Below are 115343 nucleotides of genomic sequence, written 5' to 3'. Positions count from 1 at the left end.
AATAATTTATATGGATTGATGGAGAAAGATTCTAAAGAAAGGCAGATGGTTTTAAAGCTTTCTGATATGATGCGCTATAGTATTTATGAAGGTCAAAAAGATTGGGTAAGTTTAGAAAACGAATTGAATTACTTACAAAACTACATTGAGTTGCAAGAAATTCGTTATCATAAAAAATCGGATGTTCAGTTCACACATCAAGTTAACAATCCGCAAGCGAAAATTATGCCTTTACTTTTTATAATTCTTTTAGAAAATGCATATAAACACGGTTTAGAGAATTTAGCAGAAAACGCTTATATTCACATGAACTTAACCGAAAGTGAGCACAAAGTTAATTTTGAAATTGAAAATAATTTTGAAACTACACAAAACTCCAACCATGAAGGCATTGGTTTGGTAAATTTAAAAAGAAGATTGGCATTGGTATACCCCAAAAAACATACACTTTCTTTTGATTTTGATACCAATACATATAAAGTTAAACTATCTATAAAATTAAAATAATGCGCTATTTAATTATTGATGATGAACACATTGCTCATAAAATTATTATGGAATATTGTGAAATGCTTCCTCATTTAGAGTTACAAAAAAACTGTTACAATGCTTTAGAGGCTCTTGAATATTTGAATACCCACACGGTAGATTTAATTTTTTTAGATTTAAACATGCCAAAACTTAAAGGCTTCGACTTTTTAAAAATACTTTCGTCTCCACCAAAAGTTATAGTTACTACGGCTTATAGTGAGTTTGCACTTGAGGGGTTTGAGTTAAGTGTTTCTGACTACTTGTTAAAACCATTTAGTTTTGAACGTTTTTTAAAAGCTGTAAATAAAGTTAAAGACGTAACAAATGTTGTGCAAAAACAAGTTTTAGAAGAGATAAGTACATCAGAAAAACGTATCTTTTTACGTCAAAACAAGTCATATTTACAAGTAGAAATTGATGTTATTTTATTTATTGAAGCTTCCGGAAATTACACTAAAGTTATTACTAAAGATGAAACCATAACCATTCGAGAAAAAGTATCTGATCTTTTAGAATCATTACCTAATAATGATTTTATTCAGGTTCACAAATCTTTTGCCATTGCAACAAAGTATATTAAAAAAATTGAAGGCAATCGAATTCATATTGATAGTCATATCATTCCGATTGGTAAATTATACAAAGCCAATCTTAATAAAATATTAAAGTAATTATAAACTCCTTATTAAAAAAAATTATTTTTATCATATTTGTATAAGCTTTATTTGAGCAGTGGTTTTACTAAATAAAACACGAACGGCGAAATTCCTTCGGAATTTCGAAAGTGATCCAAAACCAGCAATAAATTATATACGGTGTTAGCTTTAATTTAAATGAAAATTGTGAAATACGAGAAAGAAATAAGAAATGAAAATTTAAAGGATTCTTATACAAAAGAAGACTTAATGAAAGAAAAATATTTAGTTTCTAAAGAAGGAAAAATTGAAATTTATTATGCTCCTTTTGACTACATAAATTTAGATGCATCAATAATAATTGTTGGAATTACTCCAGGTTGGTCACAGATGGAAAAATCTTTCAAAACTATAATAAAGGAAATGAAAGTGAATAATGACTTTTCATTAGCTTTGAAAAAGGTTAAATCTGAATGTAGTTTTGCTGGAAGTATGAGAAATAATCTAATTAAAATGTTAGATAAATTAGAATTAGAGAAAAAGTTGAATATCAAATCAACAAGTGAATTATTTGAGATTGAAAATAGTTTCTTACATTCTACTTCAATTATTAAATATCCAGTATTTAATAATGGAAAAAATTATACAGGTTCTACTCCTTCTCCTTTAAAATCTGAAATATTATGGAAACAGATAGAAAAATTATTTATTCCAGAAATATCAGAATTTAAAGGTAAACTTATAATTCCTTTGGGAAAAAGTGTAAGTGAAATACTTTTAAAAATACAATCTGAAAATAAATTGAATGGTAATTTTATTTTAAACGGTTTTCCTCATCCATCTGGAGCAAATGGACATAGAGCTAAACAATTTGAAACGAATAAAGAAAGTATGAAAGAAATAATTAAAGAGTGGAAGATAAAAAACTAAAGCTAACACCGTATATAATTTATTGCTGGCTTCTCGCCTACTTACGAAAGTCCTCGCGGACTTTCTTGGTCGGTAATTATTTACTAAATTAGGTGCTTAAACCATATACAAACACGTTAAGCAAAGTGTTTTTTTCTTTCTTCAATCCAATCGCCAATAAAAATTCTTATTCCTTTTGAAGATTGTTGCATATAATAAGTTCCGGCAATTTTCTCTTTTTCGGAAACATATTCATCTGTTTTTCTTATTCCACTTTCTACCGTATCAGGGCCAACAATTTTGACAGATGAATAAAAGTGTTGATTGCTTAGATGAACGTATCCGCTACCTGTATCATAGATTTGTTCAGTCCATTTAAATCCTTTGATTTCTTTTAAAAGTTCTACAAGTTTAACATCTCTTAATCTCTCTTTGTGATTTTTGTAATATTTCATTTTTCTAATTACACCACCTTTTCTAACTTTTTTTGCAAAGGTATTAACGTCAAATTCCGATTGTGTAGAAGCAAATAATCTCAAAAGACTATCTAAATTTAGTCTTACTAATGGAGCTGCTGCAATGTAATTATTATCATTGACCAATGTTATGTAACCTCGATTTAAATTAATTGTCCGATTTAAAATTGAATGACAATAAAAAGTAAATTCCGTCATTCCATTCACTTCTATTAAATCTTTTCCAATCTCAATGAGTTTAGAGTCCTCATTTTTTAATTCAATTAATAAATTATCTAATTCTTCGGTCATTTTTTACATTTTGCCAAACTGTTTTATTTTGCTTTTTTTTTCTACTATAATTTTTACTAGCTAAAAAAACAAATCATAAGTCTTTATTTATCATCAATAATAAAATATAAATTTTAGATAAACTAACTGCTTTAATTTTATATAATTAAATCAAAGTTAAGTTGTTTTTTAGATAAAACTCTCGAAAACTATATAGTTTTCGAGAGTTTACTTTTTGTAAATTAGCTTTCTACTAAAGTTTTACTTCTTTTTTACTATTGTCTTTCTTACCTATTGATAATATATTTGCAAATAATTTATACGCTCCAGAAACACCCGCTGGTAGTTCTCTAAAAAAACTTAAACCTGTATATATATAGTTACCCTTACCATATTTAGCGACTAACAAACTTCCTTTTTTGGCTGACTCTCCTTTATCACTCATTGATAAAATCGGTGTGTATTCCTTACTCCATTGATTCGGAAAATACAATCCACGCTCCTGCACCCAACCATTAAAGTCTGTCGTTGAAATTTTATTAGGATAATTTAAAATTGGATGTTCTTTTGCTAATAAAGAAACTTTCGCATTTTCATCTGTAACTCTATCTCTCGATAATTTTAATTCAAATGGTGCTTTTACATCTACTCTTCTATTTGTATTATATTGTACAATCATATTTCCACCATTTTTTACATAAGCTAACAAGTGTTTTTGTTTAAATTGTAATTCTGGTAAAGTATTGTATGCACGAATTCCTACAACTACAGCATCAAATTCCTGTAAATTTTTATCGTTGATATCTTTAGGATTTATTTCTATTACCTTATATCCTATTTGACGTAAGCTTTCAGGAATTGCGTCACCTGATCCTTGAATATAAGCAACCTTCTCACCTTTTTTCTTAATATCTAAACGAACTAACTTTGCTTGTGATGGCAATAAAATTGATTGTTTAGGTATATGATTGTAGTTAATTTCTACCAATTCTTTATCGTACGTTTTATCATCAATCGTTGCAACTGCTTTTAAAATTCCTTCAGATTGATTTTTAGAGGGGGTAACTTTAAAATCTACAACCTGTTTATCCCCCTTTTGTTTGATATTAAAATTTGCTATTTTAGGAGATACTTCCCATCCGTTAGGAACTTGTAAAGCAACGGTTCCGCTTACATTTTTATCTCCAGAACGAACTTCTAATGATACTTTTTGCGACACATCATCAGAAAAAATAATAATTTTACTTTTTAATTTTGTTGTTACTTTTGGTAACACTTCAAACGGTTCGTAAATTTCTCCTTTATCTCTTTTAGAAAATCGATGTACAACAGGTATTGTGTATGAAATTGATGTACTACCTATTATTAAATTATATTGTATATTAATTGGTCGTGAACTTTCTGGACTCCCTATTAAAGCTTGATTTTTAACGGTATACATTCCTAACCCCCAAGGTTCTGTTAACCAATAAGGTGACGAATAATTAACGTTTTTAATTGCAATACTTTCTTTAAAGTTTTGTTTAGAATTTGGTACTAAATCTAATTCTTTTAAAATCGTTTTTTTACTAGGTAATATTTTAATAGATGCTAATTCAATTACTTGTTTACTTCTGTTTAAAACCTCAAAATTAACCTCAAAATTACTATTTGGTATTGTGCTAGATGAAGTTGCCGAAGCTTCTAAATACAGCCCTGCACTAGCTTTTATAATTTCTTTAATTTCTTTAGTTTTTATTCTCTTCCAGTGTTCGTCTTTTAAATTCTGAACTAATTCATAAGCCTTCACTAATTCTGGTAAATGCTTTTCCGGATTTACAAAATCAAAATTTTGTTCAATTTTATATAAAATAGCTCCAATTTCTCCACCTCCTACTACTCTATTCCATGTGGTATTGATTCCTGAAAAAATATCTTTTTTATCTTTCGGAAAATCACCTTTTAAAAACTCAACATATTCTGTTTGACTTCCACGTGTTGTTAAACGCCCAAAACCCTGACATAAATGCTGGCTACTTGCCATTGAAGCCAATTCATTATTTGATACACCTTTTAACGGATAATAAGTTCCGATATCAAAACTTAACATATTACTCTTGTCCGCTTTTTTAAATTTTTCTTGACTACCGTAAAACCACCAAGAGGTATTAAAAAATAATCGTTTTGGTTGCCAAATGCTTGTGTTTTTAAGTTGATTTGTATACTTTGTTTTATCATTTGCTAAATCAAAAGCTTCTACACTTAACATTGCTGATGATGTATGATGCCCGTGCGTTGTACCAGGTGTTCTATGATTAAAACGATTTATAATTACATCAGGCTTAAAGGTTCTAATTGCCCAAACTACATCGGCCAATACTTGTTCTTTATCCCAAATTTTTAACGTTTCATCAGGGTGTTTAGAGTAACCAAAATCATTAGCTCTAGAAAAGCGTTGTTCACCTCCGTCTACCTTTCTGGCTGCTAGTAACTCTTGTGTTCTTATTACACCTAATAATTCGCGCATTTCTGAGCCAATTAAATTTTGTCCTCCATCACCACGAGTTAATGATAAATAACCTGTTCTTGCTTTTTCATGATTTGCTAAATAAGCAATTAAACGTGTGTTTTCATCATCAGGATGCGCTGCAATGTATAAAGCAGAACCTAGAAAGTTTAATTTTTGAATTTTCTCAAAAATCTGATTAGAACTTAATTTATCAGGTTTTTGTGCAAATATTGATATTGATATCAATAAAAAAGATAAACTTAAAAGTGTTTTTTTATACATTTTAAATTATTTAGTTGATGTAATTTTAAATTTTGTAACAAACAAATGTACTTTTTTTAGATCAAGGTTTTATTAAATTAACAAAACACTAACATTATTTAATCTAAAAAATATTCGTCTTTAAAACCTATTAAATACAATTTATTTTGTGCTCTTGTAACTGCAGTATACAACCATCTTAAATACTCTACGCTTGGTCCTTCTGGTAAATAAGGTTGTTCTATAAAAACAGTATTCCATTGCCCTCCTTGCGATTTATGACAAGTCATAGCGTAAGAAAACTTTACTTGTAAAGCGTTAAAATATTTATTCTTTTTTACTCCTAAAAACTGTTTGTATTTCGATTTTTCATCTGCAAAATCTTCCTTTACAGCTTCATATAATTTATTAGATTCTTCATAATTTAAAGAAGGCGTTTCGCTTGAAAGTGTATCTAATAAAAGTACAGTTTCAAAAGGTTTCATATCAGGGTAATCAATCATACGTACTTCTACCTCTGCAAATTTAAATCCGTATAAATCTTTAATAGTATTAATTCGCATTACCTCACAAATATCTCCATTAGCTATAAAACCCGCCGATGATGAATCTTTTAACCAGAAATAATTATTTTTAACAACCATAACATAATCACCTGTAGAAATTTCATTTTCTTGCCCTCTAACCTTTGTTCTAATTTGATCATTATATTGATTTGCTCTTTTATTTGAGCGGACAATAAATGCAGTATCTTCTACCCCCATATCTCCGTCATAAGCCATTGTTATAGCATCTTGAATGTCATAACCATCTTCTAACCGAATAATATCAGGGTAATTTACATCAAATTTAAAATCAACGATATCACTTTGAATAAGTATACGTAAATCGGTTGCGTTGGCAAGAATTCCTGAATTTTGTTGTTGACGTACTACTTCATCTAACTCAATTTCTGTAACTTCTTTATTAAAGTCAAAGGAAAGCCTATCAGCCTCTAAAGCTGGGCTTACAGTTAATTTTACAGGTGGCAATTGTGCTGTATCTCCTATAAAAACAATTTTACAGTTTTTACCTGAATATACATACGAGATTAAATCATCTAATAAAGAACCGTTTTCAAATAATTTTGAATTCTGACGACTATCAGATATCATAGAAGCTTCATCTACTAAAAAAATAGTATCTGTATGTTTATTAGGTTGCATTACAAAACTTACCCCGCCATTTCCTTGTTTTTTAGGAAAATATATTTTTTTATGTATAGTAAATGCTTGTTTTTTTGAGTAGCCAGAAATTACTTTAGCCGCCCTACCTGTAGGTGCTAATAATACAGATTTTTTACCTGTTTTCCATAAATTATTAACCACCGTACTAACTGTTGTGGTTTTTCCTGTACCTGCATATCCTTTTAATAAAAACAAAAGATCTTTGTTATCATTAAAAATAAAATTTGTTAATTCATTTAATAATTCGCTTTGTTTTTGAGTAGGTTGATATGGAAAAAACTTAAGTACTTCTTTGTAAAAATCGGGTGCAGATTTAATCATATTTTAAATAAATGTCAAAGATATATCTATTTATACAGAAATATTTTTATGATTGAAAAAAAATTGTAGATTTGCGAATATCATATTATTAAAACGAAAAAAATGAATTTATTATTAATGATTTTAGCAGCCGTAGTTGTTGCAATTCTTTTAGCTGTAATTATAGTTAAATTTGTGCCATTGAAAATGAGATGGTTAGTCTCTATATTACTATTAGTAGCCACGGCATTTTTAGTTTCTAAAATATACAATGGTATTATGGAACCAATTCAATTTGCTAAAGAAAAACAAGTAAGATATGCTAAGGTTATTAAGAATTTAAAGTTAATTCGTGATGCTGAAGTAAAATATAAAGAAGTTTATAGAACTTACTCTGATAATAAAGACTCTTTAATTACTTTTATTGAAAAAGGACAATTAGCTATAACTCAAACAAGTAATGTTGAAGAAAAAGTAGATAGAGGTGGTGGTATTTTTATTACTGTTTCAAAAAAACAAATTGATACTATTGGATATGAGCCAGTAGCTAAATATTTTGAAGGTAAAGATTATAAAGGAATGTTTGATGTTCCTGGAACAGACAAACAGTTTACAATAGCTACAGGTACTGTTGAAAAAGTAACTGGATTGTTTGTACCTGTTTTTGAAGTTAAAGCAGAAAAAGCATCTATTTTAAAAGGCTTAAGTACTTCTTTAGTAAAACAAGAACTAGAAGCTTTAGAAACTGATCAGATTAAAGGAGCTTATGTTTCTGTAGGTTCTTTAGCTGAAGTTACTACAGGTGGTAACTGGCCTCCTTCATATGATAAAGATGAAGCTCTTGATAAAAAAGACTAAAAAAAGCAGTAATATTATTGCAAAAAATAAAAGTCTATCCATCCAATTTAGTTTGGATGGATTTTCTTTTTGTATAACTAATTCTGATACGAAAGAGTTTCTTTTATTCACTCAATATTCTTTTGAGCAATCTATTAAAACTCCTGAGTTATTATTAGAAAAAATAATAACAATCTTTGGTAACGATAAAGATTTACAGCAAGATTTTATTACTGTGTTTGCTATTCATCAAAATAACTTAGCAACACTTGTACCTAATGAATATTTTGATCGAAACAGTTTAGATTCATACTTAAAATATACCGTTAAAACGTTAGCGACCGACTTTATTACCTACGACTCATTAAAATCAAAAACAGCAGCTACTGTATATATTCCTTATGTAAATATTAATAATTATTTATTTCAAAACTTTGGAGAGTTTGAATACAAGCACCACTCAACTGTTTTGATAGATAAATTATTAAACTATTCAAAAGAAGATTCTGAAAAACAGTTTTTTGTGCATGTATCAACTAATCAATTAGATATTGTTGTTTGTCATCAAAATAATTTAGTTTTTTACAATTCATTTTATTTTACAACAAAGGAAGATTTTATTTATTATATTTTATTTACAGCAGAACAATTACAGATGAACCCAAACAAATTTCAATTAACTCTTATGGGAGCTATTGAAAAAACATCTGAACTTTATTCCATTACATACAACTATGTTCGTAATGTTCATTTCTTTAAACCTATTAAAAACTTCTTTACAGATAGTGAAGAATTTTCAAATCATTCTAATTTTATTTTAGTATCCTAATGAGAATTATTTCTGGAAAACATAAAAGTAAGCGAATTTCAGCTCCTAAAAAGTTACCTGTACGCCCAACTACGGATATGGCAAAAGAATCATTATTTAATATTTTAAATAATGATTATTATTTTGACAATATTGCTGTGTTAGATCTTTTTGCTGGTACGGGAAATATTAGTTATGAATTTGCCTCACGAGGTACAACAACAATACACGCTGTTGATGCTCATTTTGGGTGTATAAAATTTATCAATGAAACAGCTAAAAAACTTGATTTAGATATCAACACCTACAAAAGCGACGTGTATAAGTTTTTAGAAAAAACTTCTTTAAAATCGGATGTTATTTTTGCAGATCCTCCTTATGATTTTGAAGAATCTAAATTTTTAAAAATAGCTGATCTTGTTTTTGACAATGACCTTTTAAATAAAGAAGGTTATTTAATTATTGAACACGATAAACATACCGATTTAACAAAACATCCTAACCATAGCTACGATAAACGCTATGGAGGTAATGTTTTTAGTTTTTTTGAAATAGAAACTACTTAATATTATTATTATAAAAAAGGCGAACCGTATGTGTTCGCCTTTTTATTGTTTGATGATTATTTTGAAGATAATTTGGGCGTTACCTAAAGGTCGGGCTTTACACACTCGCTCTTTTTATTTTTTTAAAAGAAAAAATAAAAAGGAGCTCAAACAATTGCTTCAATCCCTAACGCAAAACAAGTAGCTATAAAATTTATTTTTCTATAAATTTGAATCTGTCAAAAGAAATTTATTTCAGTTTTGCATTATTTTATAAAATGCTTTTTTAGTCCTTTTCTATAAAATTAATCAAATCAATTTCTTTCATTATTTTGTCGGTTTCGGTTAAGGCTACGATAATTTTATTATAATGAAAAATATCTTCGTAATCTAATTCTCGTCCTTTGCGGTCTTTTAACCATTTTTGAGCAGGTTGATAACCGCCAATATAAAAATTCCAAGCAACTAGTGGTACATTATCAAAATAATTAATGTCGTTTATCCAAACTTTTCCGTGTGTATCGGTTACAGCTTCATAACCAATATCGGTTTTTGTTAATTTTCGGGTAATTATATTATCGCCATCACCTAAATATTGCGTAATTGCATCTTCTACAATGGGGCTTTCTAATAAATGAATTTGGCGTATTTCTCCGCCTAATTTTACCAAGTGCCAAAATGTTTTTTCATCTTTCGGAAAAGGAACTCTAGGAAAATCTATCTTTAAAAATTCTTTGTAGGTTTCTCTATAATTTGGCGAGTGTAAAACGGCATAGATGTAGTCTAAAATATCAATTGGGGCAAAAGTTTTTGCGGTTTGTTCTTTCTCATTCGTGAATTTTAAACCTAATTTTTTAGCAAGTTTATTGATGATTTTTTTATCTAAATTTGGAACTCGTGCTATTGCTTCTCCTTTTTTATCTTCGGAAAAATCAATATCTTTTTCTTCGGGATATAAATATAGTGGGCATATAGGAGCTCCATTACCAACTCTAGAAGCCATAATTCCAAATTCTGTAATATTTTCAGTAACTTGTATATCTGCCCAATTATAATCTCCAACAACACTTCTCGAAATAATAATTCCTATATTTTTTCTATCAAAATTTTGCATTACTTTAATTCTATTTCTTTCAATAAAATTATTATTATTATATATATATCGTTTATCAAAAGTTCTATAAAAAATTTCTTTTATATCATTTTCAATGAATTTTTCTGCTTTTAATTTTACTTCATCAATTTTCCAAGTCTTATTTTCTCTTATATTATATTCAGATAATAAATCTTCTTTTGGTAATTCAAAAAAATCTTTTATCCTTTTAGATAAAACTTCTTTATTATCATCAATAACAAAACTATCTCTAGAGGTTACGATCCCAACACTATTAATTGTAAATAATTCATTTATTGAAAAACCTTTATTATAGTTATCTTCAGCTTCAAAATCTTTTTGCACCATAAAATAATTGGGTGCTTTGTTGGGCAATTCAACAAAATTTATTGATTTTAAATTATTATCATTTAAAAAATCGTATTTACTAGTACGTTTCCCGAATAAATCATAATGAAAAACTTTTCCTAATTCGTGAGCTTTTTTATTACCTGTTTTAATAAGAAACGTAATTGCTACGCCTTGCATAATATCAAATACATTTTGGTCGGGCGAACCATCGGGGCAGGTTTCTTTTTTCTTTGAATTTCCGTGTAAATCTATGGTATAAATTTTATCATAGGTTTTTAATAAATTCCAACGCATTCCTCTAAAAGTTGGATTGTCTAAAAAACCATGCGGATTGATAAAAGCTAAAATTCCGCTTTCATTTTTTTCAATAAAATGTTGCCCAAAACGCATAAATTTTACATAATCATCATTTATCCATTTCGGATTACGTTCTTTTAATTTAATTTTTCCACCAGGTTCTTTTTTATAATCTTGCATTAAGTTCATAATCCAGTCACTTTTATTAGAACTTTCCCCGCTATACGGCGGATTTCCAATAATACACATTACAGGCGCATCTCTTTTAATGGCATTTGCTTGGTCGGCTTCATCGGCTAACCAGTTACTAAATAACGTTCCGCTATCTTTGTGAGCTTCTTCTAAACTATTGGTTAAAAATATATTAAAACGCTGGTTGTCTTTGGGTTTGTAGCCAGTTTCTGTGAGTAGCATATCCATTTTTAGGTGTGCCATTGCATAACTTGCCATTAACAATTCAAAGCCATTTAAACGAGGAATTAAATCTTTAGAAACATAGTTGCTCCAAATTCCTTGTTGTCCTTTAAATTTTTTGTGAAGGTGTTTTACAACTTCGGCTAAAAAAGTTCCTGTACCAGTTGCAGGGTCTAAAATTTGTACTTTGTGTACTTGTTTATCAACTTCTTTATAACCGCTTTTAAAGTTTTTATTAGCAATATCGGTTTTTACTTTAATGGTTGTTTTGCTGGTATCTGCTAACCCTTGTGCAAGGTTAAATTCTGACTTTAATACATCGTCAACCGCTCTAACAATAAAGTTAACCACAGGTTGCGGTGTGTACCAAACACCACGAGCTTTTCGCAAAGCGGGATTGTATTCTCCTAAAAACGTTTCGTAAAAATGTACAACAGGGTCTTCTTGTTTGGTGCTTTTACCAAAGTTTTTCATGATGTCGGCAACATCACTAGCTAAAAAGATGTTTACCAATTCATCTACAATCCACGCAATACGATCATCTAAATCGTAACCTGCAATATCTTGAAATAGTTTGCGTAAAAAAGGGTTACTTTTTGGTATTAGTTGAGCGGCTTCTGTTCTAGAAAAATTTTCTAATGTTGGGTCATGGTATCTTGCAGCAAACATACCATAAGCGATTGTTTGTGCATAAATATCGGCAAAAGCTTTGTTATCAATATCATGAATTAACATTTGTTGAAACGATAGCATTTGCGATTTTATATTCGAGCGATGTTCGTTTAAATCATCGTTATTTAATGATTTTTCAATAATATTAGCCATTAATTTGGCTTTACCCGCCATCATTTGTGCTAATACGGTTGGCGATTTTATGGTTTGCGATACTGTTTGTGCAAAGTTTTTTATAAGCTGTGTAAACTGCTTAAAGTTTTCGAGGATTCCAACAATTTGCCCATTTTCAATTTTTGCGATGGCAATTTTTGTGGTTAATTCACCATTTCTATAAAACTGAAATTCTAGATAATCGGTAAACGCTAAATTTGTTAAACCAGCTTTGTATCTGTTAAACTGTTCTTTTAGTGTTTTACTGTTTAAATCTACCCCAATATCTTTAGCTTCAATATACCCGATTGGAATGTTTTTGCGTGTTAATACGTAATCTGGCGCACCACAAGCAACTCTAATGTAATTAAATAATCATTCTGATTTTCTTTAAAATCTGTTTAAACTTCATTTAAAAAAATTCATGTTCGGGTATTTATCTTTTTCATAGAAGGCACTCTTTATTTTACTGATAAAAGTATCATTTTATTAGCAAAAATTATAAAAATAAAAGTGTAAAATTAAATGGCTATTAATTTACTATAAAAAATAGACCTCACAGGTTTTAAAAACCTGTGAGGTCTGGGAATTAAAATTGTATTGAGAATTTGAATTTTTGATGATAAAATGATGTTCTATATGTTCTTCACTTTCATTATTAGTGTCGCTTAATTTTACAGCATTTATACAATTTTGTAATTTTATTATATAAAATTAGTAACCTCTTTTCTTAGTGGTTTATGTTTTCGGTATGCAGGATTTAAAGCTGTTTGGGTATTTATCTTTTTCATAGAAGGCACTCTTTATTTTACTGATAAAAGTATTATTTTATTAGCAAAAATTATAAAAATAAAAGTGTAAAAATTAAAGGGCTATTAATTTACTATAAAAAATAGACCTCACAGGTTTTAAAAACCTGTGAGGTCTGGGAATTAAAATTGTATTGAGAATTTGAATTTTTGATGATAAAATGATGTTTTATATGTTCTTCACTTTCATTATTAGTGTCGCTTAATTTTACAGCATTTATACAATTTTGTAATTCTATTATATAAAATTAGTAACCTCTTTTCTTAGTGGTTTATGTTTTCGGTATGCAGGATTTAAAGCTGTTCGGGTATTTATCTTTTTCATAGAAGACACTCTTTATTTTACGGATAAAAGTATTATTTTATTAGCTAAAATTATAAAAATAAAAGTGTAAAAATTAAATGGCTATTAATTTACTATAAAAAATAGACCTCACAGGTTTTAAAAACCTGTGAGGTCTGGGAATTAAAATTGTATTGAGAATTTGAATTTTTGATGATAAATAAGTTTTCGATACCTTTTTTGTAAAAAACTCTCAACAAACAAATTTCTATGTAGGTTTTAAAACTAAAATTATTTTATGTTAACGCATTGCCTAGCCCCGATTGAAGCAATTGTTTGAGCTCTTTTTTGTTTTTTTCAAACAAAAAAAGCGAGTGCGAAAAGCGGGAAACTGCTTCAAAAAAAAAGCATAAAAAAAGGAAGTACAATTATTGTACTTCCTTTTTATAAATATGTAGTAAAATATATTATGAATACATTTTATTTCTTAATTCTTTAACCTTTGGATCAGCTAAATAATCATCAAAAGTAGCATATTTGTCGATTACTCCCTTTGGCGTGATTTCTATAATCCTATTAGCTACAGTTTGCGCAAACTCATGATCATGAGTAGAAAATAATACCGTTCCTTTAAAGTTAATTAATGAATTATTTAATGACTGAATAGATTCTAAATCTAAGTGATTTGTCGGTTCATCTAACATAACAATATTTGCTCTTGTCATCATCATACGCGACAACATACAACGTACTTTTTCTCCTCCAGATAACACATTACTTTTCTTTAAAGCTTCTTCACCTGAAAAAATCATTTTACCTAAAAACCCTCTTAAAAACACTTCCTCTCTTTCTTCTTCTGTTTGTGCATATTGGCGTAACCAATCTACCAAATCTAATTCTCCGTTTTGAAAAAAAGATGAATTATCTGCTGGCAAATAAGATTGTGTTGTTGTAACACCCCAAGAAAATTTTCCTGAATCAGCTTTTTCATTACCTGAAATTACTTGATAAAAAGCTGTTACTGCTTTTGAGTTTTTTGATATTATAGCAACTTTATCTCCTTTATTTAAATTAATATCTACATTAGCAAACAATGGCTTTCCTTCGAAATTTTTTGATAAACCTTCTATATTTAAAATCTGATCTCCAGCCTCTCTATCTCTATCAAAAATAATTGCAGGATAACGACGACTAGATGGTTTAATTTCATCAACATTTAACTTGTCGATCATCTTTTTACGAGAAGTTGCTTGTTTAGACTTAGCCATATTTGCAGAAAAACGACGAATAAATTCTTCTAATTCTTTCTTTTTATCTTCTGCCTTTTTATTTTGTTGTGCTCTTTGCTTTGCTGCTAGCTGGCTAGACTCGTACCAAAAAGTATAGTTACCTGAAAAATGGTTGATTTTAGCAAAATCAATATCAGAAATATGTGTACAGACTGCATCTAAAAAGTGACGGTCGTGCGATACCACAATTACGGTATTGTCAAAATTTGCTAAGAAATTTTCAAGCCAAGCAATAGTTTCAAAATCTAAATCATTGGTAGGCTCATCCATAATTAATACATCTGGATTTCCAAATAAAGCTTGTGCTAATAAGACACGTACTTTTTTCTTAGAGTCTAAATCGGCTAATAAAGTGTAATGATCTTCTTCTTTAATTCCTAAATTAGATAATAGTGTTGCAGCAGATGAATCAGCATTCCAACCATCCATTTCTTCAAAAACAACCTGTAACTCGCCTATCTTTTCTGCATTTTCATCAGTATAATCAGCATACAAAGCATCAATTTCTGATTTTATTTTATGTAACTCTTTATTACCCATTAATACAGCTTCTAAAGCAGTATATTCATCAAAAGCATAGTGATCTTGGGTTAAAACCGACATTCTTTTTCCTGGTTCTAAATGTACATGTCCCGAAGTCGGTTCTTGTACTCCAGATAAAATCTTTAAAAAAGTAGATTTCCCCGCTCCATTTGCTCCGATAATACCGTAGCAATTTCCTTGCGTAAACTTTGTGTTTACTTCATCAAACAAAACTCTCTTACCAAACTGAACTGATAAATTAGAAACTGATAACATTTATAATTTTTTAAAATTCGGTGCAAAAGTATAAAATATAGTTGCTTAAAAAGAATTTGCGAGTAACTATTTAACATCTTACATTTGGCTTTTGATAATTCTTTTAACAACGAATTAACAACTAAATTATCTAGAGATGTTTACTTTTGAATGTAATATCTTAAAAAGATAACAACTAAAGCATGACTAAATACTTAGTACCCTTACTATTAATATTATTGATTGGATGTGATGACTCTAAACCCCTAAAACCTACTTATTTTGGTGGTAAAATTATCAATCCAAAAGCTAGCTATGTTACTCTTTCTGATAATTATAACTTTAATGATACTATCTATTTAAAAAAAGATAATAGTTTTTTAGGTACCTATAAAAATTTAAAAAAAGGATTGTATATTTTTGGGCATGGACCAGAACATCAATATGTATATTTAGAACCTAAAGATAGCTTACTTTTTAGATTAAATACATGGAATTTTGACGAGTCTTTAGTTTTTAGCGGTAAAAATGCGGCAAGAAATAACATATTAATTGAATCTTTTTTACAAAGTGAAGAGGATAAAAAGAATTTTGCTCAATTTTATACGCTTACACAACATGCTTTTTTAAATAAAATTGATTCTTTAAAAAACAGCAAACTAAATAATATTGAAAACTATAGAAATAACAATGAAAATGTTTCTGATGATTTTATAAACATTTTAAATATATCGTCTCTATATCCAGTATATACATACTTAGAACAATATGCACTTCATAATTTTAAAAAAGAAAAACCACAAACATTAGCTAATACTTATTTTAATTACAGAAATGAAATAGATTCAAAGAAAGATTCTTTAATTTTCTTTGGCCCTTATTATCGTTTCATAATTGATAAAGTGTATAACGACGCCTATTTAAAAAATAAGAAATCGCCTAATTTTACAGTTGATTTATTAGAAAGTATTAACGTTAATATTACTTCTGAAAGTATCAAAAATAGGTTAATGTACAATACTGTAATTCGTCGTTTTTTCAAAAATCCAAATCAAAAAGAAAATACGCAACCTTTTTTCACTTTCTTTAAGCTAAACTCTAATATTGATCAAAAGAAAAATGTACAACGTTTAGCCAATGATCTTAAACTACTAAATACAACTGATAAATTACCCGCTTTTAATCTTATAAATGCAAAAGGCGAAGAAAAGTGTATTTTAGACATAACTAAAGGTAAAAATGCAGTGCTTTTATTTAAAGATTACGAATATACTTCAGATGAATGGATTGCTTCTCGTATTAATTACTTGATTAAAAAAAATCCTGATATTACTTTTGTAGTAATCAACTTATGCTCTAACTCTAAAGAGTATACCAAAAACATTGCCATTAAACACCAGTATACCTTACCTAAAAAGAGCTCCGTTTGTGAGTTTTCTTCAAGCAAGTTTCCACGAGTGGTTTTAATTGATAATAAAGGCATTATAAAGAACGGATACACTAGTTTATCTTCAAAAAACATTAATTTTGAAGTTCGAAATCTTCAAAAAAACAAATAAGATTCTTTAATCTATTTAATTTATCATACCTTTGCGGGATTTTATTTTTGAAATAAAATGAAATTTAGATTATTAACTACCAGATTATTAGCCATATAATCTATTGTCCAAAATAAGAATCAGGTTTACAGATACTGGCGTCTGTGAATCTAAAAAAGAACACAGACGTATATATGTCAACATTTTTAGATTTAGGCTTAAAAGAGCCTATCAACAAAGCATTAACAGATTTAGGTTACGAAAAACCTACTGTAATTCAAGAAAAAGCAATTCCACAAATTATTTCTTCAACTGAAGATTTAAAAGCATTTGCACAAACAGGAACAGGAAAAACAGCCGCTTTTAGTTTACCTATTATAGAACAGATTGATAGTTCTGATAAAAATGTACAAGCAATCATCTTATCTCCTACCCGTGAACTAGCTGTACAAATTGGAAATAATATTAAAGAATTTTCTAAATACATACCAGACTTAAAAGTAGTAACTGTATATGGAGGTTCGAATATTGAAGAACAAATAAGAGGCCTAAAAAGAGGTGCTCAAATTGTTGTTGGTACTCCAGGTAGAACGGTAGATTTAATAAACCGTAGAGCATTAAAATTAGGGAATGTAAAATGGTTAGTTTTAGATGAAGCTGATGAAATGCTTAATATGGGCTTTAAAGATGAGCTTGATAAAGTTTTAGATGCAACTCCTGAAAGTAAACAAACCTTATTATTTTCGGCAACTTTTCCTAGAGAAGTAGAGGCTATTGCTAGAAACTATATGACTAATCCTGTTGAAATTACATCAGGAGAAAAAAATCAAGGATCAGATAACGTAAGTCACGAATATTATTTGGTAACTGAAAGAACTCGTTACCCAGCCTTAAAAAGAATTGCTGATGTAAATACTGATATTTACGCAATTATTTTTTGTCGAACACGAAGAGAAACACAAGAAGTTGCCAATAACTTGATTAAAGACGGTTATAGTGCAGATGCTTTACATGGAGATTTATCTCAAGCACAAAGAGATAGTGTTATGGGGAAATTTCGTAAAAAGACAATCCAAATTTTAGTGGCAACTGATGTTGCAGCTCGTGGAATTGATGTTAACGATTTAACGCATGTTATCAACCATAAATTACCAGATCAGATAGAAAACTATAACCACCGTAGTGGTAGAACCGGTAGAGCTGGTAGCAAAGGTATATCTGCTGTATTAGTAAATAACAAAGAAAAAGGTAGGTTACGTGCTATTGAACGAATTATTAAAAAGAAATTTGTTCCAACAAAAGTACCTACTGGAAAAGAAATTTGCCAAAATCAATTAATGCATTTAATTGACAAAGTTCAAAATATTGAAGTGAACAATGAGCAAATTGAAGAATTTTTACCAAGTATTTATGAAAAACTTGAAGGGTTAACAAGAGAAGAATTGGTGCAAAAATTTGTTTCGTTAGAGTTCAATTCTTTCTTAACTTATTACAATAAATCGGCAGACTTAAACGATTTATCATCATCTAGAGATAACTCAAGAGGAAGATCAAGAGATGAAAATATGACACGTTTCTTTATCAACTTAGGTAGAAAGGATAAATTAAACCCTGCTTCATTAATCGGATTGATAAACGATCAAAAAATTGCAGATAAAATTGAAATCGGAGCTATTGATATTTTAGATACTTTTTCTTTCTTTGAAATTGATAAAAACTTTGAAAAAGAAACTTTAGATGCTTTTGCTAGTAATGATCCTGAGTTTAGCGGGCGTTCTGTAAATATTGAAATTACTAAATCTAACCGCGGTGGCGGTGGCGGAAGAAAACCTCGTAGAAATGGCGGTGGTGGCTTTAGCGGAAAAAGAAGAAGTGGCGGAAATGACAGAGGATCTAGAGATGGTGGTAATAGAAGCGATTCTAGAAGAAGAAATAATGATAACAGATCTTCATCACCAAGAAGAAGCGGAGATAATCCATCTGCAGGTTTTGGAAGAAAACGTAGAAGAGATTAAATTAAGAATCTGATATAAAAAAAGCGAACTCAAATTGAGTTCGCTTTTTTACTTAAGTACTTTAAGATATTATTGATTTCCTAAAATAATAGGCATTCCACTTTTACCAGCACCAATTAATACCACTTTACTATTTGGTGATTCCGATAATTTTAAAGTTGCTTCAATCCCTTTTTCTTGTAAAATTTTATCAGTTAATGATGCACTTAAAATTTTATTTGCTACCGCTTTACCTTCGGCATCAATTTTTTGTCTTTCAGCCTCTTTTTTTGCTTTTGCTAATCTAAATTCATACTCTAAAGATTCTTGCTCTTGCTTTAACTTGGTTTCAATAGCTGTTCTAATAGTTGTAGGTAACTTAACATCTTCAACTAAAACTCTTTTAACAATTAAAAACTGATCTTTTAAAATCAATTTTACTTCATCTAAAATTTCTTGTTCAATTACATCTCTTTTACTAGAGTATAATTGCTCTGGTGTGTAACGACCAACAACACTTCTTGCTGCAGCATTAACTGCTGGATCTAACAATTCACGTTCATAATCCTCACCTTTAGTTTTAATTAGCATTCCTAAGTTAGTAAATTCAGGTTCGTACCAAATAGTTCCGTTTACTTTTACCTCTAATCCGTTTACAGAAAGTACATTCATCTCATCAGAAATTGATTGTTGACGTACTTTTCTTATAATCATTTTATTCCAAGGTGCTACTATATGAAAACCTTCTCCATAAGTTTTATCGGTATTAATACCATCTCCTAAAGTTTCAAAAATAACTCCTCCTTCTCCAGGCCCTATGGTTACTGTTGCTTTTGTAAAAGTTATAATTGCTACTACGGCTAAAATTCCTAATAAAATTCCTCCTTTTGGTAACTGTAATTCTAATTGTTTGTTGTTGTTCATTTTTTTATTTGTTCTAACTTCAAATATACAGAATTAATCACAATCACTTTTGTATAATTCAATTCTATACTATAAAATGATTGTGATTAATTTTTATAGTTTTACTAAAACTCCTGCATTAAAAACAAATCCATCTGTTGGCGCCCAAATATCTGTAAAGGTTGGGTTATTATGTGGCGCATTAACCATTGATTGATAATTTTGTTGCTTGGTATCGGTAAAATTTTCAAAATTTGTATACAAACTAATTTTTCCGAAAGTACGCATTACCATAAACCCCATAGTCCAATAATTAGGTGTCGTTGTTAAATCATTTCTTAATTGTGAGCTTTTGTAATATGCTTCATAACCAATTCGCCATTTATCGTGCACTTCATACATTAAAACACCACCAATACTATGTGCTGGTGTTAATGCTTTTTGGGTATTATTTAGCTTTACATTATTATAGGCATAATTAGTAAATAATATAAAATCGTTGTATTTTAATTTTAAATTAGACTCTAATCCATAACTATTTAATGTACTTGATGCATTTTTAAATTGGTAATTAACTCCGTTTTTTTCTAATAAAAGTGAATTTTTTAACTGTGTATAAAAAACCAATTGATTAAATGATATTGATACATTATCATTTAATATTTTAGTTTTATAATTTACATCAGCATTAAAACCTATAGAAGTTTCAGCTTTAAAATCAGTAACATTTATTGGCATTACATTTTGATATGAACGTAGTTCAGCATCTTCGGTAAAAATGGTTGGTATTTTATAACCTAGCCCACCACCTATTCTACTAGAAAAAGTATCATTAAATTTAATATAAAATGATAATCTAGGTAGTATAAAAGTTCCGTAATTATTATTATAATCGGTTCTTAAACCACTTTCTAACGTCATTTTTTTATTAAATCTCCAATTGTTTTGAGCAAAACCACCTACTGAAAATTGATTGTAACTACGATTCAAATTTGTTACTTCATCTTCTTTAAAGTTTTCAGTACTAATATTCCCTCCAAAAACCCAATCAGAAGTGTTATCGTATACATTATACGTTCCCTCAGTAAAAGTAGCTATTTGATTTCCTTTAAATTGATACGTAGGTAAGATTAGCGCTCGTTTAAAATAACTTATACTGTTTTTTAGTGTTACTGTTTTTTTATCAGAAATATCTTTACTATAAGTTATTTGCGATGCATAACGTTGTGATTTATTTTCTTCATAAAAATTGTGATCTGACGACATATTATCATTAATAACATCAACATCTCCTCCTATTCTTTTTTCGATTGATGCATTTAATGTTAAGCGCAACTGTTCTGTTTCGTTTGGATAATAAAAAAATGAAGGATTAAAACTGATACTTCTTACTTTTGGAATATCTGTAAAATGATCATTATTTACATCCGTAGCATTTTGATGATTAGTTGCTCCGTATAATGTTATTCCAAATTTATTAAATCGTTGCCTATAAAAAGCATTTAAAGTACTACCACCACGAGAAGTTTGATCAAACATTAAACTGATTTCTTTTTTTTCAGTAGGTTGTTTTGATACTAAATTTACCAAGCCTGCAATTGCTCCGCCACCGTATAATGTTGACGAACTTCCTTTTATAATTTCTACTTGTTTTAAATCTAAAGGCGGAATTTGCATAACACTTAATCCACTTGAAAAACCACCAAATAAAGGAAATCCGTCTTTTAAAAGCTGCGTAAATCGACCATCTAACCCTTGTATTCTAATAGATTGATTTGCAGAATTTGCAGAGGTTTGTTGCATTTGTATTCCAGTACTTTCACGTAAAACCATGGCAATATTGGCTGAGTTCATTATTGTTTTTTCGCCAAGTTCTTCGGCACTAACAACCTCTATTCGGGTTGGTATTTCAGCAATACTCCGCTTACTTCTTGTCGACTGAATTACAACTTCCTCTAACGACTCTTCATCTTCATGAAGTTCAATAATAATTTGTTTTTTTGACGTTGGAAATTGGATTGTTTTTGTTACCGTTTCAAAACCAATAAAAGAAACAATTAATGTTTGTTTTCCGGTTGGAATATTATTTATGGTTGTTACTCCGTTTAAATCTGTTTCACTACCTAATGTTGTATTTTTAATAAGTATTGAAGCGCCTGGTAACGGGTCTTTTTCATCTGAAATTACTTGTATCTTAATTGAGTTTTGTGCGATTAAATTCATAGTGAATAACGCTATACATAAGGTTAAAGCTATTTTTTTTATCATTTTTATATGATTTAATTAATTATAAATATAGGTGTGTAATTAGACATCTTTTAAATAAAAAAGATGCCTTGATTTCAATAAAAAATTGAAATTTTATAAATAATTAAATCTGCGGAGGTTGAAGAAGTTCATCTAAAAAATTAGATGCATTTAAAACTTTATAAAAATGAATTTTCTTTTTTACTTGAAAATATTTTACAAATTGAAATTTAAATTCTGATATAATAATAGCGCTTGAAATGCCTAACGAGATACAATGATGATGATGTTCGGTATTTTTCTCTTCTTCGGTATCATTTTGATGATGCCTTTCAGAATGTGCTTTATCCATAGTATTGACATGAACTTTTGGTACATTATCATCATTAAAAATAATAGCATCTGTATGTGCTTGTACTGGAGGTACAAGCAGCAACAATGTTAATATGATGATGCTAATGTTTTTCAAACCTATAGATTTAAAGCACTACAAAAATAGAAAAATAATTAATAGCTTTATTATTTTAACCTATCTTTAGCATACTCTACTTTTGTTTTTCCGTGTGCAACAGGACTCCCATTATCATTTAAACTAACCATTATAATTTTATCAATAGCTATAATTGTTTTATGCGTAATTTTATTTCTTACTTCACAATTTAAAGTAATTGATGAATTTCCAAACTTTACAACTTCAATACCTATTTCAATAATATCTCCTTGTTTTGCTGAACTTACAAAATCAATTTCAGACATAAACTTAGTTACTGTTTTAGGTATCTCTAATTGAATAATTGCATATAAAGCTACTTCTTCATCAATCCATTGTAACAAACGCCCTCCAAATAAGGTTCCATTCGGGTTTAAATCTTCTGGTTTAATCCATTTTCGTGTGTGAAATTTCATGTTTTTTGTTTTATACAAATTTCGATAAAAAAAATCTATTTAACTACTTTAAATTATCAGGTTTTTATATTTTACCATAATATTTTCTGATAAACCATTCTAATGAAAATAATACAATTGATAAAAATAGTATCCATTTCCAATCAATTAAATTTTGTTTTTTAGTAATTGATTTTTGCACTGTGTAATACGATTTATCATTCGATAATTCACTTAATAAATTATTGATATTAGTAGGGTAAAAAAGCTTCCCATTAGTTTTTAAAGCCAAAGAATTTAATTTTTTATAATTCGCATTCGTAAATTGTTCTTCAATTTGATAATCGGTAATTTTAAATTTCCCTACGCTATGAATGTTTTGATTTACGACCGACACTTTGTAAGAGTAATTACCTGAAGTAAGATTTGCTACCGATACTTGATAGGAATTATTAACTAATGAAAAAGGAATTATTTTTTGCTGTTTTAATGCATCATTTGTTACCGTTAACTCTAACGAAGCTCTGTTATCAAAAAGGTAATTTTTATCAACATAAAAAGCAGCTATGTTTATGGACGCATTTGATGGGTATATAGGTGCACAATTAACTGTTAATCTTTTTCGCTTTTTATTAGATGCTAAATACTGTACTAAATTAGCTAAAAAAGCATCAAAAACCTCAAAAGATTGTTCTTTTAAAAAACTTGCTGCACGCCATTTCCAAATTCCTTCTCCCAATAAAACAGCATGTTTTTTAGAATTATTTTCTATTGTTGTTAATAACGGCTGTGTAGTGCTAACACCTGCAAATTTTTGATATAATAATGTTTGTTGCTTGCCTTTAAACTGTACCTCTCCAAATTTATCTAACAAAGGCGGAAAATCATTAAAACCAATATCTTTTTGTAAAAAAGTTAAAAAAGCATCGTTGTAAATAGCTTGATAATCTTCGGTTTGATTAATTACTTTTTTGGTTATTCCGATATTTTCAGCATTTAAAAAATTCCAATCTGTTTTTGTACCAGAAACAATTAAATAATTTGAATTTATTTTTTCAAAAACTTGCTTAAAAGAGCTATTGGGTTGGTATAAAATATAAAATTGATACGCATTATAATTAATATTTTTATCTTTAATTAAAGTGATATCAACCTTACGTTGATTGTTACTTACTATTGCTTTTTTTAAGGCTCCTAAATCAGGATGTAAAAACGAACTTAAAATTAATACTTTAGTTTGCTCATCAATAATTTCAACCGAAAAACTTTTAGAGTTATTTTTAGTATTTTTTTCCTCTTTAATTTTACTAACAGTTGCTGTGTAGTATTGAATACCTTTTTTTGCTGCTAATATATTGGTTGAAATTGTTTGTGTAGGTTTTGATGGAGAAAATTCAAGTTTTTTTGAAAACACTTTTTTTCCTTGGTGTGTAATCGAAAAAGTTGTGGTGATTTTTTCATCTCCTTTATAATATAATAAAGTTTCTACAGGAAACTTATTTTCGATATAACTGTATTTATTTACATTTAATTGTGTTATTTCAATATCTTGATATTGTGTTGTATCACCAACAACGACAGGGAAAATTTTATTTTTAGAATTTAAAAACTCATAATCATTTCCTTTAGTTTGATTACCATCTGTTATTAAAGCAGTAGCATTTAACCTATTTTTATATAATTCATTTACCGAAGTTATTGCACTGTAAATATCCGTTTGAGGCTCATTAAACAACAAACTATCAATTACAGATACTTGATTTCCGAAAGAAAAAGGCTGTACATCAAATTTATGTTGAATTTCCTTATCTTTTTTTATTTCATTTAAAATATTTGTTACCGTTGCTTCTTGTTTAAAATATTTTGTAGATAGTGAATTATCAACTAAAACATTTAAAACAGGTTTACTATTTGTTGTTTCATTTGTTTTTATCTTCGGATTTATAAATAACAAAAACAATAAAAACAGGCTAACAAATTTTAATCCAAAAAGTAAGATATTTATTTTCGGGTTGCTTTTGGTTTTATAAAAATATTGAAAAAAAGCAATGGCAGTACTAAATAAAACCGCCAAAACAATATAAATGATAGTTATAGATTCCACTAAAAAATATTTTAGTTTGTGAAGATAAAAAAAGCAATCAAATAAAGTGCGTCAAACTTGTTTTTACTTTATGATTTAGGTCATAAAACAAACAACGTGTTCATTCTTAATTTTGTATCAAAATACTTTTAGGCATGATAACAACAGAACAAATACTCGTAGAAAACTCAACTTTTAAATTTTCTAAACTTAACTTTTTAAGTACTATAAACCATAAAATAGCACAAGAAAAAGAAAACGCCTTTGGAATTTCATTAATTTTATTAATGGTTAGTAGTATGATAGCTTCTTTTTCAGCTGCACTTGCTGTACATGGTAATGTAAATGTTTTTGCATTAGCCATAACTTGTATTTCAGCTATGGGCGCCAATGCGGTAGCAATAAGCCAGCGTAGTTTAAAAACAGTAGTTTGGTCCTTTTTTGTAACTATTTTAATAAATGTTTTATTAATAATTTATCAAATTATTTTTTAGGTTTAGCTTCAAACATTTTAAAAAAGAGCATTGATGCAATATTTCGTGCTCTTTCTTTTGCTTCATTTGCTTTATTTCCAGTAAAATAAGTATCTAAAGTTTCAAACCATAATTGCAACCACCTACCAAAATGTTCTTGAGAAATACTATGATTAAAATTCGTATCCAAATCTTTGTGAGCTTTCATTGGGTTTCCTTTAAATTTTCGTACAAAAAAAAGATTTGTTTCCCAAAAATCGGTCAACTTTTGTAAATGTGATTCCCATTTTTCATCAGGAATAGTTTTTAAAAAAATAGGCCCTATAAAATCATCTTCTTTAATTCTATCATAAAAGGTTGATACTAATAAATAAACATCTTCTCTATTTTCAATTTCTTTTTTATCCATCTAAAAACTATATTAATCTGCCGTAAAAGTATATCTTTATACTATTGCAATTTATGACTTAAATCATAATGATACCAGAAGAACTTTTACTGAAATTTAGCGCTCAATTTAAAGAATTTAAAAAAGGGGAAAATATCTTTGCTGAAAATAACACAGCTTATAATTATTTTCAAATTTGTAGTGGTGCTGTAAAAATGAATAATTATAATGATGACGGCAAAGAATTTATTCAGGGTATTTTTTATAAAAACCAAAGTTTTGGCGAACCTCCTTTGTTTATAGATGTTAAATATCCTGCGAATGCAGTAACTATATCTGAAAGTAAAATTTTAGTAATCCCTAAAGAAAACCTTTTTAAATTACTTCAAGAAAACCCTGAAATTCATTTAAAAATCACACAAAGTTTAGCAAAACGTTTATATTATAAAGCAATTATAGCTTCTGAAATATCTAGTCAAGAACCCGCACATCGTGTACTTCGTTTTATTGATTATTTAAAAAATGATGTTTATAAAGTATCCGGTAATTTTACCTTTAAAGTTGACTATACCCGACAACAAATAGCTGATATTTTAGGGTTACGAGTAGAAACAGTAATACGAGTAATTAAATTGTTAGAAAAAAAAGGTGCTCTTAAAATTTTAAAGCGAAAAGTGTTTCGTTAAAATTCCTGACATATATCGGTTAAATAAAGCAAGTATTTTCTATTTTTGCTACTTACAACTCAACAACAAAACATGAATTTAACACAATTAAACGCCATCTCTCCTATTGATGGTAGATACCGTAATAAAGTTGCCGATTTAGCCAACTATTTTTCTGAAGAAGCTTTAATAAAATATCGAGTAAAAGTTGAAATAGAGTATTTTATTGCTTTATGTGAAATTCCTTTACCTCAATTGGCTGATTTTAATAAAGATTTATATGCCGATTTACGTAAAATATATGAAGATTTTTCGACTGAAGATGCTCAGAAAATAAAAGATATTGAAGCGGTTACTAATCATGATGTAAAAGCAGTTGAATACTTTATTAAAGAAAAATTTGACGCTTTAAACTTACAAAAACACAAAGAGTTTATTCACTTCGGATTAACCTCACAGGATATTAATAATACTGCTATTCCACTATCAATTAAAGATGCGATGGATGAAGTTTATTACCCAACTTTAGATACTTTGGTAAGTAAATTAGCCGATTTATCAGAAGAGTGGGATGCGATACCAATGTTGGCTCGTACGCACGGACAACCAGCCTCTCCTACCCGTTTAGGAAAAGAATTTTTTGTTTTTGTAGAACGTATTAACAACCAAGCAATACACATACAACACACACCACATGCAGCTAAATTTGGTGGTGCAACTGGTAATTTTAATGCACATAAAGTTGCATATCCTGATATTGACTGGAAAAACTTTGGAACCCACTTTGTTGAAGATATTTTAGGCTTACACCACTCTTTTCCTACAACACAAATTGAGCATTATGACCACATGGCTGCTTTATATGATGGTTTAAAACGTGTAAATACTATTTTAATTGATTTAGATCGTGATGTTTGGACATATGTTTCAAACGATTACTTTAAGCAAAAAATTAAAAAAGGTGAAGTAGGTTCGTCTGCAATGCCACATAAAGTAAATCCGATTGATTTTGAAAACTCTGAAGGAAATTTAGGAATTGCAAACGCTATTTTTGAGCATTTATCAGCAAAATTACCAATTTCAAGATTACAACGTGATTTAACCGACAGTACAGTTTTACGTAATGTTGGTGTACCTTTTGGACATACATTAATTGGTTTTGCATCTACCTTAAAAGGATTAAATAAATTACTTTTAAACGAAGCAAAATTTGCTGAAGATTTAGAAAATAATTGGGCGGTTGTAGCAGAAGCTATTCAAACAATATTACGTCGTGAAGCATATCCAAATCCATACGAAGCTTTAAAAGGTTTAACACGTACTAACGAAAAAATAAACAAGCAATCAATTGCCAACTTTATTGACACTTTAGAGGTTTCATCTGAAATTAAAGAAGAATTAAAAGCTATTACACCAGCTAATTACACAGGAATTTAATGAGATATTTACTTAGTTTTTTAGTTGTTTTTTTAGTTTACTCTTGTACTCCAGAAAAAAAAGGTGACCCGAAACGTTTTGTATACGGAACGTTTGAAATTCCTGCAGGTGATAATTATGGAAAAACTACTATTGTACGAAAAGACAGCTTACAGATAGAAGAATACTCTAAAAAAGTTAGTATATCTACCGATAGTTTAGTTACAGAAAAAGAAGTTAAACATATTGATACTCTTTTTATCAAATGGAAAAATAACTTCGCCTATTCATTGCGAATGAAAACACCAAAAACTGATTTAGATAAAGATCCTATATTTGTTCAAATAACACAAGTAACTGATAGTTCGTATAACTTTACAGCAAAAATTGGTTATTCAAATTTTAAACAAAAAGGAACCGTATATAAAGTTGACTAAATGATGGAAATATTTTTACAAGCAGATACATGGGGAGCTTTAATAACCTTAACTTTTTTAGAAATTGTTTTAGGTATTGACAATATTATATTTATAACCATTGCGGCTAATAAACTTCCAGAAAAATTACAGAAAAAAGCAACCAATATTGGTTTAGTATTAGCAATGCTTTTACGTATTGCCTTACTTTTTGGTATTTCATTATTAATTGCAATGAATGCACCACTTTTTCATGTCGATTTTTCTTGGTTTAAGGCTGGTTTTACTGGGCAAGCATTAATATTATTTGCAGGAGGTATTTTTCTACTCTATAAAAGTACCAAAGAGATACATCATAAAGTAGAAGGTTTATCTGAAGAAGAAACTGATACCAAACCACAAAAGGGGTATACCTTAAGTCAGGCTATTATTCAAATAACTTTAATAAATATTGTTTTTTCATTTGACTCTATTTTAACAGCAGTAGGAATGACTAATGGTGTTGAAGGATCGATGATTATTATGATTGCTTCAGTAATTTTATCAATGGTTATTATGATGTTATTTGCCAATCCTGTGGGTAAATTTGTAAACAAACATCCTACGATACAAATGTTAGGTTTATCATTTTTAATATTAATAGGGTTTATGTTAATTGCTGAAGGAGCTCATTTATCACATGCTACTCTTTTTGGAGAAGAAGTAGGTACCGTTCCAAAAGGTTATTTATACTTTGCTATTACATTTTCTTTAGTTGTTGAAATGTTAAATATGAAAATGAGAGGTAGCAAAAAATAAAATTAATAAAATTTTAAGATTTAAAACCACAACTTATTAAGTTATAAGTCGTGGTTTTTTTTATACATTTGCACAATATGTTAAAACTTAAAAAATACATAATTCCATTTTTCTTGTTTGCTTTGTTATTACCAACAGCAATACAAGTAATACATGCACTTAACAAGCATGAGCACGTGGTTTGTATTTCAAAAACAGAACAACATTTACACGAGTTAGAAAATGATTGTAGTGATTTACATTTACAGTTAACTGTTTTTTATTATAACCTTAATAAGCCTAGTTTATTAGTTAATGAATTAGTTTTTGCAAAAAAAGCTAATTATAAATCACAGCAATTAATAACTAACTACTCTTCTAACAAATCATCTAGAGCACCTCCTGTTGTAATTATTTAATTAAAATTAACATAATTATAAATTACAATTAAAACTTTTGGATGAAACTTAAAAGTATATTATTTATACTTTTACTAACTACATCTGTTTTTATAGTAAAAGCCCAAAAATGTAACTATACTTTTTCTGGTTTAGTAGAAGATTTTCATGACAAATCTGCTATTGTAAATGCTACAATCTACATAAAAAACCAAAATAAGTATACCACTACTAATTTTGAGGGAAAATTTACTATAAACAATGTATGTGCAGGTAAAATTATTGTCGAAATTTCTCACGTAGCTTGTGATAAAAAAATCTTGGAACTAAATGTTGTAAAAAACATTTATAAAGTTATAGACTTAGAACACCATATTGAAGAGTTAAATGAAGTTACTGTTAAAACTACAGTTGGTTTAAAAACAAAAACAGCTCAAGAAACATTAATAAAAACAAAAACTTTAGAAAAATTTAGTGCATCCTCTTTAGGTGATGCTATTAAAAATGTTGCTGGTGTATCATCAATAAATACTGGTAATACAATTGTTAAACCAATAATTAATGGTTTACATAGTAGTAGAGTTTTAACTAGTTTTAATGGAGTTCGATTACAAGATCAAGAATGGGGTATTGAGCATGCACCTAATATTGACATTAATGCTGCTGGAAGCATTTCTGTTATAAAAGGAGCTAATGCATTACAGTATGGAGGTGATGCTATTGGTGGAGTTATTATTGTAAATCCTTCAAAAGTAATTTTAAAAGATACTTTATTTGGTAAAACAATTGTTTCACAACAAAGCAACGGTAATTTATTTTCCGCTTCAACTAGCTTGCATAAAAGTTATAAAAAAGGTTGGTTTATTAATGGGCAAGTTTCTTATAAAAGAGCGGGCGATTTTGAAACACCAAATTATAACCTTACCAATACCGGTTTAAATGCTAAAGCCTTTACATTCCATACTGGTTTTAAGCAGTTTAATGAAGGTTTTGAGCTTTTTTACAGCAATACTACTAACGAAATAGGTATACTTCGTGCATCGCATATAGGTAACGTTTCTGACTTAGTTAAAGCTTTAAATAGTGATGTACCATTTGTTATTGATGATTTTAGCTATACTATTAATAATCCAAAGCAAGAGGTAACACACCAATTGTTAAAAGCAAAAGTTTACAAACGTTTAAAAGGTATTGGAAAATTAACTTTTCAATATGATTATCAACAAAACGAAAGGTTAGAGTTTGATATAAGAAGAGGTGGACGTAGCTCAATTGCTGCAACCAATTTATTATTAAAAACACACTCTTTTAAAGGTGATATCAATTTAGATTCAAATTCTGAAAATACTTATAAATTTGGAATTAGTGGAGCATACCAAAATAATTTTTCGGATCCTAAATCTGGAGTTAAAAGAATTATACCCGATTATAATAAATATAATCTGAATGCTTACGCTATAACCGACTTTAGGTTTGAAAACATTGTTTTAAACGCTGGTGTTCGATATGATTTTGAACGAATTAATGCAAAAAAGTTTTATAGAAAATCAAGATGGAATTCCTTAAACTATCAGCAAGAATTTGGTCATTTAATTATTGATGATAGTAGTTATCCATCTGATTTTTTAGTAAACCCGATATTTAATTATCATAATATTTCTACCTCATTAGGTGCATCTTATACAATTGATAATCAAAATGCTATTTTAGTAAATTATGGTTTATCAAACAGAGCGCCTAACGCATCAGAATTGTTTAGCGATGGTTTACACCATTCTGCTGCTAGAATAGAACTTGGTGATTTAAAAATGCAACCTGAAACATCTAACCGGTTTTCAGCAACTTATAAGTTTAATAACAATAATTTAAACGTTGCTTTAGAAGGATTTTATAATTATGTAACCGATTTTATTTACATTGAACCTACTGGTGTTGAAACTACTTTACGTGGCGCATTTCCTGTTTGGTCATACAAGCAAACAAATGCTCATTTATTAGGTTTAGACACTAGTGTTAAGTACAATGTAACTACCAATTTTAATATTACCAATAAGATGTCGTTCATAAAAGGACGCGATTTAACAAACAAAAGAGCTTTAATTGATATACCTGCTTTTAAAACGGCAACAACATTATTCTTTAAAAAAGAAAATTGGAGTAATTTTTATGCAGCCATAGAAAGTGAGTTTAATGCTAGGCAAAATGAGTATCCTGATAACAATTTCATGGCTTTTATTCCAGCTACAAACACCCGTAAACTTGTAGATATTAGTACTCCGCCAAAGGCATATCATTTATTAAACTTTTCTTCTGGATTTGATTTTAACATGTCTAAAACAAAAGTAAATCTTAACTTTTCGATAGACAATGTATTAAATCAATCTTACAGAAATTACTTAAACAGATTGCGTTATTATGCAGATGATTTAGGAAGAAACTTTAAAATTCAAATTAAAATTAATTATTAAAAACTTAACAATGAAAAATATTAAACTTTTAGCAGTATTATTTATCAGTTCAATTATTGTAACTTCTTGTTCTGATAGTGATCCAGAGCACATCCATGATGAAGAATTAATTACAACTATGAAAGTTGTTTTAACTCCTGAAACTGGAGATCCTGTAACTTTAGAATGGAAAAATGTAGAAGATCATGAAGAAGGAGGACATGAAGAAGGAGAGCACGAAGAGGAACATGGAGAACCTGAAATTACCGGAGGTACTTTAATGGCAAACACTACTTATAGTGCTGTTATTACATTATTAAATGAAAATGAAAGTCCTGTTGATAACATTACGTTAGAAGTTATAGAAGAAGCTGAAGAACACCAGTTTTTTTATACAGCTTCAGGTATAGAAAGTACATTTATGTATAATGAAGATGATATTGATACTGATGGAAATCCGTTAGGAGTTAAATTTACTGTAAAAACAGGTGCTACTGGTACAGGTAGTTATACAATTATTTTAAAACATGAACCAACTAAAAATGGTGATAATGTTGCCGATGGAGATATGACAAATGCTGGTGGAGAGACTGATATTGAAGCTACTTTTCCTATCATAGTAGCAGGTAGATAAAACTATTTACGCTTTTATAAACAACAAAAGTTTATTTTTTTTTAATTTCCTCAATTACTTTTTAAGTAATTGAGGAAATTTCTTTTTAAAACGATTCAATCTGGGAATTGAAACATTTTGAATATAAGGGTTTTCAGGATGCATTTTTTCGTAATCTTGATGATAGTCTTCTGCTTTGTAAAACTTTTTTATCTTTTTTACTTCAGTCACTACTTGTCCGTTATAAACTTCGATATTTAGTAGTTTAATTTTGTTTTCAATAATCATTTTTTCTTGTTGATTATTATAAAAAGCAATCGACCTGTATTGCGAACCATAATCAGGATGTTGCCCATTTATTGTAGTTGGATTGTGTGAACCAAAATAAACATCAACCAACGTTTTAAAACTTACTTTTTTGGGGTTATAATACACAGCCACAGCCTCTGCATGTCCTGTTTTACCCGTATTACTACTTTCGTATGTTGGATTTTTTGTAAATCCACCTGCATACCCAGAAACAGCCTCCTCTACGCCTATTACACTTTCAAAAATTGCTTCAACACACCAAAAACACCCACCTGCAAAATAGGCAACCTTAATTTCTTGTAATATTGATTCATTAATGTTGCTACTCTTTTTTTCTTTAGCACTTGAAAAATTCATCAATAATAAACTGAAAAATAGAATTGCAAAAAATGTAGTTGTTTTAAATCGCTTCATATTATATATATTTTAAACATTAGTCGTACGCAAAGATAAGTTTATACAATTGTTTACAACTTTAGGCTTTCATTAAGAAAATTGTTTGTTAGTTAATATCGGGTTTTCTATTTTTGTTAATATAAACAATGTAAATTAATGGAGCATTTTATAGTATCAGCGCGTAAATATCGCCCTCAAAACTTTGAGGATGTTGTTGGACAGCAAGCCATCACAAATACGTTAGAAAACGCTATAAAAAATAACCATTTAGCACAAGCATTATTATTTACAGGACCCCGTGGTGTTGGTAAAACATCCTGTGCACGAATTTTAGCAAAACGCATTAATCAAGAAGATGCTGAAACCAATGCTGATGAAGATTTTGCTTTTAATATTTTTGAATTAGATGCTGCTTCTAATAACTCGGTTGATGATATTCGTAGCTTAACCGATCAGGTTCGTATTCCGCCACAAACAGGAAAATATAAAGTATATATTATTGACGAGGTACACATGCTTTCGCAAGCAGCTTTTAATGCGTTTTTAAAAACCTTAGAAGAACCGCCTGCACACGCTATTTTTATTTTAGCAACTACCGAAAAACATAAAATTATACCAACGATATTGTCTCGTTGTCAAATTTTTGATTTTAAACGAATCGGTGTTTTAGATGCTAAAAATTATTTAAAAACTATTTGTGCAAAAGAAAATATTACTGCCGATGATGATGCTTTGCATGTAATTGCTCAAAAAGCTGATGGCGCAATGCGTGATGCTTTATCTATTTTTGATAGAGTAGTAAGTTTTTCTGGTAGTAATTTAACTCGCGAAGCTGTTACACAAAACTTAAACGTATTAGATTACGATGTATATTTTAATATCACGGATTTATTGATTGAACATAAAATTCCTGAAGTATTAATGGCGTTTAATAATGTGTTAAGCAAAGGTTTTGAAGGACATCATTTTATAAACGGATTAGCATCACATTTTAGAGATTTATTAGTTGCAAAAGATGAAGCTACCATACCTTTATTAGAAGTTGGCGACAATACTAAAAAGAAATATTTAGAGCAATCTAAAAAAGCTAACATGCAATTTTTAGTTCCCGCAATTGATAAAGCTAATGATTGTGATTTAAAATATCGAGGCAGTAAAAATCAACGTTTGTTGGTAGAATTAACCTTAATGCAAATAGCCTCTATCAATTTTGATGGAGCAAAAAAAAAATCTAACAACTACATAATTCCAGCTACTTTTTTTACTTCTTTATCTCCATCAATAAAGAAAACAGTAACAAATAAAGTTGAAAAACCAGTTACAAATACACCTGAAAAAGTTAAAATAAATCAGGCTGTTGTTAAAGAAAGTGCTCCAAAATCAACAAAACCTCTTTTAAAAAATATAAAGCGACGTAGTTCTGCTTTATCATTAAAAAGTGTACATCAAAAAAAGGTTTATAAAACCATTGACGATGATGATGAAAATTTTGAAAACCACCCTAAAACCCCCTTTACACATGAGGAGCTTAAAGATGCGTGGAAAAAATACTACTTTAAACTACAAGAGCTTGGTGAGCGTAGTATAGCGGCTATATTAGCTTCTGGTGAACCACAATTAGACACATCATTTACCATTATTTTTTCGTTACCTAACGATTTAATGAAAGCTCAATTAGAACGAGGAAAATCTAAACTAACCAGATTTTTACGTGAAAAATTAAACAATTACGGTATTCAAATAAAAGTAGTTGTTAATGAAACCGTAGAAAAAAAGTTTGCCTACACACCACAAGAAAAATACGAAAAACTAAAGGAAATTAATCCCTTATTAGAAAAGTTAAAAAATACTTTTGGTTTAGACTTGTAATTCTTTACCAAGGTAAACTAGCTTCCAATTTTCTATTGTAGTAACTTTCTTTTCGAATTCTGATATTAATAAAATTTCATTATTTTTATTTTTCATTAAAATCGGAATTGATTTCAACTCTGCATAAATTTCATTAATTTTCTTTTTATACTCTTCAATAGAATTTACTGGAGTTTCATGAATCTCAGGAAACTCTCTTACCGTGTCCATTAAATTTAAATAATCATCTTTAATGGTAAATAATTGTGCTTTATTTTCGTATTCTTTAGTAATAATTTCTTGAGAACTTGCTAAACGATACGCTCCTTGTTCACCAAAGGTATTCGAAAAATTAGAAATTGCATATTTGTTAATAGAATCACTACCTGTTACAGATAATAAATATCCTACGTCATTAAACTCAATATTATCGGTTAAATTATCATCATAAATATTTACCTGAAAAGACTCTAAACCTTCATTCTTAGCTTTTTCAATATTATCTTTATTTGAATCGATAATAACAACTCTTCTATTATTTTTCTTTAGATATACTGCTATAAGTCGTGCCATATCTGAAGCTCCAATAATCATAATAGCATTCGATTTTTTTAAGAAAACACCTATCATTTTAGCAAACAATCTTGCAGTGGTTGCGTTTAACAATACGGTACCTAAAACAATCATAAAAACAAGAGGGGTTATATATTCTGCCCCTGCTACACCTTGCTTTAACAACTTACTTCCAAATAACGAAGCAATACCTGCTGCAACAATACCTCTTGGTCCTACCCAACTTATAAATAATTTTTCATTAATTTTTAAATTCGAATTGTAGGCACTTACAAAAACTGCTAAAGGTCTAATTACAAATACAATTAATGCAAAAAGAAGTAATGTTTCCCATCTATATAGTAGCATTAACTCTTCAATATTCATGTTTGCTGCCAAAAGAATAAATAATATAGAAATTAATAGTACACTTAAAGATTCTTTAAAATAAAGTATCTCTTTTAAATTTTTCAACTTACTGTTACCTAATACCATTCCCATTACGACAACAGCTAATAAGCCTGATTCATGAGCAAATATTTCAGATTCAACAAAAACTAAAAGAACAGTAGATAATGAAACTACATTTAATAAATAATGCGGTACCCATTTTTTATTGATAATAAATATTAAAGCATGTGCAAATGTAAATCCAAAAGTAGTACCAAATAAAAGAATTTTTAAAAATTCTAACAATGCTGTTTGTGTAAATCCAGCACCACCACCAACACTAATAAACTCAAAAACTAATACCGCAACCAAAGCTCCTATTGGGTCAATCAAAATACCCTCCCATTTTAAAACTGCGGATACATCTTTTTTTAGAGGAATATTTCTTAAAATTGGTGTTATAACTGTTGGACCTGTTACAATAATTAAACCTGCAAATAAAAAAGATAGCTCCCAACTTAAGTTAAAAGTGTAATGTGCAATAATACCTGCACCAAAAAAAGTAATGCTCGAACCTAAGGTTATTAATTTAGTTATTACAGGGCCTATATTCTTAATTTCTTCTCTACGTAAAGTTAATCCTCCTTCAAAAAGTATAATACTTATGGCTAATGAAACAAAATAATACAGCCCTTCTCCAGGAAACAATCCTTTTTTACCGTTCCAAACAGGCTCTATCCATTTGCTACCATCATCATTAAAAAATTCAGCAGCTATAGGCCCAACAAACAACCCGATTATAATTAAAGGTAAAATTGCCGGAATCTTAAATTTCCAAGCAAACCATTGCGCTAAAATTCCTAATATTATAATTCCTGCCAATTCAATCATAAATGTTATTTTCTTGTAAAAGTAATTTTTTTTTTAACAACAAGAAAATTATATCTTCGAGCGTTTTAAATTTTATACTTTGACAAAAAATATACTTATAGGTATTGCCTTTTCACCCAATTTAAAAGCCAACTTATTTGAAACAATTCGGTTATCAAATATGTTTAATGCACAATTAATTGGTGTTCATGTTGGAAAAAAATCTGACCAAAAGGAAAAACAACTACAACAATTATTAAACAAAGCTCCTAAACCAAAGTTTCCATTAAAAGTTATTTGGCAAGAAGGAAAGCCTGTTGATGTTATTTTACAAACTATAAAAAATGAAAATGTAAATTTATTAATAGTAGGTGCTTTACAAAAAGAGAAAATATACAAATATTATGTAGGTTCTATTGCCCGAAAACTTACCCGTAAAGCTCCTTGTTCTGTTTTATTACTCTTAAAACCTTCTGTAAAAAGCGTTGTTTGTAAACACATTGTTGTTAGTGGTTTGAAAGATGAAAAAACTGAAGAAACAATTAAAGTTGCTTTCAATATCTCAAAAGAATTGGGATGTAAAAAAGTAACTATTGTTGAAGAGATTAGTCAGACTGAATTAAATGTAAAAGTTAACGATGATATTTCATTGCGTAAGGCAACCTTAACCAAAGAACGTTTACAAATACGGGAAGACGAACGTGTTCATAAAATGTTAGCATGTATAGATACTAAAGATATTACTATAAATACTCAAAGTATTTTTGGTCGAAGAGGTTATTGTATAGGGCATTATGCAAAAATTAAAAGAGCTGACTTATTAGTAATGAGTGCACCTAAAAAAACAGGTCTTTTAGATCGAATTTTTCCGCATGATTTAGAATATATTTTATCAGAATTACCAACCGATGTTTTAATTGTTAAATAATGAAAAAAGAAAAACGTTTTAAAACATTTTTAAATGAAATACCGCAAAACATTTTTGCTGGTTTTGTTGTTTCTTTAATTGCACTTCCTTTAGGTTTTGGGTTAGCTTTAGCTTCTGGAGCTCCACCAATATCTGGTGCAATTGCTGCTATTGTAGGCGGTATTATTGTAGCTATTTTAGGAGGCGCTAATGTAACAATTACTGGGCCTGGTAACGGACTCGTAGTCGTGGTCTTAGCCGCAATTACAACACTTGGTGCTGGTGATATGCAACAAGGATATTTATACACGTTAGCTGCCATTGTTTTCTCTGGTGTTATTATGATTATTCTTGGTTTTCTTAGAATGGGATCTTTAGGTGATTTTTTTCCATCTTCCGCTATTCAAGGAATGTTAGCGGCTATTGGTATTGGTATTTTTGCCAAACAAATACATGTAATGTTTGGTAATTTAAACGCCAAAGGAAGTATTATTGAATTACTAATGCAAGTTCCTGGTGGAATTATAAATTTAATTAAAACAGATAATACAAGTGTTTTTTATGCTGGTTTAGTAGGAGTAATTAGTTTATTAATTATGATTTTTTATAGTAAAATTCGTAATAAATACTTTCAATTAATTCCAGCTCCAATGTGGATTGTAGTTTTAAGTGTTGGTTTGTATTATTATTACGATTTGGTTGCGACCACAGCATATCCTATCGATAAAAGTTTACTAATAAATTTACCTGATGATGTTTTATCAAATTTTGCTTTTCCTGATTTTGGTAAAGTATATCAGTTCGAATTTATTAATGCAGTTATTGCCATTACTTTAATTGCAAGTATTGAAAGTTTACTAAGTATTAAAGCGGTTGACAAGTTAGATCCTTTAAAAAGACGTTCAAATATAAATAAAGACATTCGTGCTTTGGGTTTAGCAACAGTTGTTAGTGGTTTTTTAGGTGGATTAAATGTTGTTACTGTAATTGCACGTAGCTCTGTAAATGTAAATAATAAAGGTAGTAATCGATCAGCTAACTTTTTTCATGCAGTATTTTTAATTGTTTTTATTTTACTTTTTGCCACCGAATTACGTAAAATTCCGCTACCTGCATTAGCTGCTATTTTAGTATATACAGGATATAAATTAGCTTCACCTGAAAACATTAAAAAAGTATTTAAAATAGGTAAAGAACAGTTAATTATATTTTTAGCAACTCTCCTTACCACAATTACGACCAATTTAATTACAGGTATTTTAGCAGGAATATGCATAACTTTTATTATTCATATAATTATTAATAAAAACATCACGCTATTTATTAGAAACTTATTAAAACCTAATGTTTTAATGTTTAAAGAAGATGATAAATATTATGTTTCAGTTAAAAACTTTTCTAGCTTTTTAAACTATACTAAATTAAAATCTAAACTAGATCAAATACCTGAAAGTGAAGATGCTATTATCGATTTTTCTTTGTGTGATTTTATAGATCATTCTGTAATGGAAAATCTTAACAATTATGCAGAAACCTTTAAGCGAAAAGGTGGTCATTTTGAAGTAATTGGTTTAGATGGTTATAAAACAGGAAGCGAACATCCGTTTGCTTTACGTAAAAATAATCCTTTTCAAATTCAAGAAAATAAAAATATATTAACAAAAAGACAAAAATCCCTACAAAACATCTGTAGTGAATTAAGATGGAAATATGAAGCTTTTCCTGAAGAAGAAGTTACTAAAATTCCGCATTTTGGGTATTTTAAAACTAGAAAGATTAGTAAAATATCAAATATTTTATCAAATGAAAATTGCTCTTTATTTGATGTTGAATTTTCTGAAGGTGAATTAATTGCAAAACAAGTAATTAAGGTAACCATGATGTATATTGATATTGAAAAATATACACCTGAGTTTACATTAGATAAAGAAGGTATTTTTGAATATATATATCATTTTACTGGTTTTAAAGATATTGATATTGATAAGCACCCTGATTTTTCAAAGCGTTTTTATTTATCAGGAAAAAATGAATCTGAAATAAAACAGTTTTTTTCAGATGAACTTATTTTATTTTTTGAGAGTAACAAATACTATCATATTGAAGGTAATAACAAAGGTTTATTAATAATAGGAAGAGAACGATTAGCTGGTATTAAAGAAATTAAAACATTGGCAGATTATGGTGTTCGTTTGAAAAAAACGGTTTGTGAGAAAAAACTAGAATTTTCTAAAAACTAATAAAAATCCTAGCCCCGATTGTAGCAATTGTTTGAGCTCCTCGCAGAGAGCGAGTGCGGAAAGCGGGAAATAGCTTCTGATAATTAATTTATAATATTTCTAAAAATCGGGTTTTCTCGTTTCCTAAATTATCAATCACGATAATTTTGTGATTCCCCCTTTTCGGTGTTATCGCTAGTTCATGATATTGAGAAGTTTCACCTATAAAAACATCGTTTAAATACCAATATAAAAGAGCATCTGCATTGGCATGTGTAACTTTTAAAATCACAGGATTTACTTTATTATTTAGCCCTTTTGTTAACGATATTTTTGAACGATATTTTGTTGGAAACACAAAATCCATCGTGTTATTTAGCAACTCATTACAATCTTTTCTATAGTTTGGCAATATACTATAATCTGCATTTTTTTGTTGATAATAATGTGCCATTAAAGGTGGTAAAACAAACCAAGTTTTGGTTTTCATGTTAGCAACCGATTCACAATTAGAATTTACTTGGTGTTTTTCTGAAAGATCTACCGTAATTTGTTTGTGGTACGGGCAAGGTTTTGCTCTCACACCGTTTTTGGGTATTCTTTTTACAACTGATTTACAAATAGGCAATGCCAAATAGCCGCTTTTTTGACAAATATTTTCTTCAACTAAAGCTTCATAGGGTTCTAAAAACCAATTCGATTTTGGTAACACATCAAAAACATTAAACATTAAAGGAGCCGCACTACCTACTCCTGTTAAATCGGGTCTTCCTTCTCCGTCTGAATTACCAATCCAAACTCCAACTACGTATTTCGGAGTAACACCAATTGCCCAAGCATCTTTATTACCAAAACTGGTACCTGTTTTCCATCCTATTTTTTGCGAAGAATCAAAATATTTCCAAGCCTGATCGGTAAAAGGCCTGTTAACTTCTGTTAATGTATTTAAGGTTGTAAAAGCAACTCCAGCATCAATATGAGTTTCATTTTCTTGAACGTTTCCAAAAGATATTTTATCTGACTTTATATAACTAGGCTCTGTAAATTCATTCGAATAATAATTATGTTTTGTTTGTTCATAATGATTTATAACACCTGCATAACTTGCAAAAGTTTTACATAAATCCCACAAACTAGCTTCTGCCCCACCTAAAATTAATGACAATCCATAATAATTAGCCGATTTATTGATGTCTCGAATCGAATATTCATTTAAATCTGCTCTAAATTTTTCTAATCCATATGATTGTAACATTCGTACTGAAGGGATGTTTAGCGAACGAGTTAATGCTTGATTTGCAGGAACAGCTCCATCAAAAGATAAATCGAAATTTTTAGGCGTATAACCCGCTATTTCGGTAGGCACATCTGCCACTAATTGCGTTGGTAAAATTGCTCCCGATTGTAACATTTGTGCATATAAAAAAGGCTTTAAAGTACTTCCTGTACTTCGTGCAGAAATTACATTATTTACATTTTTTTGATGTGCTTTATCAGTTGGGCTATTACCTACATAACTTAATATTTTTCTGGTTTTAACATCTAAAACTAAAACCGCCATATTATAAACTTCATTTTGTTTTTGACGTTCATAATGTTTTTTAACTAAACTATTTACTTGTTTTTGCAAATGAATATCTAAAGAGCTTTGCAACTGTTTCCCTTTGTGTTTTTGGGCTACTTCTTGTACAAAATGTGCTGCTAAAGTGGGTAAATTATAGGGCTTTTTAGGAATTTCTTCTAACAACGATAACTCAAAAGTAGTTTTATCAATAATAGCTGTTTCATATAATTTTTTAAGCAATCTGTTTCGTTTTTCTTTTAGTATTTGTTGATTTTTACCCGGATATATCAACGAAGGTGCATTTGGTAAAACAGCTAAAGTTGCAGTTTCTGCCCATGATAATTGGTGTGATTGCAACCCAAAATAACGCCAAGAAGCCATTTCTAACCCCACTACATTTCCGCCAAAAGGTGCGTGTGAAGCGTATAATTTTAAAATTGCTTTTTTTGATAATCGAAATTCTAATCGTGTTGCTAATATTAATTCTTGAAACTTTTCAAAATAAGAACGTTTTTTGTTTTTACGTGATAATCGAATTACTTGTTGCGTAAGTGTACTTCCGCCACGAATTACCTTTTTAGCTTTTACATTTTCAACAAATGCTTTTCCAATAGATACTGGATTAAATCCGAAGTGATTGTAAAAATAAGCATCTTCAAATTGTAAAATACATTGTTCAAATTTTACTGGAACAGAGTCTAATTCAGGAAAACGCCACTGCCCATCATCTGCAATAACTGCTCCTAATAATTCATTATTTTTGTCAGTAACTACGGTTGCTATTGGGGTTACAAATAGTTTTTTAGGTAAGCAGTAATAGTATACAAGTGATAGTATGCTAATAAATAGTAGCTTTAATTTATGTTTCTGTATGGTGTAAATAACTTTATTCATTTGCAATTAGTAAATGTACAATCTCTCTTATTTTTTTAATTTATTGCCAACCTTAATTTGAAAGTTAGCAAGTGTTAGAATAATTAAAATTTCAACTAAAAAATAGCTATATCCTAAAAAAGTAATTTGTTTATATCTGTTTAATAAAATCACTACTGATACAAAGCAATATAAGATATTAAGATAGGCTATTGTTTTTAAAAATAGTTTGAGGTTGTTTTTTGCTTTTAAATAACACAGAATATCATAAACAGCAAAAATAATTGGAAATAAAGTTAATAAGTACAATACTGAAACAGGAACTCCAAATAAGTTTTTAAATGTTACCAAAACAACTCCTAATAAAAAGGCTGACAATAGTGCTCCCATAGCATCTATTAAAAATAGTTTTTTAGGATTTAGATAAACTTTTTCTAATAACTTATACAATTTCATTTTTTTTATCATTTATTTTTTGATGCAGGTGTCTTTAACAAAAGTATATCGTTTACAGTTAATTGTAAACCATAAGTAAGTTATATTTGCAACTTATTAAATATTTATGAGTTTTACCCTACTTTCATCACCCTTACAAGGTTTTACCGATTTTCGATTTAGAAATGCACAGCATAAATATTTTGGAGGTATTGATACGTATTACGCGCCCTATATTCGTTTAAACGGAAAAATGAAAATTAAATCGAGTTATGAACGTGATTTATTACCTGAAAATAACGATACCTTAACCGTTATTCCGCAAGTAATTACCAACGACCCTGATGAGTTTTTATTTGTTGCTAAATATGTGCAAACTTTAGGTTACAAGGAATTGAATTGGAACTTAGGTTGCCCATACCCAATGGTTACAAAATCGGGAATGGGATCTGGATTGATTTGTAATCCCGCAAGAATAGATGAAGTTTTGCACAAAGTACATAACGAAACTAATATTGTAGTTTCTATGAAAATGCGAATGGGTTATGAAAACAGCGAAGAAATATTACACTCCTTCCCTATTTTAGAGAAATATCCTTTAAAAAATATAGCTATTCACGCACGAATAGGAAAACAATTGTATAAAGGCGGTGTTGATTTAGATGCTTTTCAGAAATGTATTGATGTTTCTAAACATCAACTATATTATAATGGAGATATTACTTCTGTCGATGGTTTTAAAGCAATGCAACAACGTTTTCCGAGTATTACACATTTTATGATTGGTCGTGGTTTAATTGCCGATCCGTTTTTACCACAAATGATTAAAAATAACACAACCGAGTATCCGAAAGATAGATGGAAACGTTTTGGCGAGTTTCATGATGAAATTTATCAACAATACGACGAATATTTATCTGGACCAACGCCTATTAAAATGAAAATGTTAGGTTTTTGGGAATATTTTTCGCAATCTTTTTCTGATCCACGTAAAACCTATAAGAAAATTAAAAAAGCTACGAATCCTAAAAAATATCAAGCTGCTGTGAAAGAAATTTTGAGTAGTGAGAGCTAAAAAAAAGTAGTTACAAATTGTAACTACTTTTTTTTAGCTCTAAATTTAGTTTAAGCTAACGTAATACGCACTTTTTTATTTTTTAAACGTCTATTATTTAAGTTTTCAATTAGCTGTTTTACTTCTGTTATTGGGACAGCAATAAAAGCACAATCTTGTTTTAATTCAATTACACCTAACTGTTCTTTGGTTAAATTTCCTTTTTTAAAGAACAACCCTGCAATATCTCCTTTCGATATTTTATCTTTTCTTCCTCCCGAAATAAATAACGTTTCCCAATATCGTGGTTTTAGTTTTTCTTTTTGAGAAATATCAGCATTTGGTATGTTTTTAAGAAACTCTGGCAAACTTTCTTTTTGCCATTTTAAAACATACGCTGTTCCTTTTGCATTTACTCTGGCTGTTCTACCATTTCTATGCGTAAATTCTTCTATTCGTTGTGGCAATTCGTAATGAATAATATATTTCATTTCAGGAATGTCAATCCCTCTTGCAGCTAAATCAGTCGCAATTAAAACTTGACTTGTTCCGTTTCTAAATTTTATTAAAGAACGTTCTCGATCTCTTTGTTCCATTCCTCCAGAAAAACAACTGTGTGCTATTTTATTTTGTGTTAAAAAAGCACTCACATCATTAATACTTTCTTTTAAGTTACAAAATATAATTCCTTGCTGATTTCCTAAATGTTGCAGCAATTCAACTAAGGTTTGGTTTTTATTTTTTGAAGAAGAAATAACTGTTTTTAAGGTTAATTTTTTGGGTTTTTTACCTGTTAAATAATTCAACATCGTTGGATTGCTTAAGCCAACAAATGCAGGGATTTCAGCTTCCTGCGTAGCAGATGTTAAAATACGTTTATTTATATTAGGTAATTGATTAATTATTCCTCGCATTTCATATTCAAAACCTACTTCTAATGATTTGTCAAACTCATCTAAAATTAAGGTTTTAATACTATCTTTAGCAAAACGATTATTTGCAAAATGGTCTGAAATTCTTCCAGGTGTACCAATTAATATACTTGGTATATGTTTTAATTCCGTCTTATCTTTTGCCATCGATCGTCCGCCATAAACAGCATTTACTTTTAAACCTGTACCCATTTCACGAATTACCTGTTCTATTTGAATCGCTAACTCTCTTGATGGTACTAAAATTAAAACTTGAATGCCTTTATTATCAGGTTCAATTAACTTTAAGGTTGGTAATAAAAAACCTAGTGTTTTACCGGTACCTGTTGGCGAAAGTATTACTGTATTGGTGGTTTGATCAATTGTTGAAATAGCTTTTTGTTGCATTTCATTTAACTCATAAATATTTAATTTTGCTAAAATATCTTCTTGTGTTTTCAGTGTCATTGCCATAATTATTATATCTATGAAGTTTTTATAAGAGCTGCAAAGATAGTTAGTCTTTTTAAAGCTTTTATAAATAACTCGTTTAATCTAGCACAAGATATTTATTTGATTCAAAAGACTAAATCAAAATTTTGAAAAAAACATTTTATTAACCATTTATAAATCCATTTTTTAAAGCATATACAGCTAAGCCTACTCTAGTTTTTAATTCTAATTTTTCAAATAAACTATCTCTATAGTTTTCTATAGTTCGTGGGCTGCAAAACATTTTTTCAGAAATCTCCCTGTAGTTCATTTCGGTAACTGTGTATTTTAAGAACTCTATTTCACGGTCAGTTAATTTTATTTTTTGATTAGCTTCAGAACCATCACTAATACTGTCAAAAATTTTACTAGAAGCCCATTCTGGAAAAAAACGCCCTTTTTCAATGAGTTTTTTAAGTGCTTTTTTTAAATCGGTTGGATATACATTTTTTAGAAGATAGCCTTTTGCACCATTTTTAATCATTTTAATTAAGCTAGATTCATCATCTTGCATGCTTAAAGCCATAATTAAAATACCTTTATGTGTTTCTTTAATCCATTTAGCTGTTTCAAACCCATCCATAACTGGCATACTAATGTCTAATAAAACAATATCAGGAACTCCTTTACTATTAATTTTATCTTGAAAATCTTTTCCGTTTTCACAAACATATAAAACTTCAAATTCTTCAAAATTTGAAATAATATTACTTAATGCTTGTGCTATTAAAATATGATCGTCAATAATAACAATAGTTTTTTTCATTTATATGGGGATTTCAATGGTTAATTTTGTGCCTACCTTTTCAACACTTTCTAATAATATATTACCTCCAATTAATTCAGTTCTTTTTCTAATATTTTGAAGTCCTATACCATTTGATTTTACTGCTTCAGATTTAAAACCAATACCATCATCTTCTAATATAAAACGTATAATAGTATTAGAAATATGTAGTGAAATAAAAATATTCTTACACTGCGAGTGTTTTATACTATTTTGAAGGAACTCTTGAGTGATTCTTAGTAAGATACTTTTAATTTGATAAGAATCTAACTCGATATCGATATGTTTCGAAAACTGAGCATTACATTTTTTTAAATCATTTACCTTTTTACATTCATTTTCAATAAGTTTATCAATTGAATTATTTTTAATAGAGTCATCGGTTAAAGATTTTGACAATTGCCTTAATTCTTGCAATGATTGATTAATAATGTCATTGATACCTTTAATACTTTCGTTAATTTCAGGAGCTTTATTTTCAAAAATTAATTGTTGTGTGTATATACTTGCTAATGTTAATTTTTGTCCAATATTATCATGAATTTCTTGCCCTATATACTGCATTGTTTGGGTTTGAATTTCAAGTTGAGTTTCTAATAACTCTTCTTTATGTGTTTCATCAATAGCGTAAATTTGCTGTAAATGCGCTTTCTTTTTCTTTTTATACTCTCTAATAAAAATGAATATAGCTCCTAAAAAAGTAATAAAAATAACATTAAATAAAATTAAAGTTATTATGATTTGTGTTTTCCCCATATAAAAGAAGCTATAAATAATAAATACATCATACAATTAGCTATTAAAAAATATAAATAATATGCATTCCAAATTCTTATATATGGCGTTTTTGCTAACTCATAATAAAAAGCAGTAAACGGATAAGTACCTACGTAAAATAATACAATCGCTATATTTATATAAAACATTTTATTCTCTTTAAATTCAAGGATATTATCCGTTTTAATTTGCTTAATAAATTCCAATACAACTAAGAAAATTAATATAATACTTCCCATTGTTAAATTTATAGAATAAAGTGTTATTATTTTTTTATTATATAATTCCAAAGGAATAAAAGTTAATAAATATATGAAAGATAAAATTAAAAAGAGTTTTTTGTTTTTTAGAGATTTATAAGCATATAGCCAATAGAGAAATAAATATTGAAAAGGAATACCTATAAAAGCATAATAACTTTGTTTTCTTATACTTAAAAAAGACGAATTAAATTTCCAAAAAAACTCTTGGATAAAAATAAATACTAAATACACTGCAAACCATTTCCAGTACGTTTTTTTTAATTTATTAATATAAAGCAAAGCAACTAGGGCTGAAAAAAACTCTAACCCTAGTAATATATCATTCATATATGGATATAATTTATACATGTTTTTTTTTAAGAGAAACCTTCACCTGAACCGATTACAGGTGGTATTAAACTTCCATGATTTTGAGACCCTGTATTACTAGAAGAACTTCTTGAGCTTTTACTTCCACTTAATGCTGCTGTTCTGGTTTGTGCCCCATTATTTAAATACGCTTCATTTTTCTTTAAACTTGTAGTATATGTTTTTTCGTCTAATGGGTTAAAGTCAAAATCTACTTCTCCTCTACGAATAGTTGGAATCATAACTAAAGTATGTAATTTTTCATATTTTTCAGTAGTAGAGTTTCCTAAAAAATCTGACAAATCAGTAAAAGGTCTTTTCCATGTTTCCTTTTCAGGATAACGAGAATAATACATACGTATTCCTAAACTTTTACTAGGTACTTTATGTTTTTTTGCATTCATTTCTGTATGGTAAATAAACGCTTTCAGAGTTTCTAATTCAAACCTAATGGAATGAGCATCATTAATATTTAAACTACTGTTAATCTTTGCTAATTGATTGTTTTTATAACCATTTACCATTTCATGAACTAAAGGTACACTTAATTGATTCATTGGTTCAGATGAATAATCTAAACAAATACTGGTTTTAGATGTATGTATTGGTTTTTTTGGTGGGTACTTATAAATATAAATACCGAAAGCAATAACTGTAATTGCTAATAATAAAGATGTAATCATAGTTCGTTAATTTTTAAGTGTTAAATATAATTTATTAAGACACAAAGAAACAATTTTCTTCAAATTCCTTTCAAATTTATAAAACCTAAAGGCATAGGGTTAAACAACCCTAAAGTTTAAGGTTTATTTTACAGTGTATTATACGTTTATCAAACGTCTAATAAACATAAATATATAGTGAAGTTTGTAAAACTCAACAGTAAGCAACTGTATTATAAACTTTAACAAAATTATTTAAATGGAAAACACTGTAATTATCAATTCTATTGGAACCGCAAATCCTAGTGTATCAAAATTATTAGCCGACTCTTTTAAAATGCCACAAGAATTCATTTTAAAAATGTTGTACAATGCGCCTTCTGTTTTATTTCAAAAAATAGATTTAGATTTAGCCGAAAAAGCAGCGTCAACATTAACTAAACTTGGTTTAGATGTACAAGTAACTGATGAAAAAGAAAAAGTAGAAATCAGTAAAGAACAAGTGGAAATCAGTATTTATTTTGATGATATTATTAAGTTACCTAATGTAATTCATCAATTATCTGAATTTTTAGGTTGTAAACAATCAGAAGCTTTAAACATGTTACTCGCTCAGCCTGGTATTGTTTTAGGTGGTGTTTCTAAAGCTACCGCAGTTGCATTACAAGATCGTTTAGATGCTTTGGTTTGTTATTCTAACCCTAGAAATGATCTATTTAGTATTTATATATCTGATAAATTTGCTAAAAATGATTTAAAAAGACTTACTACTAAAATTAACAAACCACTAGAAACCTTAGTAAATGGGGCATATATTTTAAAAGATTTAACTTTTACTGAAAGCAGTAACATTTGGAGAGAACATCAATCTAAAACAGGAATTCGTGTAATTAACCAAACACATCAATTAGTTACTATTAATTTAACTTCTTTTGATGTTAATAACACACAACATGTTTCTTTTTTAACAGATAAAATTGGTATGCCTTCAACTATTTTATCTGATTTAAAACAACACTTACCTATTACTCTTTTTGATCGTATTAGTAATCAATCTGCTCAAAAAACAATAAAAAAATGTAATGAAATTGGTATTGAAATTTCTGTAGAAAATAATTTTAAAACAACAAGAGAATTAGTTGTTGATGAAATTAAAGATCATGCAGCTGTTAAAAAAATACTAGCTCAATTTATTGATGTAAGTTCTTTTAATGAAAATACAAATCACTGGAAAAGCAGTACTAAAATACCTGATTTAATAGCCAATTATTTATATGCTCAATTAGTACTACTAAACTGCGAACCAACACTTATTTAACTTATGGAAAATAAAAAAATGTTGCATTTTAGAATTGCCGAACGTGGTAAAATGCACGCCTTAGATAAAAATTATAAAGAAGCTTTACGTCATTATAAAGAGGCTTTACGATTAACACAAACACAAAAAGATAGCGAACTCTTTTTTCAGCATTATAGTCAATGTGTTATGGAAGCTTTAGAGCAACTAGGTTCTTATGATGAAGTTATATCTTTTTGTAAAAACTACAGAGATTTTTTAGCTGATAAAGAAACCAATGTATTGGTAAAAAAACACAATGCTTTTGTTTGTGAAAGACAAGCCATACAACACATCTTGAAAGAAGAACAAGAAGAAGCTAAAACATTATTAACAAACGCACAAAAGGAAATAGGAAAAGGAAAACATCCTATAACTGATGAATTGTTAAACTGGCTTTTAAGAGGTTATAAAATAAACAAAGATCAGGTAACCCGATTACAAAAAAAACACAATTATTTTATAGTGAGAAAAGAATCTGTAAATCCAAAAATAGCCATGGATTTGCCCGAGGGAATTTCTCCTTTTTAACCATTAAAAACAATTAAATATGGCAAACATTAACACACTTGATCAAGGTGCCAAAATACTACAAAACGTAGATGTTAGTAGTATTGTAACTGGGCTAGCCTTAGGTATTGCTGACGCGCAAGAGCGCTTAGATACCAATTCCGTTAAACAAATTACCAGGCTTTCTGAAACAAAGGTTGGTAATAAATCTCTATTAGAATTAGGGTTTCAACCTGCTTTTTATTCTTTCGAATACGCAGATGTATCTGCTTCTATTAGCTTAAAAATGACAATTCAAGAAGACATTGAAGTTGATTTAAGTATAGAATATGACGCTAGTAAAAAGAAAGGCTATACAGAAAAACATATTCAAGATATTGAAAATAGCTATCAGGAAGAAAAGTATAAAGAGTTTAAAAGTAGTAGAAAATATTGGACAACTTTATCTAATGAACACACACTTAAAGTAAATCAAAGTACTGTAAATACTAGTAAAGAAACTGGTAGCATTAACAGGCTTGAAGAAACTGCTGAAAACTTATCGTCAGACTCAGAAATACAGAGAGTAGATTCTAAAATAATTGAAACTAAAGATGTTGTTAACGCTAGTAGCAGCAATGATATAAGAACACATAATTATAATGGCTTTGGTATGTTGTCCATGCTAAATTATTATGCAGAAGATACAGGTATTCTTAAATTTAAAGACTACTCTAATGTAAGTATTAAAATTAAAGGAACTACTAATGCTAATAATATAACTATAGATAAAACAAATTTAGCAGACAATTTAAATGTTATCGTTAACAGTAGCTTTAAGTTTGGTATACAACATGAAGACAAACTAACTGTTTTTTTCGATTTTTCGAAACACCATGCTATTGATTTTACGTACAGCAAAGGTACAAGTCCAAAAAACACAGAAAACCTAAAAGATAAACTTAGAGCTTTAGCTTTTATTATGCTAAACGATGCTGATGTTACTGTTAAAGTAACAGGTCATACAGATAGTGTTAGTAGCGATAATTTTAATAATGATTTGGGGCTAAAAAGAGCCAATACGGTAAAAAATTATTTGATAGCTTTAGGTGTTAATGAAACTCAGGTAATAGAAATTAATTCTGAAGGTGAGCAAAAAGCTAAAACTAATGTTGGTGACAATAAAAATGATGCTGATTACCGAAAGGCTGTAATTGAAATTGATACTAATGGCAACGAATATATTTTTGTTGAAGGCGGCGATTTTAGCCAAAGCAACTCTGCTTCCATAGTTACAAATTGGGCTACAGCAACATCTGGTATTATGCAAAAATACGCAGCAACTGCTGCTAATACTACACTCAGTTTTGTAATTGGATCTGGTAGTGATGTTAATATAAACGAGACTATAAATAGTCTAGCTGAAGTAAAAACAAAATTAGATAATACGAATAAGTTTTACGCTCAAGTTTCTGGCGATGTGGTGTATTCTCTAAGAAAAGATGCCAAAATAGAATATACCCTATTTTCTAACGATACTGAAGACATAACGATTGAAGATAAATCGTCTAACACCCAAAACTCCAGTAATAATAACGACTCGTTAAACATACACAAAGTAATCAATAGTGAATATTTTGCAAAATCTGACTTAAAAAGTATTAAAGACCCAAAAATTTCTGCCTTAAGCGGTTCTTTAGATGTACGTTATGCAAGACAATTTGGAGTATCTGTAGAAGGAAACGCTTCTGTTTCTGCTCGCATGATTTCTGTTCCACCTCCTACTGGTTTAGAAAACTACATTGAATCATTAACTGGTAATACAACTTCTGGAAGCTAATAATTATGAGCGCAGCACCACAAGTTATACAACAAATCACCAATGCACCTCTACCATTTATGTTAGAGAAACTAGGTGCTTCTATTGCCAATGCACAAGCTGCATTAGATGCTAATTCTATTCGTTTAGCGAACGAAATGGCAACTATTAAAATTGGTGTAGGTGACGAAGAACACAACCTAATAAGTCTTGGCTTTGCTCCTACTTTTTATGCTTTTACAGAAGCTTCTTTTGAAGTGAAAATGGAGTTCTCAGTAGCAGAATCTGAAAGTTATGGTGGTTCTTTAGGTTTTAACTACGGAAACAGTTCTAACTCAAATACCAATACTAACGCAAGTGCAAACAATGCCAACAATAGTTTTAGTGCAAATAATGACAGTACAGAAACCCAAATGTTCGGAATTTCTATATCTGCTCATTATGCACGTAAGTTTTCTGTTTCAGCAGAGGCTTCCTCTTCTATTGCTGCAAAAATTGTATCGCTACCAGCACCAGATGTATATTATGAAATATTAAAATCAACAATAACAAAAGACAAATAAAAACAAAAAATATGTTTAGAAAAAATCCTAGTATAGGACAAGAATTATTAGACGTTCCGATGGGCGATATGATTCGACAAATGGCTTTTTCCATAGCCGAAGCACAAATGGCATTAGACTCTAATTCTATCGAAGTTGCTGAAATGATGGGAGGACTTAAAGCTGTTAAAGACACTATAAAAGATAGTAATGGAAACGAACAAGAATTTATAAATTTTAAAGATAGTCGTGTCTTTTTTGGTAAAGAAAAAGTACAACTAACAGATGCGGTAGAACTATACAACTCAAATAGCGACCAAGCATATCAAGCTGCTATTGAAGCTAAATTTAATGGTGATACAGAGGCGGGTTATGATAGAGAGGTTATTGATGTAAGTGCCGCTCCTTTAGATACTGGTACAACTTTTACGCCTGATAGTCAAAAAAATCCAGAAGTTTATTATAGGGATAAAGCCAATACTAAATGGTACCAATACAAAGGAGATACATATATTGAGCTGGATGGGACTAATGGAAAAGCTGTTCCAGTAATTGTTCCTGGTAAAAAAATGGTTATTCCTGGTAGAGGGACTAGAGAAGTTATGTTACCACAGCGTTTATCTATGTTAGAGCTAGGTTTTTCTCCTACTTTTTATCAATTTGTAGATACTATGATACGTGTTAGTATTTCTATCAAATTTACAAGAGAAGGTTCTTCATCATTTTCTTATGATCGTAAAACAGAAAGTAAAAACAATAGTGGTGGTGCAAGTGTTAATATTTTCAAAGCTAGAGCTAAGTATAACAATAACAGAACTGTTACCACAACACAAGTAAATGCAGGGTTTTCACAAAAATTTAGTTATTCAGCAGAAGGTTCTAGTATTCTACAAACCAAGTTAGTTCCTATTCCACCACCAGCAATCTTAGAAGAACGCATTCAACAACAAATGGAAATTGCGCGAGAAGAATCAGAATCATAATTTAATAACATACTAAAATGGGACGTATAACGAAAGAAATTTTAAATGCACCTTTACCAGAAATGGTAAAAACACTTGGTATAGGAATCGCTCAAGCACAACGTGCCTTAGATAAAGTATCTATGGAATTGGCAAAAGAGTTGGTAGATACAAAAGTGGATATGGGTGGTGAAGAATATAGTTTGCTTTCCCTTGGTTTTACGCCTACATTTTATCAATATGTAGATACTGTTTTAGAAATGAAAATGTCTGTTTCTATGAGTCAAACTACAGAATTTGGAGTTTCTACGTCTGTAAGTGCTGGCGTTAATGTAGGCTTTGTTGCTGTTAGCGCATCTGTTTCTGCTAGTTTTTCACAAAAATATCAATACTCAGCAGAAGGTAGTTCAATGTTACGCACCAAGTTGGTAGCAGTACCAAATCCACCTGTGTTTGAACAGCGCTTACGTGCAATGATAGCAACTGAACTTGAAGATAAAAGAAACAAACTAAACACTCCTTAAAAATGGCTAAACATTGGAAACAGTTTATAAAGCAAGAAGAACCGGCTAAAAAATCGGTAAAAGATGAAGCTGCTGAAAACGAAAAACTTTCTTTATCAGATTTAATACAACCTGCCACTAATGATACATCGTTAGAAGATATTGCTGCGTCCAATGTTAATTTAAAAAGCTTATTAGAGGAGCAAAAAGAACTAGAACAAAACATGAATGCTCTTACTGGTAAAACAGAAGAGCATTCTTCTACCAACAAGAGCTATGATACTGAGATAAAATCTATTTATCAAAAAAGAAAAGAAGAGTATAAAGAAGCAAAAAAAAAGCTAAAAACTCTTGAAAGAAGAAAAAATAAAGTTAAAGAAAATAGTAATCTAAATAGAAAGGAAAAGGATTTTTTTAATGTAGATTTCATTGAAAAAACACAAAAAAAATCTACAAATCTATTATCTAAAAAAGAAAATAAAAAAGAAGAATTTTCTAGTAAAAAGAAGCAATCAAAAGCTTTACTTAAAACTTTTTATAATGTAAAAAAGACAGCTAAAAAAGTTACAAACATTAGTAGTAATGCTTTAAAAAATATAAATAAAGTTGATAAAAATCTGGCTAAATTTTCTAAAAAACTTATTCATGTAGATGAAAAGAAAACGAAAATTCCTGAAGAAATAAAAAAAATTACTAAAACTATAGATAACACTTCTAAAACAATTAAAAAAGTAAATACTGTAGCTAATGATGTTTCTCAAAGTTTAAATAAAATAAACGATTTACTTTCTAATAATCTTAATACCCAAAAGGAAACATCAATAAACAACTCTTTTTCTAAAACTATTAAAACAATAAGTACAATTACTAAAACTGCTGAAAAAACAATAGACACTTTTAATAAAATAGATAAAAAGAAAACAGTTTTTGTTAAAAAAATACAACAAAACGGATTTAAAACCCCATTACCATCAAAAAAAAAGAATACTGAAAATATTAATGCTTTAAATAAAAACTTAAACAAAGTAAATAACTTTTACAAAACATCAAAAAAACATTTAAATAAAACGAATACAACTGTTAATAATCTTTTTAATAATTCTGATGAATTAAATAAATTAGATAAGAATGAAAAAGCTTCATTAAAGTTAAATTCCTTAGACAAAATATTCAATAAAAAAGAAGAAAAAGCTTCAAAAGGATTTAATACAATTAATATTTCAGAGATATTTTCTACTGCAAAAAAAGTCAAAGAATTTACAGATGAACTTCCAACCAAAAAGGAAACAAAATCTACAAAAGATCCTTTTTCATTCTAATTTACATACCAAATAAATATCATGAGCACACAAAATACATCTATTACCTTAAAAGAAATACTACTCGGAATTTCAGAAAGCTTAAATGAAGCGCAACATCAGTTGCGTAATGCTGCTCCTTATGATGAATATGGACGTCCGAATACTTTATATACCTTGCCATATTTAGATTTTACCTTACAGGTAGAAACCGAATTAGAAACATCCTCTACAACCGATGGAACTTATAATCAAAGTAAAGGTTATGGTAAATATTCAATGGCGGAAATGCCGTATTCACCAGCTCCTATGATGACTTATCGTCCAGTAAATAAAACAACTAGCGCTACTGAATCCGATAAAATAACCAGCAGTATTTCTGGTCGTTTTGTTGCTATTGCCCCTAATGATGGTTTGCCTCAATTAATTATTGAAGCAATTCCTAAACAAACCAATACTTCTAATATTTACGATATTGAAGTTGCTATTTTTAATTCTGCTGGTGAGAAAATTCCGGGTGCTTTAGTAGAATTTAATTATAACAGAGATAAAACCATTTTATTAAATACAAACAGCGTTTTAAATCACAATACAAACTTTGTAAAACAAGGAGAAGTTATTACAGATATTAACGGAATTGCTGTAAATACAATTCAAATAGACACAACAGATTATAATGCTAAAAACACCATACAAATTGATATTAATGTGGGAACTGTTTTTACTAAAATATCAATTCAAAAACACTAATTATGGCTACAAAATACCGCTCTTTACTTTTTAAATGCGACTTAATAGCAGCTAATAATACTGCTTTAAAAGCTTATACTTTAGATATAGAGTTTTTAGATATTGAAAACAAAACTTGGAGAAAACTTGTTACGAGGATTGAAACAAAAAAAGGATTATTATCTCATACATATGAAATTCCTGTTCGACTTGCTAAAGAGGAATTGATTACTAGACTTGTACGAGATTGCATGAGCGAAGGAAGTTTACCAATGTTTAGAATTGTAAAATCTAACCAGAAAAAAACTTTAATTATTTCTGAAGCTCCTACTATCTTCTTTGATGAGGATAATTTACAAATCGCTATTGATTTTCAGAAACTTTGGCTTTTAGATGAATCTTTATTTATCAAAAAAAATAATTCAATAATTATTGCCTCTCCTATTTATTTATATGGTTTTCAAAAAGATTTTTTAATATTAGAAGAAGAAAACAGAAAACTAAACACCTTAACAAAGCAGCAAGAAATCGACCTTAAAAAGGTTAATGAAAAACATGATAGTCAACTTAAAAAACTTCACGAACATTTAAATGAACATGAAGAAACTGAGTCATTATTAAAGCAATCTTTAGATAATAGTCTTAATGAAATTGCAGATTTAAAAGAACAGCTAAATAACGCTCATAAAGGTGATACTTCTCAAGAAGTTAAGCTACTAATAAAAACGTTAGAGGATAAAACCAATGAAATTGAATCTCTTTTAAAAAAATTAAATAACCAAAACGAAAAATTGATTGATTTACAAGAAGAAATTGAAATTTTAAAATCTTCTGAAGTAACTAAAGATGAACTTACTATTCGTGTTAAAGAATTAGAAAAATTAGTTGCTAATTACGAAGAAAAAACAGCGATAATACAATACAATTTAACTGAGAAAAGTCAAGAAATAGAAATGTTAAAAAAAGAAATATCAATATTAAAAAATGATACTTCTAAAACTGATAAACTTAAAAAAGTCCTATTAGAAAAAACAAACACTATTAAGGATTTACAAAAAACTCAAAATGAACTTATAAAAGAAAAACAATCGATTTTTTTAGAAGTTAAAAAAACAAAAAACGATTTACAAACACAACAAAACTCTATTGATGATTTAGTTGAAAAAGTAAAAATATCACAACAACTTGTTTCTGAAAAAAACAATGAAATAGCTACACTTACTCAAAACACAGCGGTAAAAGAAATTGAAATTTCTAAACTAGAAACCAAAGTAACCGAAATACAAAGTTATGTTGATGCTGAGAATCCGAATAAATTAGATGCTAAAAAAGTATATAGTAGTATTATAAATGATATTGCAATTGCTGATGCAGAAATGGACAACTCTAGATTCAAAATGGCAAACATTTCATTAAACTTAAAAGCTACGGTAGAAAAAGGACCTCAAGGCACTTTATTTGGTTTGGTTGATTTTGAATCTGCGAAAGATATTAATGCCGCTGCAATTAGTGATATAAGTATTGATATTGTTCCGAATACAACCAGTATAAAATCAAAAAATACGGTTCCGAATATTATAGGGCTTACAGAAACAGCTGCAAGAAAAATCATCACAAATTATGGGCTAAAATTAGATGTGGTTTACCAGCCAACAGATAATCCTAAATTTATAGAAGGACAAGCAATTAAACAAATACCAGAAGTAGGGTCGGAAATAATTCAAGGACAAGAAGTAATTGTAATTTTTGCTAAACCATTAAAAAACTAAAAACATGTCAAACAATTCAAATGATTATTTAAAAGATGCTTTTGCTGCACCTTTAGGAGATTTTATAGCTTCTATTGGCGAGGGTGTTGGTGAAGCACAAGCCGCATTAGACAAAGGCTCATTAAGGCAAACCTTAGAAATTTATAATTCAGATCCTGATAATGCAGAAACATCTTTAAAGTTACTCCGCGAAATTGGATATCAACCTACCTTTTACACAATTCCAAAAACAACGGCAAAAGCTAAAATATCATTATCCTTATCACAACAATCATCGAGTGTTTTAAATAAAGGAAAAGCTTTTCGCACCAAAATGTATGCAACACCTGTAAATGCTACGAATACTAATAAATACAATATGAATTTAAACGCAAGTGCCGAAATTCAGTTTGATATTATGCCTGTGCCTCCTTCTGATACTCAAATTATACGTTTTTTACCTGATTTTATAAATTCAACGGTAAAAGATACTAATGGAAACTTTATAAAAAGAACATTTGCAGAGATAAAGGTTTTATTAAATGAATACAATTTAAATTATGCTTTTGGTGAAAATGTAAAAGAAAGTGAATTGCAAGACGAATCAACTTTTTCTGAACAAAAACCTGCTTATATACCTGGAAGTACACAAATTATTCGTGCTGATACAATCATCACTTTCAATATATAAATTAACTTAATAATAACTCATTACAGTAAGAACCTTAACACAGGTTCTTACTGCAATTTTAAAGAATTATTTTAAAAAGGCATTAAACTAAGATTCTAAGTTTTTAATTAATTATTTTTGCTCGGATTTATAAACATCTATAATTTGTTAAATTATTATTCTTACAAACATGCTGTTTCTACCCAATGGGTAACATTTGTACATGGTGCTGGTGGTAGTAGCACTATTTGGTACAAACAACTTCGTGATTTTAAAAAACATTTTAATGTTTTAATTGTTGATTTACGCGGTCATGGAGATAGTAAATCAGTTATAAAATCGCCATTTAATCAAAAATACACATTTGATGCTATTACTGACGATATTGTAGAGGTTATTGATTATTTACAGATAAAAAAATCGCATTTTGTTGGTATTTCTTTGGGTACTATTTTAATTAGAAACTTAGCTGAAAAGAAACCAAGTTTAGTGAGTAGTATGATTATGGGAGGTGCTATTATTAAATTTAATTTACGCTCTCGTTTTTTAATTTTTGTTGGTAACTTATTTAAATCAATAGTGCCATATATGCTATTATACAAGCTTTTTGCTTTTATAATTATGCCTAAAAAAAATCATAAAAAATCGCGATTACTTTTTGTTAACGAAGCTAAAAAACTTTATCAAAAAGAGTTTTTGCGTTGGTTTAAATTAACTTCTGAAATTAATCCGCTTTTGCGATTATTTAGAATGAAAGATTTAAAAATACCAACGCTATATATTATGGGAGATGAAGACCACTTGTTTTTACCTGCTATTAAAAATGTGGTTGAAAAACATGTAAACGCTTCTTTAGTAGTTTTAAAAAAATGTGGTCATGTAGTTAATGTAGAAAAGGCATCCTTATTTAACAGCAAAACAATTAGCTATATCAATTCTATTTCCTAAGTATTTTTATTTATAAATTGTCGTCTTGGGCCATTCATTTCTTGAAGCACATCTTTAGAATGTAAAAATTTTACAGCCTCTGCAGATCCTTGTACTTTTGATGCACTACGCGTTATCATTTCTATTTCAAAATCAGTTAATACACTTTCTCTTATTCCTATTTTTCTCCATTCTGATAAAGGTCTACATCCTTTAGATATTCCTCTAGCCAAGGCCAGGGCATCTAATAAAGCCTGATTAGCTCCTTGCCCTTTAAACGGACTCATAGGATGTGCTGCATCACCAATTAATGTTACTTTTTTTGCTTTGGATAACAACTCTGGTTTTAATAATTCTCTATCATACACCGGATATCCTGAAATATTACTTTCATCTGTAGCTGCTAAAATTTGTGGAATAGGATTGTGCCACGGAGTTCTACGACAAGCTTCATCTTTAAGTGCTTTAGGTCCTTTTTCGCTTAATTGTTTTGCAGCTTGTTCTGATATCGGAAAACTTAGTTGCCACATAACAGCATCTGATGTAAAAGGCATCATATAAATACGTTCATTACCATTCGCTGTTTGAAATACAGTAGCAGAATCTAACAAAGAATTATCACTATTTTTAATATCTTTTAAAGGACAAATACCTAATATCACAATACAACCTAAATAACGTAATGGCGTAATATCATCACCTATTAAAAGTTTACGAACAGTACTTCTAATCCCGTCTGCACCTACTACCAAATCTGCTTTTTCTTTTTTAATTTCTCCATCAACTTTAAAACTCAACGTTACTGATTCATCTTCAGATTCCTTAAAATTTATTAATTGATGTCCCCATTTTACAGATTTAGTATCCCTTAATTGTGCTAGTAATTCAAATCGTAAAGACTGTCTGGCGATGTGTATATTTGTTCGTTTCGAAGTTTTTTTAACATTAGAATCTATCCATTTTCTCATCCCCCATTCTCCGATAACTTTTCCTTCGGGATTATGAACCACATGTTTTGTTGAAACAACACCTTCTTTCAGTTTAAAAATACCCAACCCTTTAATAGCATTGCTAGCTTGTTGCAAGGTAAGTCCGTAACCTTGTGATCTAGAATTAAAACTAGCATCACGTTCATAAAGTGTAAACGGAATATTACGATGCAAACACGCAACAGCAAGTGCTACACCACCAATACCTCCGCCAATTATAGCTACATGTGGATAATTCTCTATATCTGCTATAGGATATTTGTCAACCGCTAATAATCCTGAACCATTACATTTTAAACAAGCCTGTTGTACTGCCTTTGGGCGAATAGGGGCTACTTTTTGTTTATCGGATTTTTCATATGCATCCAATGTCGCTTCATAAGCAAGTTGTACATTTTTACGCACTCTTTTACTTTTTTTACCTTGCCCTTGACATTCTTTACAAATCGTAAAACTTGATGTACAATTTTTATCCGTTTTCAATTATTTATTGTTTTCTAATATTTTTACAATACGATTAATTATAATTTGTGATAAATTCCATTGATACCCTCTAAAATCAGTCGTATTTATAAATTGAACAACAACCGTATCAATATCTTTATGATATTCTGCCAAACTTTGATAACCAGGAACTAAACCACCATGTTCATATTCGTAAATAGAAGTGTATATTTCTTGTTCTCCATCCTTAAATACCGAACCATCGTTTAATGCTCGTAAAAAAACACCTACATCTTCTGCGGTAGCAAACATACCGTCATATGCTGTTTTTTGGTCTTCATCATAACCAACATAATAACCACTCATTATATCATTTAAATTTACTTCACTATGCGAACTAAATGTATTTTTAAGATCAAGTGGCTCTAAAATTTCTTCTTTAATATATTGATTACGGCTATAACCTACCACTTTATCAATAAGAACTCTAAGTAGTAAATAATTGGTGTTTGAATATTCGTAATCTTCATCAGGTTTAAAGTTGGCAGGTAAATCTAAAACTAAGTCAAGTGCTTTCTCATATGTTTTTGTTGGGTTTTCCCAATAACCATATTCAGTATAATTAGGAATACCACTTCGATGCTGAACTAATAATCGTATCGTAATATTTTCTACATTTTCAATTCTCCCTACCAATTCTGGAAAATAATCAGCTACAGTTTTATCTAAAGATAATCGTTTGTTTTTTACTAATTTAGTGATAGCAACAGCAACATATAGCTTACTTATACTACCAATATTAAATAACGATTTATGATCCGCTGGTATTTTATTTGCTCTATTTTTCCAACCTCCAGTATAAAACGCGGGTGGTTTTCCTGCTTCATCTACATAAACAATCATTCCGTCTAACCCATAATTAATAGCTTCGTTTACTTGCTCTTGAACTGTATTTGGTAACGGTTTTATCCATGCCTTTACTAAAACCCAAGGCACAAAAGCCAAAGAACAAATACTTGCAATAATGAATACTATTTTAAAAAATTGTTTTATTTGTTTATTTACCATCATTTTTATTTTTTCAATATGCATTTAACGATTCAAAATTCTGATAATAAATTCGTTTATTATATTTTTAATTTCTGAACTGTTACTTTTTAATGATGGATTGTTTGCAATAATAGCTTCGCTACCAACATACTTTTTATAAAAAAAACACTTTTCTATATAATTTAAAATAAGAAGCCTCATATTAAAGAACTTCTTATTTAAGACTATTAAAATTACTTCACTACCTTAATCCATTCGCCTTTTGTTCTAGCTATATAATCATTATCATACATCGCCGCTACTTGAACTCCTGGCAAATAATAGGTTCCTAAATACGAGGCATTTAATAACACTCTAAACGTTTTGCTCTCATACTTTTTAAGTGTAAAATAATTACTAATACTAGCATCCCGAATATCCGTAAAATCTACTTGAGATGATGTTGTATTATTTCCAAAATCAGTAAAACGAGTATTTATAATTTCCCATCCTGAAGGAATAAACTGTGTTAACGCCACGTTTTCTACGTTATCATTTGTTGTATTTTTTACGGTAACTTCTGCCACAAAATTGGTTCCTTGCGATAAATTACTTGGTATTATACGATTGCCATCTTTTGTTTTGTAAATAATTGTTGTTTCTAAATTATTTTGAAATACCTTTTCTTCTCCGACAGGCAAAATTCCTTTGTTAAAAACACGTACATAAAGTACTCCGCTATTTTTATTCGCTATTTTAAAAGTGTTTTCTTTAGTGATATCTTCAATATCTTCGGCATACAATGCTTTTGATATTTCAATATTTTTAGAATTTTTATTTAAAGTATAACTCGCTTTAATTCCTGTACTACCACCGTTTTGCAACGCATATTTGCTCATCGCTAATAAACTATAAGCTGTTGTTTGTGTGCTCATCCATTTATTGCTAGATAAACTTTCAGCAATTTCTTTTGCTAATTTAATAGCTTTTGTTTCCTCTTTTAACAATGTATAAGTAGCTAATGCCATGGCTTTATTACGGGTTTCAGATCCGTAATTAGAATAACGTCGTTTATTGTAATCATTTGCCGTTAAACCATTTAAAATTCCTTTTGCAATTGACTGTTTACCAATCAACGCATAGGCACTTGCCAATCGCATTTTTGCTTCGTTAGAAATCCCTTTTGTTTCTCGTAAACGATTCATCGAAGCAATATCTGCACTGCTTGCCAAACTTAATGTATAGAGTCTGTATGCTTGTGATAAAGCGTTGTTGTAATATGACGAATTATTACGCCAATTACGTGCTTGCTGTTTTTGGTAACCAATCCATTTTGATTTAAATCCTATTGGTAAAGCATATCCTTTTTTAGCTGCTTCTATCATAAAATGACCTGCGTATGAAGTTCCCCAGCTATTAGCACTTCCATTTCCTTGCCAATACGACAATCCGCCATTTGAAACTTGAAAATCAGATAAACGCTGAATCGTAGCTTTTATATTTCGCTCTATATCTTGTTTTTTCTCTTCGGATAATTCAAAAATTTCTGCTAAATATAACTGCGGAAAAGCACTAGAGGTTGTTTGCTCTACACAACCGTGTGGATATTGAATTAAATATCCCATACGTTTGGTAAAGTTCATTGGTGGCAATGTAGATAATTCGATACTTGCTGTATTAGTACCTTTTGTACCAAAGGTGGTAAAATTAAGCTCCTTTGCCTCGTTTGATTTTAATACTAAATCTTTTACCTCTGTGGTTACAGGATTCGGATTTAAAACATCTATTTCTACTTCGTAGGATGCTTTTTCGCGACCAGAAAGGGCATCAATTTTTACTTTTCCTATTCCTTTAAAATCATTTACTTTTAAGGTGAAATAAGCCATCTTTTCATCTGGTTGGTTAAATGATAAAGTTTGAGTCTTATCGCCCACAATTGTAAATGATTCATTTGGTTGTACTGTAACTTTCACCTTTTTTACTGAAGGTAACATTGCAAAAACAGTTACTGGTAAAGTTACGGTTTCTTGTGGGGTAATTTTTCGTGGTAATGATGCTAAAATCATCACAGGTTTACGTACAAAAGCAGTTTTTTCGTCACTACCGTAGGCATCATTTTTAGCATCCGTTGCTATCACCATCGCTCGTACAGAACCAACATATTTAGGTATTTTAATTTGATGCTCTTTTGTAGCTCCTTTTGCTAAGTTAAACGGTCCTAAATAGGTTACCATCGGTTTAAAACGATTGGCTTTTTTATTTTTACTTCCTGCTTCGGCTTCATCACCCCCGATACTTAATATCTGGTTTACTTTTCCGCCATAGGCGCCAATTACATCATCAAAAACATCCCAAGTTTTTACACCTAATGATTGACGCGCATAAAAGGTATTCCAAGGGTTTGGAGTTTTAAAACGTGTTAAATCTAATAATCCATCATCAACCAAAGCAATTGTATAGGTCATTGCTTTTCCGTTTTTCTCTTTTACTTTAATTTTAGCTATTGACTCAGGTCTTAACTCATCTGCTAAGTCAATTTCAGGTGCTAATTTCGTTGCAGGATCGTTTACCAACATTGGTATAGAACCGTACATACGAATTGGTAAATCGTTTGCAGTTTGACTGTGTTTTTGTAATAACGAGATATTTACAAATACATTGGGTGTGTAATTTGCCAATACTGGGAATTTAAATTCCGTTTGTTTTGCTGTGGTAGCTACCCAAAAATGATTTAATACTTCGGTTCCGTTTTCAATTGTAATTAATGCTCTTCCTCCTTGTGAAGATGGGAACTTAACTGTAGCGGTTTCATTTACTTCATAAGATTCTTTATCGGTAGTAAAAACCAACATCGTGGCATTGGTTTTATCTTGACTTCCTTTTTTCTTTCCATACCAAGATGGCCAATCAAAATAAGCAATATTCGAAGTAACATGCTTACTTTTTTTATCGATAACTTTTATAAGGTAACGTCCCCAATCGTTTTCACTAATTTTCAAATCAAACGAACCTTTACCTTTAGCATTGGTTTTTACTTGTAATGTTTTATAACTTTGATGATAACGAGTACCATCATAACTAGAAAGTCCGTTATCAGTAGTACTCCACCACCAACGCCATGATAATTTATAAACCTTTACTTCTAAATCATTTGTAACTCCTACTCCATTTTCAGTAACTGTTGCTACATTAAACGTATATTTTTCATCCGTAAATAAATAATTTTTAGATTGTTGTTCTGTTGCATTTAACAACCCAACATAAGTTTTATATGTAGATACTTTTTTTGAAAAAACATCGGTACTAAAATCGCCACCATTTTCATAAACCTTGGTTATAAAACTAGCTTTTAACATTCCCGGAGCTTTTTTATCTAACCTTGGTTTTGTCGAAAAATTTGTTTTTCCTTCGTTGTCTAAATTTCCTTTTAATACTTTAAATTCTTCTGTACCAAACCTACGCGTAACATCATCAAAATTATAATTTTTAAAATTTTCGAATACTGTTTTCGATTGTGTAAACTTACCGTTAATGTCTAATTTTAAATTTCTAGCAATTGCTCCGTGTAACCATTTTACATCAACATTTCCTTCAATTGGTGTATCAGCTTTTATAAAATCAGCTTTGGTTTTAAGTTTTATTTTTAAACGATTAGGTTTTATTGTTTCTATTTTAAGTGTTTTATTAAAAACAGCACCACCAACACTTACTCTTAATTTCCAATTTCCGGTAACGGCATCTTGTTTTGTTTTTGGTGCATACGCATACACATTATTTGTATTCTTAAAAAGTACCTTTCTTTCTATTATTTTTCCCTGCGGATTAAGTAGTTCAAATTTAATAGGATGATTATCAGGTATCGGATTCGCATTATCATTTAACACAAAAGTTAAAAATAAGTTATCACCTGGACGCCAAACACCACGTTCGCCATAAATATATCCTTTAATTCCTTTTTGTAATTTTGATCCTGAAACATCAAACTTACTCATAGAAAGTGCGTTTCCGTCATTTAATTTAATGTAAGTTGTGTTTTTATTTTTGGTAATTACAGCAAAAAAAGCGTTTTTAATTCCATCAAAATTAGCAATTCCGTCTTTATTTGTTGTTGCATTTATAATAGGCTGTTGTTGGAAATTATATAGCGTTACCGTAGCACCTGCAACAGCTTCGGTTGTTAACAAATTAGTTACCGCTATAAAAATAGCGTTGTTATTACCTCTTTTTACGATTGCGCCTAAATTTGTAGCTAAAATATTAGTACTTTTATTTTTATTATAATAGTAAGAAGTTGAGCATGGATTATCTCTTTCATTCCATCGATAGCTATAATAGTAGTCATTATTATAATAATTAGGATTGTCGTACTGTTTGGTATCTATTTCTTTTTTACCATAAATAATTGTACTATTATTTATGTTTTCATCACAAGAATAATTAGAATATTGTTGATTGAAAGAAAAATCAACTCGGTACATTGCACCATCTTCAATTGTTAAAATTTCAGCCAAATCAATTGCAAAGGCATTTTCTTTGGTTAAATCAACCCCTTGATTGGTAAGATTTACTGTATATTTAGCTTCAGGGCGCCCAACATAACGCAAATTACCTTGATTACTTAGGTTATTACTCTGTAAAAACTGTAATACATTATCCTTATAAATTTTAAAAACCGTTACATCAACAGCTTTTAAATTAACTGCATTAAAATTAATCTTAAGGTTTTTTGAGTTTGGTAAAATAGTTCCACTTTTTATAAAGCTTACCGAAGGTTTTAATTGTTGAAAATGTAGAGTTTTACTAAATGATTCTTTTAATTTATAATTTTCGGTATTTTTTATTCCTTTAAATATTTCAATATTCACCTTGTTTTTAAAAGATGATTTCGGGTAAACTGTTACTATATTATTAGCAATATTGTAGGTGAAATTTCTTTTTTGTGTATTTTTAAACTGAATTAAGCCTTTTAAATCTTGTGATTTTTTTATTGGATCAGAAAAACTAATCTCTATCCGTTGTTTATCCGTATTAGCAACCTCTACATTTAAAACTTTAAAATTATTTTTTCCTGTAATGGTTAATTCTCGTGTACCTTTTGAGGCTGATTTTATTGCACCACCACTCCATGATACTTTTAAATTTTCATCATCAACAAATCGTTGTAAACTATCTATTTTAAAATATACTTTAGAAGCTAGGTTTTCAAAAGTTTGAAATTTAATGGCAGCTTTTTTTCCTTTATAAGCTAGCCTTACTATTTCTGCTAACTTTTCCTTCTCAATAACATCACTCGCTGTTAAAACACCTTCAACAAAATACCAATCTTTAGTATATACTTTTGGAGCTTGTAAAGCTATATTAAACAACAACTCTTTTGTTTTTACATTAATTGTAAAATCTTTTAAAGCAGGATCAATATTAGCATACAATTTAGCTAAATGAAGTGTAATTTTATATTCTTGATTACTCTCCAATTTTTCACTAGGCACAAAAGAAATAACATTATTATCTAATGTTACATTTCCTTTTACACTTGGTTTAATTGTTATCACATCATTAGTTACAGTCGCATTAATTTTTTTCTTTAAAAAAAAATCAAGTTTTGAAGTAACAGAAACCATTTTTTCTGGAAAAACAGCAATATATTCGTTATATGCATTTATATCTTTCTCTAATTCTGTATTTTTTTTACAAGCATTAGCAACAAATACCAGTATCAATAAAACAATTAATTTTATATTTTTTTTCATAGCAAAATATTTTTTGAAGTACTTCAAAGTTACCATTTTTATATTTTTTTCTTACTATTTTAAGAATCAATTCTATAAAAAATAAAATAGCAGCTATTTAAACTAAAAAATAAGGTTACTATTAGTTTCTTAAATGTAATAATCCTTAGTTTTGCAAACGATAAATGAATTTAGAATATGTTAGGATTACAATTTGAAACTAAAACCTCTTGGGCAGATATAGCCAAAGATAATTTGCAACAGATATTAACCGATCATGCTTTTTTAGAGCAAAAAGCGGCTTCAAATGCAGTATCTATAATTATAAATTACTCTGAAGAAACAGAGCTTGTACAAAGTATGAGCGAAATTGCCATTGAAGAAATGGAACATTTTAAAATGGTACATGACTTTATGGTAAAACGCGGAATGGTTTTAGGAAGAGAGCAAAAAAATGACTATGCTATTCAATTACAAAAATTTTTCAAAAAAACTAAAGATAGAACCAATGCTTTGGTGCAACGTTTATTAATTGCTGCTTTAATTGAAGCGAGAAGTTGTGAACGTTTTAAAGTTTTTTCTGAAAATATGGAAGATGAAGAATTGTCTAAATTCTATAAAGATTTAATGATATCAGAAGCTAATCATTATACCGTTTTTTTGGGTTTTGCTCGTAAATATCAAGATAGAGAAATTGTAGATAAAAAATGGGATGATTTGGTTGCTTTTGAAGCAGAAATGATGAGAAATAGAGGAACGGCTGCTAAAGTACACGGATAATGTTTAGTAAACAAGAATCAGCACAATTACGTAAAGAGTTTTGGACTAGTTTTGGTAAATCATTTCCACGAAAATGGTTGTTATACAATACTAAAATAAAAGGATTTGCTTTTAAATTTCAGGCAGATCGTAAAAAAGCATCTGTTTGCTTAGATTTTGAGCATATTGATGAAGATGCTAACATATTATTATACGACCAGTTACTTTCTTTAAAAAAAATATTAGAAACCGAATATTTACCTGAAGTTATTTACCATGATAACTTTGAGCTTGATAATCGTAAAATTATCCGTCGTATATATGTTCCTTTTGATAAAAAATTTAGCATCCATAATAAAAATACATGGCGTGATTGCTACGAATTTTATGTAGCAACGATGACCCAATTTGAGTTGTTTTTTTACGAATACGAAGACTTTATAAAACAAGCTATCTAACTCAAAACAAAAGCGTTAAAATTAAAAATACTATCAATTATTTAAGCTATTTTAAAAAAAATTAGCACGTCTATCTTTACAAATCACAACACTATTAATCTAGATAAAAACTGATTTACAACAACAGTTGTTAACACTTAATTAAAAGTAAAGAAAAAAAATATTGAAGGAGATTTTACGCATTTTAAAATCGCTGCTGAAAAAGACACTAATAACAAATAGTATTTCACCTGTAAATAAAAAAATCAGTAACTAGGTAGCTACTGATTTTTAATAGTTTCGTTTCAAATCTCCTAGTATTGAATTTAATATATAGGAGGTTTAATATTTATTAAATAATTGTTTTATTCTTCTTCTGGCGGTGGATGCCCATGAATTTGTTCATAAACTTCATCAAAATTAGCGCGTAAATATGAATTCAATTTTTTACGATAATCATCTTGTAACCAATCAATAAAATTATGAGTGCTTTTACAAATACATTTAGAATACCTATGTATTCTGTCATCTATTTCACCACCTAATTTTTTAGCTAAAATAAGCGCATCAAAAACATCTTCACTATTTTCAATACAAATTTTTGCATGGTGCACGATTGACTTTTCTAATACTTTTTTTGACGATTGTCCTGCTTGAATTGTATCAATATATACTTTTTTAACATCAAAATATAAATCTTCTGATTTTGAAAACTCTTCTTTTACATCTGCTGGCAATTCATATCTAAAGTCGTTTTCTATTTCTTCATCAGACAATAAATTATCTAAATAAAAATTAGGTGCTCTAAACATTTTATGCCAATCTAAATCAGCTCCCCAAGGGCCAAAACGATGAAAATTATTTCCTAAATCAATTACATTAAATTCAGATTTCCCTGGTAAAACACGCGACCCTCTACCAATCATTTGATAGTATAAGGTTAATGATTTTGTTGCTCTATTTAATATGATTGATTTCACTGAAGGTTCATCAAAACCAGTTGTTAAAATACTAACCGAAGTAATAATAGCATTGGGAGTTTTATGAAACCACTTTAAGATAAAATCACGTTCTTTTTTAGTGTTTGTATTATCTAAATGTGCTATTGGATAACCTGCTCTTTTAAAGGTATCATATACATGCAATGACGTATTAATTCCGTTATTAAAAATTAAAGTTTTAGTTCCTTTTGCTCGTTCTTCATAAGCTTGTAAAAGCTTAGATAACATATCGGTATTTGTATATAAATCTTCAGAAGACTTTACGGTATAATCTCCATTTGCTCCAATTTCTAAAGACGTTAAACCAACATTATATGAAAAAACATTTGCTCTTGCTAAATATTCATTCTGAATTAAAGTTCCAATACTTTCACCTGCAATTAAATCATCATAATTGTCTTTCATTGGTAATTTAATATTCGAACTCAACGGAGTTGCTGTAACCCCAAGTACAAACGATTTATCAAAAAACTTAAATAATTTTGTAAATGAATTGTAATGTGCCTCATCTATGATAACTAAACCAACATCAGAAATATCTAACATATCGTCATTTAAACGATTGTTAAGTGTTTCAACCATGGCTACAAAACAGTCGTATTGCCCTTGATCATCTAAACTAGCTTTGCTATCAATAATTTTATTTTCTACACCAAACTCGCCTAACATTTTAGCAGTTTGTTTACATAACTCAATTCGGTGTGTCATTATTAACACCTTTTTTTGGTAATGTTTGATGTATTGACGGGTAATTTCAGAAAAAATTACTGTTTTACCTCCTCCCGTTGGTAATTGATATAATAAATGATAATTCTCAGGAGCATTTTCAAAACTTTTAAAAATTTTAAAAAGTGCTTCTTTCTGATAATCGTATAAATTTTTCCCTTTCGTTTCTTGTGTTGTTGTGATTTCGTCGCTCAATTTTATACTTTTTTGTAGTAAGCAAAAATACGACGTATTTAAGTAAAATTGGCTAAAATCCGTGACTTTTTTAGAATTCTCTTAAATCGATTCGAGCAATCTCATAATGAGAAGCATGTGCCACAACAGTACTATTTTTAATTACTAATAATTGTGGTGATTGATGCAAAACCTGAAACTCATACCCTATTTCATCTGAGATATCTCGATAAGAAAGTAAATCAAGATAGTATACTTTAAAGTCTTTTAAACTTTCATCAAAACTACTTACAAAACGTTTAATTACCATGCTACTAATTCCACATCGGGTAGAATGTTTAAAAATTGCTACAGCCTCATTTTTAGATTGCTCTTTTATCTTTTTTAATTGTTCTAAAGAAGTTAATGGAATCCAATTAATAAAAGATTCTTCCTTTTTTTCTTCTTGTTCTTTATTTCCAAATATTGAATTAAATATACCCATTAAATCTATTTTTAATATATGTCGATGTATGATAGTGAAACCTTACAATAAGTCAAAAAGTCAGTAAAACACTAACTTTAAAGACATTTTGTCATCAATAAGTTGAATTTATTTAATGGTATTACTTTTGACTTTGATTGTTTGGAAAAGATAAACACTAAAAACAATGAATTTTAACAATTATACAATAAAATCACAAGAAACCATTCAACAAGCGCAACAATTAGCGCAAAGCAATGGAAATCAACAAATAGAAAATGAGCATATTTTTAAAGCTTTATTTATTGTTGATGAAAATGTACTTCCTTTTATTTTAAAGAAACTTAACCTTAATGTTGAAGTGATTCAACAAATTTTAGAAAAACAACTAGAAAGTTTTTCTAAAGTTACGGGGGGCGAATTAATGCTTTCTAGAGAAACTAACAAAACATTAAACGAAGCAAGTATTATTGCTAAAAAAATGGATGATGAGTACGTTTCTATTGAACATTTAATTTTAGCAATTTTCAAATCGAAAAGTCAAATAGCACAGGTTTTAAAAGACCAAGGTGTTAGCGAAAAAAATTTAAAATTAGCTATTGATGAGTTACGAAAAGGCGAAAGAGTTACCTCTCAAAGTGCCGAAGAAACCTATAACTCTTTAAATAAATATGCTAATAATTTAAATAAATTAGCACAAGACGGAAAATTAGACCCCGTAATTGGTCGTGATGAAGAAATTCGTCGATTACTCCAAATTTTATCTCGTAGAACAAAAAACAACCCCATTTTAGTTGGTGAACCCGGAACAGGTAAAACCGCCATTGCTGAAGGTTTAGCGCATAGAATTATTCGTGGTGATGTTCCTGAAAATTTAAAAGATAAAATTATTTACTCGTTAGATATGGGAGCCTTAATTGCTGGGGCTAAATTTAAGGGTGAATTTGAAGAACGCTTAAAAGCAGTTGTTAAAGAAGTAACTACATCTGAAGGAGATATTGTGTTATTTATTGATGAAATTCACACTTTAGTTGGTGCTGGTGGCGGACAAGGAGCTATGGATGCTGCCAATATATTAAAACCCGCTTTGGCGCGAGGTGAATTACGTGCTATTGGTGCTACAACCTTAGATGAGTATCAAAAATATTTTGAAAAAGATAAGGCTTTAGAACGTCGTTTTCAAAAAGTTATCGTTGATGAACCTGATACTGAAAGTGCTATTTCTATTCTTCGAGGAATTAAAGACAAATATGAAACACACCATAAAGTACGTATTAAAGATGAAGCTATTATTGGTGCAGTAGAATTATCGCAACGTTATATTACCAATCGGTTTTTACCAGATAAAGCTATCGATTTAATGGATGAAGCTGCTGCAAAATTACGAATGGAAATCAATTCGAAACCAGAAGAATTAGATGTTTTAGATCGTAAAATAATGCAATTAGAGATTGAAATTGAAGCTATAAAACGTGAAAATGACGAAACTAAATTAAAATCATTAAATGCCGATTTAGCTAATTTTAAAGAAGAACGTAATGATATTAACGCAAAATGGCAGTCAGAAAAAGCAGTTGTAGATACCATTCAGCAATTAAAAACGGATATTGAAAACTACAAACTAGAAGCTGATAAAGCAGAACGAAATGGTGATTATGGTAAAGTTGCTGAGTTACGCTATGGAAAAATAAAGGAAGCGCAAGAATTACTTGAAAAACAACAAGAAATTTTAGCAAACCAAAGCGAAAATGCCTTGATTAAAGAAGAGGTTACTTATGATAATATAGCTGAAGTTGTTGCTAAATGGACTGGTGTACCAGTAACAAAGATGTTACAATCAGAACGTGAAAAATTATTAAAATTAGAAGACGAATTACACAAAAGGGTCGTAGGACAAGAAGAGGCAATTGAAGCTGTTGCTGATGCTGTACGCCGTTCTAGGTCAGGATTGCAAAACCCTAATAAACCAATCGGAAGTTTCTTGTTTTTAGGAACTACAGGTGTTGGTAAAACAGAATTGGCAAAGGCACTAGCCGATTATTTATTTGATGATGAAAACGCCATGACTCGTATTGATATGAGTGAATATCAAGAGCGTCATTCAGTAAGCAGATTAGTTGGAGCGCCTCCTGGTTATGTTGGTTATGATGAAGGAGGGCAATTAACAGAAGCTGTTCGTAGAAAACCTTATTCTGTTATTTTATTAGATGAAATAGAAAAAGCGCATCCCGATACTTTTAACATCTTATTACAAGTATTAGATGAAGGTAGATTAACTGATAATAAAGGTCGTGTTGCTGATTTTAAAAACGCCATAATTATTATGACATCTAACATGGGGAGCCATATAATTCAAGAAAAATTCGATAATTTAAAAGGTGATATTGACACCACTATGGAACTTGCTAAAACTGAAGTTTTAGGTTTACTAAAACAAACCGTACGTCCTGAATTTATTAACCGAATTGATGACATCACCTTGTTTACCCCATTGTCAGAAAAGAACATTAAACAAATTGTAAAAATTCAATTAAATAATGTTAAAAGAATGATTGCTGAGCAAAACATCACTTTTGATGCTACGGACGAAGCTGTTGCTTATTTAGCCGTAAAAGGCTATCAACCAGAATTTGGTGCACGACCAGTAAAGCGTGTTATTCAAAAGGAAGTGTTAAACCAATTATCTAAAGAAATTTTAGCAGGAACTATATCAACAGATAGTATTATTTTATTAGATGCTTTTGATAATAAACTAGTTTTCAGAAATCAATCTGATTTAATAGAAAATTAGAAGTTAGTTTTATAGTTGATTCAAAGCGATGTTTAAAAGCATCGCTTTTTGTTTTTTAAGTATATTCGCTCTTATAAACATTTATTATGAAAAAATATATTTTCCTTTTGTTTTTAGCACTTTCAGTGTTTGGTTCTTGTAATTTTAAAGAAACAACTACAACTTACTACTTAATTCGTCATGCAGAAAAAGACAGAAGCGATGCAACAAACAGAAATCCAAATTTGAATAAAATAGGATTAAAACGCGCTGAGAACTGGAAGAATTATTTTAAAGATATTGATTTAGACGCTGTGTATTCAACCAATTATAACCGAACTCAGCAAACTGCTACTCCGACAGCAAAAAGTAAAAATTTAAAGATTTTAAGTTACGATCCTAGTAGTATGTTTAATGATGATTTTCAAAAAAACACCTTAGGTAAAACTGTTTTAATTGTTGGACATAGTAACACCACACCAGCTTTTGCTAATAAAATATTAAAATCAGAAATATACAAACAAATGGATGACAACGATAATGCTAGTTTATTTATGATTTCTTTTAAAACTTCACTTGATAAAAATAACACCCAAGTAAAAAGGCTAAAAATTGATTAACTTTTAGCCTGATTTTTGTTTTTTTTTTAAAATTTAATCTTGATGTTTTCTAACACAATTTCTGATAACTTTTTTAACTTACCTTCTTCATATAATTTATCTATAGTATTAAAATCTATATTTTTATCCATAGGCTTATAGTTATTATAATCTACAAAACGAATTCCGTTCACTAAGTTTTCTTTTTTAACATCTCTAAAACGAACACCGCCGCCGTTAGTATGATATTTATAGGCTAAATACTCTAAATAAAAAGTTTCTTTATTAAACCAATAAATAAAAACATCATCAAAATCATCCCCTCCACCATCTTCAGAAAAAGTTACTTGTATTTTATAATATTCTTTTCCTTTTATAATTACCGATTCTAATAGTTTTTTATGAACAGCATTATCGTTTAAACCTAAAGGTAAAATTGAAAAATAGTGTACTGAGTTTACAGAATTACGATAAATATTTTCTTTTTTTTCAGATAACGAGACCAAACTATCATTTACAAATCGTTGAAAATTACTGTTTGATAAAAGATCTTTTGTAACCACCGAGTCTTTTACCGTAGTTTTTGTAAATTCAAATTCCCCTTTTTTTCTTTTTGCTGTATAATTATTATTTCGAAAATTAAAAGAGAGTGTTGCATCTTTAATTTTATCTAAATTAGAATATTGAATAGATTTGTCAACAATTTGTTGAACAGTAAGTTTTTCTTTTTCAGGTTTACAGGAAACTACAAAAAGTAACATTAATATTAGATATCGCATATTATTTTATTTCAAATTTGAAATTCAAAATTACAAGAATATTAACATCAATCCTTATAATATTATGTTAATAAAAATAAAGTGTTTTTAGTTTAATTATTACCAATGTTACATTATTTTATACCAAAAAATAATTTTTTAAAACATAGTATACTATTTCTTTTTAGCTGAAAAATTATATGAGTATATTTGTTTATTACATATGCAAAAAAACATAAACATACAAAATAAGAAAGCTCGTTACGAATACGAGATTTTAGATAAATATACGGCTGGTATACAACTTACTGGTACAGAAATAAAATCAATAAGACTTAGCAAAGCTCGAATAACCGAAAGTTTTTGTGAATTTAATGATCAAGGAGAACTTTTTATCATCAATATGTATATTGAAGAGTATGCCTTTGGAAACCATTTTAACCATAAAACTACAAGTGAACGTCGTTTATTATTAAATAAGCGTGAGTTAAAAAAACTAGAAAGAGAAGTTGAAGCTAAAGGGAGTACTATTGTGCCACTTAAACTTTTTATTAATAAAGATGGTTGGGCTAAATTAGATATTGCTTTAGCTAAAGGAAAGAAAACGCATGACAAGCGTGAAACTATGAAAGATAGAGATAACAAAAGGGATTTAGCTAGAATTAAAAAAGATTTCAATTAGTAATGAAAATTTTAGAAATCTTTTTTAACGTTATTGAATGGAAAAGGCTTTTATATTTTTCTTTTATTATTTTTTTAGTAAAATATTGTTTTTTATATGGTTTTGGTTTTGAAACAACATTGTCTTTTGTTGACATAACAATATTTACATTTTCATGTATGCTTTTTTACATAAGCATCTATATTCTAAAACATTATTATCATAATAAAATTAGCATAAATTCACAAAACTTAAAAATAATTTCTTCTTTATGTCTTGTTTTAGGTTTTTTATCTGGTGTATGTTTATCTTTTAAAATTCAAAAACCATACTTTTCTTTTCTTTTTCTTTTTTGTGCTATTACAGCTATAGTTTTTTCAAAATATACTGAAAAAAACTCTTTTTTAAGTCATCTAATTAAATCTTTCCTTCTTCCTTTTACAATACTATGTGTTTGGGCTATTGATACTCCTATTAATTTGACAACAAATCAATGGAATATTTTTTTTAAACTTCAGTTTATTACAATGGTTTATCTATTATTATCATTTATAAGCACCTTAATTGAAGAAACTATTAAAGGTATTACAACTATAAATGAAGATAACTTAAACAAACGAAAGACAATGTCTATTCTTTTGGGTAGAAAAAGAGCTAAATCAGTTATATTAAGTATGATGTTTTTTTCAGCTATTTTAATTTTATTTCTAGCTTTTAGTCTTAAAAAATCAAAATACCTTTTTATTACAATAGTACTTTCAAATTTGTTACCTCAAGTGTATACAATGTATTTATTAACAAAAGCAACCACTAATAAAAGTTATAGATCGTTACTTAAAAAAATGAAAGCACTTCATGCTTTCGGTATCATGGGTGTTATTGCTATAGCTTACTACTTTAAATATGTTATCTGAAAAATTGATTAATTACAACGTAATTCTAGCCTCAAATTCACCAAGGAGACAAGAACTTATAAAAGACTTAAACATTCCTTTTATTATAAAAACAAAGGAAATTGAAGAAATTTACCCAAACAATTTAAAAAAATCAGAAATAACCGATTTTCTTGCTATTTTAAAATCCAAACCATTTAAAGATGAGTTAACTGCTAAAGATTTATTAATTACTTCAGACACGATTGTTTGGTCTAATAATAAAGCACTTGGTAAACCTAAAAATTATGATGAGGCTTTTAAAATGTTAAATGAATTATCTGAAAAAACACATAAAGTAATTACATCTGTTTGTATATCAAGTAAAAATTTTCAAAAAGTTTTTAATGATACTACAACAGTTACCTTTAAAAAACTAACCAATTCTGAAATTGATTATTACGTAAACAACTACAAACCTTTTGACAAGGCAGGAGCTTATGGAATTCAAGAATGGATTGGAAAGATAGGAATAACCGAAATAGAAGGTAGTTATTTTAACGTTATGGGCTTCCCTGTTCATAAACTTTATAAAGAATTACTAAAATTGTAACGTTGTTTTTTTATAAAAGATTATTTTTGACACTTACAACACACAACAAATACTAATGAAAAAATACACGTATACCGAAAAAAAAGACACTAGATCTGGATTTGGTGATGGTTTAACTGAATTAGGAAAAACCAACTCTAATGTAGTAGCATTATGTGCAGATTTAACAGGTTCTTTAAAAATGGGAGATTTTAAAAACAATCATCCCGAACGTTTCTTTCAAATAGGAATTGCTGAAGCAAATATGATTGGTATTGCTGCTGGTTTAACTATTGGAGGTAAAATTCCATTTACAGGAACTTTTGCAAACTTCTCTACAGGTCGTGTATACGATCAAATTCGTCAATCAGTAGCCTATTCAGACAAAAATGTTAAAATTTGTGCATCTCATGCAGGATTAACTCTTGGTGAAGACGGGGCTACTCATCAAATTTTAGAAGATATTGGATTGATGAAAATGTTGCCGGGCATGACAGTAATAAACACTTGTGACTACAGCCAAACCAAAGCAGCAACATTAGCTATCGCTGATTATGATGGACCTGTATATTTACGTTTTGGTAGACCAAAAGTACCAGTTTTTATGACTGATGAACCTTTTGAGATAGGTAAAGGAATAAAACTTACAGAAGGAAATGATGTGACAATTGTGGCAACAGGGCATTTAGTTTGGGAAGCTTTACAGGCTGCTGAACAATTAGAAACTAAAGGAATAACTGCTGAAGTAATAAACATTCATACCATTAAACCTTTAGATGAAGATATCATCTTAAAATCTATAGCAAAAACAGGCTGTATAGTAACTGCTGAAGAGCATAATAAATTTGGAGGTTTAGGTGAAAGCGTTGCTCGTTGTTTAGCAACAAACACTCCTACTCCTCAAGAATTTGTAGCTGTTAATGACAGTTTTGGAGAGTCTGCAACACCAGCTCAACTTATGGAAAAATATGAATTAAATGATAAGGCGATTATTAAAGCCGTAGAAAAAGTTATTTCAAGAAAATAATTTTACTTAAAAATAAAAAAAAGCATCATTTTGACTTAAAAATGATGCTTTTTTTTTGCTAAACACTCAATAAATTAACAAAAAGTAAGTTTTTAATAGTAGTCTAAAATAAGATATAATGAAAAAAATAATTTTATTAACACTTCTTTTTATAGGAGGAGTTCCATTGAGTCAAAGTCAAATACAATTTGGTATTAAAGGAGGGGTAAATTATAATTCGAAATCTATTACAAACGTAAGTAGTGACATTTTTAGTGGAGCAAAAAGTAAAACAGGTTTTCACGCTGGTATATGGACTAGAATAAAAATACCTGTTATTGGTTTGTACATTCAACCTGAACTCGTGTACACTCAATTAAATAATGATGTTACATATAAAACACAAACTTCTGGAATTGGTGGAATTGTTGTAAAAAATGTAGTTACAAGCTATGAATTTAGAAAAATAGACGTGCCTGTACTATTAGGTAAAAAGGTATTCGGTATGGGGCGCATTTTTGCTGGACCAACTTTTCAGTATGTCATAGATGGAGACTTTAGCATTAGTGATCTTAAAGATGTAAAATCGGATGGCTTTACCCTAGGAATGCAATTAGGTTTTGGTATTGATATAGGTAAAATAGGAATAGATGCTCGTTGGGAAAGAGCCTTTTCTGATACAGAATCTAACTTTACAAGAGATGTTCTTGGCGTATCAAACAAAACAACTTTTGATACTAGAGTAAATCAAATTATTATTGGTTTATCATATAGATTTTAATCCTACTAAAAATTAAGCATAAAAAAATCCGAAGCCAAAACTTCGGATTTTTTTATGCTTAAAATATTTTATTTTCTAATATCTCTATTCAAATAATCAGGAATAGTAGGTTTATTTGGGTCGCTAAAATCATTTCTAGGATCACCATCACCGTTTGCATCTTCATCTTTAGTTAAAACTCCATCTCCATCATCATCTGTATCTAAATAGTTAGGTATTCTATTTCCATTGGTATCATCATTTCTCGGATCTCCGTCACCATCAATATCTTCAGAGTAAGAAGGTACATTATCTTGATCATCATCAGTGTCTTTAACAAAATCCCATAACTCAAACGTAAACATTAAGTTTGAATTACCAGCAATACTTAACGTACCGCTATTTTTATATGCTAAACCCGATGGTATAAATAAGATTCCTTTACCTCCTTTGTCATATGTTATCGGCCCATTAGATGTTATATTATTACCTCCTTTAAAATGAGGAAAACCATATGTCCATCCCTTAATCACTTGAATTAAAGAAAACCATGCGGTATTTTTTTCAAAATCAACACTTAAACTATCCTTTTTTATTATAATTTGCCCTTTATATTTTACATATACAGAATCCATCATTTTTGGATAGCCTTTATCAACATCAGGAATACCTTGTTTTTTTAAATAATAATATAATTTATAATCTACATCATTATCTTTAACATCTTTTATATAAAGTTTAACATCAACACCTCCTTCATTTCCTTCTCTTTCTTCCCATAGTGATGGTGTTTGACCAGCATCAATTACTTTAACAGAATCTTTATCGGTATCATAGTAATTGTTTTTCAAAAAATTCACTATTGAATCATTATCAATAGGAGCTTGAGCAGCATGATCAAAGTTATCTACAGTATTGTTGTTATTATCGCTTCCGCAAGAATATAAAATAGTAGCTATTGCTATAGTATAAAATAAATGTTTAAATTTTATCATTTAATATCGAAATTTTAACGCGCAATTTACCATTTTTATACCTTTGTAAAAAACTAAAAGATAAATTTTAACTTTTTATATGAGAATCGATAAATATTTATGGTGTATTCGTTTATTTAAAACACGTAGCATAGCTACTGAAGCTTGTAAAAAAGGGCATGTTAAAATTGATGGCTCAAACTTAAAACCCTCAAAGGATATTTTTGGGAATGAAGAAATAACGATTAGAAAGAATCAAATTAACTATAAAATAAAAGTTTTAGACATACCACCTAACCGGGTAGGTGCAAAATTAGTTGATTTATATAGAAAAGATCTAACTCCAAAAGAAGAATTTGAAAGGACTGAACTATTGAAATACTCAAAAGATTATTACCGAAAAAAAGGAGCAGGAAGACCTACCAAAAAAGATCGTCGAGATATTGATGATTATAGTGGTGATTTTGAAGAAAATAATCTTAATTTGTAATACCTTTATCAAAAAAAAATAAAAATAATGACTGTTTCAGATACTATTATATTAAATAATTTACAAGTTGAACAAAAAATTCGTCGTATTGCTTTTCAAATTTACGAAAGTAATAGTGATGAAAAAGAAATTATAATTGCGGGAATTGCTGATAATGGATACATTTTTGCTGAAAAAGTAATTGAAATTTTATCAGAAATTTCTTCCTTAAAAATCAAAATATGTAAAATTTTAATTGACAAAAAAAATCCTATAAAATCAATCACAACATCTTTAAATGTTAATGAATATGAAAATAAATCGTTAGTTTTGGTTGATGATGTTTTAAATTCGGGAACTACATTAATTTATGCTATCAAACATTTTTTAGACGTTCCTTTAAAACGATTTAAAACTGCTGTATTGGTTAATAGAAATCATAAAAAATATCCTGTAAAAGCAGATTTTAAAGGAATTTCACTTTCTACATCTATTAAAGAACATGTAACTGTAGAATTTAAAAATAACGAAACAGTTGTTTATTTAACCTAATATTTTTATTAATTCATTAACGATTTCATTAATATTTTTATTATCAACGGTTAATTTATGTGTTGATTTGTTATAAAAGTAACTTCTTTCAAATAAGTGTTTGGCAACAAATTCAACTAATTCATCTTCTTTTAATCGAGCTACTAAAGGTCTTTGGTTTTTTTCATTTTTCAATCTTTCAACTATCGTAGCAATACTTGTTTTTAAATATATAGCATTCGTGTTATTCGATTCTGTAATTATATCCATATTACCAGCATAGCAAGGAGTTCCTCCTCCTAATGATAAAATAATATCCATATCTAACACCATTAGTTCTTTTAAATATAAATGTTCTTTTTTTCTAAAATAAATTTCACCTTTCTTTTCAAAGATTTCAGATACCGTCATTTTTTCCTTTTTTTCAATGTAATCATCTAAATCAATAAAAGAAAAGTTCACTTTTTGTGATAATAATCTACCAATTGTAGATTTTCCACTAGCCATATACCCTACCAATACTATTTTCATAAACTAATAATTAAACGATTACAAATATCAATAAAAAATATTACAAAAAAGTTTTTTAGATTTAAAGAACTGTTGTATATTTGCAACCGCTTTCAGAAAGAAGCAATGACCTGGTAGCTCAGTTGGTAGAGCATCTCCCTTTTAAGGAGAGGGTCCTGGGTTCGAGCCCCAGCCCGGTCACGAAAAGCTAAGCAATCTGCTTAGCTTTTTTTTATTTATGCACGTATGGCGGAATTGGTAGACGCGCAGGCTTGAGGGGCTTGTGTTCGTAAGAACGTGCAGGTTCAACTCCTGTTACGTGCACTATTTAAAAAATAATCTTGTTAAAAACTAGATTTCTTTATTGTTCATTATTGCTATTCTAAACATCTTTTTACATTTTTATTAACTAATAGCAGTTTAATAATTACTACTTTTACATTATGAAAAAAAAACATTTATCTCTCATTATATTTCTATTCATAACTGTTTTAGGGTATGCTCAAAATCAAAAACTAAAAGGACAAGTTATTAGAGCTGACAACAAAAAACCTTTAAGTGCTGCACATATTTTAAACTTAAACTCTGTTACAGGTACAATTACCAATGAAGATGGAGTTTTTGAATTAACATCAAAAGTCAACGATACTGTTCTAGTTTCATTTATAGGGTTTTCATCTATAAAATTAAAAGTAACTAACGATCTTTTAAAAGGAAATGAGGTTATTATATCTTTAGAAGAAAAACCTGAAGATGTTAAAGAAATTGTTATTAAGTCAACAAAATTAATAGGTGTTTTAGAGGTTGATGTTAAACAGGTGCCTAAAGATCGTTTTACAAGAATTCATATTAACGGATTACCACAAACTTATGAAGTTGGTAAACCCCAAAAAAGAACCTCAATTGTTGATAAAATTTTTAATCCTGTAGATGTAGTTTATAACTTATTTGGCAAAAAACCTAAGCAACTTAAAAAGCTTAAAAAGTTAAAAAAGGAAGATGATTTACGTAAAATGCTAGCGGGTAAATTTGACAGAGAAGTAATGATGGAATACTTAGAAATGGATAGACAAGAATTAACTAAGTTACTATCTGACTGTAATTATTCTGAATATTTTATAAAAAAGGCAAGTGACCTCCAAATTATTGAAGCCGTTTTAAACTGTTATGAAAATTACAAAGCCCAGAAAAAAGGAAAAATAGAAATAAATAAAATTCCTGAAGATAATAATTAAAAAAAAGCAGCAAAATTGCTGCTTTTTTTATGCCGATATTTCATTCAAAATAAGTAAATTTACCCCCTATAAAACAACACTAACACAACAACATAATGATTCATTTCTTTGGAAACGTAAACAGTAAAGTATTTGCTGTTCAGACAACAAAAGAATTATCTACCGAAACTATTTCAAAACTTACCTGGTTATTTGGCAACCAACCTAAAATAAATGCGACGTCTTTAGACGTCTTTTTTATTGGCCCAAGAGCAGCAATGATTACTCCTTGGAGTACAAATGCTGTAGAAATAACACAAAACATGGGTATTTCTGATATTATCAGAATAGAAGAGTTTGAAACTGTTTCTGAAGATTTTTCTTCTTTCGACCCAATGATTTCTCAAAAATACAACAGTCTAAATCAAGAGATTTTCACTATTGATATTCAGCCTGAACCTATTTTAAATATTGAAGATATCGCAGCATATAATCAACAAGAAGGTTTGGCTTTAAGCGATGAAGAAGTTGAATATTTAGAAAGTGTTGCTACTAAAATAGGTAGAAAACTAACCGATTCTGAAGTATTTGGATTTAGCCAAGTAAATTCTGAACACTGCCGCCATAAAATATTTAATGGAACTTTTGTTATCGATGGAGAAGAAATGCCTACTTCCCTATTTAAGCTAATTAAAGAAACATCAAAACAACATCCAAACGATATTGTTTCAGCATATAAAGATAATGTTGCTTTTGTTAAAGGACCTAAAGTAGAACAATTTGCCCCTAAAAGTGCTGATAAACCTGATTTTTACCAAACAAAAGAATACGAATCTGTAATATCATTAAAGGCTGAAACTCATAACTTCCCTACAACTGTTGAGCCTTTTAATGGTGCGGCAACAGGATCTGGAGGAGAAATTCGTGATAGGTTAGCTGGTGGTAAAGGATCTTTACCCTTAGCAGGAACAGCCGTATATATGACTTCTTATTCTAGATTAGAAAAAGATAGACTTTGGGAACAAAAATTTGAAGCTAGAGATTGGCTATACCAGACTCCGATGGATATTTTAATAAAAGCATCAAACGGAGCTTCTGACTTTGGTAATAAATTCGGACAACCTTTAATTACAGGTTCTGTTTTAACTTTTGAACACGAAGAAAATGCAGCTTCTAGTGATGCAAAACCTAGAAAATTAGGTTTTGACAAAGTAATCATGCAAGCTGGTGGTATTGGTTATGGTAAAGCAGACCAAGCATTAAAAGATACGCCACAAGAAGGCGATAAAATCGTTATTCTTGGTGGTGAAAACTATAGAATTGGAATGGGTGGTGCCGCAGTTTCATCAGCTGATACTGGTGAATTTGCTTCGGGTATCGAATTAAACGCAGTACAACGTTCTAATCCAGAAATGCAAAAACGTGCAGCAAACGCTGTTCGTGGAATGGTTGAAAGTGATGAAAACTTTATTGTTTCTATTCACGACCATGGTGCTGGTGGGCATTTAAATTGTTTGTCAGAATTAGTTGAAGATACTGGTGGTAAAATCAATCTAGATAAATTACCTGTTGGTGATCCTACTTTATCTGCTAAAGAGGTTATCGGAAATGAATCTCAAGAAAGAATGGGATTAGTAATTGCTGATAAACACATTCATACTTTACAAAAAATTGCTGAGCGTGAGCGTTCGCCAATGTATAGAGTTGGTGATGTTACAGGAAATGATCGCTTTACTTTTGAATCTGAAACTAAAGGTGATAAACCAATGGATTTAGCTTTAGAAGATATGTTTGGTTCTTCTCCTAAAACTGTTCTAACCGATAAAACAGTTGTAAGAAATTACAAAAATTCAAGATATAAAACTAAAAATTTACAAATCTATTTAGAACAAGTTTTACAGTTAGAAGCTGTTGCTTGTAAAGATTGGTTAACCAATAAAGTAGACCGTTGTGTTGGTGGTAAAGTTGCTAAACAACAATGTGTTGGATCGTTACAAATTCCGTTAAATAATGTTGGAGTTATGGCATTAGATTATAACGGAAAAGAAGGTATTGCTACTTCAATTGGGCACTCGCCTATTTCGGGTTTAATTCACCCAGAAGCAGGAAGTAGAAATTCAATTACCGAATCGTTAACAAATATTATTTGGGCACCTTTAAAAGATAATTTAGCATCAGTTTCTTTATCAGCAAACTGGATGTGGCCTTGTAAAAACGAAGGTGAAGATGCTCGTTTATACAAAGCAGTTAAAGCTATTTCTGAGTTTTCTATTGATTTAGGAATCAATGTTCCTACCGGGAAAGATTCGCTTTCAATGAAACAAAAATATAAAGATGACGAAGTAATTTCACCAGGAACTGTTATCATTTCTGCTGCAGCTAACTGTAATGAAATTACTAAAGTTGTTGAGCCTGTTTTACAACAAAACGGAGAAAACATCTATTATATTAATATTTCTCAAGACGAATTTAAATTAGGAGGAAGTTCTTTTAATCAAGTTTTAAATACTATTGGTAGCGATGCTCCTGATGTAAAAAACGCTAAATTTGTAAAAGATACCTTTAACACAATTCAGAATTTAATTAAAGCTGATAAAATTTCTGCTGGACACGATGTTGCTTCTGGTGGATTAATTACTACTTTATTAGAAATGTGTTTTGCTGATATTAATTTAGGAGCTGATTTTGATATTTCAGCCTTGAACGAAGAAGATTCTTTAAAAGTTTTATTTGCTGAAAATTCAGGAATTGTTTTTCAAGCTGATGCTTCTGTTGAAACAATTTTATCAGAAAACAAGATTGAGTTCTTTACTATTGGTACTGCAAATAATTCAGGTAAAGTAACCATTAAAAACAACGAAGATAACTTCTCTTTTGATGTTGCTCAAATAAGAGATGTTTGGTATAAAACGTCATATTTATTAGATCAAAAACAAACTGCAAATGGTTTAGCTAAAGATAGATTTGATAATTATAAAGCACAACCTTTACAATACACCTTCCCTACTCACTTTACAGGTAAATTAGCTGATACAGTTGGATCGGTTACTAAAAGACCAAAAGCAGCAATTATCCGTGAAAAAGGTTCAAATTCTGAACGAGAAATGGCAAATGCAATGTATTTAGCTGGTTTTGATGTAAAAGATGTACATATGACCGATTTAATTTCTGGTCGTGAAACTTTAGAAGACATTCAATTTATCGGAGCTGTTGGTGGTTTTTCTAACTCTGATGTTTTAGGTTCTGCGAAAGGATGGGCAGGTGCTTTTAAATACAACGAAAAAGCCAATACTGCTTTAAATAATTTCTTTAAACGTGAAGATACTTTATCTGTAGGTATCTGTAATGGGGCACAATTATGGATGGAATTAGATTTAATAAATCCTGATCATAAAGTACACGGTAAATTAGTACACAACGATTCTAAAAAACACGAAAGTTCATTTACTTCAGTTAAAATACAAGAAAACAACTCTATTATGTTATCTTCATTAGCTGGAAGTGAATTAGGTGTTTGGATTTCTCATGGTGAAGGAAAGTTTAATTTACCAGAAACTGAAGAAAACTATAACATTGTTGCTAAGTATGGTTATGAAGGATATCCAAATAATCCAAACGGATCTGATTTTAACACCGCAATGATGTGTGATAATTCCGGAAGACATTTAGTAACAATGCCTCATATTGAGCGTTCTACTTTTCAATGGAACTGGGCTAATTATCCATCAAATAGAAAAGATGAAATTTCACCTTGGTTAGAAGCCTTTGTAAATGCTAAAAAATGGATTATTGATTTTAAATAAGAAGAATAATCTTTAAATTAATAAAAAAGCAATCAATTACTAATTGATTGCTTTTTCTTTTATAAGAAATTTACTTTTTACGATTTTTTACATTATTCATACAAACTATAAAGTATTTTTGTTTAATTACACATATTGGTAACAACCATTTCAATAACCTTATTATTTTTACATAAAAATAATAGATGGAATATACTTTTTTTAACAAAAAAGACTCTAGAGGTCTTTTAAATAACCTCTTTAGTATTAATATTCAAACAATTCCTTTTCAATCAATAATTATACCAACAGGCTTTCCTGCAATTGCGTATATATATGGAGATAAACAGACCATTATTTATAATAATAAAACAACAAATATAAAAGGGCTTACCCTATTAGGTCAATATGATGCTACCTACAACTTTTCAGTAAATTTTAAAGGTCATAATATTGGCGCTAACTTACATCCCACAGCACTATACAAAATATTTGGCATTGATATAGCTTCATTAACAAATAAACATCCACAATTAGAACTCATAAATAAAAAAATATTTGATCAATTTAATCCTATATTTTTAGATTATGAAAACGACATACCTGTTTTAATTCAAAAAATCATCAATTTAATTGATTCATTAGATTTACATATTGATAAAGATGTTAATCGAATTGACATTGCTATTGATTATATTTTAGAGAAAGAAGGAATGTTACAAGTTACTGATTTATTAAAGATTGTTTCATTATCACAAAAATCTTTAGAGGTAAAATTTAAAAAAATTATTGGTTTAACTCCTGGAAAATATATTAGATTAATACGATTTATAAAACTAATGCGTAAATACGAAAATAAAAAAATTGCCATCAACGATCTTATTTACATGTACAACTATTATGATCATTCTCATTTTATAAAAGATTTTAAACTATTTATGTCTGAATCTCCTAAAGAATATTTTAAAAAAGAATACCCTCTAATAAAAGCATATTCAAAAAATTTGTAATTACGCTTTTTTACAATTAATAACAAAAGCTATCTTTCAACGCCTTATACACTATATTTTAGTGAAATATATTAAAAAATAAAAACTAAATTAATTCTAAACTCTTTTTCACATACGGATACAATCTTTGTATGTATTAAGAAGAAATAAAATATTTCATGTTTTTTTGATTTACCGCAAATAAATATTTAAAAATAAGCTTATTACTTTTGTTGACCAAAAATTACTTTATCATAAATGAGATATTTTAATTGATATTAGGTAATTTTGTAGTATGATTCAAAACGATACAATTATTGCTATGGCAACTCCATCAGGTGTTGGAGCTATTGCTGTTATTAGACTTTCTGGAAAAAATGCTATCACCATTGTTAATAGTTTTTTTAAATCGGTAACCAATGCAAAATCTTTATTGAATCAAAAGTCACATACAATTCATTTAGGGCATATTGTAAATGATAACATTATTTTAGATGAAGTTTTGGTATCTGTTTTTAAAAACCCACGTTCTTATACCGGTGAAAATGTGGTTGAAATTTCTTGTCATGGATCTGTTTTTATTCAGCAAGAAATTATTCAATTGTTTTTAAAAAATGGCTGTAGAATGGCTGATAATGGTGAATTTACCATGCGCGCATTCTTAAATGGAAAAATGGATTTATCGCAAGCGGAAGCTGTAGCCGATGTCATAGCCTCAAACTCTGCGGCTAGTCATCAAATGGCTATTCAACAAATGCGTGGTGGAATTACGAATGAACTAAAAGAACTTCGAGTACAATTATTAGATTTTGCTGCTTTAATAGAACTAGAATTAGATTTTTCGGGAGAAGATGTAGAATTTGCTGACAGAACAAAGTTTAAAGAATTAGTTACTAAAATCACCTTTGTTTTAAAACGATTAATTGATTCTTTTGCCTTTGGAAATGCCATGAAAAATGGAATTCCAGTTGCTATTATTGGTGAACCTAATGTTGGTAAATCTACTTTATTAAATACGCTTTTAAACGAAGAAAAAGCCATTGTTTCAGACATTGCTGGTACTACAAGAGATGCAATTGAAGATGAATTAATAATTGATGGTGTTGCTTTTCGATTTATTGATACTGCTGGTATTCGTGAAACAGAAGATGTTGTAGAGAATATAGGTATAAAAAAAGCGTATGAAAAAGCAGAAAATGCACAGTTGATTATCTTTTTAATTGATGCTAATAAATTTTCTTACGCTAGCGAAGAATTTTTAAATGAAATTGAAACTATTAAAGAACGTTTTCCTAATAAACGTTTGTTAGTTATCGCAAATAAAATTGATACGTTATCGTGCCATGATACTACTGTTTTACAATCAGAAATTGAAAATCTAATCTTACTTTCTGCAAAACAAAAAACGGGTATCGACGAACTTAAAACCGAATTAACTTCTTTAGTAAACACAGGAGCTTTAAGTAATAATGAAACTATTGTTACCAATTCTCGTCATTTTGAAGCCTTAAACAATGCTTTACAAGCCATTACTTCTGTACAACAAGGAATTGATTTAGAAATTTCTACCGATTTATTTTCTATCGATATCCGTGAATGTTTACGCCATTTAGGAAACATTACTGGTGAATATGATGTTGACAAAGACATACTTGGTCACATTTTCGGTAATTTTTGTATCGGAAAGTAATTATTATTTCTTTTCATTGGCACTTTGTTTTTTTATTAAAAATTAATATGAGATAATAATCTTATTTAATCTCGCAAAGTCAATTTTATCTTCATAAAGTCTATTGTAGTAAATAAAAACTCTATTAGTATCTTTGTTTATATGACACAAATTAAAGCAATACTAATTGATGATGAAGAAAGTGCAAGAAATGTACTGACCAATTTATTAGAAAGATCTTCTTCTAAAATCAACATTCTCAATACTTGTAATAATTTAGAACAAGGTGTTAAGCAAATTAAAATATTAAAACCCAATGTAATATTTTTGGATGTTCAAATGCCAAATTATGCAGGTTATGAAATAGCAAATTTTTTTGATGAAATAAACTTCGAAATTATTTTTGTAACTGCTTACGATCAATATGCCATAAAAGCATTTGAACTAAATGCTATTGATTACCTAGTTAAACCAATTGATAGAAATAAGTTAAATATAGCTCTTGAAAAACTAGAACAAAAATTAGAACATAAAAATCAATTAATAGACTATCAGTCATTATTAAAAACGATAAAAGATAAAAATTATAAAAAAATAGTAATTCCTGAATTAGGAAATAGGCATATTATTGATTTAAAAAATATTGTTTCTATAGAAGCAAGTGGTGCATATAGCGTTATACACTTAAAAGAAAACAAAAAAATTACTACAAGTAAAAACCTTAAATATTTTGAAGGAATTCTTTCAAAAGAACCTTCTTTTTTTCGTTCTCATAGAGGATGGATTATTAACTTAAATTTTGTAAAATTCTTAAATAAAACAGATTTAGTTGTAACTTTAACTCACACTACTCTTAAAGCAAAAATTTCAAGAAATAGAATAAATAATTTTGAAGAAACAATTAAATAACATTTCAAAAAATATATATAAGCCTAAAAAAAAGCTTGTGTTAAGTATACTTTTTTTTGTTTCATTTATAGTTTTTGCTCAAGAACCTATAACAATACACCTCACGGAAAAAGAAGGATTACCTGATAAAGAATTTTATGATATTTTTGAAGATGATAAAGGTTTTATTTGGCTGTGTGCAGACAAAGGTTTTTTTAAATACACTGGCAAAGAGTATAAAAAATATAATAACATAGAACAACGGGGACTCTCAGTATTTGGTGTTCAACAAGACCCAAGAAAACGTATTTGGTGTAATAATATATCTGGACAATTCTTTTATGTCGAAGGAGATAAATTAACTTTATTTATTGATTTAAATAAGCAGCTAAAAGGAGTTCTCGCAAAGTTTTTTGTTAAAAAAAACTATTTATGGGTATTTACAAGATCAGATATTTATCAAATTAATTTAATTACAAAAAAAATAAAAACTGTTATAAAAGCTAAAACTTATATAGGAGGTACTTTTAGTTATAATGATGCTATTTACTATCAAACTATTGATTCAATATCTAGGGTAACCGCAAATAATAAAGTTAAAAGTTTTTTAGCTAGAAAGCTATTGGTTAAAAATAAAAAAGTAAAACCAATTCCTCCAACCAAATCAATTAGTTTTAAGTGTGGTACAGATTTATTTTTAATGCAAGAAAATGGTTTTGATAATATTTTTTTTAAAATAAATACATTAAAAAAGAATATAAAAATTATCAATGGTTTTGAAGATATTAATAAATATGGAACGCATACTATTTTTGAAAACAATAAAGAAGTATGGTTTGGTACTAATAAAGGTGTTTGGGTATATGAATATGTTAAAAACTGCTTTCAATTAAAAAAACATTTTTTAAAAGATAAAAATGTAACTAAAATATTAAAAGACAAGGATAATAATTACTGGTTATCAACATTAAATAATGGAATATATCTTATTCCTAATATTAATATTGAAACTAGTAATATATTAAATAAAAATATTAGTAGCTTAGATAAACTAAATGATAGCACATTAGTTTTTGGACTTAGAAATGGAAATTTAGGTTTTTATAACACAAACAACTACAAATCAAAAATTATAAAACTACCAACTAATGATAGAGTATCTGCTATTAAATGCCTATCAAATAATATTATTTTAGTTAGTAAAGATATTACTTCTTATGTGCTTGATTATAAAAAGAATCAATATATTAAAACAGATACATATCAATCTGTTAAAAGTTTCTCTATAGTAAATGATAATATATTAGGTGCAAGCTCTAACACTGCTACTCTACTTAAAAAATCAAATATTATGCTTAAAAAGGATTTTTTTCGTGGTAAAGTAAAAACAATATCTAGGGGTAAAAGAACGTATACATCTTATTACAATGAAAAAAAGAAAGAGGTGTATATTTCATATGTAGACGGTTTAATGGTGTATGATAGTACTTGGAATGCCAAAAGTATTCAATATAACAACAAATTTATTTATACCAAATCAATAACAAAAACAACTAATGATGTTATTTGGGTTGGTACTTTTAAAGATGGTATTTTTGCTATAAAAAACAATTCCGTAGTTAATCATTACACTACTAAAAGTGGATTAACCTCAAACAATATTGAAAAAATTAAAGCTGATAAAAATACTTTATGGATTGCTACAGATAATAGCATTCAAAAGTTTAACACAACTAGTTTACAGTTTAAAAAGCTTACAAAAAAAGAAGGTATTCCCTCTTACGACATCTCTGGTATAGAGTTTATTAATAATAAAGTGTTTTTCTCTTCTAATGAAGGTTTATTTTCTATAAACAAGAAGAAAACTTTTAAAAAATACAATCCAAAAGTTTACTTTAATACATTTCAAATTAATGAAAAAGATACATTGATAAAACCAGAATATGTTTTAAACCATACTCAAAATACGATAAAAATAGGGTTCAATGTTACAGGGTTTTCATTTGATAAAAATGGAAAATATAAATATCGATTAAAAGGAATAAATAATAATTGGATTCTTACAGAAGCAGGAGTAAGTACAGTAAAATATAACAGTTTACCATCAGGAAATTACATATTTCAAGTACAACCTTATTTAAATAGTAGCCAAAAAGGGTATAAAATAAAAGAGTTAAAATTTACTATAAAAAAAGCTTTCTGGACAACATGGTGGTTTAGGACAATCATATCTTTTTTACTTCTAGGAAGTATAATACTATATTATAAAATAAAATTAAATAGAAAAGAAAAAGAACGCCTTATACAATTAGAAAAAATAAACTTAGAAAAAGAACTCATCGCGATTAATCTAACAGCTTTGCGTTCACAAATGAATCCACATTTTATATTTAATGCCTTAAACTCGATACAAGATCTAGTATTAAAACAAGATACAGATGCTACTTATGATTCTATTGTTTTATTTGCAGAGTTAATACGTAATGCCTTAAGTTATTCTAACCAAGATTTTATTTCAATAAATAAAGAATTACAATTTTTGAACGTGTATTTACAATTAGAAAAACTGCGGTTTGGAAAAGAATTTAACTATCGCATTAGTTATAATGAAAATAATGATTTAGAAGTACCCTCCTTATTAATACAGCCCTTTATAGAAAATGCGTTAGTACACGGTTTATTACATAAACCTGGTAAAAAAGAGCTTAATATTAAGTTTAGTTTTACCCAAAACAAATTACAATGTATTATTACAGATAATGGCATAGGAAGAGTTAAGGCTAAAGAAATAGGTGAACGCCAAGGAAATCATCATGAATCATTTGCTTTAGGAGCTATTGAAAAACGTTTAGAAATTTTTAAAAAACAATACAATCAAAATATTGGGTATAGTATTGAGGATTTATACCTTGATGGAGCTGCATCAGGAACAAAAGTAGTAGTAATAATGCCTTTTAAAAACAGATTTTAACTAATATCAAATTTCAATAACTTCACTCATTTTTTTTGGTAATGATTAAAAACTTTTGATTTCTAGTTTTTCACTCATCGTCATTTTTTTTTAACTTTTATAGTACAACTTACTATTAATTCCTTTATAAAAAACTTACCCTTTACAAACTCAATTTACCATTCACAAAGTTGTTTATTATAAAAACTAGTTAATGAAGTATTGTTGTCTTTAAATTAAAAAACCTATAAAAATAAAAGGATGAAAAAAGTATTTAAAGCATCAGTATTATTTATAATATGTACAGTATTAGCCTTCGTTAGTTGTGATAAGGAAGACAATATACTTATAAACACAGCCCCAGAAATAAAAGCACAAACTTTTAATTTCTCTGAAGATTTAGGACCTAATAATATTATAGGAAAAGTAATTGCTACTGATCTTGAAGATGATAAACTTAGTTATAATATTAAAACTAATAGTAATAATCTATTTAAAATTTTTGATAACGGAAATTTAAACCTTGCAGCAGGAATGTCTTTAGATTATGAAACAGCTAAAAAACATACAATTACTATTGAAGTATCAGATGGAAAATTAACAGCATCGGCAATAATAACTATAAATGTTATTGATGTAGATGAGAACGTTGCACCTGAAATTGTAGCACAAGGTTTTGATGTAGATGAAAACATAGATACCGCTACAGAAGTAGCAAATATTGTAGCCACGGATGCCAATAATAATACTTTAACATACACTATTACACAAAATGCATTTCAAAACGGTGATACATCACTCCCTATGTTTGAGTTTATGCAAAGTAACACAGGAGAGTTACACTTAGCTACAAATCGTTTTCTAGATTATGAAAATGAAACATCATATCAAATTACCGTAGAAGTTTCTGATGGTGTATTAACAGCATCTGCAGACATTACAATTAATGTAACTAATGTAAATGAACCACCACAAATTAGAGACAGTAGTGTAATAAATGATCCTGCAGAAGATATTACTGATACTTTTGTTATTGGTACCATTGTAGCAACAGACCCTGAAGGAGATGTTATTACCTATTCTTTAAGTAATAACCCAAATAATTTATTTGAGATTAACGTTGATGGAGAAATAAGCTTAGCACCTGGAAAAAGCCTAGATTACGAAACAGCTACTAGCCATAATATTACCATACAGATTTCCGATGGTTCTCTTTCTTTAACAGAAGATATCACTATTAATGTTACCGATGTTGTAGAACCAACTACTAATGGATTTATTACAACTTGGAAAACCACTACTGCAAACGAAAGCATAACAATTCCTACCAATAACAGCTTAACTTATAATTATACTGTAAATTGGGGTGATGGTAGTACTAGTACCAGTCAAACAGCTAATACTACACATACTTACGTTACCGCAGGTATTTATGAAGTGAAAATTACAGGGAATTTTCCTGCTATTTACTTTAATAATACAGGTGATACTGATAAAATACAAACCATAAAACAATGGGGAGATATTAAGTGGAAATCTATGAACGGTGCTTTTTATGGTTGTACACAACTTACCTATACAGCTACTGATGCTCCAGATTTATCTTTAGTAACAGATATGTCAAATACATTTAAAAGAGCAAGGTCATTTAACGCAAATTTAAATAATTGGGATGTAAGTACTATCACTAATATGTTTAGTATGTTTAACGATGCTAAATCATTTATAGGTCATATTAGTAGTTGGGATGTAAGTAATGTAAGTAACATGGCATTCATGTTTACAAATGCAATTGTTTTTAATAGTGATATTAGTACTTGGGATGTAAGTGGGAGTGTAAATATGACTAGTATGTTTCTTGGCGCATCAGCCTTTGATCAAAACCTAAACAATTGGGATGTAAGTAATGTTAATAATATGTCGGGGATGTTTAGAAGTGCAACTTCTTTTAACGGCAATATTAGCAATTGGAATGTAAGTAGAGTAAGAACTATGAGGTATATGTTTCAGAATACTGCTTTTAATCAAGATATTAGTAATTGGGATGTAAGTAATGTAAAAGTGATGGAGGGGCTATTTGCTGGAGCAGCCGATTTTAATCAAAATATTAGTGGTTGGAATGTAAGTAATGCTACTACTATGCAAGCCATGTTTAATAATGCAGGTTCTTTTAGCCAAGATTTATCTAATTGGAATACAGCTAATGTAACAAGTTGCAATGGTTTTAGTGCAAATTCTGCATTAACAGCTGCACAATTACCAACCACAGGAAACTGTTTCTAGTTTAATCTTTAAAGAAAAAAAATAGCTACTTGTATTTTACAAGCAGCTATTAAACTTTTAATAAATATTACAATGAAAAAAATAATTTTAATACTTACTTTATTAGTAACAACAGCAGTAGTGTCTCAAAACAATTTATTTGATAATGTTTCTGAGAAAGATCAATATCAAGAATATACAAAAGCTTGGGATAAAGAAGGTGATGGTACTTATAAAATTAGTGAAAAACGATTTATAGTTAATTTTAAAATTGAACGTCTTTCAACTGGTGAAGGATATAGTATAGCAGCTGTTGTAGCTGAAGGTGAAAAAAAAGGAAAAAAAGGAGGAGGATATAATGTAATAGATGGGTATTACGAATGTAGTGGGTACCCTTATGAAAGTGTTATAAGACATAAATATAAAAAAGACGGTATTGTAGCTATAGGAGACTACGTGTTTGTATTAGATAAAATTTCTAAAGACGGAACCTCGTTTCAATTTATTGATGATATCTATGTTAAAATAAAAGGAGGAAATACTACTGGTAAAAAGAAAAAGAAGTCTTTTTTTCAGAGATTAAAAGAAGCGAAAAACAAGTCTAAAAAGAACCCTGATTATGGGGCAGAACACAAAGCCTTGCAAAGTAAAAATTTAAAGAAGTTAATTACTGATTATTTAGTTGCTATGAAAGCTAAACAAAACGCTAGAACAGCAAAAGAAAAACAAGGTGATAAAAATATTATAGCTGCAAAGAATAAAGGAGAACAAGATATTAAACGATATAATGACTCTATCAAGGCAACTCCAGAGTATAAAGATTTACAAAGAAGAAAAAGACTAAATGAAGCGAATTACCAAGGAGCCAAAGCAAAAAATACGGTAACTCTTCGTAACAATAGCAGTCGTACAATTTATGTAGGCACAAATGGTAGTCGTAATCCAGGAACAAAAATTAGTGCAGGAGGCACAGCTTCATGGAATTGTGATCGAGCCGCTTATTTACAAAAAATAACCAAGTCCGGTGGTAGTAATGCTTATAGTTCTACGAATAGACTTGTGTATAGAAAAAACTCAGGATGTGGTAAAACAATCAATATTAACTAAATAATATTCAATTATGAAAATATTTTTTAAATACCTACTAGTATTGCTAATGCCTTGCTTGTTGTATTCTCAAAGTAAAGAACCTACAAAAGCTATTAATGGAAAGTATTATTTGATGGCTGCAGAAAAAGGAATTGGTAGTAAAATGACCAAAGAAAAGCTATTTCAGTACGGTGTATGGGGTAAAGATAAAGTATTAATGGTTGCTGCTTGTAATAAATGCTCTCCAGCAATGTATAAATACAATAATGACGAAAGTCAAACTATGGGTGTTCCTGTTTTTTACAACATTATGGGGCTATATATGATTACCTATGATCACGAAAGTTTTATAATGATGGTACCTGCAAATAAGAAAAGTAAAGATTGGACAGATTTCACTTATAGTAATTTTTACAGTAAAAATAAGGCTAAAGCAGATATAATGACCAAGCAAAAAATAGTAAATTTTATAAAAACACTATAACATATTATATCTGTATTGAATTTTACTTTTAAAATATATAAAAGCTCAGTTGTAATGATTGAGCTTTTTTTATGAATTTAAAGTAATGGATTTAGATTATTTTAATCATTCATAAAGTAGAATTACGATTCGCAAAGTGCTTTGTTACAAAATTATTAAAGCATAGTACTCTTGTGGTAAATTTTTATTAATATATATTATGAAACAAAAAATACTTTATTTATTATTATTTATATGTAGTATAATTAATACTCAAACCTTTGATTGGGAAACAGCAACGTTACGGAGCAACCCTACAAATCCAGCGCAATCTGCAAGGCAAATTATTAATAATACCTATTATGCTACTTTTTTACCCCAAGTCTTAGTCCTATTCAATTAGCCACTTTCACGCCATAATCCACAGGAAAATCCGTAGTTAATGTTCAATTAGAACCCACTGTTAGATTAGCATTAAATACAGCATCTAATACTACTTTAAATATTCAAAGTATCAAAGTAGCAGGAATAACAAACAATAAAAGTTGGACTTTTAAATCGCTAGATGGTGGAGCTAATGTACATAATCCAACAATGTGTTATATTAATAGTACAGCAAGTATAATTACTTTAAATTGGACAAATGTTCATGTAACCGAAATAAGTAGAACAGATGGATCTTCAGCACATTTTTATGTAGATGATATTGTATTTACACCTCCACCATGCATTGTAACCATACCTGACGTAAACTTTAAAAGTTATTTAGTTAATAACACAGCAAAATAAACACCAATAGAGATAAAAGAATACAATGTAGCGAAGTAACCGCTTTCACAAAAAAAATCAGTGTAAATACTCCTGGTATTTCAGACTTAACAGATATTGAAGCATTTACCAATTTAATAAAACTTTTTGCAGACAGAATCGTTTAACAACTTTAAATTTATCTAATAATACTCAATCAACAGAGTTAGCGGTTAGCCAAAGCCCAATAATGAGTTTAGATATTTCAAATAATCCATACTTGATTAATTTTGGTAGCAACTCAATGAATAATTTAACTACATTAAATTTAGCTCACGGAAATAATGCTACTTTAGTTAATTTTGATGCAATAGGTTCGTTTCTTTTAAGTTGTATACAAATTGATACAGGTTTTGCACCGCCATCAAGTTGGCAAAAATAGGTCTTAGCAAATTACAGTACAACTGCAGTCCTGTGTTAAAGTCTATGTAAACCACACAACAACAAGCAATAACAACAGTGCTAATTGGGAAAATGTTTTATTGGAGGTGAATAATGGAGGTGAAATATGGGTATCCGCAGGAACTTACAAACCACACACTTCAGATAGAAATACTTATTTTAATATCACAAAGCCTGGTATTCGTATTTGTAGTGTTTTTTTTAAGTAAAGAAGCACAATTATCAGAAATAATTTTAGGTACTAATGAAACTACATTGTCAGGAGATTTACAAGGTAACGATGTAAATACTATAAATTTAGCTTCAAATTACGGAAACACTACTAGAAATACAGATAATAGTTATCGTATTATATGTTACACAAACAGGAGAAAATTTACTGTTAGATGGTTTAACTATAAGTGATACAAACATTTATCAAACAACACTTGATGGTGCTATTATTAAAAATGGTTTAGTTGCTAATTTAACAACAAGAAATTGTATAATAAAAAACAATGTTAGTAGAAATCATGCAGCAGGGATGAATCTACAATATAGTTTATCAAATACTACATCAAATAAGCGGTACAGAATATACAGTAGTAGTAGTAGTAGTAGTAGTAGTAGTAGTAGTAACACCTACAAGTATTTGTGGCACAACTGTTACATTACAGGTGTTAGTATATGTTTCACAAGATTCAAATAATATAGGTAAACAACTTCTGTAGTAACTACAATAAATACAGTTGATAACGTAACATCAACAGGTGTAACACATGATATTACCGTTGCATTAGATGCTAATGGAAGTGTATTAATTACAACAGCTAATATTGATAATGGAAGTAGTGATGACCGCAGTGGAATAGCTTCAATGATTTTAAATCAAAATATTATTGATTGTCAAACATTAGGAAATGTAATATTAACACAGTAAAATTATATAATATAAAATATACACTTGCTTTATTAGTAATTATGGTATGTGTAAAAGTTAAAGCACAACAAGACCCATCATTTACAATGTATAACCTAAATATGAATGTTATTAACCCAGCTTATGCTGGAAGTAATGATGGCTTAGAATTCACTACTTTAATTAAAGGACAATGGGTAGGTATAAAAGATGCTCCTAATACACAAACATTATCTATTTCTTCACCTATTGGCAAAAATATAGGTTTAGGTTTATCTATTGTTAACGATCAGGTATATATTGCTAAAGAAACCGATGTCTATATCGATTTTTCATACAAATTAAAGTTATCAGAAAACAATGATCTTTTTTTAGGTTTAAAAGCAGGCGCTTCTTTTTTTAATGCTGATTTAAATTCTTTAAATATTAACGACCCTCTTTTTAATCAAAATGTAAACCGTATAAATCCCAATTTTGGTGCGGGTGCTTACCTCAAAGGAAAAAACTATTACGTTAGTTTATCCATTCCTGTATTGTTACAAAGTAAGAGGTTTGAAAAGCAAGGAAATGTAGTTACTTCAGCTTCAGATAAACCACATGTTTATTTAGGTTCTGGATATACATTTGATCTAGAAGGTGAATATAATTTAAAAATAACTCCTTCTTTCATGACTCGTTATGTATCTGGTGTTCCTCTTTCTATAGATGTAACAACAACATTAGGACTTTTAGATAAAGTTGAATTTGGAGTTTCTCACAGATTAAAAGAATCTTTTAGTGGATTACTAATGTTTCAATTTATTAAAGAGTTTAAGGTAGGATATGCGTATGAACATGCCATTAATGATATTTCAAAATATAGTAGCGGTTCACATGAATTTATTTTCAAATTTTTATTTTAAAATAGTTTCCTTTTTTTAAAACCCAGTTATAATAACTGGGTTTTGTTTTTTAATATACTACACCTTTACACCTATTCTTCTTTCTTATTTTATTATTTTATTATTTACTAATACTTTTACTTCTTATATCTTCAACTTATATTAAATATTGTCACATTTTTTGCTAAAATTATCATTCATTATTCTAAGTTTTATACAAAAAAAACTACTAAAACATCTTATACTAGTTATGTTAGTAAATAAAAATTAAATATTGATAACACAAAACATGACCTTTATCATTTTTTATGGCCATCATTCTATTGAAATTTGTATTAAATTAAAAATAGATGATTATGAAAATAAACAAAATACTTAGTATTATACTCTTTTTGGTTGCTACTTTAACTTACTCTCAGTTAAAGATAGATGCTGAATTACGTCCTCGAGCGGAATACAGGCATGGTTTTAAAACTTTATTTCCAGACAATGCAAATGCAGCTTTATTTACCTCACAGAGAACCCGTTTAAATTTTGCCCATTCTATCGAAAAACTTAATTTTTATATAAGTATCCAAGATGTGAGGGTTTGGGGAGATGTACCGCAATTAAACAGTTCCGATAATAACGGATTGAGTTTACATCAAGCTTGGGCAGAAATACTTTTAGATGCTAATTATTCTTTAAAATTAGGACGTCAAGAAGTTATTTATGATGACAGTAGAATATTTGGTAATGTAGGTTGGGCTCAACAAGCACGTAGTCATGATTTAGCTTTATTTAGATATAAAAAAGGGTCTTTTAAAGCAGATTTAGGCTTGGCTTTTAATCAATCAAAAGAAAACCTAACAGAAACAAATTTAACAACTCCTAATACTTACAAAGCAATGCAATATATATGGTTGCATAAGGAATGGAGTAACTTTTCAGGTAGTTTTTTATTCTTAAATAACGGTTTACAATCTACTGACGGACTTAAATACAGCCAAACAATTGGTACGCATTTAAAAACAAAACAAAATAATTTACAATTAGCAGCTAATTTATATTATCAATTTGGTTACGATGTTAATAATAATGATTTAAGTGCTTATTTACTTGGTTTAGAAGCTAATTACAAGTTAAACGATAAAACTACAGTTGGTTTAGGTACTGAATTACAAAGTGGTAATGATTATAATACCGCTGTTAGCAAAAACAATGCTTTTAATCCATTATATGGTACAAATCATAAATTTAATGGGTTTATGGATTATTTTTATGTAGGTAACCACGCTAACAGTGTTGGTTTACTTGACGTATATGCAAAAGCCAACTTTAAATTAAATCCAAAATCTAGTTTAACAGCCTTTTTACATAGTTTTTCTGCAGCAGCAGATATTAATGCAAACGTTTCTAAACAATTAGGCACAGAAATAGATTTAGTTTACGCATATAACTACACTAAAAATATCGGATTTAAAGCAGGATATTCACAAATGTTTGCTTCAGAAGGAATGGAAGCTTTAAAAGGAATATCTAACAATAACACTAATAACTGGGGATGGGCAATGGTTACTATTAACCCTACTCTATTCACTTCTAAAAAATAAAATTATGGTATTAGAAAACGAAAAGACAGTAGCAAATTATGTTGCTGAAAACATTAAGACTGCGCATGTTTTTAAAAAACATGGAATTGATTTTTGCTGTGGCGGTAATATTACTGTAACCCAAGCTTGTGCTAAAAAAAATGTAGATATAACAATTATTGAAAAAGAACTTGCTGCTGTAGATGCTATAAAAGATGTTATAGAAGATTACAATAAATGGGAGTTAGACTTTTTAATGATTTATATAGAAAATGTACATCATTCATACGTAAAAGAAAGCTTACCTTTAATTTCTGAATATGCAAATAAAGTAGCCAAAGTTCACGGGCATCATTACACTGAAGTTGTAAAAATAAATCAACTTTTTCATGAAGTTGCCAATGAATTATTAGCGCATATGCAAAAAGAAGAAGAGATTTTATTTCCTTTCATCAAACAATTAGTTGATGCTAAAAAATCAGGTACAAAAAATATTTCAGCCCCTTTCGGAACCGTAAATAATCCTATTCGAATGATGGAACAAGAACATGAAAGTGCTGGTGACATTTTTAAAGAAATTGCTACTTTAACAAATAACTATACTCCCCCTGCCGAAGCTTGCAATACTTTTAAAGCTTTATATGCTAAGTTAGATGAATTTGAACAAGATTTACATCAACATATACACTTAGAAAATAATATTTTACACCCTAAATCAATTGCTTTAGAAAAAGAACTAAAATAAAATGGCTTTAAAACAAAAAAAGAGTATTCATAATGAATACTCTTTTTACATGATAAATATCATAATTTTTGCACTATTGAATACTTTATTTTGCAAATATGACCACCTCTTTTAATTTTTTAAAAAACCATAGTAAAATAGCTTTAAGTTATTTTTCAATAATTGCTTTCTTGGGTGTTTTACTTCGTTTTTTCACCATAGTTGATTTACCTATAAACTACCGTTTTATAGTACATACACATTCTCATATTGCTTTGTTAGGCTGGGTTTATACAGCGTTAACTACACTCATTTTTAAGATGTATTTAAGTAAAGTTGCTATTAATTTAAAATACAAACGTTTATTTTGGGCTACGCAATTTATCATAATAGGAATGTTAATTACTTTTCCTTTTACCGGCTATGCAGCATTCTCTATTCTTTTTTCAACACTTTTTTTACTTGCTTCTTATGTATTTGCTCATTTAGTTTTTAAATACACACCGTTAACTTTAAAGAAAACAAATTCCTATGCTTGTATTCGTGTTGCTTTATGGTATATGATTATTTCTAGCCTTGGCCCTTGGGCATTAGGTATTATTATGAAAACAGCCGGATCAGGCTCTAGTTTATATAGAAATGCTATTTATTTTTACCTTCACTTTCAGTACAATGGTTGGTTTATTTTGACTCTTTTAGGCATAGGCATTTATATTTTAGAACAATATAAAATCACATTTACTAAAAAAACTTTTAATCCTATTTTTTGGCTAATGAATATAGGTATAATACTAACCTTTGGTATTTCATTACTATGGATGAAACCAACACTTATTATTTATATAATATCATTTATAGGCGCCTTTATACAGTTAATTGCTTTTTATATTTTAGTAAAAAAAATAAATTCTTTTAAAGATGAATTCAATAATAAGTTTTCACATCCATTTCGTCAATCAATAAAATTAATTGCTATTCTTTTTGCGATAAAATTACTATTTCAACTTGTTGGCACAATTCCAAACATAGCAAATGCAATTTCGACTAATGTTAATTTAATTATAGGTTATTTACACTGGACATTTTTAGGTGTAGTTAGCGTTTCTATTCTCCTTTTTTCACATCAATTTAAGTTAATACAGCTTTCTAAAAAAAGCATGTTGTTTTACCTTATCGCATTTTTTTTAACCGAAATTATTATTTTTTACAAAGGGTTTGCTATTTCGAAACATCTTTTTATAATCAGTAATCATTCATTATACCTAGTTATCGTTAGTAGTATTTTTTTTATAGCAATACTTATTATTTTTTCAAATCAATTTAAAAGACAATAATTAAAGACATAAACATCTTTTTTATTATTTTTATCTAAAATTATTTAGATGTTATCTAACGCTTGTAAATACGCTATTCGATCTGTATTATACTTATCGGTTCATGTTGATGAAAATAAAAAAATTGGGGTTAAAAAAATTGCGGAAGAATTAGAAGTTCCTCAACCTTTTTTAGCAAAACTATTGCAACAACTTACCAAAAACAATCTGGTATCTTCTTCAAAAGGTCCAACTGGAGGTTTTTATTTAAACAAACACAATTTAAACAACACCCTTTGGAGTGTTATTAAATGCATAGACGGAACCACAAAATTTGACAATTGTTTTATGGGATTATCTTCTTGCAATGACAAAAACCCATGTCCTGTTCATTTTACCGTAGCTCCTTTTAAAAAGAAATTAATGATTGATTTTAAAGATAAATCTATTCAAGAATTTTCTGAAGACATTAAAATTAATGGTCAACATATTTTTCTTAAATAATTAATACTAAAATTGCGTATATTATAATAAAACACAACAAAAGTACTTTCCAAAAAGTATGTGCTTTTTTTAATTCTATAAACTGAAAGTCCAACTACTAAAAATTTAAAAACAGCCAGTCCTATAATCAAAAGTGCGCCTAAATTAGAAAATGATGCCGATACTATGGTTAATAATACTAAACTTATCCAAGTGATTATTGATATCTTGTTCATATTAAAAAAATAAATAGATTATAGGAAATAATAACAACCAAAATAAATCACACATGTGCCAAAAAGCGGCGCTAGCTTCAACATCTTCCAATCGTGTAGTTTTCTTTTTAATTCCAAAATAAATAGATATTAAAATTACTAAACCTACCAAAACATGTATTACATGAAACAATGTAAGCATCCAATAAAAACTGAAGATGGCTGATTCTGTCAATTCTTCATAATTGGTTTGATCATTACTCTCTGGAAAAGAGTAAATAGTTAACCCGATGAAAATCAAAAACGTTACTAAAGTACCTCCAATAAAAAATGTTTTAGCTTGTTTTTTTGATAACATAATTAATTTTAAAATAAAAGACCTTTTAATCCTTTATAAAACAAAAATATCTCTATTAAGAGAAACTAATTATGATAAATGTGGTATATCAAAAAAACAAGCTAAAAATCTTTTCTTTTAGATTTAGAAATGATACGTAAAGTTGGTAAAACAGTCCATAGAATTAAGACTAAAGAAGATAAAATCATTCCGAAGTTTGTACCAAAAAACTTTTGAAATACTGCGCCTGTATAGCCCAATAAAGCAGAGATATCTAACTTTAATAAAATTAAAATTCTTGATAAATCTATAGGATTAAACATCGTTGCAAATAACGAAAATTGATCTAACGGATATTCTTGAAAAACAACTAATGATATTAAAAATAATCCGTCGTAAATAACAGCTAGGAAGAGCCACAGTAAAATAGCATACCCAAATCCCTTAATTTTATTTTCGTTTGATAATGCTATATTAAAAGCCAAAGCGACAAAAATAAAGGTTAAAAAAGCACCTACAAATAAGAGTGATATAAAGTTAAAAATAGCAGTAGATTGCATAACACCGTATGCTAAAAACGGAATTCCTAATCCTAAAACTAAACTTAATGAAAGTGATAAAGAAACTCCTATGTATTGTCCTAAAAAAATAGTAGTTCTTTTTAAAGGTTGGGCTAATAAAAGTTCTGTAAACTCTCGGGAATTATAGTAATACATAACACCAAAAATTGTACCTATTAACGGAGTTAACACTACTATAATATTCATTAATGTAATTACTGCCTTTGAGGTATCATTATTTAAAAACAATAGCACAAAACCAATTATTAAATAGAAAAAAAAGTACACATAACTCCATCTACTTCTTAATAAATCGAAAAAACTGTATTTTAATATTTTAAGCATAATCAGTAGTTAAAAGAGTGGCTATTGCGTGTTCTAAATCGGTTTGATTGGTTTGTTGTTTCAATGTCTCTATTCTTCCTTTAAAATGGATTTTTCCATCTAACAGAAACACTATTTCATCAGAAATATCCTCCACAAAACTCATAATGTGTGAAGTAATTAAAATTGTTTTTCCTTTTGTTTTTTCTGTCTGAATAATTTTTTTTAATCGTATTAATGAAATAGGATCTAAACCCGTTGTTGGTTCGTCTAAAATAATTAACTCACTATCAAACATAAAAGTTAAAACAAGGTTTACTTTTTGTTTTGTTCCTCCTGATAAATTACTTAGTTTTTGCTTTAAAAACGGATGCAAATCAAAAAGAGCTACCAACTCTTTATCATTAGCTGTTTTGGTTCTAATATCTTTTATCATCTGAATTAATTCAGATACCGTAAGGTTACCTGGAAAGTTTGCTATTTGTGGTAAATAATTAACATTATTACGGTATTGATGCTTTTTTAAAATTGCTTTGTTATTAATATTTATGGTTCCTTTATCAGGAATAACCATTCCTAAAACACTTTTAATCAACGTTGTTTTACCTGAACCATTTGGACCAAGAATTGCAAAAATACCACCTGATTTTATCTCTAAATTCAGATCTTTTAACACGGTAACTTTTCCGAATTTTTTATGTAGGTTGTCAATTTTTATCATTTTACTTCTCTCATTAATGGTTTTTTATCCGCCAAATTATCAGGTGTAAATGCAGGTGATACTTTTTCAGAAAAATTAATTATATCAACAAATAAACTACGTAGTAAAACAATAGCTTCTGGTGTTTTATTTACCACATATGAAAACAATTTTACAGGTCTGTAAGGCACATCTCCTTCTCCATTTTTATCCAAATCATATCCCGTATATTCACTCCAATAATTGTTATTAAAATTATTATCGTTTAGTTTACTATTGTATGATAAATCGAAAGAATTATGTAAGAAGTTATTTTTCAAAAATTTATTAGCATAGCAAGCTCCAGCTATTTTTAAAGCCCACCCGTTTCTAATAAAATTATTTTTTACATAATTTATACGCGTAGATCCTTCAACATTAATTCCTATTGTGTTTTCTTGAAATGTATTGTTAATAATTTCTGCATCATAAATTTCTTTTAACAACAAACCGTATGAAGCCGTTCCCCAATTTTTAATAAAAGTATTTTTCTTCATTTTTATAAACTTCGAAAACATTACGGCAACCCCCGAACCATTATTTGAAAAGGTATTATTAAGATATTCATCATTATTAGAAAACATAAAATGCAATCCGTAACGTAAATTATTATAGCTTTTATTATTAATAACCTTGCTGTGTGTTACAAACTCAAAATAAATTCCGTCTCTTAAATCATGAACTTCATTGTTTTTTACCAATATATTAGAACTGTACCACATATGGATTCCGTTTCCTGAGCCAGCTTCTTCAATTGCATCGCTAGAAATATGATTATTTTTTACAATACCATGATGTGATTTTTCAATTAAAATACCAAATAAAACTTTTTTTAATCTAACATTTTCAATATTGAAATATTTGCTTCTAGAAACATAAATGGCAGCAAAATCTTTGGTATAACTTTTACCTACATTTTTTAATGTAAGTCCTTTTACGGTTACACTATCTGCTGCTATTTTTAAAATATATCCTTTCTTTTTACCATCAATAACAACCTCTTTATCACCTAAAATAGTTAATGGTTTATTTATTAAAATATCATATTCATTATATACCCCTTTTCCTATTATAATCGTATCGTGTTTTGAGGCCTTTGCAATGGCTGATTTTATTGTTTTTACATTACAATTTAAACATACATTTATTTTTTGAGCATATAATGATGTTCCTATAAGTAGAAATATGACTACGGTAATATAATTCGTGATTTTTTTCTTCATTTAAAATAACATTCCTGTTCTTAAACTAACACCTGTTAATACAAATAAAACTGCCACTAAAGTTACCAAAATAATGTGGACTGCTAATGGTTTTAATTTTTTATTGGGAATTAAAAAAAAGCGTGCCTGCACCGCCAACACTAAAGTTATAATTAATAAAATACATTTTATTAATAAATGTTTTGGCAAATGCTCATGAAAAGAAAACCAATCTGAAAAATTAGGGATTCTAATAAAAATCAACCAAAAACCCGTTACAATAAGAATCAACAAAGCTGGTAAACCTATTGGTTCGTATGATTTTTCAAAATTTTGTATGATTGAAAAATCATTCTTTTTTAATGCTTTTGGTAAAATTCTGATAGCCAAAATTAAATGTCCTCCTGCCCAAATTGACGCAGCTATGATATGTATAAAAACAAGTATTGCATACATTTATATTGAGTATTTTAATCCTATTTGAAAAGATCTATTTTCATTCATTTGTACACCATTATAATTTTCATAAATTGGAGCACCAACCTCAACACCTAACTTAATTTTTTTTAATTCCGAATTTTGATTGAACATAAAATTAAACCCTAAAAATGATTTAATTTTTTCTCCTCCATAATTGTTGGTATTTGCTGTTGGAACCATCATCGGATTTAACATTGAATCTTTTCCTGATATTTCTCCTTCTGAAACAGCTAAAAACCGTCCTGAAATACTAACCCAATCTGCTAATTTATAAGCTCCCCAAAAATTAATTTGTTGAGAATTACCGAATCTATAATCCTCTCTATTTTTTCCTGTTCTAAAAGTAAATAATGGTTGAATTCCCCATGAAACACTTTCGGTATTCCCTTTATAAGTAGCTCCTAAAGTAACATCAAAAGTTCCTGAACTTAATTGCATTGCATACGGTAATTTTGCATCACTCATCATTGGAGTATCGTCTTTTTTTGTAATACTTCCAACAGGTATATTTAATGTTCCGTTTAAATGAATAGAAGTATTTTCTTTATTATATACATTATATAAAGCGCCTATTTTTAGGTCTCCTAACCCTGATGAATTTGTTGAAAAATCGTGAAGCATTGTCATACCGTTCATCATCATTTTTGCTTTTAAATCCATATTGTTTTTTACAATATTTTGCATTAATAATAATGTTAATTTATCAGAAGGTGCATACATAATTCCTAACATATACATATCCATACTCATATTTTGAGGTGCTACCATATATGAATTATAAATAGCTGCATCATTAATAGTTGAAGTTCCTGTTCTATTACCGTTCATATCCATATTCATATAACGTAAAGAAACCATAAAACCTCCTTTTGCATGTAAATGATCACCCATTACACCTATCGGAGCATGAGCATCTGGTCTGTTATGATTATGATGACTATGATTAGTTGCGCCAACTTTTCTTGTTACAAATTCTAATTGTATTTCTTTCCAAGTAAATAGCTTACCTGTTTTGGTGTTCTGATTCTTTTTTGCAGCTTCTTTATCTTTAAAGGCGGATAAATATGCTCCCATCGGGCTTTTAATTTGGCTACTTATTAAATAAGTTGCTTTGGTAGCATTAATTAATTCTCCTGTTAAATAATCTGCAACTAATTGTTTGGTAAATGAAGCTTCTTTTTGAGTTTTAGAATAATTTAATAAACATTCAATCGCGTCAAAATTTAGTTTTTTTTGAGCTGGTGTTATAACTTGTGCTTTATGTAATTTATCTTTAATTACCATATTACAATGCACACATTGTTTATTACTTTTTATAGTTTGAGCAAATGTAGTTTTACCTAAAAAAAAGGCAATAATTATGCTATACAAAAAATATTTTGTTTTCATTTTTGGTTGATTTTAAACTTTAATCTAATATAAAATTAGATTCTTTAATTTTTAAATTGAGCCTTAATAGCATTCCAATCATACAATTCTGTTCCGTTTAATTGCCCTTTCTCCTTTGATATATAAGCTGAAAGATTTGCTCCCATCGGACTTTTGATGTTTTGATTAATTAAAAAAGTTGCTTTAGTTGCGTCAATTAATTTTTTAGGCTCGTTATAATCGGTTACTAATATATATGCTAGTTTTTTTTCGCTTTTTTCTTTGATATCAGACAACATACATTCTATGGCATCATACTTAAAAGCTCTTCCTTTATTTGTTACTATTTCTGACGCAAATTTTGTGTCAACAATCATCATTTTACAAAAACTACATGCGTCTTTTCCGTATTCTATTTCTTTAGGACTTATAGTACATCCTATTAATAAAAGAACTATAAGAAATAAATAATTTATTTTTTTGTAATCCATTTTTTAAATTTTAGCTTCCTTTTTACCTACAAAAAATGCAACAACAGTAAGTGCCATACCTACAAACATTAAATAACCTCCTGTGTGTGGCAAAGAAGTAACATCAAAATTCAACATTTTTTGATATCCTAATAATGGTGGCTTATAACTCATAGGGGTACCATCTGGGTTTACTACTTTTATAATGGCATGCGGATCTAAATCACTTCCGTATGATGTAAGCCATTCATTAAAATCATACATACCTAGCATTCCTAAAACAGCCATTATTATAAACCAACCAATAAACCATTTATAAGAAACTTTACTAAAAAAGCCGAGTAAACCTATTAATACTCCTAATGCTGCCATGGTGCTTATTACTTTTGGAAAAATTGAAAACTCCCACATATCTGTTGGTTTAGGTATTACTTTCATACCTATATAATGATTTAAACCATCAATATTTGTTAAATCAAATTCCGAAACCCCTTTAATACCATCTATATGAATATTCATTCCTAAAGGTTCAGGATATTGCGGAGCACCAAGCATAATATTCCATAAAGGAAACTTAAATAAACTCAATAATAGTAAAGAGCCGATAATCATAATTATACCTGCTTTTTTCATAGTTCTATTTTTTAAGATGTGTTAATATTTATTTGATTAAAGGCTGCCTGTGTAAGTATATCAATCTAAAACAACAAGCAGCCCATCAACCAAAAAAATCAACTATTAATTATAGCTTTTATTCATCATCTAAAGACCAAGATAATTTGATATCTGATTTTTTAGGTGAAACTCTTATATAACCTTGCATTTCTTGATGTAAAGCTGAACAAAAATCTGTACAATAAAACGGCCAAATACCTACTTTTTTAGGCTCCCAGGTAAGTGTTTTAGTTTGTCCTGGCATTATTAATAATTCAGAATTGTTAGCTCCAATCATTGCAAATCCATGAGGTACATCAAAATCTTGTTCGTGATTTGTAATATGGAAAAACACCTTATCTCCTACTTTAACACCTTCAATATTATCTGGTGTAAAGTGAGATCTAATCATAGACATATAAATATGTACATCTTTCCCTTCTCTTACTACTTTTGCATCTGCTGGAGATGTAATAGCATATGGATGCTTATTTTCATCTAATCTATAGATTTTCTTAGATTTTTCTTTTATAATACTTGCTGGTATTGCAGCAGCATAATGAGGCTCTCCGTGTGTTGGAAAATCTAATAATAATTCCATTTTCTCTCCTGAAATATCATATAACTGAGCAGAGTGTTCTAATTCTGGGCCTGTTGGTAAATAACGATCTTTTGTAATTTTATTCATAGCGAACATATACTTACCAAAAGGTTTTCTTGAATTTCCTCCAGGAATTGTTAAGTGACCTACTGAATAATAGGTTGGCTTTCTATCAATTACTTCCCAAGTTCCTAATTTCCATTTTACAACTTCTGATGAAATAAAGAATGTTGTATATGCATTTCCTTTATCATCAAACTCAGTATGCAAAGGTCCTAATCCTCCAGATTGAACTGAACCTGCTAAAATATCTTCATAATTTAAAATTGGAATACCATAAGCTTCACCATCAAATTTCTTGTTCTCGATAGCTTCTAACATTTTTGGAAAAGAGTGAATTGTTAAATCTGCAGATAATTTACCATTACCAATAATATACTCTCCTGTTGGATCTACATCACAACCATGTGGCGATTTTGGAGTTGGTAAAAAATAAATTGCTCCAGGAATATCTGCTGGGTTTACTGTTAATACTTCTTTTACCATTGTAGAAGTTGCCGTATGCGTATGCTCATCATATACATTATGTGCATAGTTTGTTGGCATTTTAGTACCTCCACCATTATCTACATATTCTTCAATTTTTTTCCAGTTAATAGCTGCAATAAAATCTTTATCATTTTGTGATGCATTTACCTCTAATAAAGTACTTGCTTCCTCGGTATTATAAGTAGTAAAGAAAAACCATCCATGTGATTTATCTCTACCAGGGTGGGAAAGATCATAATTAAACCCTGGCATTAATATTTGGAATTTAATTCCCATTCTACCTGTTTCTTTATCTACTTTTATAAAAGATAAAGCTCCTTTAAAGTTTCCTTTATATTCTTTAATAGGCATATCAACCTGTGGTACTGGAACAGAAAAACGTGTTCCTGCAACTACATACTCTGTATTTTCAGTAATAAATGAAGAACTATGGTTTCCTGCACTATTAGGAACTTCTATAATTTCTTCAGTCTCAAAAGTTGTAAGGCTAATTCTAGCAATACGTGGTGTGTTATTACCGTTTATAAAAATCCAACGTCCATCTAACTCTCCATTTGTTTGAGAAATATCTGGGTGATGAGAATCATCCCAAGGTATTTGACCGAAAGAAGTGTTTAACATTGGTTTTGTTTCTTCAGAATATCCGTAACCTGTAGTTGGAAATTGAGAAAAAACAGGAATTTCTTTAAACATTCTACCAGATGGTAAACCATAAACAGTTAAGTTTCCGCTATAACCTCCAGAAATAAATGCATAATGTGAGTCATGTTCTCCTGGAGCAACATATACTTTTTCTGCTTTACTGCTATTTAAAGCACTTTTATTACTACTGCTTCCATTATTACCACAACCTACTAATAAAAAGGCGATTGATAAAAATAATGCTAAAAATTTATAACTTGTTTTCATAAGTTTTTATTTTGATTATTATAATGTTCTAAAAAATTCTAAAACTTGTCTTGTTTCATCTTTAGTTAAATTCTGATTTGCCATTGGCGACCCATTAAATTTCATTAATAACTCTTTAGCTATAGGATCATTTTTCACCATTTCTTCAGGATTCATAATCATATTCATTACCCATTCAGGAGAACGTCTTTTTAAAATATCTGTAGGGTTTGGGCCAATAAATTTTCTATTTGTTCTATGACAAGCTGAACATTTACTTTTAAAAACTTTAGCTCCTTTATCTGCCATAGCTTTATCTATTGTTTCAGCTAATTCTACCGACTTAATAGGCCCAATACCTTTGTTATTTAAATCTATTGTTCCTGCTTCTTTAACTTTTTTAGTTGTCGTTTTTTTAGTTTCTGTTTTTTTTACCGCTGCTTTTTTTGCAGGTTTTTTATTATTTGAGGTATCCTTTTTCTCTCCACCTCCACAACTAACAAATAATGTAATTAACATTATCATTAACACATTTTGTAATCTCATTTTATATTGATTTTTAGATTATTATTTATCACTTGGCACTAATACGTCTCCAATAACATGTATCCAACCATTACTAACTTTTACAGATTTTAAAATTTTGGTTCCTCCAACAAATAATCCATCTTCTTTTTTAGAAACTTCTAAATATTCTCCAGATGCCATATAAAGTTTTCTGTTTTTTCGTACGTTTTTCTCTAAAGTAGCAACAGTATAATTTGCTGGAGCAACATGATTTTTTAAGATAAATGATAGTTTTGATTTATTTTCAGGCTTTAATAATGTTGCTACAGTTCCTTTTGGTAGTTTATCAAAAGCTCCATTTACAGGTGCAAAAACAGTTAATGGACCTGCATTTACTAAAGTATTTTCTAAATCAGCAGCCTTAACAGCAACAACTAATGTTTTAAATTTTTCTAAAGAAGCTGCTACTTGTAGCGCATTAGGTTCAGAATCTTCATCTACCACAGCTGATTGCCCTTTATGTGCTTTCTCTGTAGTTTCATTAGTGCCATTAATAGTTTCTTTTTTTGTCTCTTTACATGAAAAAAATGCAAAACATATGAATAGTGTTAAAATTGAAATTTTTGTTCTCATCAGTTGACTTTTTAAATTCTACACAAAATTAAAGCAGCTGATTCTTTAAAAACATGATTAATATCATAAAAAGATATTTTTATCTTTTATTGTTTAATCAATTATTTTTAGTTTCATTAGTTGCTTATCTAAATGTTTCCAACAATTATTATTAATTGTATCATAAACTCCAATCATTTTAATACCGTAAGGAGTTAAAATTGTTCCACCTCCACTATTTCCTCCTACTGATTTTATTACAATTGGTTTTTTTGAACTTTTATTAACGGAATCAATTAAATTCCATGCTTTTTTATAAGACATTCCTAGTTCTTTAGCTGATTTTGATAAAGATTTAGTGATATTTAAAGACTTTAATAATTTTATTCTCCCTGCTCCTAAAAACACTTTATCATCAATTTCAATCCAAATTTTACTTTTAATTTTATATTCCATAATCTTATACTGTTCTTCAAAAATACTTCGTCTATCAAACAATAAACATGATATAAATCATGATCTTTTTTTATTTAGATTCAAAACAAATTAATTCACTATTCCATTTTTTAAAATCTAACAAACCCCTATCTAACAAAGAAATAAAAGCAAACCGTTATGTTTTAAAAAATATAATGAACTGAAATAGTGATAATTATCATGTAATTTTCTTCTTATAATTCTCTAATTTGTAAAACAATTAAACAACTATTTTCTATGCCTATAAAAAGTTATTTAGCACATCCACATGAAGGAAAAAAGGAAGAACTTAAAAAAGCGCTTGCTGTTATTAATAGATGTGAAATAATACCTGCCGAAAACAAAAACGTATTAGTTCTTGTTACCGAAACAAAAGATGATATAGAAGATAAAAGTTTAAAAGAAACTATAGAAACCCTAGATAGCTTAAAGTTATTAGCCTTGGTTTCTGGATTTAATACACCTATAAAATAAATAAGATATGAGCGCCTCTTTAACAAGTAGACGAAGTTTTATTAAAAAAATGGCTGCAACTGCAGCAATGACAGCAGCAGCAACCATGTTTCCTGGAATTATTTTTGCAAGTGAACAATTAGCAGGAATACCTGAAGGTAATTTAGATTGGAAAAAAGGACCTTGTCGTTTTTGCGGGGTAGGTTGTGGTATTTTAGTTGGTGTAGAAAACGGAAAAGCTATCGCTGTAAAAGGTGACCCTAATTCCACAGTAAATAAAGGACTTTTATGTGTTAAAGGTTACCACCAAACTATGTGTATTCAATCTAGCGACAGATTAACACATGCTTTAGTAAAAAAGAATGGTAAGTACGTAAAAACTCCTATTAGCGATGCTTTAGATATTGTAGCTGATAAAATGAAAACTACCATAGATAAACATGGTAAAGATTCAGTTGCAATGTATACCTCAGGGCAATCTACAATTCCCGAAGGTTATATCGCTTCAAAATTAATGAAAGGAGCCATTGGTACCAATAACTTAGATTGTAATGCACGTCTTTGTATGGCAAGTGCTGTAACAGGGTTTTTAACAACTTTTGGAGCAGATGAACCAATGGGTTGTTATGAAGATATTGAACATGCTGATTATTTTATTACTTGGGGTAATAATATGGCAGAAATGCATCCTGTTTTATTTTCAAGAATGTTATCTCAAAAAAATAGTAGAGGTGCCAAAATTATTGATTTTGCTACACGAACAACACGCTCTAGTATGGCATCTGATAAATCAATTTTATTTGAACCACAAACTGATTTAGCTGTTGCCAATGCAATTTGTTATGAAATTGTAAATAATGGTTGGGTAAATAAATCGTTTGTAGAAAAACATTGTAGTTTT

General features: G+C 29.0%; 101 protein-coding genes and 2 tRNA genes (2 of these 103 running past the window's edge). 63 read left to right on the top strand and 40 right to left on the bottom strand.

Annotation, left to right across the window (positions count from 1 at the left end; translation table 11 throughout):
• From BA195_RS10965 to BA195_RS10955, 3 genes are all read left to right on the top strand, one after another.
• On the top strand, positions 1-507 hold the 3' portion of the coding sequence (locus BA195_RS10965) for a sensor histidine kinase (RefSeq protein ID WP_068705410.1). 285 nt of this gene lie to the left of the window's left edge; only the last 507 of its 792 coding nucleotides appear in the window; its start codon lies off the left edge, out of view; it ends in the stop codon at positions 505-507.
• Positions 507-1202, top strand: a complete 696-nt coding sequence (locus tag BA195_RS10960; RefSeq protein ID WP_338116849.1) for a LytR/AlgR family response regulator transcription factor — start codon at positions 507-509, stop codon at positions 1200-1202. Before BA195_RS10965 ends, BA195_RS10960 begins: the two co-directional genes overlap by 1 nt.
• A gap of 171 nt (positions 1203-1373) precedes the next feature.
• Positions 1374-2096 carry a uracil-DNA glycosylase family protein gene (locus tag BA195_RS10955; RefSeq protein ID WP_176714989.1) on the top strand — a complete coding sequence of 241 codons (723 nt, stop codon included), beginning with the start codon at positions 1374-1376 and terminating at the stop codon, positions 2094-2096.
• Positions 2097-2212: 116 nt separating this feature from the next.
• On the opposite strand, the gene BA195_RS10950 is transcribed toward BA195_RS10955, so the two are convergent.
• From BA195_RS10950 to BA195_RS10940, 3 genes are all read right to left on the bottom strand, one after another.
• Positions 2213-2842, bottom strand: a complete 630-nt coding sequence (locus tag BA195_RS10950; protein WP_068705405.1) for a hypothetical protein — start codon at positions 2840-2842, stop codon at positions 2213-2215.
• A gap of 232 nt (positions 2843-3074) precedes the next feature.
• Positions 3075-5591, bottom strand: a complete 2517-nt coding sequence (locus tag BA195_RS10945) for a PIG-L family deacetylase (RefSeq protein ID WP_068705403.1) — start codon at positions 5589-5591, stop codon at positions 3075-3077.
• Positions 5592-5689: 98 nt separating this feature from the next.
• Positions 5690-7117 (bottom strand): ATP-dependent DNA helicase, encoded by a 1428-nt coding sequence (locus BA195_RS10940; protein ID WP_068705401.1) that lies wholly within the window; start codon positions 7115-7117, stop codon positions 5690-5692.
• A 102-nt stretch (positions 7118-7219) separates the two neighbouring features.
• On the opposite strand from BA195_RS10940, the gene BA195_RS10935 reads away from it, so the two are divergent.
• Genes BA195_RS10935 through BA195_RS10925 form a run of 3 tightly spaced genes read left to right on the top strand, consistent with a single transcriptional unit; the run spans position 7220 to position 9307 of the window.
• Positions 7220-7954, top strand: coding sequence for a hypothetical protein (locus BA195_RS10935; RefSeq protein WP_068705399.1), 735 nt, complete (start codon positions 7220-7222; stop codon positions 7952-7954).
• Positions 7929-8762 carry a DUF3822 family protein gene (locus BA195_RS10930; RefSeq protein WP_068705397.1) on the top strand — a complete coding sequence of 278 codons (834 nt, stop codon included), beginning with the start codon at positions 7929-7931 and terminating at the stop codon, positions 8760-8762. Before BA195_RS10935 ends, BA195_RS10930 begins: the two co-directional genes overlap by 26 nt.
• A complete protein-coding gene (locus tag BA195_RS10925) occupies positions 8762-9307 on the top strand; it encodes an RsmD family RNA methyltransferase (RefSeq protein ID WP_068705395.1) in 546 nt (181 codons plus the stop codon). Before BA195_RS10930 ends, BA195_RS10925 begins: the two co-directional genes overlap by 1 nt.
• Positions 9308-9572: 265 nt before the next feature.
• Here BA195_RS10925 and BA195_RS10920 read toward each other — a convergent pair whose 3' ends face one another.
• Together BA195_RS10920 and BA195_RS10915 are read right to left on the bottom strand one after the other, a co-directional pair.
• Positions 9573-12311, bottom strand: a complete 2739-nt coding sequence (locus tag BA195_RS10920; protein WP_068705393.1) for a type ISP restriction/modification enzyme — start codon at positions 12309-12311, stop codon at positions 9573-9575.
• A 1535-nt stretch (positions 12312-13846) separates the two neighbouring features.
• Positions 13847-15466, bottom strand: coding sequence for an ABC-F family ATP-binding cassette domain-containing protein (locus tag BA195_RS10915; RefSeq protein WP_068705391.1), 1620 nt, complete (start codon positions 15464-15466; stop codon positions 13847-13849).
• Between the two features lie 182 nt (positions 15467-15648).
• Here BA195_RS10915 and BA195_RS10910 point away from each other — a divergent pair, with 182 nt between their 5' ends.
• Entirely contained in the window at positions 15649-17004 is a 1356-nt protein-coding gene (locus BA195_RS10910; protein ID WP_068705389.1) for a hypothetical protein, read from the top strand.
• Positions 17005-17177: 173 nt separating this feature from the next.
• A complete protein-coding gene (locus tag BA195_RS10905) occupies positions 17178-18998 on the top strand; it encodes a DEAD/DEAH box helicase (RefSeq protein ID WP_068705387.1) in 1821 nt (606 codons plus the stop codon).
• 69 nt (positions 18999-19067) lie between these two features.
• Here BA195_RS10905 and BA195_RS10900 read toward each other — a convergent pair whose 3' ends face one another.
• The 5 genes from BA195_RS10900 to BA195_RS10880 all read right to left on the bottom strand — a co-directional run bounded on the left by BA195_RS10900 (position 19068) and on the right by BA195_RS10880 (position 25116).
• Positions 19068-19901, bottom strand: coding sequence for a prohibitin family protein (locus tag BA195_RS10900; protein WP_068705385.1), 834 nt, complete (start codon positions 19899-19901; stop codon positions 19068-19070).
• Positions 19902-19994: 93 nt separating this feature from the next.
• The gene (locus BA195_RS10895; protein WP_068705383.1) at positions 19995-22148 is read right to left on the bottom strand and encodes a TonB-dependent receptor; all 2154 of its coding nucleotides are present in this window, start codon (positions 22146-22148) and stop codon (positions 19995-19997) included.
• Positions 22149-22251: 103 nt separating this feature from the next.
• Positions 22252-22596 carry a hypothetical protein gene (locus BA195_RS10890; protein WP_141677697.1) on the bottom strand — a complete coding sequence of 115 codons (345 nt, stop codon included), beginning with the start codon at positions 22594-22596 and terminating at the stop codon, positions 22252-22254.
• 50 nt (positions 22597-22646) lie between these two features.
• The gene (locus BA195_RS10885) at positions 22647-23033 is read right to left on the bottom strand and encodes an acyl-CoA thioesterase (RefSeq protein WP_068705379.1); all 387 of its coding nucleotides are present in this window, start codon (positions 23031-23033) and stop codon (positions 22647-22649) included.
• A gap of 64 nt (positions 23034-23097) precedes the next feature.
• Entirely contained in the window at positions 23098-25116 is a 2019-nt protein-coding gene (locus BA195_RS10880; RefSeq protein WP_245662345.1) for a VWA domain-containing protein, read from the bottom strand.
• Between the two features lie 134 nt (positions 25117-25250).
• Here BA195_RS10880 and BA195_RS10875 point away from each other — a divergent pair, with 134 nt between their 5' ends.
• Complete coding sequence (locus BA195_RS10875) at positions 25251-25589, top strand: hypothetical protein (RefSeq protein WP_068705377.1); 339 nt, start codon at positions 25251-25253, stop codon at positions 25587-25589.
• On the opposite strand, the gene BA195_RS10870 is transcribed toward BA195_RS10875, so the two are convergent.
• A complete protein-coding gene (locus BA195_RS10870) occupies positions 25579-25977 on the bottom strand; it encodes a group III truncated hemoglobin (protein ID WP_068705375.1) in 399 nt (132 codons plus the stop codon). The genes BA195_RS10875 and BA195_RS10870 overlap by 11 nt on opposite strands.
• Positions 25978-26045: 68 nt before the next feature.
• Here BA195_RS10870 and BA195_RS10865 point away from each other — a divergent pair, with 68 nt between their 5' ends.
• From BA195_RS10865 to BA195_RS10835, 7 genes are all read left to right on the top strand, one after another.
• Positions 26046-26642 carry a Crp/Fnr family transcriptional regulator gene (locus BA195_RS10865; RefSeq protein WP_068705374.1) on the top strand — a complete coding sequence of 199 codons (597 nt, stop codon included), beginning with the start codon at positions 26046-26048 and terminating at the stop codon, positions 26640-26642.
• A gap of 72 nt (positions 26643-26714) precedes the next feature.
• Positions 26715-28058, top strand: a complete 1344-nt coding sequence (purB, locus tag BA195_RS10860; protein WP_068705372.1) for an adenylosuccinate lyase — start codon at positions 26715-26717, stop codon at positions 28056-28058.
• Entirely contained in the window at positions 28058-28474 is a 417-nt protein-coding gene (locus BA195_RS10855; RefSeq protein WP_068705370.1) for a hypothetical protein, read from the top strand. Before purB ends, BA195_RS10855 begins: the two co-directional genes overlap by 1 nt.
• Positions 28475-28477: 3 nt before the next feature.
• Complete coding sequence (locus BA195_RS10850; RefSeq protein WP_218059525.1) at positions 28478-29251, top strand: TerC family protein; 774 nt, start codon at positions 28478-28480, stop codon at positions 29249-29251.
• A gap of 77 nt (positions 29252-29328) precedes the next feature.
• Positions 29329-29649, top strand: coding sequence for a hypothetical protein (locus BA195_RS10845; protein ID WP_068705366.1), 321 nt, complete (start codon positions 29329-29331; stop codon positions 29647-29649).
• Positions 29650-29690: 41 nt separating this feature from the next.
• Entirely contained in the window at positions 29691-32096 is a 2406-nt protein-coding gene (locus BA195_RS10840) for a TonB-dependent receptor (protein WP_068705364.1), read from the top strand.
• A gap of 10 nt (positions 32097-32106) precedes the next feature.
• Positions 32107-32709 carry a hypothetical protein gene (locus tag BA195_RS10835; RefSeq protein WP_068705362.1) on the top strand — a complete coding sequence of 201 codons (603 nt, stop codon included), beginning with the start codon at positions 32107-32109 and terminating at the stop codon, positions 32707-32709.
• A 54-nt stretch (positions 32710-32763) separates the two neighbouring features.
• Here the strand turns inward: BA195_RS10835 and msrA are convergent, their stop codons facing one another.
• Positions 32764-33411: a peptide-methionine (S)-S-oxide reductase MsrA gene (gene msrA, locus BA195_RS10830; RefSeq protein WP_068705360.1), complete on the bottom strand. Its 648-nt coding sequence runs from the start codon at positions 33409-33411 to the stop codon at positions 32764-32766.
• A 138-nt stretch (positions 33412-33549) separates the two neighbouring features.
• On the opposite strand from msrA, the gene dnaX reads away from it, so the two are divergent.
• Positions 33550-35262, top strand: coding sequence for a DNA polymerase III subunit gamma/tau (dnaX, locus tag BA195_RS10825; protein WP_068705358.1), 1713 nt, complete (start codon positions 33550-33552; stop codon positions 35260-35262).
• Here the strand turns inward: dnaX and BA195_RS10820 are convergent.
• On the bottom strand, positions 35251-37074 hold the full coding sequence (locus tag BA195_RS10820) for a cation:proton antiporter (RefSeq protein WP_068705356.1): 1824 nt from the start codon (positions 37072-37074) through the stop codon (positions 35251-35253). The two genes, dnaX and BA195_RS10820, sit on opposite strands and share 12 nt — an antisense overlap.
• Before the next feature lie 79 nt (positions 37075-37153).
• Between BA195_RS10820 and BA195_RS10815 the strand changes: the two genes are divergently transcribed.
• Together BA195_RS10815 and BA195_RS10810 are read left to right on the top strand one after the other, a co-directional pair.
• Entirely contained in the window at positions 37154-37981 is an 828-nt protein-coding gene (locus BA195_RS10815; RefSeq protein ID WP_068705354.1) for a universal stress protein, read from the top strand.
• The gene (locus BA195_RS10810) at positions 37981-40200 is read left to right on the top strand and encodes a SulP family inorganic anion transporter (RefSeq protein WP_068705352.1); all 2220 of its coding nucleotides are present in this window, start codon (positions 37981-37983) and stop codon (positions 40198-40200) included. Before BA195_RS10815 ends, BA195_RS10810 begins: the two co-directional genes overlap by 1 nt.
• Positions 40201-40288: 88 nt before the next feature.
• Here the strand turns inward: BA195_RS10810 and pbpC are convergent, their stop codons facing one another.
• A complete protein-coding gene (gene pbpC, locus BA195_RS10805) occupies positions 40289-42637 on the bottom strand; it encodes a penicillin-binding protein 1C (RefSeq protein ID WP_068705350.1) in 2349 nt (782 codons plus the stop codon).
• Between the two features lie 27 nt (positions 42638-42664).
• Positions 42665-43072 (bottom strand): hypothetical protein, encoded by a 408-nt coding sequence (locus BA195_RS10800; RefSeq protein WP_068705454.1) that lies wholly within the window; start codon positions 43070-43072, stop codon positions 42665-42667.
• 106 nt (positions 43073-43178) lie between these two features.
• On the opposite strand from BA195_RS10800, the gene BA195_RS10795 reads away from it, so the two are divergent.
• On the top strand, positions 43179-44126 hold the full coding sequence (locus BA195_RS10795) for a tRNA dihydrouridine synthase (protein WP_068705349.1): 948 nt from the start codon (positions 43179-43181) through the stop codon (positions 44124-44126).
• 50 nt (positions 44127-44176) lie between these two features.
• Here BA195_RS10795 and BA195_RS10790 read toward each other — a convergent pair whose 3' ends face one another.
• The 5 genes from BA195_RS10790 to BA195_RS10770 form a co-directional block, all read right to left on the bottom strand.
• Complete coding sequence (locus BA195_RS10790) at positions 44177-45490, bottom strand: DEAD/DEAH box helicase (protein WP_068705347.1); 1314 nt, start codon at positions 45488-45490, stop codon at positions 44177-44179.
• 142 nt (positions 45491-45632) lie between these two features.
• Complete coding sequence (locus tag BA195_RS10785) at positions 45633-46274, bottom strand: response regulator transcription factor (protein ID WP_068705345.1); 642 nt, start codon at positions 46272-46274, stop codon at positions 45633-45635.
• Positions 46275-47051, bottom strand: coding sequence for a sensor histidine kinase (locus BA195_RS10780; RefSeq protein WP_068705343.1), 777 nt, complete (start codon positions 47049-47051; stop codon positions 46275-46277).
• Positions 47030-47311, bottom strand: coding sequence for a hypothetical protein (locus BA195_RS14425; RefSeq protein ID WP_176714988.1), 282 nt, complete (start codon positions 47309-47311; stop codon positions 47030-47032). Before BA195_RS14425 ends, BA195_RS10780 begins: the two co-directional genes overlap by 22 nt.
• Before the next feature lie 380 nt (positions 47312-47691).
• Positions 47692-48366 (bottom strand): hypothetical protein, encoded by a 675-nt coding sequence (locus BA195_RS10770; RefSeq protein WP_068705339.1) that lies wholly within the window; start codon positions 48364-48366, stop codon positions 47692-47694.
• A gap of 238 nt (positions 48367-48604) precedes the next feature.
• Here BA195_RS10770 and BA195_RS10765 point away from each other — a divergent pair, with 238 nt between their 5' ends.
• From BA195_RS10765 to BA195_RS10715, 11 genes are all read left to right on the top strand, one after another.
• On the top strand, positions 48605-49663 hold the full coding sequence (locus BA195_RS10765; protein WP_068705337.1) for a hypothetical protein: 1059 nt from the start codon (positions 48605-48607) through the stop codon (positions 49661-49663).
• A gap of 3 nt (positions 49664-49666) precedes the next feature.
• Positions 49667-50212: a hypothetical protein gene (locus BA195_RS10760; RefSeq protein WP_068705335.1), complete on the top strand. Its 546-nt coding sequence runs from the start codon at positions 49667-49669 to the stop codon at positions 50210-50212.
• A 19-nt stretch (positions 50213-50231) separates the two neighbouring features.
• Positions 50232-52010, top strand: a complete 1779-nt coding sequence (locus BA195_RS10755; protein ID WP_068705332.1) for an OmpA family protein — start codon at positions 50232-50234, stop codon at positions 52008-52010.
• A gap of 5 nt (positions 52011-52015) precedes the next feature.
• On the top strand, positions 52016-52552 hold the full coding sequence (locus BA195_RS10750) for a hypothetical protein (protein ID WP_068705329.1): 537 nt from the start codon (positions 52016-52018) through the stop codon (positions 52550-52552).
• A gap of 11 nt (positions 52553-52563) precedes the next feature.
• Positions 52564-53514, top strand: coding sequence for a hypothetical protein (locus BA195_RS10745; protein ID WP_068705327.1), 951 nt, complete (start codon positions 52564-52566; stop codon positions 53512-53514).
• A 17-nt stretch (positions 53515-53531) separates the two neighbouring features.
• On the top strand, positions 53532-54017 hold the full coding sequence (locus BA195_RS10740) for a hypothetical protein (RefSeq protein WP_068705325.1): 486 nt from the start codon (positions 53532-53534) through the stop codon (positions 54015-54017).
• A 2-nt stretch (positions 54018-54019) separates the two neighbouring features.
• Positions 54020-55315, top strand: a complete 1296-nt coding sequence (locus BA195_RS10735; RefSeq protein ID WP_068705323.1) for a hypothetical protein — start codon at positions 54020-54022, stop codon at positions 55313-55315.
• A gap of 21 nt (positions 55316-55336) precedes the next feature.
• A complete protein-coding gene (locus BA195_RS10730) occupies positions 55337-56044 on the top strand; it encodes a hypothetical protein (protein ID WP_068705321.1) in 708 nt (235 codons plus the stop codon).
• 2 nt (positions 56045-56046) lie between these two features.
• Positions 56047-57792, top strand: a complete 1746-nt coding sequence (locus BA195_RS10725; protein WP_068705319.1) for a PASTA domain-containing protein — start codon at positions 56047-56049, stop codon at positions 57790-57792.
• A gap of 4 nt (positions 57793-57796) precedes the next feature.
• Positions 57797-58462: a hypothetical protein gene (locus BA195_RS10720; RefSeq protein ID WP_068705310.1), complete on the top strand. Its 666-nt coding sequence runs from the start codon at positions 57797-57799 to the stop codon at positions 58460-58462.
• Between the two features lie 144 nt (positions 58463-58606).
• Positions 58607-59389, top strand: a complete 783-nt coding sequence (locus BA195_RS10715; RefSeq protein WP_068705308.1) for an alpha/beta fold hydrolase — start codon at positions 58607-58609, stop codon at positions 59387-59389.
• On the opposite strand, the gene BA195_RS10710 is transcribed toward BA195_RS10715, so the two are convergent.
• The 3 genes from BA195_RS10710 to BA195_RS10700 all read right to left on the bottom strand — a co-directional run bounded on the left by BA195_RS10710 (position 59386) and on the right by BA195_RS10700 (position 67580).
• On the bottom strand, positions 59386-60840 hold the full coding sequence (locus BA195_RS10710) for an FAD-dependent monooxygenase (RefSeq protein ID WP_068705306.1): 1455 nt from the start codon (positions 60838-60840) through the stop codon (positions 59386-59388). The two genes, BA195_RS10715 and BA195_RS10710, sit on opposite strands and share 4 nt — an antisense overlap.
• Positions 60841-61869, bottom strand: a complete 1029-nt coding sequence (locus BA195_RS10705) for a serine hydrolase domain-containing protein (RefSeq protein WP_084443173.1) — start codon at positions 61867-61869, stop codon at positions 60841-60843.
• A gap of 215 nt (positions 61870-62084) precedes the next feature.
• Complete coding sequence (locus BA195_RS10700; RefSeq protein ID WP_068705304.1) at positions 62085-67580, bottom strand: alpha-2-macroglobulin family protein; 5496 nt, start codon at positions 67578-67580, stop codon at positions 62085-62087.
• A gap of 177 nt (positions 67581-67757) precedes the next feature.
• On the opposite strand from BA195_RS10700, the gene BA195_RS10695 reads away from it, so the two are divergent.
• Together BA195_RS10695 and BA195_RS10690 are read left to right on the top strand one after the other, a co-directional pair.
• Positions 67758-68339 (top strand): MiaE family protein, encoded by a 582-nt coding sequence (locus BA195_RS10695; protein WP_068705302.1) that lies wholly within the window; start codon positions 67758-67760, stop codon positions 68337-68339.
• On the top strand, positions 68339-68776 hold the full coding sequence (locus tag BA195_RS10690; protein ID WP_068705300.1) for a DUF4268 domain-containing protein: 438 nt from the start codon (positions 68339-68341) through the stop codon (positions 68774-68776). Before BA195_RS10695 ends, BA195_RS10690 begins: the two co-directional genes overlap by 1 nt.
• Before the next feature lie 344 nt (positions 68777-69120).
• On the opposite strand, the gene BA195_RS10685 is transcribed toward BA195_RS10690, so the two are convergent.
• Both BA195_RS10685 and ytxJ read right to left on the bottom strand, forming a co-directional pair.
• Positions 69121-70677: a DEAD/DEAH box helicase gene (locus BA195_RS10685; RefSeq protein ID WP_068705298.1), complete on the bottom strand. Its 1557-nt coding sequence runs from the start codon at positions 70675-70677 to the stop codon at positions 69121-69123.
• 70 nt (positions 70678-70747) lie between these two features.
• Positions 70748-71140: a bacillithiol system redox-active protein YtxJ gene (gene ytxJ, locus BA195_RS10680; RefSeq protein ID WP_068705296.1), complete on the bottom strand. Its 393-nt coding sequence runs from the start codon at positions 71138-71140 to the stop codon at positions 70748-70750.
• Positions 71141-71306: 166 nt separating this feature from the next.
• On the opposite strand from ytxJ, the gene clpB reads away from it, so the two are divergent.
• Both clpB and BA195_RS10670 read left to right on the top strand, forming a co-directional pair.
• Positions 71307-73910: an ATP-dependent chaperone ClpB gene (gene clpB / locus BA195_RS10675; RefSeq protein WP_068705294.1), complete on the top strand. Its 2604-nt coding sequence runs from the start codon at positions 71307-71309 to the stop codon at positions 73908-73910.
• A gap of 86 nt (positions 73911-73996) precedes the next feature.
• Entirely contained in the window at positions 73997-74509 is a 513-nt protein-coding gene (locus BA195_RS10670) for a SixA phosphatase family protein (RefSeq protein ID WP_068705292.1), read from the top strand.
• A 26-nt stretch (positions 74510-74535) separates the two neighbouring features.
• On the opposite strand, the gene BA195_RS10665 is transcribed toward BA195_RS10670, so the two are convergent.
• On the bottom strand, positions 74536-75267 hold the full coding sequence (locus BA195_RS10665; RefSeq protein ID WP_068705290.1) for a DUF6503 family protein: 732 nt from the start codon (positions 75265-75267) through the stop codon (positions 74536-74538).
• A 202-nt stretch (positions 75268-75469) separates the two neighbouring features.
• Here BA195_RS10665 and smpB point away from each other — a divergent pair, with 202 nt between their 5' ends.
• The 5 genes from smpB to BA195_RS10640 all read left to right on the top strand — a co-directional run bounded on the left by smpB (position 75470) and on the right by BA195_RS10640 (position 79158).
• Entirely contained in the window at positions 75470-75928 is a 459-nt protein-coding gene (gene smpB / locus BA195_RS10660) for an SsrA-binding protein SmpB (protein WP_068705288.1), read from the top strand.
• A gap of 2 nt (positions 75929-75930) precedes the next feature.
• Positions 75931-76821, top strand: coding sequence for a UbiA family prenyltransferase (locus BA195_RS10655; protein ID WP_068705286.1), 891 nt, complete (start codon positions 75931-75933; stop codon positions 76819-76821).
• On the top strand, positions 76811-77392 hold the full coding sequence (locus tag BA195_RS10650; protein WP_068705284.1) for a Maf family nucleotide pyrophosphatase: 582 nt from the start codon (positions 76811-76813) through the stop codon (positions 77390-77392). Before BA195_RS10655 ends, BA195_RS10650 begins: the two co-directional genes overlap by 11 nt.
• A gap of 55 nt (positions 77393-77447) precedes the next feature.
• On the top strand, positions 77448-78398 hold the full coding sequence (locus tag BA195_RS10645; protein WP_068705282.1) for a transketolase family protein: 951 nt from the start codon (positions 77448-77450) through the stop codon (positions 78396-78398).
• A gap of 118 nt (positions 78399-78516) precedes the next feature.
• Complete coding sequence (locus BA195_RS10640; RefSeq protein WP_068705279.1) at positions 78517-79158, top strand: outer membrane beta-barrel protein; 642 nt, start codon at positions 78517-78519, stop codon at positions 79156-79158.
• 68 nt (positions 79159-79226) lie between these two features.
• On the opposite strand, the gene BA195_RS10635 is transcribed toward BA195_RS10640, so the two are convergent.
• Entirely contained in the window at positions 79227-80132 is a 906-nt protein-coding gene (locus BA195_RS10635; RefSeq protein ID WP_068705272.1) for an FKBP-type peptidyl-prolyl cis-trans isomerase, read from the bottom strand.
• A gap of 79 nt (positions 80133-80211) precedes the next feature.
• Between BA195_RS10635 and BA195_RS10630 the strand changes: the two genes are divergently transcribed.
• Positions 80212-80601, top strand: coding sequence for an RNA-binding S4 domain-containing protein (locus tag BA195_RS10630; protein ID WP_068705270.1), 390 nt, complete (start codon positions 80212-80214; stop codon positions 80599-80601).
• 27 nt (positions 80602-80628) lie between these two features.
• The gene (locus BA195_RS10625; RefSeq protein WP_068705269.1) at positions 80629-81132 is read left to right on the top strand and encodes a phosphoribosyltransferase domain-containing protein; all 504 of its coding nucleotides are present in this window, start codon (positions 80629-80631) and stop codon (positions 81130-81132) included.
• Here BA195_RS10625 and BA195_RS10620 read toward each other — a convergent pair.
• Entirely contained in the window at positions 81124-81642 is a 519-nt protein-coding gene (locus BA195_RS10620; protein ID WP_068705268.1) for a shikimate kinase, read from the bottom strand. The two genes, BA195_RS10625 and BA195_RS10620, sit on opposite strands and share 9 nt — an antisense overlap.
• Before the next feature lie 107 nt (positions 81643-81749).
• On the opposite strand from BA195_RS10620, the gene BA195_RS10615 reads away from it, so the two are divergent.
• The 19 genes from BA195_RS10615 to BA195_RS10525 all read left to right on the top strand — a co-directional run bounded on the left by BA195_RS10615 (position 81750) and on the right by BA195_RS10525 (position 104027).
• A tRNA-Lys gene (locus tag BA195_RS10615) sits at positions 81750-81822 on the top strand.
• 39 nt (positions 81823-81861) lie between these two features.
• Positions 81862-81945, top strand: a tRNA-Leu gene (locus tag BA195_RS10610).
• Between the two features lie 119 nt (positions 81946-82064).
• Positions 82065-82856 carry a carboxypeptidase-like regulatory domain-containing protein gene (locus tag BA195_RS10605; RefSeq protein WP_068705266.1) on the top strand — a complete coding sequence of 264 codons (792 nt, stop codon included), beginning with the start codon at positions 82065-82067 and terminating at the stop codon, positions 82854-82856.
• A 95-nt stretch (positions 82857-82951) separates the two neighbouring features.
• The gene (gene purL / locus BA195_RS10600) at positions 82952-86638 is read left to right on the top strand and encodes a phosphoribosylformylglycinamidine synthase (RefSeq protein WP_068705265.1); all 3687 of its coding nucleotides are present in this window, start codon (positions 82952-82954) and stop codon (positions 86636-86638) included.
• 185 nt (positions 86639-86823) lie between these two features.
• Entirely contained in the window at positions 86824-87627 is an 804-nt protein-coding gene (locus tag BA195_RS10595) for a helix-turn-helix domain-containing protein (RefSeq protein ID WP_068705263.1), read from the top strand.
• A 274-nt stretch (positions 87628-87901) separates the two neighbouring features.
• On the top strand, positions 87902-89296 hold the full coding sequence (mnmE, locus tag BA195_RS10590; protein ID WP_068705261.1) for a tRNA uridine-5-carboxymethylaminomethyl(34) synthesis GTPase MnmE: 1395 nt from the start codon (positions 87902-87904) through the stop codon (positions 89294-89296).
• 141 nt (positions 89297-89437) lie between these two features.
• On the top strand, positions 89438-90184 hold the full coding sequence (locus BA195_RS10585; protein WP_068705259.1) for a LytR/AlgR family response regulator transcription factor: 747 nt from the start codon (positions 89438-89440) through the stop codon (positions 90182-90184).
• Between the two features lie 37 nt (positions 90185-90221).
• Positions 90222-93134, top strand: a complete 2913-nt coding sequence (locus BA195_RS10580) for a sensor histidine kinase (RefSeq protein ID WP_141677696.1) — start codon at positions 90222-90224, stop codon at positions 93132-93134.
• Positions 93135-93374: 240 nt separating this feature from the next.
• Positions 93375-95396: a BspA family leucine-rich repeat surface protein gene (locus tag BA195_RS10575; RefSeq protein WP_068705255.1), complete on the top strand. Its 2022-nt coding sequence runs from the start codon at positions 93375-93377 to the stop codon at positions 95394-95396.
• Between the two features lie 72 nt (positions 95397-95468).
• On the top strand, positions 95469-96482 hold the full coding sequence (locus tag BA195_RS10570) for a hypothetical protein (RefSeq protein WP_068705253.1): 1014 nt from the start codon (positions 95469-95471) through the stop codon (positions 96480-96482).
• A 13-nt stretch (positions 96483-96495) separates the two neighbouring features.
• Positions 96496-96948 carry a hypothetical protein gene (locus BA195_RS10565; protein WP_141677695.1) on the top strand — a complete coding sequence of 151 codons (453 nt, stop codon included), beginning with the start codon at positions 96496-96498 and terminating at the stop codon, positions 96946-96948.
• A gap of 573 nt (positions 96949-97521) precedes the next feature.
• A complete protein-coding gene (locus BA195_RS10560; RefSeq protein ID WP_068705249.1) occupies positions 97522-97716 on the top strand; it encodes a hypothetical protein in 195 nt (64 codons plus the stop codon).
• A 208-nt stretch (positions 97717-97924) separates the two neighbouring features.
• Entirely contained in the window at positions 97925-98116 is a 192-nt protein-coding gene (locus tag BA195_RS10555; RefSeq protein ID WP_068705247.1) for a hypothetical protein, read from the top strand.
• 113 nt (positions 98117-98229) lie between these two features.
• Positions 98230-98541 (top strand): hypothetical protein, encoded by a 312-nt coding sequence (locus BA195_RS10550; protein ID WP_068705245.1) that lies wholly within the window; start codon positions 98230-98232, stop codon positions 98539-98541.
• A gap of 477 nt (positions 98542-99018) precedes the next feature.
• The gene (locus BA195_RS10545; protein ID WP_141677694.1) at positions 99019-99936 is read left to right on the top strand and encodes a PorP/SprF family type IX secretion system membrane protein; all 918 of its coding nucleotides are present in this window, start codon (positions 99019-99021) and stop codon (positions 99934-99936) included.
• Between the two features lie 335 nt (positions 99937-100271).
• Entirely contained in the window at positions 100272-101507 is a 1236-nt protein-coding gene (locus BA195_RS10540) for an alginate export family protein (RefSeq protein ID WP_068705241.1), read from the top strand.
• 4 nt (positions 101508-101511) lie between these two features.
• Positions 101512-102231 carry an iron-sulfur cluster repair di-iron protein gene (gene ric, locus BA195_RS10535; protein WP_068705239.1) on the top strand — a complete coding sequence of 240 codons (720 nt, stop codon included), beginning with the start codon at positions 101512-101514 and terminating at the stop codon, positions 102229-102231.
• A gap of 98 nt (positions 102232-102329) precedes the next feature.
• On the top strand, positions 102330-103544 hold the full coding sequence (locus BA195_RS10530) for a hypothetical protein (protein WP_068705237.1): 1215 nt from the start codon (positions 102330-102332) through the stop codon (positions 103542-103544).
• A 48-nt stretch (positions 103545-103592) separates the two neighbouring features.
• A complete protein-coding gene (locus BA195_RS10525; RefSeq protein WP_068705235.1) occupies positions 103593-104027 on the top strand; it encodes an RrF2 family transcriptional regulator in 435 nt (144 codons plus the stop codon).
• Between the two features lie 216 nt (positions 104028-104243).
• Here BA195_RS10525 and BA195_RS10515 read toward each other — a convergent pair whose 3' ends face one another.
• The 12 genes from BA195_RS10515 to BA195_RS10460 all read right to left on the bottom strand — a co-directional run bounded on the left by BA195_RS10515 (position 104244) and on the right by BA195_RS10460 (position 113968).
• The gene (locus tag BA195_RS10515) at positions 104244-104579 is read right to left on the bottom strand and encodes a cytochrome c oxidase subunit 3 (RefSeq protein ID WP_068705231.1); all 336 of its coding nucleotides are present in this window, start codon (positions 104577-104579) and stop codon (positions 104244-104246) included.
• 101 nt (positions 104580-104680) lie between these two features.
• Complete coding sequence (locus BA195_RS10510) at positions 104681-105463, bottom strand: nitrous oxide metabolic protein (RefSeq protein WP_068705230.1); 783 nt, start codon at positions 105461-105463, stop codon at positions 104681-104683.
• A complete protein-coding gene (locus BA195_RS10505) occupies positions 105456-106163 on the bottom strand; it encodes an ABC transporter ATP-binding protein (protein WP_068705228.1) in 708 nt (235 codons plus the stop codon). The genes BA195_RS10510 and BA195_RS10505 overlap by 8 nt, the downstream gene beginning before the upstream one ends.
• The gene (locus BA195_RS10500) at positions 106160-107404 is read right to left on the bottom strand and encodes a nitrous oxide reductase family maturation protein NosD (RefSeq protein ID WP_068705226.1); all 1245 of its coding nucleotides are present in this window, start codon (positions 107402-107404) and stop codon (positions 106160-106162) included. Before BA195_RS10500 ends, BA195_RS10505 begins: the two co-directional genes overlap by 4 nt.
• On the bottom strand, positions 107405-107839 hold the full coding sequence (locus BA195_RS10495) for a CopD family protein (protein ID WP_068705224.1): 435 nt from the start codon (positions 107837-107839) through the stop codon (positions 107405-107407).
• Complete coding sequence (locus BA195_RS10490; RefSeq protein ID WP_084443162.1) at positions 107840-109252, bottom strand: nitrous oxide reductase accessory protein NosL; 1413 nt, start codon at positions 109250-109252, stop codon at positions 107840-107842.
• 44 nt (positions 109253-109296) lie between these two features.
• A complete protein-coding gene (locus BA195_RS10485; protein ID WP_068705223.1) occupies positions 109297-109722 on the bottom strand; it encodes a nitrous oxide reductase accessory protein NosL in 426 nt (141 codons plus the stop codon).
• 3 nt (positions 109723-109725) lie between these two features.
• On the bottom strand, positions 109726-110334 hold the full coding sequence (locus BA195_RS10480; protein WP_068705221.1) for a hypothetical protein: 609 nt from the start codon (positions 110332-110334) through the stop codon (positions 109726-109728).
• Between the two features lie 118 nt (positions 110335-110452).
• Complete coding sequence (nosZ, locus tag BA195_RS10475) at positions 110453-112414, bottom strand: Sec-dependent nitrous-oxide reductase (protein ID WP_068705218.1); 1962 nt, start codon at positions 112412-112414, stop codon at positions 110453-110455.
• Positions 112415-112432: 18 nt separating this feature from the next.
• Positions 112433-112939, bottom strand: a complete 507-nt coding sequence (locus tag BA195_RS10470; protein ID WP_068705215.1) for a c-type cytochrome — start codon at positions 112937-112939, stop codon at positions 112433-112435.
• Positions 112940-112960: 21 nt separating this feature from the next.
• The gene (locus BA195_RS10465; RefSeq protein ID WP_068705214.1) at positions 112961-113533 is read right to left on the bottom strand and encodes a fasciclin domain-containing protein; all 573 of its coding nucleotides are present in this window, start codon (positions 113531-113533) and stop codon (positions 112961-112963) included.
• A gap of 93 nt (positions 113534-113626) precedes the next feature.
• Entirely contained in the window at positions 113627-113968 is a 342-nt protein-coding gene (locus BA195_RS10460) for a winged helix-turn-helix domain-containing protein (protein ID WP_068705213.1), read from the bottom strand.
• A gap of 258 nt (positions 113969-114226) precedes the next feature.
• Between BA195_RS10460 and BA195_RS10455 the strand changes: the two genes are divergently transcribed.
• Both BA195_RS10455 and BA195_RS10450 read left to right on the top strand, forming a co-directional pair.
• Complete coding sequence (locus tag BA195_RS10455; RefSeq protein ID WP_068705211.1) at positions 114227-114463, top strand: hypothetical protein; 237 nt, start codon at positions 114227-114229, stop codon at positions 114461-114463.
• A gap of 7 nt (positions 114464-114470) precedes the next feature.
• Positions 114471-115343 carry the beginning of a periplasmic nitrate reductase subunit alpha gene (locus BA195_RS10450; protein WP_068705209.1) on the top strand. It continues 1452 nt past the right edge of the window, so the window shows 873 of its 2325 coding nt (coding positions 1-873); its start codon is at positions 114471-114473; its stop codon lies beyond the right edge, outside the window.

It is taken from the genome of Tenacibaculum soleae (genome assembly GCF_001693415.1).
GTDB lineage: Bacteria > Bacteroidota > Bacteroidia > Flavobacteriales > Flavobacteriaceae > Polaribacter > Polaribacter soleae.
Note: the sequence above shows the minus strand (reverse complement) of the source record. Positions and strands in the feature narration are given on the sequence as shown.

Coding starts and splice junctions, on each gene's coding strand:
- BA195_RS10960 (WP_338116849.1), top strand. CDS start 507: ATGCGCTATTTAATTATTGATGATGAACACATTGCTCATAAAATTATT.
- BA195_RS10950 (WP_068705405.1), bottom strand. CDS start 2,842: ATGACCGAAGAATTAGATAATTTATTAATTGAATTAAAAAATGAGGAC.
- BA195_RS10945 (WP_068705403.1), bottom strand. CDS start 5,591: ATGTATAAAAAAACACTTTTAAGTTTATCTTTTTTATTGATATCAATA.
- BA195_RS10940 (WP_068705401.1), bottom strand. CDS start 7,117: ATGATTAAATCTGCACCCGATTTTTACAAAGAAGTACTTAAGTTTTTT.
- BA195_RS10935 (WP_068705399.1), top strand. CDS start 7,220: ATGAATTTATTATTAATGATTTTAGCAGCCGTAGTTGTTGCAATTCTT.
- BA195_RS10930 (WP_068705397.1), top strand. CDS start 7,929: ATGAAGCTCTTGATAAAAAAGACTAAAAAAAGCAGTAATATTATTGCA.
- BA195_RS10925 (WP_068705395.1), top strand. CDS start 8,762: ATGAGAATTATTTCTGGAAAACATAAAAGTAAGCGAATTTCAGCTCCT.
- BA195_RS10920 (WP_068705393.1), bottom strand. CDS start 12,311: ATGATGGCGGGTAAAGCCAAATTAATGGCTAATATTATTGAAAAATCA.
- BA195_RS10915 (WP_068705391.1), bottom strand. CDS start 15,466: ATGTTATCAGTTTCTAATTTATCAGTTCAGTTTGGTAAGAGAGTTTTG.
- BA195_RS10910 (WP_068705389.1), top strand. CDS start 15,649: ATGACTAAATACTTAGTACCCTTACTATTAATATTATTGATTGGATGT.
- BA195_RS10905 (WP_068705387.1), top strand. CDS start 17,178: ATGTCAACATTTTTAGATTTAGGCTTAAAAGAGCCTATCAACAAAGCA.
- BA195_RS10900 (WP_068705385.1), bottom strand. CDS start 19,901: ATGAACAACAACAAACAATTAGAATTACAGTTACCAAAAGGAGGAATT.
- BA195_RS10895 (WP_068705383.1), bottom strand. CDS start 22,148: ATGATAAAAAAAATAGCTTTAACCTTATGTATAGCGTTATTCACTATG.
- BA195_RS10885 (WP_068705379.1), bottom strand. CDS start 23,033: ATGAAATTTCACACACGAAAATGGATTAAACCAGAAGATTTAAACCCG.
- BA195_RS10875 (WP_068705377.1), top strand. CDS start 25,251: ATGATAACAACAGAACAAATACTCGTAGAAAACTCAACTTTTAAATTT.
- BA195_RS10870 (WP_068705375.1), bottom strand. CDS start 25,977: ATGGATAAAAAAGAAATTGAAAATAGAGAAGATGTTTATTTATTAGTA.
- BA195_RS10865 (WP_068705374.1), top strand. CDS start 26,046: ATGATACCAGAAGAACTTTTACTGAAATTTAGCGCTCAATTTAAAGAA.
- purB (WP_068705372.1), top strand. CDS start 26,715: ATGAATTTAACACAATTAAACGCCATCTCTCCTATTGATGGTAGATAC.
- BA195_RS10855 (WP_068705370.1), top strand. CDS start 28,058: ATGAGATATTTACTTAGTTTTTTAGTTGTTTTTTTAGTTTACTCTTGT.
- BA195_RS10850 (WP_218059525.1), top strand. CDS start 28,478: ATGGAAATATTTTTACAAGCAGATACATGGGGAGCTTTAATAACCTTA.
- BA195_RS10845 (WP_068705366.1), top strand. CDS start 29,329: ATGTTAAAACTTAAAAAATACATAATTCCATTTTTCTTGTTTGCTTTG.
- BA195_RS10840 (WP_068705364.1), top strand. CDS start 29,691: ATGAAACTTAAAAGTATATTATTTATACTTTTACTAACTACATCTGTT.
- BA195_RS10835 (WP_068705362.1), top strand. CDS start 32,107: ATGAAAAATATTAAACTTTTAGCAGTATTATTTATCAGTTCAATTATT.
- msrA (WP_068705360.1), bottom strand. CDS start 33,411: ATGAAGCGATTTAAAACAACTACATTTTTTGCAATTCTATTTTTCAGT.
- dnaX (WP_068705358.1), top strand. CDS start 33,550: ATGGAGCATTTTATAGTATCAGCGCGTAAATATCGCCCTCAAAACTTT.
- BA195_RS10820 (WP_068705356.1), bottom strand. CDS start 37,074: ATGATTGAATTGGCAGGAATTATAATATTAGGAATTTTAGCGCAATGG.
- BA195_RS10810 (WP_068705352.1), top strand. CDS start 37,981: ATGAAAAAAGAAAAACGTTTTAAAACATTTTTAAATGAAATACCGCAA.
- pbpC (WP_068705350.1), bottom strand. CDS start 42,637: ATGAATAAAGTTATTTACACCATACAGAAACATAAATTAAAGCTACTA.
- BA195_RS10800 (WP_068705454.1), bottom strand. CDS start 43,072: ATGAAATTGTATAAGTTATTAGAAAAAGTTTATCTAAATCCTAAAAAA.
- BA195_RS10795 (WP_068705349.1), top strand. CDS start 43,179: ATGAGTTTTACCCTACTTTCATCACCCTTACAAGGTTTTACCGATTTT.
- BA195_RS10790 (WP_068705347.1), bottom strand. CDS start 45,490: ATGGCAATGACACTGAAAACACAAGAAGATATTTTAGCAAAATTAAAT.
- BA195_RS10785 (WP_068705345.1), bottom strand. CDS start 46,274: ATGAAAAAAACTATTGTTATTATTGACGATCATATTTTAATAGCACAA.
- BA195_RS10780 (WP_068705343.1), bottom strand. CDS start 47,051: ATGGGGAAAACACAAATCATAATAACTTTAATTTTATTTAATGTTATT.
- BA195_RS14425 (WP_176714988.1), bottom strand. CDS start 47,311: ATGGGAAGTATTATATTAATTTTCTTAGTTGTATTGGAATTTATTAAG.
- BA195_RS10770 (WP_068705339.1), bottom strand. CDS start 48,366: ATGATTACATCTTTATTATTAGCAATTACAGTTATTGCTTTCGGTATT.
- BA195_RS10765 (WP_068705337.1), top strand. CDS start 48,605: ATGGAAAACACTGTAATTATCAATTCTATTGGAACCGCAAATCCTAGT.
- BA195_RS10760 (WP_068705335.1), top strand. CDS start 49,667: ATGGAAAATAAAAAAATGTTGCATTTTAGAATTGCCGAACGTGGTAAA.
- BA195_RS10755 (WP_068705332.1), top strand. CDS start 50,232: ATGGCAAACATTAACACACTTGATCAAGGTGCCAAAATACTACAAAAC.
- BA195_RS10750 (WP_068705329.1), top strand. CDS start 52,016: ATGAGCGCAGCACCACAAGTTATACAACAAATCACCAATGCACCTCTA.
- BA195_RS10745 (WP_068705327.1), top strand. CDS start 52,564: ATGTTTAGAAAAAATCCTAGTATAGGACAAGAATTATTAGACGTTCCG.
- BA195_RS10740 (WP_068705325.1), top strand. CDS start 53,532: ATGGGACGTATAACGAAAGAAATTTTAAATGCACCTTTACCAGAAATG.
- BA195_RS10735 (WP_068705323.1), top strand. CDS start 54,020: ATGGCTAAACATTGGAAACAGTTTATAAAGCAAGAAGAACCGGCTAAA.
- BA195_RS10730 (WP_068705321.1), top strand. CDS start 55,337: ATGAGCACACAAAATACATCTATTACCTTAAAAGAAATACTACTCGGA.
- BA195_RS10725 (WP_068705319.1), top strand. CDS start 56,047: ATGGCTACAAAATACCGCTCTTTACTTTTTAAATGCGACTTAATAGCA.
- BA195_RS10720 (WP_068705310.1), top strand. CDS start 57,797: ATGTCAAACAATTCAAATGATTATTTAAAAGATGCTTTTGCTGCACCT.
- BA195_RS10705 (WP_084443173.1), bottom strand. CDS start 61,869: ATGGTAAATAAACAAATAAAACAATTTTTTAAAATAGTATTCATTATT.
- BA195_RS10700 (WP_068705304.1), bottom strand. CDS start 67,580: ATGAAAAAAAATATAAAATTAATTGTTTTATTGATACTGGTATTTGTT.
- BA195_RS10695 (WP_068705302.1), top strand. CDS start 67,758: ATGTTAGGATTACAATTTGAAACTAAAACCTCTTGGGCAGATATAGCC.
- BA195_RS10690 (WP_068705300.1), top strand. CDS start 68,339: ATGTTTAGTAAACAAGAATCAGCACAATTACGTAAAGAGTTTTGGACT.
- ytxJ (WP_068705296.1), bottom strand. CDS start 71,140: ATGGGTATATTTAATTCAATATTTGGAAATAAAGAACAAGAAGAAAAA.
- clpB (WP_068705294.1), top strand. CDS start 71,307: ATGAATTTTAACAATTATACAATAAAATCACAAGAAACCATTCAACAA.
- BA195_RS10670 (WP_068705292.1), top strand. CDS start 73,997: ATGAAAAAATATATTTTCCTTTTGTTTTTAGCACTTTCAGTGTTTGGT.
- BA195_RS10665 (WP_068705290.1), bottom strand. CDS start 75,267: ATGCGATATCTAATATTAATGTTACTTTTTGTAGTTTCCTGTAAACCT.
- smpB (WP_068705288.1), top strand. CDS start 75,470: ATGCAAAAAAACATAAACATACAAAATAAGAAAGCTCGTTACGAATAC.
- BA195_RS10655 (WP_068705286.1), top strand. CDS start 75,931: ATGAAAATTTTAGAAATCTTTTTTAACGTTATTGAATGGAAAAGGCTT.
- BA195_RS10650 (WP_068705284.1), top strand. CDS start 76,811: ATGTTATCTGAAAAATTGATTAATTACAACGTAATTCTAGCCTCAAAT.
- BA195_RS10645 (WP_068705282.1), top strand. CDS start 77,448: ATGAAAAAATACACGTATACCGAAAAAAAAGACACTAGATCTGGATTT.
- BA195_RS10640 (WP_068705279.1), top strand. CDS start 78,517: ATGAAAAAAATAATTTTATTAACACTTCTTTTTATAGGAGGAGTTCCA.
- BA195_RS10635 (WP_068705272.1), bottom strand. CDS start 80,132: ATGATAAAATTTAAACATTTATTTTATACTATAGCAATAGCTACTATT.
- BA195_RS10630 (WP_068705270.1), top strand. CDS start 80,212: ATGAGAATCGATAAATATTTATGGTGTATTCGTTTATTTAAAACACGT.
- BA195_RS10625 (WP_068705269.1), top strand. CDS start 80,629: ATGACTGTTTCAGATACTATTATATTAAATAATTTACAAGTTGAACAA.
- BA195_RS10620 (WP_068705268.1), bottom strand. CDS start 81,642: ATGAAAATAGTATTGGTAGGGTATATGGCTAGTGGAAAATCTACAATT.
- BA195_RS10605 (WP_068705266.1), top strand. CDS start 82,065: ATGAAAAAAAAACATTTATCTCTCATTATATTTCTATTCATAACTGTT.
- purL (WP_068705265.1), top strand. CDS start 82,952: ATGATTCATTTCTTTGGAAACGTAAACAGTAAAGTATTTGCTGTTCAG.
- BA195_RS10595 (WP_068705263.1), top strand. CDS start 86,824: ATGGAATATACTTTTTTTAACAAAAAAGACTCTAGAGGTCTTTTAAAT.
- mnmE (WP_068705261.1), top strand. CDS start 87,902: ATGATTCAAAACGATACAATTATTGCTATGGCAACTCCATCAGGTGTT.
- BA195_RS10585 (WP_068705259.1), top strand. CDS start 89,438: ATGACACAAATTAAAGCAATACTAATTGATGATGAAGAAAGTGCAAGA.
- BA195_RS10575 (WP_068705255.1), top strand. CDS start 93,375: ATGAAAAAAGTATTTAAAGCATCAGTATTATTTATAATATGTACAGTA.
- BA195_RS10570 (WP_068705253.1), top strand. CDS start 95,469: ATGAAAAAAATAATTTTAATACTTACTTTATTAGTAACAACAGCAGTA.
- BA195_RS10565 (WP_141677695.1), top strand. CDS start 96,496: ATGAAAATATTTTTTAAATACCTACTAGTATTGCTAATGCCTTGCTTG.
- BA195_RS10560 (WP_068705249.1), top strand. CDS start 97,522: ATGTGTTATATTAATAGTACAGCAAGTATAATTACTTTAAATTGGACA.
- BA195_RS10555 (WP_068705247.1), top strand. CDS start 97,925: ATGAGTTTAGATATTTCAAATAATCCATACTTGATTAATTTTGGTAGC.
- BA195_RS10550 (WP_068705245.1), top strand. CDS start 98,230: ATGGAGGTGAAATATGGGTATCCGCAGGAACTTACAAACCACACACTT.
- BA195_RS10540 (WP_068705241.1), top strand. CDS start 100,272: ATGAAAATAAACAAAATACTTAGTATTATACTCTTTTTGGTTGCTACT.
- ric (WP_068705239.1), top strand. CDS start 101,512: ATGGTATTAGAAAACGAAAAGACAGTAGCAAATTATGTTGCTGAAAAC.
- BA195_RS10530 (WP_068705237.1), top strand. CDS start 102,330: ATGACCACCTCTTTTAATTTTTTAAAAAACCATAGTAAAATAGCTTTA.
- BA195_RS10525 (WP_068705235.1), top strand. CDS start 103,593: ATGTTATCTAACGCTTGTAAATACGCTATTCGATCTGTATTATACTTA.
- BA195_RS10515 (WP_068705231.1), bottom strand. CDS start 104,579: ATGTTATCAAAAAAACAAGCTAAAACATTTTTTATTGGAGGTACTTTA.
- BA195_RS10510 (WP_068705230.1), bottom strand. CDS start 105,463: ATGCTTAAAATATTAAAATACAGTTTTTTCGATTTATTAAGAAGTAGA.
- BA195_RS10505 (WP_068705228.1), bottom strand. CDS start 106,163: ATGATAAAAATTGACAACCTACATAAAAAATTCGGAAAAGTTACCGTG.
- BA195_RS10500 (WP_068705226.1), bottom strand. CDS start 107,404: ATGAAGAAAAAAATCACGAATTATATTACCGTAGTCATATTTCTACTT.
- BA195_RS10495 (WP_068705224.1), bottom strand. CDS start 107,839: ATGTATGCAATACTTGTTTTTATACATATCATAGCTGCGTCAATTTGG.
- BA195_RS10490 (WP_084443162.1), bottom strand. CDS start 109,252: ATGAAAACAAAATATTTTTTGTATAGCATAATTATTGCCTTTTTTTTA.
- BA195_RS10485 (WP_068705223.1), bottom strand. CDS start 109,722: ATGGATTACAAAAAAATAAATTATTTATTTCTTATAGTTCTTTTATTA.
- BA195_RS10480 (WP_068705221.1), bottom strand. CDS start 110,334: ATGAAAAAAGCAGGTATAATTATGATTATCGGCTCTTTACTATTATTG.
- nosZ (WP_068705218.1), bottom strand. CDS start 112,414: ATGAAAACAAGTTATAAATTTTTAGCATTATTTTTATCAATCGCCTTT.
- BA195_RS10470 (WP_068705215.1), bottom strand. CDS start 112,939: ATGAGATTACAAAATGTGTTAATGATAATGTTAATTACATTATTTGTT.
- BA195_RS10465 (WP_068705214.1), bottom strand. CDS start 113,533: ATGAGAACAAAAATTTCAATTTTAACACTATTCATATGTTTTGCATTT.
- BA195_RS10460 (WP_068705213.1), bottom strand. CDS start 113,968: ATGGAATATAAAATTAAAAGTAAAATTTGGATTGAAATTGATGATAAA.
- BA195_RS10455 (WP_068705211.1), top strand. CDS start 114,227: ATGCCTATAAAAAGTTATTTAGCACATCCACATGAAGGAAAAAAGGAA.